Source organism: Luteimonas sp. BLCC-B24, from assembly GCF_028550595.1.
GTDB lineage: Bacteria > Pseudomonadota > Gammaproteobacteria > Xanthomonadales > Xanthomonadaceae > Luteimonas.
The window spans coordinates 1-112,293 of sequence record NZ_JAQQGN010000004.1; the positions used below are offsets into that span (position 1 = coordinate 1).

102 protein-coding genes and 3 pseudogenes (1 of these 105 only partly in view) are annotated in these 112,293 nt (G+C 70.1%); 48 read left to right on the forward strand and 57 right to left on the reverse strand.

What is annotated here, in order from left to right:
* Positions 1 to 628: 628 nt before the first annotated feature.
* The 7 genes from PQS31_RS09770 to PQS31_RS09800 all read right to left on the reverse strand — a co-directional run bounded on the left by PQS31_RS09770 (position 629) and on the right by PQS31_RS09800 (position 7,427).
* On the reverse strand, positions 629 to 1,213 hold the full coding sequence (locus PQS31_RS09770) for a hypothetical protein (RefSeq protein WP_272762533.1): 585 nt from the start codon (positions 1,211 to 1,213) through the stop codon (positions 629 to 631).
* 74 nt (positions 1,214 to 1,287) lie between these two features.
* Entirely contained in the window at positions 1,288 to 2,208 is a 921-nt protein-coding gene (locus PQS31_RS09775; protein ID WP_272762534.1) for a hypothetical protein, read from the reverse strand.
* Positions 2,209 to 2,252: 44 nt separating this feature from the next.
* Positions 2,253 to 2,606: a hypothetical protein gene (locus PQS31_RS09780; protein ID WP_272762535.1), complete on the reverse strand. Its 354-nt coding sequence runs from the start codon at positions 2,604 to 2,606 to the stop codon at positions 2,253 to 2,255.
* Positions 2,607 to 2,917: 311 nt separating this feature from the next.
* Positions 2,918 to 4,582 (reverse strand): GH25 family lysozyme, encoded by a 1,665-nt coding sequence (locus PQS31_RS09785; protein WP_272762536.1) that lies wholly within the window; start codon positions 4,580 to 4,582, stop codon positions 2,918 to 2,920.
* A gap of 32 nt (positions 4,583 to 4,614) precedes the next feature.
* Positions 4,615 to 6,123, reverse strand: a complete 1,509-nt coding sequence (locus PQS31_RS09790) for a hypothetical protein (RefSeq protein ID WP_272762537.1) — start codon at positions 6,121 to 6,123, stop codon at positions 4,615 to 4,617.
* 73 nt (positions 6,124 to 6,196) lie between these two features.
* A complete protein-coding gene (locus PQS31_RS09795; RefSeq protein ID WP_272762538.1) occupies positions 6,197 to 6,685 on the reverse strand; it encodes a hypothetical protein in 489 nt (162 codons plus the stop codon).
* Between the two features lie 298 nt (positions 6,686 to 6,983).
* Positions 6,984 to 7,427, reverse strand: a complete 444-nt coding sequence (locus PQS31_RS09800; RefSeq protein ID WP_272762539.1) for a polymorphic toxin type 47 domain-containing protein — start codon at positions 7,425 to 7,427, stop codon at positions 6,984 to 6,986.
* 502 nt (positions 7,428 to 7,929) lie between these two features.
* On the opposite strand from PQS31_RS09800, the gene PQS31_RS09805 reads away from it, so the two are divergent.
* Both PQS31_RS09805 and PQS31_RS09810 read left to right on the forward strand, forming a co-directional pair.
* Entirely contained in the window at positions 7,930 to 8,199 is a 270-nt protein-coding gene (locus PQS31_RS09805; RefSeq protein WP_272762540.1) for a hypothetical protein, read from the forward strand.
* 102 nt (positions 8,200 to 8,301) lie between these two features.
* Positions 8,302 to 8,982 (forward strand): hypothetical protein, encoded by a 681-nt coding sequence (locus tag PQS31_RS09810; protein WP_272762541.1) that lies wholly within the window; start codon positions 8,302 to 8,304, stop codon positions 8,980 to 8,982.
* Here PQS31_RS09810 and PQS31_RS09815 read toward each other — a convergent pair.
* Positions 8,901 to 9,653, reverse strand: a complete 753-nt coding sequence (locus tag PQS31_RS09815; RefSeq protein WP_272762542.1) for a hypothetical protein — start codon at positions 9,651 to 9,653, stop codon at positions 8,901 to 8,903. The genes PQS31_RS09810 and PQS31_RS09815 overlap by 82 nt on opposite strands.
* A 314-nt stretch (positions 9,654 to 9,967) precedes the next feature.
* Here PQS31_RS09815 and PQS31_RS09820 point away from each other — a divergent pair, with 314 nt between their 5' ends.
* Positions 9,968 to 10,723, forward strand: coding sequence for a hypothetical protein (locus PQS31_RS09820; RefSeq protein WP_272762543.1), 756 nt, complete (start codon positions 9,968 to 9,970; stop codon positions 10,721 to 10,723).
* 65 nt (positions 10,724 to 10,788) lie between these two features.
* A complete protein-coding gene (locus tag PQS31_RS09825) occupies positions 10,789 to 11,187 on the forward strand; it encodes a hypothetical protein (protein ID WP_272762544.1) in 399 nt (132 codons plus the stop codon).
* A 184-nt stretch (positions 11,188 to 11,371) separates the two neighbouring features.
* Here the strand turns inward: PQS31_RS09825 and PQS31_RS09830 are convergent, their stop codons facing one another.
* Entirely contained in the window at positions 11,372 to 12,343 is a 972-nt protein-coding gene (locus PQS31_RS09830) for a DUF3667 domain-containing protein (protein ID WP_272762545.1), read from the reverse strand.
* 333 nt (positions 12,344 to 12,676) lie between these two features.
* On the opposite strand from PQS31_RS09830, the gene PQS31_RS09835 reads away from it, so the two are divergent.
* From PQS31_RS09835 to PQS31_RS09845, 3 genes are all read left to right on the forward strand, one after another.
* Positions 12,677 to 13,222: a TetR/AcrR family transcriptional regulator gene (locus tag PQS31_RS09835; RefSeq protein WP_272762546.1), complete on the forward strand. Its 546-nt coding sequence runs from the start codon at positions 12,677 to 12,679 to the stop codon at positions 13,220 to 13,222.
* 323 nt (positions 13,223 to 13,545) lie between these two features.
* Positions 13,546 to 14,526 (forward strand): NAD-dependent epimerase/dehydratase family protein, encoded by a 981-nt coding sequence (locus PQS31_RS09840; protein ID WP_272762547.1) that lies wholly within the window; start codon positions 13,546 to 13,548, stop codon positions 14,524 to 14,526.
* 149 nt (positions 14,527 to 14,675) lie between these two features.
* A complete protein-coding gene (locus PQS31_RS09845; protein WP_272762548.1) occupies positions 14,676 to 16,817 on the forward strand; it encodes a prolyl oligopeptidase family serine peptidase in 2,142 nt (713 codons plus the stop codon).
* A 355-nt stretch (positions 16,818 to 17,172) separates the two neighbouring features.
* On the opposite strand, the gene PQS31_RS09850 is transcribed toward PQS31_RS09845, so the two are convergent.
* Together PQS31_RS09850 and PQS31_RS09855 are read right to left on the reverse strand one after the other, a co-directional pair.
* Positions 17,173 to 18,375 (reverse strand): FAD-dependent monooxygenase, encoded by a 1,203-nt coding sequence (locus tag PQS31_RS09850; protein ID WP_272762549.1) that lies wholly within the window; start codon positions 18,373 to 18,375, stop codon positions 17,173 to 17,175.
* A gap of 189 nt (positions 18,376 to 18,564) precedes the next feature.
* Positions 18,565 to 19,464, reverse strand: coding sequence for a LysR family transcriptional regulator (locus PQS31_RS09855; RefSeq protein ID WP_272762550.1), 900 nt, complete (start codon positions 19,462 to 19,464; stop codon positions 18,565 to 18,567).
* A gap of 98 nt (positions 19,465 to 19,562) precedes the next feature.
* On the opposite strand from PQS31_RS09855, the gene PQS31_RS09860 reads away from it, so the two are divergent.
* On the forward strand, positions 19,563 to 20,387 hold the full coding sequence (locus tag PQS31_RS09860; protein ID WP_272762551.1) for an SDR family oxidoreductase: 825 nt from the start codon (positions 19,563 to 19,565) through the stop codon (positions 20,385 to 20,387).
* Positions 20,384 to 20,887 carry a lipocalin-like domain-containing protein gene (locus PQS31_RS09865; protein ID WP_272762552.1) on the forward strand — a complete coding sequence of 168 codons (504 nt, stop codon included), beginning with the start codon at positions 20,384 to 20,386 and terminating at the stop codon, positions 20,885 to 20,887. Before PQS31_RS09860 ends, PQS31_RS09865 begins: the two co-directional genes overlap by 4 nt.
* Positions 20,888 to 20,991: 104 nt before the next feature.
* Here PQS31_RS09865 and PQS31_RS09870 read toward each other — a convergent pair whose 3' ends face one another.
* Positions 20,992 to 21,768 carry an AraC family transcriptional regulator gene (locus tag PQS31_RS09870; protein ID WP_272762553.1) on the reverse strand — a complete coding sequence of 259 codons (777 nt, stop codon included), beginning with the start codon at positions 21,766 to 21,768 and terminating at the stop codon, positions 20,992 to 20,994.
* Between the two features lie 97 nt (positions 21,769 to 21,865).
* On the opposite strand from PQS31_RS09870, the gene PQS31_RS09875 reads away from it, so the two are divergent.
* The 5 genes from PQS31_RS09875 to PQS31_RS09895 all read left to right on the forward strand — a co-directional run bounded on the left by PQS31_RS09875 (position 21,866) and on the right by PQS31_RS09895 (position 28,598).
* The gene (locus PQS31_RS09875) at positions 21,866 to 22,696 is read left to right on the forward strand and encodes an NAD-dependent epimerase/dehydratase family protein (protein ID WP_272762554.1); all 831 of its coding nucleotides are present in this window, start codon (positions 21,866 to 21,868) and stop codon (positions 22,694 to 22,696) included.
* A 360-nt stretch (positions 22,697 to 23,056) separates the two neighbouring features.
* Complete coding sequence (locus PQS31_RS09880) at positions 23,057 to 25,159, forward strand: hypothetical protein (RefSeq protein WP_272762555.1); 2,103 nt, start codon at positions 23,057 to 23,059, stop codon at positions 25,157 to 25,159.
* A gap of 141 nt (positions 25,160 to 25,300) precedes the next feature.
* Positions 25,301 to 26,707 carry an alkaline phosphatase PhoX gene (locus tag PQS31_RS09885; RefSeq protein ID WP_272762556.1) on the forward strand — a complete coding sequence of 469 codons (1,407 nt, stop codon included), beginning with the start codon at positions 25,301 to 25,303 and terminating at the stop codon, positions 26,705 to 26,707.
* Between the two features lie 277 nt (positions 26,708 to 26,984).
* The gene (locus PQS31_RS09890; RefSeq protein WP_272762557.1) at positions 26,985 to 27,263 is read left to right on the forward strand and encodes a hypothetical protein; all 279 of its coding nucleotides are present in this window, start codon (positions 26,985 to 26,987) and stop codon (positions 27,261 to 27,263) included.
* A 99-nt stretch (positions 27,264 to 27,362) separates the two neighbouring features.
* Positions 27,363 to 28,598 carry a hypothetical protein gene (locus PQS31_RS09895; protein WP_272762558.1) on the forward strand — a complete coding sequence of 412 codons (1,236 nt, stop codon included), beginning with the start codon at positions 27,363 to 27,365 and terminating at the stop codon, positions 28,596 to 28,598.
* Positions 28,599 to 28,844: 246 nt separating this feature from the next.
* Here the strand turns inward: PQS31_RS09895 and PQS31_RS09900 are convergent, their stop codons facing one another.
* From PQS31_RS09900 to PQS31_RS09925, 6 genes and pseudogenes are all read right to left on the reverse strand, one after another.
* Complete coding sequence (locus PQS31_RS09900; RefSeq protein ID WP_272762559.1) at positions 28,845 to 29,567, reverse strand: ABC transporter ATP-binding protein; 723 nt, start codon at positions 29,565 to 29,567, stop codon at positions 28,845 to 28,847.
* A gap of 7 nt (positions 29,568 to 29,574) precedes the next feature.
* Positions 29,575 to 30,951 (reverse strand): DUF3526 domain-containing protein, encoded by a 1,377-nt coding sequence (locus PQS31_RS09905; RefSeq protein ID WP_272762560.1) that lies wholly within the window; start codon positions 30,949 to 30,951, stop codon positions 29,575 to 29,577.
* Positions 30,948 to 32,375 (reverse strand): DUF3526 domain-containing protein, encoded by a 1,428-nt coding sequence (locus tag PQS31_RS09910; RefSeq protein WP_272762561.1) that lies wholly within the window; start codon positions 32,373 to 32,375, stop codon positions 30,948 to 30,950. Before PQS31_RS09910 ends, PQS31_RS09905 begins: the two co-directional genes overlap by 4 nt.
* Positions 32,375 to 34,560: pseudogene (locus tag PQS31_RS09915) on the reverse strand (TonB-dependent siderophore receptor). The gene PQS31_RS09910 and the pseudogene PQS31_RS09915 overlap by 1 nt, the downstream one beginning before the upstream one ends.
* Positions 34,561 to 34,987: 427 nt before the next feature.
* A complete protein-coding gene (locus tag PQS31_RS09920) occupies positions 34,988 to 35,425 on the reverse strand; it encodes an FKBP-type peptidyl-prolyl cis-trans isomerase (RefSeq protein WP_272762562.1) in 438 nt (145 codons plus the stop codon).
* Between the two features lie 185 nt (positions 35,426 to 35,610).
* A complete protein-coding gene (locus PQS31_RS09925; RefSeq protein WP_272762563.1) occupies positions 35,611 to 36,399 on the reverse strand; it encodes an FHA domain-containing protein in 789 nt (262 codons plus the stop codon).
* A 281-nt stretch (positions 36,400 to 36,680) separates the two neighbouring features.
* On the opposite strand from PQS31_RS09925, the gene PQS31_RS09930 reads away from it, so the two are divergent.
* From PQS31_RS09930 to PQS31_RS09995, 14 genes and pseudogenes are all read left to right on the forward strand, one after another.
* Entirely contained in the window at positions 36,681 to 37,124 is a 444-nt protein-coding gene (locus tag PQS31_RS09930; RefSeq protein WP_272762564.1) for a FecR family protein, read from the forward strand.
* 3 nt (positions 37,125 to 37,127) lie between these two features.
* The gene (locus PQS31_RS09935) at positions 37,128 to 37,730 is read left to right on the forward strand and encodes an OmpA family protein (protein WP_272762565.1); all 603 of its coding nucleotides are present in this window, start codon (positions 37,128 to 37,130) and stop codon (positions 37,728 to 37,730) included.
* 43 nt (positions 37,731 to 37,773) lie between these two features.
* Positions 37,774 to 39,879, forward strand: coding sequence for a CHASE2 domain-containing protein (locus tag PQS31_RS09940; protein ID WP_272762566.1), 2,106 nt, complete (start codon positions 37,774 to 37,776; stop codon positions 39,877 to 39,879).
* 181 nt (positions 39,880 to 40,060) lie between these two features.
* Positions 40,061 to 41,194, forward strand: coding sequence for a Gfo/Idh/MocA family oxidoreductase (locus PQS31_RS09945; RefSeq protein WP_272762567.1), 1,134 nt, complete (start codon positions 40,061 to 40,063; stop codon positions 41,192 to 41,194).
* Between the two features lie 101 nt (positions 41,195 to 41,295).
* Entirely contained in the window at positions 41,296 to 42,273 is a 978-nt protein-coding gene (locus PQS31_RS09950) for a DUF4344 domain-containing metallopeptidase (protein WP_272762568.1), read from the forward strand.
* A gap of 505 nt (positions 42,274 to 42,778) precedes the next feature.
* The gene (locus PQS31_RS09955) at positions 42,779 to 43,510 is read left to right on the forward strand and encodes a 2OG-Fe(II) oxygenase family protein (protein WP_272762569.1); all 732 of its coding nucleotides are present in this window, start codon (positions 42,779 to 42,781) and stop codon (positions 43,508 to 43,510) included.
* A gap of 296 nt (positions 43,511 to 43,806) precedes the next feature.
* Positions 43,807 to 44,415 (forward strand): LysE family transporter, encoded by a 609-nt coding sequence (locus PQS31_RS09960; protein ID WP_272762570.1) that lies wholly within the window; start codon positions 43,807 to 43,809, stop codon positions 44,413 to 44,415.
* 312 nt (positions 44,416 to 44,727) lie between these two features.
* Positions 44,728 to 45,588, forward strand: a complete 861-nt coding sequence (motA, locus tag PQS31_RS09965; RefSeq protein WP_272762571.1) for a flagellar motor stator protein MotA — start codon at positions 44,728 to 44,730, stop codon at positions 45,586 to 45,588.
* A gap of 5 nt (positions 45,589 to 45,593) precedes the next feature.
* Positions 45,594 to 46,412 (forward strand): annotated as a pseudogene (gene motB / locus PQS31_RS09970) (flagellar motor protein MotB); the annotation flags it as partial.
* Positions 46,413 to 46,595: 183 nt separating this feature from the next.
* Positions 46,596 to 47,471 carry an ABC transporter substrate-binding protein gene (locus tag PQS31_RS09975; protein ID WP_272762572.1) on the forward strand — a complete coding sequence of 292 codons (876 nt, stop codon included), beginning with the start codon at positions 46,596 to 46,598 and terminating at the stop codon, positions 47,469 to 47,471.
* A 586-nt stretch (positions 47,472 to 48,057) separates the two neighbouring features.
* Positions 48,058 to 51,198, forward strand: a complete 3,141-nt coding sequence (locus PQS31_RS09980; protein ID WP_272762573.1) for a TonB-dependent receptor — start codon at positions 48,058 to 48,060, stop codon at positions 51,196 to 51,198.
* Positions 51,199 to 51,367: 169 nt separating this feature from the next.
* Positions 51,368 to 52,123, forward strand: coding sequence for a SapC family protein (locus PQS31_RS09985; protein ID WP_272762574.1), 756 nt, complete (start codon positions 51,368 to 51,370; stop codon positions 52,121 to 52,123).
* Between the two features lie 24 nt (positions 52,124 to 52,147).
* Positions 52,148 to 53,149: a cupin-like domain-containing protein gene (locus PQS31_RS09990; RefSeq protein ID WP_272762776.1), complete on the forward strand. Its 1,002-nt coding sequence runs from the start codon at positions 52,148 to 52,150 to the stop codon at positions 53,147 to 53,149.
* A gap of 16 nt (positions 53,150 to 53,165) precedes the next feature.
* A complete protein-coding gene (locus PQS31_RS09995; RefSeq protein ID WP_272762575.1) occupies positions 53,166 to 54,692 on the forward strand; it encodes a tryptophan halogenase family protein in 1,527 nt (508 codons plus the stop codon).
* A 25-nt stretch (positions 54,693 to 54,717) separates the two neighbouring features.
* Here the strand turns inward: PQS31_RS09995 and PQS31_RS10000 are convergent, their stop codons facing one another.
* From PQS31_RS10000 to PQS31_RS10020, 5 genes are all read right to left on the reverse strand, one after another.
* The gene (locus PQS31_RS10000; protein ID WP_272762576.1) at positions 54,718 to 55,584 is read right to left on the reverse strand and encodes a sensor domain-containing diguanylate cyclase; all 867 of its coding nucleotides are present in this window, start codon (positions 55,582 to 55,584) and stop codon (positions 54,718 to 54,720) included.
* Between the two features lie 67 nt (positions 55,585 to 55,651).
* Entirely contained in the window at positions 55,652 to 57,520 is a 1,869-nt protein-coding gene (locus PQS31_RS10005) for a glycerophosphodiester phosphodiesterase family protein (protein WP_272762577.1), read from the reverse strand.
* 146 nt (positions 57,521 to 57,666) lie between these two features.
* A complete protein-coding gene (locus PQS31_RS10010; RefSeq protein WP_272762578.1) occupies positions 57,667 to 57,981 on the reverse strand; it encodes an HPF/RaiA family ribosome-associated protein in 315 nt (104 codons plus the stop codon).
* Between the two features lie 96 nt (positions 57,982 to 58,077).
* Positions 58,078 to 58,926, reverse strand: coding sequence for an ion transporter (locus PQS31_RS10015; protein WP_272762579.1), 849 nt, complete (start codon positions 58,924 to 58,926; stop codon positions 58,078 to 58,080).
* 225 nt (positions 58,927 to 59,151) lie between these two features.
* Positions 59,152 to 60,054, reverse strand: a complete 903-nt coding sequence (locus PQS31_RS10020) for a CHAD domain-containing protein (protein WP_272762580.1) — start codon at positions 60,052 to 60,054, stop codon at positions 59,152 to 59,154.
* Positions 60,055 to 60,368: 314 nt separating this feature from the next.
* On the opposite strand from PQS31_RS10020, the gene PQS31_RS10025 reads away from it, so the two are divergent.
* The gene (locus PQS31_RS10025) at positions 60,369 to 60,821 is read left to right on the forward strand and encodes a lipocalin-like domain-containing protein (protein ID WP_272762581.1); all 453 of its coding nucleotides are present in this window, start codon (positions 60,369 to 60,371) and stop codon (positions 60,819 to 60,821) included.
* 115 nt (positions 60,822 to 60,936) lie between these two features.
* The gene (locus PQS31_RS10030; RefSeq protein WP_272762582.1) at positions 60,937 to 61,407 is read left to right on the forward strand and encodes a DUF1456 family protein; all 471 of its coding nucleotides are present in this window, start codon (positions 60,937 to 60,939) and stop codon (positions 61,405 to 61,407) included.
* A 9-nt stretch (positions 61,408 to 61,416) separates the two neighbouring features.
* Here PQS31_RS10030 and trmY read toward each other — a convergent pair whose 3' ends face one another.
* Positions 61,417 to 62,010, reverse strand: a complete 594-nt coding sequence (gene trmY / locus PQS31_RS10035) for a tRNA (pseudouridine(54)-N(1))-methyltransferase TrmY (protein ID WP_272762583.1) — start codon at positions 62,008 to 62,010, stop codon at positions 61,417 to 61,419.
* Between the two features lie 247 nt (positions 62,011 to 62,257).
* On the opposite strand from trmY, the gene PQS31_RS10040 reads away from it, so the two are divergent.
* Positions 62,258 to 62,704, forward strand: a complete 447-nt coding sequence (locus PQS31_RS10040) for a DNA methylase (protein WP_272762584.1) — start codon at positions 62,258 to 62,260, stop codon at positions 62,702 to 62,704.
* Positions 62,705 to 62,728: 24 nt separating this feature from the next.
* On the opposite strand, the gene rlmF is transcribed toward PQS31_RS10040, so the two are convergent.
* The 3 genes from rlmF to PQS31_RS10055 form a co-directional block, all read right to left on the reverse strand.
* Positions 62,729 to 63,727, reverse strand: coding sequence for a 23S rRNA (adenine(1618)-N(6))-methyltransferase RlmF (rlmF, locus tag PQS31_RS10045; protein WP_272762585.1), 999 nt, complete (start codon positions 63,725 to 63,727; stop codon positions 62,729 to 62,731).
* Between the two features lie 54 nt (positions 63,728 to 63,781).
* Positions 63,782 to 64,636: a PA4780 family RIO1-like protein kinase gene (locus tag PQS31_RS10050; RefSeq protein WP_272762586.1), complete on the reverse strand. Its 855-nt coding sequence runs from the start codon at positions 64,634 to 64,636 to the stop codon at positions 63,782 to 63,784.
* 459 nt (positions 64,637 to 65,095) lie between these two features.
* Entirely contained in the window at positions 65,096 to 66,178 is a 1,083-nt protein-coding gene (locus tag PQS31_RS10055; protein WP_272762587.1) for a methyl-accepting chemotaxis protein, read from the reverse strand.
* Positions 66,179 to 66,561: 383 nt separating this feature from the next.
* On the opposite strand from PQS31_RS10055, the gene gntA reads away from it, so the two are divergent.
* A complete protein-coding gene (gntA, locus tag PQS31_RS10060; RefSeq protein WP_272762588.1) occupies positions 66,562 to 67,299 on the forward strand; it encodes a guanitoxin biosynthesis heme-dependent pre-guanitoxin N-hydroxylase GntA in 738 nt (245 codons plus the stop codon).
* On the forward strand, positions 67,296 to 67,916 hold the full coding sequence (locus tag PQS31_RS10065; RefSeq protein WP_272762589.1) for an urea carboxylase-associated family protein: 621 nt from the start codon (positions 67,296 to 67,298) through the stop codon (positions 67,914 to 67,916). The genes gntA and PQS31_RS10065 overlap by 4 nt, the downstream gene beginning before the upstream one ends.
* A gap of 31 nt (positions 67,917 to 67,947) precedes the next feature.
* Here the strand turns inward: PQS31_RS10065 and PQS31_RS10070 are convergent, their stop codons facing one another.
* Positions 67,948 to 68,670, reverse strand: a complete 723-nt coding sequence (locus PQS31_RS10070) for an RNA pseudouridine synthase (protein WP_272762590.1) — start codon at positions 68,668 to 68,670, stop codon at positions 67,948 to 67,950.
* Positions 68,671 to 68,961: 291 nt separating this feature from the next.
* Between PQS31_RS10070 and PQS31_RS10075 the strand changes: the two genes are divergently transcribed.
* A complete protein-coding gene (locus tag PQS31_RS10075) occupies positions 68,962 to 69,753 on the forward strand; it encodes an EAL domain-containing protein (RefSeq protein WP_272762591.1) in 792 nt (263 codons plus the stop codon).
* Between the two features lie 48 nt (positions 69,754 to 69,801).
* Here the strand turns inward: PQS31_RS10075 and PQS31_RS10080 are convergent, their stop codons facing one another.
* Complete coding sequence (locus PQS31_RS10080; protein ID WP_272762592.1) at positions 69,802 to 70,524, reverse strand: SDR family NAD(P)-dependent oxidoreductase; 723 nt, start codon at positions 70,522 to 70,524, stop codon at positions 69,802 to 69,804.
* Positions 70,525 to 70,683: 159 nt separating this feature from the next.
* Complete coding sequence (locus tag PQS31_RS10085; RefSeq protein ID WP_272762593.1) at positions 70,684 to 71,826, reverse strand: serine hydrolase; 1,143 nt, start codon at positions 71,824 to 71,826, stop codon at positions 70,684 to 70,686.
* Positions 71,827 to 72,049: 223 nt separating this feature from the next.
* On the opposite strand from PQS31_RS10085, the gene PQS31_RS10090 reads away from it, so the two are divergent.
* Positions 72,050 to 72,415 (forward strand): TonB C-terminal domain-containing protein, encoded by a 366-nt coding sequence (locus PQS31_RS10090; protein ID WP_272762594.1) that lies wholly within the window; start codon positions 72,050 to 72,052, stop codon positions 72,413 to 72,415.
* 83 nt (positions 72,416 to 72,498) lie between these two features.
* Here PQS31_RS10090 and PQS31_RS10095 read toward each other — a convergent pair whose 3' ends face one another.
* Positions 72,499 to 73,332 (reverse strand): plasmid replication/partition related protein, encoded by an 834-nt coding sequence (locus tag PQS31_RS10095; protein ID WP_272762596.1) that lies wholly within the window; start codon positions 73,330 to 73,332, stop codon positions 72,499 to 72,501.
* A gap of 241 nt (positions 73,333 to 73,573) precedes the next feature.
* The gene (locus PQS31_RS10100; RefSeq protein ID WP_272762597.1) at positions 73,574 to 74,059 is read right to left on the reverse strand and encodes a DUF4126 domain-containing protein; all 486 of its coding nucleotides are present in this window, start codon (positions 74,057 to 74,059) and stop codon (positions 73,574 to 73,576) included.
* 302 nt (positions 74,060 to 74,361) lie between these two features.
* On the opposite strand from PQS31_RS10100, the gene PQS31_RS10105 reads away from it, so the two are divergent.
* The 3 genes from PQS31_RS10105 (at position 74,362) to PQS31_RS10115 (ending at position 77,508) form a co-directional block, all read left to right on the forward strand.
* Entirely contained in the window at positions 74,362 to 74,835 is a 474-nt protein-coding gene (locus tag PQS31_RS10105) for a peptidylprolyl isomerase (protein ID WP_272762598.1), read from the forward strand.
* 280 nt (positions 74,836 to 75,115) lie between these two features.
* On the forward strand, positions 75,116 to 75,685 hold the full coding sequence (locus PQS31_RS10110; protein ID WP_272762599.1) for a lipocalin family protein: 570 nt from the start codon (positions 75,116 to 75,118) through the stop codon (positions 75,683 to 75,685).
* A 512-nt stretch (positions 75,686 to 76,197) separates the two neighbouring features.
* A complete protein-coding gene (locus PQS31_RS10115) occupies positions 76,198 to 77,508 on the forward strand; it encodes an acyltransferase family protein (protein ID WP_272762600.1) in 1,311 nt (436 codons plus the stop codon).
* 243 nt (positions 77,509 to 77,751) lie between these two features.
* Here the strand turns inward: PQS31_RS10115 and PQS31_RS10120 are convergent, their stop codons facing one another.
* From PQS31_RS10120 to PQS31_RS10135, 4 genes are all read right to left on the reverse strand, one after another.
* Positions 77,752 to 77,970, reverse strand: a complete 219-nt coding sequence (locus PQS31_RS10120) for a hypothetical protein (protein ID WP_272762601.1) — start codon at positions 77,968 to 77,970, stop codon at positions 77,752 to 77,754.
* A gap of 29 nt (positions 77,971 to 77,999) precedes the next feature.
* A complete protein-coding gene (locus tag PQS31_RS10125) occupies positions 78,000 to 78,227 on the reverse strand; it encodes a hypothetical protein (protein WP_272762602.1) in 228 nt (75 codons plus the stop codon).
* A 379-nt stretch (positions 78,228 to 78,606) separates the two neighbouring features.
* A complete protein-coding gene (locus PQS31_RS10130) occupies positions 78,607 to 81,201 on the reverse strand; it encodes a TonB-dependent receptor (RefSeq protein WP_272762603.1) in 2,595 nt (864 codons plus the stop codon).
* Positions 81,202 to 81,572: 371 nt separating this feature from the next.
* Positions 81,573 to 82,676 carry a tetratricopeptide repeat protein gene (locus PQS31_RS10135; protein ID WP_272762604.1) on the reverse strand — a complete coding sequence of 368 codons (1,104 nt, stop codon included), beginning with the start codon at positions 82,674 to 82,676 and terminating at the stop codon, positions 81,573 to 81,575.
* A gap of 335 nt (positions 82,677 to 83,011) precedes the next feature.
* Here PQS31_RS10135 and PQS31_RS10140 point away from each other — a divergent pair, with 335 nt between their 5' ends.
* Positions 83,012 to 84,232: a threonine synthase gene (locus PQS31_RS10140; protein ID WP_272762605.1), complete on the forward strand. Its 1,221-nt coding sequence runs from the start codon at positions 83,012 to 83,014 to the stop codon at positions 84,230 to 84,232.
* 32 nt (positions 84,233 to 84,264) lie between these two features.
* Here the strand turns inward: PQS31_RS10140 and PQS31_RS10145 are convergent, their stop codons facing one another.
* The 3 genes from PQS31_RS10145 to PQS31_RS10155 all read right to left on the reverse strand — a co-directional run bounded on the left by PQS31_RS10145 (position 84,265) and on the right by PQS31_RS10155 (position 87,428).
* Positions 84,265 to 84,894, reverse strand: a complete 630-nt coding sequence (locus PQS31_RS10145; RefSeq protein WP_272762606.1) for an NAD-dependent dehydratase — start codon at positions 84,892 to 84,894, stop codon at positions 84,265 to 84,267.
* 91 nt (positions 84,895 to 84,985) lie between these two features.
* Positions 84,986 to 85,603 (reverse strand): 3'-5' exonuclease, encoded by a 618-nt coding sequence (locus PQS31_RS10150; RefSeq protein WP_272762607.1) that lies wholly within the window; start codon positions 85,601 to 85,603, stop codon positions 84,986 to 84,988.
* Position 85,604: 1 nt separating this feature from the next.
* Entirely contained in the window at positions 85,605 to 87,428 is a 1,824-nt protein-coding gene (locus PQS31_RS10155) for a putative nucleotidyltransferase substrate binding domain-containing protein (protein WP_272762608.1), read from the reverse strand.
* Between the two features lie 77 nt (positions 87,429 to 87,505).
* Between PQS31_RS10155 and yghX the strand changes: the two genes are divergently transcribed.
* The 4 genes from yghX to PQS31_RS10175 all read left to right on the forward strand — a co-directional run bounded on the left by yghX (position 87,506) and on the right by PQS31_RS10175 (position 91,128).
* Positions 87,506 to 88,393 (forward strand): YghX family hydrolase, encoded by an 888-nt coding sequence (yghX, locus tag PQS31_RS10160; RefSeq protein WP_272762609.1) that lies wholly within the window; start codon positions 87,506 to 87,508, stop codon positions 88,391 to 88,393.
* A gap of 131 nt (positions 88,394 to 88,524) precedes the next feature.
* Positions 88,525 to 89,703, forward strand: coding sequence for an NAD-dependent epimerase/dehydratase family protein (locus PQS31_RS10165; protein ID WP_272762611.1), 1,179 nt, complete (start codon positions 88,525 to 88,527; stop codon positions 89,701 to 89,703).
* A gap of 83 nt (positions 89,704 to 89,786) precedes the next feature.
* The gene (locus PQS31_RS10170) at positions 89,787 to 90,710 is read left to right on the forward strand and encodes a M14 family metallocarboxypeptidase (RefSeq protein WP_272762612.1); all 924 of its coding nucleotides are present in this window, start codon (positions 89,787 to 89,789) and stop codon (positions 90,708 to 90,710) included.
* Between the two features lie 4 nt (positions 90,711 to 90,714).
* Entirely contained in the window at positions 90,715 to 91,128 is a 414-nt protein-coding gene (locus tag PQS31_RS10175; protein ID WP_272762613.1) for a VOC family protein, read from the forward strand.
* Positions 91,129 to 91,135: 7 nt separating this feature from the next.
* On the opposite strand, the gene PQS31_RS10180 is transcribed toward PQS31_RS10175, so the two are convergent.
* Complete coding sequence (locus PQS31_RS10180) at positions 91,136 to 92,119, reverse strand: glutathione S-transferase family protein (protein ID WP_272762614.1); 984 nt, start codon at positions 92,117 to 92,119, stop codon at positions 91,136 to 91,138.
* 130 nt (positions 92,120 to 92,249) lie between these two features.
* Here PQS31_RS10180 and PQS31_RS10185 point away from each other — a divergent pair, with 130 nt between their 5' ends.
* Entirely contained in the window at positions 92,250 to 93,209 is a 960-nt protein-coding gene (locus PQS31_RS10185) for a glutaminase (protein ID WP_272762615.1), read from the forward strand.
* A gap of 34 nt (positions 93,210 to 93,243) precedes the next feature.
* Here the strand turns inward: PQS31_RS10185 and PQS31_RS10190 are convergent, their stop codons facing one another.
* Both PQS31_RS10190 and PQS31_RS10195 read right to left on the reverse strand, forming a co-directional pair.
* Positions 93,244 to 94,605: a glycoside hydrolase family 16 protein gene (locus PQS31_RS10190; protein WP_272762616.1), complete on the reverse strand. Its 1,362-nt coding sequence runs from the start codon at positions 94,603 to 94,605 to the stop codon at positions 93,244 to 93,246.
* A 231-nt stretch (positions 94,606 to 94,836) separates the two neighbouring features.
* Positions 94,837 to 95,538: a pirin family protein gene (locus PQS31_RS10195; RefSeq protein ID WP_272762617.1), complete on the reverse strand. Its 702-nt coding sequence runs from the start codon at positions 95,536 to 95,538 to the stop codon at positions 94,837 to 94,839.
* 98 nt (positions 95,539 to 95,636) lie between these two features.
* Here PQS31_RS10195 and PQS31_RS10200 point away from each other — a divergent pair, with 98 nt between their 5' ends.
* On the forward strand, positions 95,637 to 96,551 hold the full coding sequence (locus PQS31_RS10200) for a LysR family transcriptional regulator (RefSeq protein ID WP_272762618.1): 915 nt from the start codon (positions 95,637 to 95,639) through the stop codon (positions 96,549 to 96,551).
* Between the two features lies 1 nt (position 96,552).
* On the opposite strand, the gene PQS31_RS10205 is transcribed toward PQS31_RS10200, so the two are convergent.
* From PQS31_RS10205 to PQS31_RS10215, 3 genes are read right to left on the reverse strand one after another with little or no spacing between them, the layout of a single operon-like run.
* Positions 96,553 to 96,720, reverse strand: coding sequence for a hypothetical protein (locus tag PQS31_RS10205; protein WP_272762619.1), 168 nt, complete (start codon positions 96,718 to 96,720; stop codon positions 96,553 to 96,555).
* Positions 96,707 to 96,907, reverse strand: a complete 201-nt coding sequence (locus PQS31_RS10210) for a hypothetical protein (RefSeq protein WP_272762620.1) — start codon at positions 96,905 to 96,907, stop codon at positions 96,707 to 96,709. Before PQS31_RS10210 ends, PQS31_RS10205 begins: the two co-directional genes overlap by 14 nt.
* Positions 96,904 to 97,536 carry an MBL fold metallo-hydrolase gene (locus PQS31_RS10215; protein ID WP_272762621.1) on the reverse strand — a complete coding sequence of 211 codons (633 nt, stop codon included), beginning with the start codon at positions 97,534 to 97,536 and terminating at the stop codon, positions 96,904 to 96,906. Before PQS31_RS10215 ends, PQS31_RS10210 begins: the two co-directional genes overlap by 4 nt.
* Positions 97,537 to 97,908: 372 nt before the next feature.
* Here PQS31_RS10215 and PQS31_RS10220 point away from each other — a divergent pair.
* Positions 97,909 to 98,763: pseudogene (locus tag PQS31_RS10220) on the forward strand (D-hexose-6-phosphate mutarotase); the annotation flags it as partial.
* Between the two features lie 244 nt (positions 98,764 to 99,007).
* Entirely contained in the window at positions 99,008 to 101,134 is a 2,127-nt protein-coding gene (locus PQS31_RS10225) for a M13-type metalloendopeptidase (protein WP_272762623.1), read from the forward strand.
* 85 nt (positions 101,135 to 101,219) lie between these two features.
* Here PQS31_RS10225 and PQS31_RS10230 read toward each other — a convergent pair whose 3' ends face one another.
* From PQS31_RS10230 to PQS31_RS10285, 12 genes are all read right to left on the reverse strand, one after another.
* The gene (locus tag PQS31_RS10230; protein WP_272762624.1) at positions 101,220 to 101,633 is read right to left on the reverse strand and encodes an OsmC family protein; all 414 of its coding nucleotides are present in this window, start codon (positions 101,631 to 101,633) and stop codon (positions 101,220 to 101,222) included.
* Between the two features lie 104 nt (positions 101,634 to 101,737).
* Entirely contained in the window at positions 101,738 to 103,336 is a 1,599-nt protein-coding gene (locus PQS31_RS10235) for an AbgT family transporter (protein ID WP_272762625.1), read from the reverse strand.
* Positions 103,337 to 103,459: 123 nt separating this feature from the next.
* Positions 103,460 to 104,251: a hypothetical protein gene (locus PQS31_RS10240; RefSeq protein WP_272762626.1), complete on the reverse strand. Its 792-nt coding sequence runs from the start codon at positions 104,249 to 104,251 to the stop codon at positions 103,460 to 103,462.
* 218 nt (positions 104,252 to 104,469) lie between these two features.
* The gene (locus PQS31_RS10245) at positions 104,470 to 105,321 is read right to left on the reverse strand and encodes a hypothetical protein (protein ID WP_272762627.1); all 852 of its coding nucleotides are present in this window, start codon (positions 105,319 to 105,321) and stop codon (positions 104,470 to 104,472) included.
* A gap of 71 nt (positions 105,322 to 105,392) precedes the next feature.
* Positions 105,393 to 107,219: a DUF885 domain-containing protein gene (locus PQS31_RS10250; protein WP_272762628.1), complete on the reverse strand. Its 1,827-nt coding sequence runs from the start codon at positions 107,217 to 107,219 to the stop codon at positions 105,393 to 105,395.
* Between the two features lie 90 nt (positions 107,220 to 107,309).
* Entirely contained in the window at positions 107,310 to 107,912 is a 603-nt protein-coding gene (locus tag PQS31_RS10255) for a nitroreductase family protein (protein WP_272762629.1), read from the reverse strand.
* A 196-nt stretch (positions 107,913 to 108,108) separates the two neighbouring features.
* Complete coding sequence (locus PQS31_RS10260; RefSeq protein WP_272762777.1) at positions 108,109 to 108,432, reverse strand: glycine zipper 2TM domain-containing protein; 324 nt, start codon at positions 108,430 to 108,432, stop codon at positions 108,109 to 108,111.
* A 177-nt stretch (positions 108,433 to 108,609) separates the two neighbouring features.
* Complete coding sequence (locus PQS31_RS10265) at positions 108,610 to 109,410, reverse strand: SDR family oxidoreductase (RefSeq protein WP_272762630.1); 801 nt, start codon at positions 109,408 to 109,410, stop codon at positions 108,610 to 108,612.
* An 82-nt stretch (positions 109,411 to 109,492) separates the two neighbouring features.
* Positions 109,493 to 109,738 carry a hypothetical protein gene (locus PQS31_RS10270; RefSeq protein ID WP_272762631.1) on the reverse strand — a complete coding sequence of 82 codons (246 nt, stop codon included), beginning with the start codon at positions 109,736 to 109,738 and terminating at the stop codon, positions 109,493 to 109,495.
* Positions 109,739 to 109,751: 13 nt separating this feature from the next.
* Complete coding sequence (locus PQS31_RS10275) at positions 109,752 to 110,060, reverse strand: YkgJ family cysteine cluster protein (RefSeq protein ID WP_272762778.1); 309 nt, start codon at positions 110,058 to 110,060, stop codon at positions 109,752 to 109,754.
* Complete coding sequence (locus PQS31_RS10280; protein ID WP_272762632.1) at positions 110,054 to 110,719, reverse strand: methyltransferase domain-containing protein; 666 nt, start codon at positions 110,717 to 110,719, stop codon at positions 110,054 to 110,056. Before PQS31_RS10280 ends, PQS31_RS10275 begins: the two co-directional genes overlap by 7 nt.
* A 158-nt stretch (positions 110,720 to 110,877) precedes the next feature.
* Entirely contained in the window at positions 110,878 to 111,924 is a 1,047-nt protein-coding gene (locus tag PQS31_RS10285) for an ROK family protein (protein ID WP_272762633.1), read from the reverse strand.
* A gap of 103 nt (positions 111,925 to 112,027) precedes the next feature.
* Here PQS31_RS10285 and PQS31_RS10290 point away from each other — a divergent pair, with 103 nt between their 5' ends.
* Positions 112,028 to 112,293, forward strand: the 5' end (the start) of a protein-coding gene (locus PQS31_RS10290; protein WP_272762634.1) for a DUF998 domain-containing protein. It continues 394 nt past the right edge of the window; the window shows 266 of its 660 coding nt (coding positions 1-266); its start codon is at positions 112,028 to 112,030; its stop codon lies beyond the right edge, outside the window.

Consider the following 112,293-nt stretch of genomic DNA (forward strand, 5'->3'; position numbering starts at 1 on the left):
CTCTTGCGCATGTCCGTCCTCTCTCGGTGACGGACTCTACCTAGCTTCGAGTGGTACGGCTCAGTGGGGGCAGGTCACAATCGGAGAAGTAGGGATTGCTGTTCCTCTTACGCGGCCACTTGCCGGCGCCATAGGTTGGACAGGCAGCACGGCCGTAGCCGTCTGCGCAGACGAATCCCTGACCTTTATCTCGAGGAGTACGCAGATGGTGACGAACGCGGGCGAGATGTGCCCGATATGCCAAAAGACCTTCAACCCCGGTGACACGGCTCGGCGACACGGAAGCACGTGCGCGGCACGCTTCCACTCCGGTTGCATCGACAGCTGGCTTGCTGGGCAGATCCGCGTGAACCCGGCCGCCCCTGGCGTGCTTCCCGGGTTTTCTCCTGTGACGCATACGATGGAGGCGCCGAACACGAACTGCCCGGCGTGCCAGCAGCCCTGGGCGGGGTTGACCTACGTGGACACCGTTGTTTGAACGGCAACACATCACAACAAGGCCCGCCATTGGCGGGCCTTTTCTTTTGGGGGCGTGAAGTCGGTGGCACGCGATCTGTGTGCGACGGCGGCCGTCAGGCTCTTGTCGAGTCTCTTCGCACGCCGCGCGGGACAGCGTGCGTTCCGTGCGTCAGGGCATGGCCACCCAGGCGGTGGTGCCGGGCGCCTGGTAGTGGGTGATGTGCGCATACGGGATGGACGTGAGGAAGGCCACCTCCGTGAGACCCACGGCGCCGACGCCGGTCAGCGCGATGAGTTGCGACGTGGCCAGGTTTGCACCCTCGAAGACGAGTCGGGTGCCAACCGCTGATGCGAGCACGTCGGAATTGTTGCCCACGGGGATGACCGCGCCCTGTCCGTTGACTTGGTAGTTGAGCGTGAACGTCATGCGGTACACGTAGCTGGTGCCGTAACCGCCAGCGTCCGGGGTGACATCGGTCGAGATGTGCACTGTGTCCTGACTCTTGCCCTTCTTGATCTCCGCCATCAACGCCAGCAGATTGATGCGATTCGCGCTGTTCAGGGCGGTCTGCAGCGGTGTCGTATTCGCCGGCGGAGGCAGCGCAACTGCGGCGTAGGGGCCCGCCTGACCCATGCATCGGTTGACCAGGGCGATTGCGGTGGCTGGTGTGAGGGGCGCCCGGGCGGCGAACCCGTTCGCCGCCTGGATCTGTTCGGGAGTGCGGGTATCGCCTCGATAGAGTTGGATTGGCATTGCGTTTTCCTTGGAGTGGTCTGCATGGCAGCCACTGCGTTGATGGGGGGTATCGGCGCGCGCGTGCCGGCGCGCTAGTAGTAGTTGTTGGCCAGGCGTGCTTCAGAGGCACTTACGGCGGCCTGGTAGGCGTTGCCCCTCGAAGCCAGTGCCTTGATCGACGCGCGCACGATCTGCTGGGTCACCAGGGAGCCCGCCGTGAACGAATGCTCGACGGCGGGTCCAAAGCCGTGCGCCCTCTGCAGAACCACCGGTTTCGTGACATCAAAGCTTGCTTCCTTGAGGCGTTGCTGGATTTTCTTCACCGCCAGGTCGTACGCGCTGTCCTTCTTGGCCCATTCCTCGATGTCGAGCGTGTCCTTCGCCAGGTCCTCCGTCAGGCCGGCCTGCAGCTGCTTCATACGCCTGAGGTTCTGGGCATCGATGAGGGCGTTGCCGAACGCGGACTCGTTCTTGACGTCGTCGATGCTCTGCATGAAACGGTAGTAGATCGCTGTCGCCGTCACGGCCTCGGCGCCGAAGGTGTCCACGTCCTTGATGTTCACCGAGGTGGCATACAGGAACGAGAACAGTCCTGGCGACAGCCGGGTCATGCTGAACGCCAGGCTGGCAGCCGACGTAGACGACGACTTGGCCGCCTCCGCGACCGTGTTGACCACGTCCGAGTAGGCGGCGATGGCCTGTTCGCTCATAGCGGGCGAAGGCGAGGTTGGATCCTGTGCGGCGGCCACCGCCTTGAGCGCTGACGTGACGACCGCCGCGATCTTGTCCAGGCTGAACTCGCTCGTGTACTCGATCTTGGTGTCCGAGTTGAACGAGAGCTCGCGTGCATCGGTGACCTTGGCATCCCTGAGATGGACGCCAATTGCGTCGATGAAGTACTTCCGCGTTTTCTCGTCGTCGTCCTTTAGCAATACCGTCAGTTTGTCGATCTGTGCCTTGGCGGCGACCGTCTTGTCGGCGACGGATTCAACCGAGCCGGATGTGCATGTCATGGTGTCTCTCCTTGTCGGGTCTCGTGGTGGACGGCGGTGTGCCGTTACATCCTGTTGAGTACGCCGATCAGCCGCTGGCTCGCCTCCGCTGCCTGGAAGAGCCGGAAGCCCTGCTGACCCAGGTGCGCGCGGACATCGTTGAAGGCATCGTTGAAAGGCGCCTTTTGCTGGGGGCCGAGCAGCTGGACTTGGACGCCGTTGACCTCCATCCCTGCGACGTTGTCGTAGCCAAACGGCGCGCCGTTGCCGCCATGGACGTCGATCCATGCCTGGATTCCGTTGAAGTACGCGATGTACGGCTGGAGGTATGGCCCTTGGTTCTGCGGGCTGGAACTGGCCCATGTCGCGAGTTGTGGATGCGCCATCTGGGTGGCGAGCTGTGCAGGCGTGAAAGGCATGGCGGTCGTTCTCCGGCGGGTGGCTGAGGTAACAGGGGGGCGTCGGTGCGCTTGACCTGTTCATTGCGAGGCGATCGAGTGCTGCATGCCCACCGTAGGAGCCCAGGCGGTGCTCCGGTAGGGGAACGACGTTCCCCGGTTCTGTGCCGCCGCACGCCGTCAGCGAACGGCCCGCCACGCCGCAGGTAGCGCCGTGAGATGCATCGCCTGGATGCGCGGTGGCAGGGCTCTCGCGGCAACCGCGCAGCAGCCCAGCTGCAATCCGCCCGTGCGGCCGACGTCAGTCAACGTCGATGCGCCGCGAACGGAAGTCAGTGGCGGAGCAAGCGCGCCAGGTCTGCCGGCGTGCCGGGGAAGAGGTCGAGGTCCGCGGCGCTGGGGCTTGCCGGCAGCCGATCAGAGCGCTGCCAGAACGCGAAGGTGGTCCATGCCGGCGGCAGGCGCGGGGCGGGGGCGTCGGTCCAGTCGGCAATCCAGAGCGGGTATTGCGCGAACTGCGGATCGTGCAGGTAGGTGCTGCCCATGCTCCAGTTGGTGTAGAGCAGCGGCATGCAACCCAGGCGGTGCCGTGCGCGCTCGAGCGCGGCCAGCACGATGCGCGCAACGTCTTGTTTGTCGTGGGGCGGGCCGCGCGGAGTGAAACTGAGTTCCTCGAAGTCGATGGCCAGGCAGAGATCCCGGGACGTGGCCGGCCCCAGGGCGTCGACGGCGTTGTCGACCTGGGCGATGGGGTCCTCGTCGAGCCTGAGAAACACGTAGGCGCCCCGATAGATGCCGCGTTCGGCCATCAACTGCCAGTTGCTGTGGAACTCGTGGTCCAGGCGCCGCCCATAGGCCACCCGGACGAAGGCGAAATGCAGATCCGGCACGGCGTCGAACACCGCGCTGGCGCCCCGCGCGCCGTGGCCGGACCACTGGGAGATGTCGGTGCCGAGCAGGGCGGATGGCGCGGGCTGCGGTATGTCTACGGTCGCATCATGCGGGTCCAGGTCATGGTCCTCGCGCAGGGGCGTGGGCCAGGTCTCCGGCATGGCCGGCGGTTGCGCCGATGCAGTGGGGCTTTGGGAGGGCGGGAGGGGGCCGGGATGCGCATCGGCGCTGATGTCCTGCGACACCGCGAGGAACTCGGCGACATCGTCCACATACACGCCGATGCCCACGCCGAACGCCACGCAGAGCTTGCAGGCGACGAGGGCGGCCACCCACCTGGGGCAGCGATGCGCGCGGCGCCGACGCGTCGGGCGCGATGCCGATGCTGAAAACGCACTGCCCGGCCATGCCGCCGCATCCCACGTCGTGTGGGGCAGGGCCTCGTCCACCAGGTCTGGCGATGCCGCATCCGCGTCCGTGGGCTCCGGTGCCCCCTCTGCCTCGACGCGCGTGGGGCGGGTGCGCTCGGACGCGAGCGAATCGCGAAGTGCGGTGGCCCGCGCGTCGGCCCGGATTGCCATTACGCCGCTGGTGAACTGCAGCAGCAGTGCGGAGGCCTCGGGGCCGAAGGGATGCCCGACATACCGCACGTCGCCGCCGGCGCAGCGGATCTCGGTGGGATCCTCGGTGTAGTCGCCCGCCGCATTGAGCACGATGCGCGGCGTGCCGTGCTCCACGGCGACGCGCGGCGTATCGAAGATGTCGCCGATGCAGCGGAAGGCGCCGGGCGTGGCGTGCGCGACAGGGTGCGCGGTGGCGATGCCACAGCGCGCCATGTCGGCGAGCAGCACGGCGGCGGACAGGGTCTCCGCCCCCAGTCTGTCGCGTGTGCCCGCCTGCGCGACCGCGACGTAGAGGTAGGCGGCCCCGGCGTCCGGCTGAAGGATCAGTCCGGTACCGGGGCGCGGCGAGAACCACGCCCGTTGCCATGCTTCACTGAGCGCGATGGGGCCGTCCGCGCAGGCGGCCAGCACGGCGCGCAGCCAGGCGCGATCGGTCTCCGGCAGGCTGGCCAGCGCCCGCACGAATCGGATGGCGGAATGCATGAGGGCGCGGCTCCTTGCGGTCGATGTCGGCGTCAGCCGCCACCGCCGGCGTCAGCAGGCGGCGGATCGGCGTCCTTGCCTCCTGTGCCGGGTGTTGCCGGGCTGGAGTCGTCGATCGAAACCGCCAGGTATTTGCCGGGGTAGTACTTGGCCATCCAGCCCTGCGCCAGCTGCGAGGCGGTGATCCGCTTGAGGTAGTAGGTGATCGGCGCGCCGATCTTGCCGTCCAGGCACTTCTGCACGTAATCGTCCAGCGCATCCATCATGGAATTGATGTCGATGATCTTGTTGGCGCCGTCGTCGATGTCCTTCAGCGCGGAGAGCGCGCTTTCCATCTGTCCTGACTTCATGGCCACCAGGCCTTGCCCTGTGCGCGCGGCAGTGGCGGACGATGCGACGGAATCCCGCTCGGTCTGGGTCACCCCTTGCAGCTTGAGCAGGGCGGTCATCGACGCCGATCCGTCGTTGTCGGCGAATTCGCGCACGCCCATCTTCACCTGGTTGGACTTGATCGACGGGATGGAGCCGATGGTGGTCAGGGTGCAGTGGGAGGTGATGTTCTGCGAGGACAGCAAGGATTTGGCATCGTCACTGAAGGTCCGGCTGATGCCGAAGCCGCCGGACGCGCTCTGGAACCAGCTGCCGACCTTCATCTGTGTCTGCAGCGAGGAGGCGATGCTCGCCATCGCCTCGCTGCTCCGTGTATCGGTGGTGTTGAGGATGTGCACCATGCCGATGAAGCAGGAGCCCATGGTGGCGCCGGAGAGGATCGTGAGTGCCTTTTCGTCCTTGGTTTCGGAGCGTGCGGCGATGTCCTGAATGCTGGCCGGCGAATCGGTCTTGATCATGTCGTCCGGAAAAAAGGCGTTGAACGCCCGGACGCCCTTGTCGACATCGAGAATCAGCGGCGCGAGCAGTACGGCGTCCTTGTGGGTGCAGGTGATGGCGATCACCAGCGTGCCGCTGATGCTGTGGTTCTGGGTCTGGCTGTGCACCTGGCTGGCCGACGAGCGCGAGGCCTGGGATGCGAACGAACTGCCCAGATACCCGACCTGGCCGCTGATGAACTGGGCGACGTCGGAGGCATGACTGCCCGAGTCCTGGGCGTTCTCGTCCCGGCTGAAGTACTGGATGTTCATCCGCAGGCCGTCGGCCGAGAGCGGCATCTGCTTGATCTGGCTGCGGTTGTAGTCGATGGGGGATTCGATGGACTCGCTGATACCCGGAAGCTTCGCGCGCAGCGGTTGTGTGGCCCGGATGGCCTGGATCTTCGCCTTGGCGTAGGCCTCGGCGGCCGCGGACACCGACTGGCCGAACTCGGCGCGTTCGGCGTCCAGTTCCTTCGTGTCGATGCCCATGCCGGCGAGCTCCTGGGACGTCATGTCCAGTGAGCGCTTGGTCGCGAGCAAGGAGTTGAGCGAGTCTTCGGCGGCGTCGGCGGGCGCCTGCGCCGCGGCGATCTGCTCGAGCACTTCGAGTCGCTCTCTGCTGACCACATTGCCGAGGGCAAGGGCGGGGTCGTACGGGATGGTGGATGGCATGGTGGGTCTCCGGATGAAGTGTCGAATGGGTGGGGAGCGAGCGACATGCCGTCGCTTCGATGTGCGTTGGCGTCTAGTTGCGGTAGGCCTTCAGCTGACGCCTGGACACGCCGAAGGTGGCGTGGAGCATTTCGGGGGGCCACTTTCTGGCGACGGCGACACGGATGGCCGCCCGGCGCAGCGACAGGAACAGGCCCCAGGAGCTGGGAATGTCCAACTGGCCGTTCACGTCGGCGATGTCGCGCCAGTGCTGGTAGACCACCGACGGCACGTCCAAGCCGGTCATGTCGAAAAACCGCGCGGCGCGCGTCGGAAGATAGAGGCGCTTGCCGCCGTAGCTGTTGACCAGGTCGATGATCAACTCGAAGCCGCCGATCGCACCGATTTCGGCCAGCGACGCCGGCAACGCCTCGACCACGAACGCCTTGTTCTGCTCGCAGAAGCTCACGCACATGTGCCGCGATTCGCCCTGGAAAATCGACGCGCCGCCGATCAGGCTGATGAAGCACTCGCCCGGCTGCATGCCGGAAACGCGCCACTGCGACGTCCCTGTGTGGTCCATGAAACCCCCTGTGCATCCATGGCAGTTGGTGGTGCCTCACGCTATGGAGGCGTCCAACGCGGGTGTAGGGGATCGGTCTTCCCTAGTGGCAGAAATTTTCGGCTTCTGCGGAATTCTGTGATGGGATCGCGGGTTCCGCGGCACGCTCGGGCCGCGTTCAACGCGCTGCGTCATCACGGCGTCATGGCCCTGGGTGATCGGATCTTCTGTGACGGCAACGCCGGCGAGCAGGCAGAAAAACGGGGGTGCGGATAAGCGCACCCCCGTTCGGGACAGCGTCTTCAGCCCTCGCAGCGAATCAGCTGCGTGACGCCGTCACATACTCGATGAAGATGTGCCCGTTGACGCGCGCGACGGGATCGTACCCGGTGCTCCAATACGAGTAGCCGACGTGCGATCGATCCGGCCCGTTTCCCGTTTGGCCGGGGGGCACGCTGTCCAGATCGACGACCAAGGTCCAGTGTCTCGCGCGGTCGCCGTTGCCGAGCGTCGTCTCGTATCGCCACTCCACAGGCGTGTGGGGGCCGGTGGCACTGACCCCGGTCTGGGTGACTTCGAATTGATCGAGCGACAGACTGTCGATGCCTGCCGCGCGCTTGAGCTTGTCCAAGGCCATTTGCTTGGCTGTGGCTTGCTTCCCTTTTCGGAGGCACTCCGCTTCGGTGCAAGGCGGCGTGTCCTGCAGGTCGACGTCGTGCTCCGACAGTTGGTATTGGCTCGGGCTGTGGCGCAAGGTGGCCATGGGTGTCCTCATGCAGACGCGGCGTCGTTGCCGCAGACGCAACGTAGTCACCCCTCGCATTGCGCTGTATGGGGATTGCCGCCCCTAACGCGGGCCGAAACCTGTGGAGATTGCGCGCGACCTCATCCGGCTCCCGCGCGGGAATGCATATCGCGTCGACGGCGGGGCCGTTCGCTCCATAGCGCGGCACGGAATCGGCCTGAGGCGTTGAGCGTGCGGACGCCCGGACTGCATCTTGACGGAGCGCCTCGCCATCGAGGTCATGGGCCGCTAGCAGCGAGCAGAAGGCACGTGGTTGCCGTCCCTGAAGATAGGCACAGCACACCCTGATCGTTTCAGCATCTAGGGTACGTCCTAGTTGCCTTCCCTATTCGTTTGGAGCAGCACTATTTCCGTGGTCTTCACAGGCCTTCCACGTATTCCAATTCCGCCTGAAGACGCACGGTTCATGCACGGAAAACGCCGCTATATTCCGGACTCCCCCGAAGCAGGAGACCCCGAGATGTCGCTCATCCAACAGCACAAGAAGACGGCACAACTGATCGGCGTGGCGCTCGTCGCCGCCGTGGGCCTGGGTGGCTGCGCCACCTACAAGGAGGACTTCGCCCGCATCGATTCGCGCCTGGATTCGCTCGATTCGCGCGTGCAGGGCGCGGCCCAGAGCGCGGAATCCGCCAACCAGTCCGCCACGCAGGCCAACCAGCGCCTGGACCAGATGGAACGTCGCGTCCAGCAGCTCGAGACGGCGCCGCGTCGTACGCCGCGCGGTTGATCCGAGCGAACCGGGACCCGTCGGCCCTCGGTGGCCACGGGTCCCGGTGTGTCGTCCGTTTGTTCGAGGAGCTTTCCCATCGCCAGGTCCACACACACTGTGATGCGGGTCGTCCACGGCGCCCTGCTGATCGCGCTGGCAAGCACGAGCGTCGGCGTGGCCGTCGCCAAGGAAGACGCCGCTGCGCAACCGGTCGCCTCGGTCGACCAGCTTCCGCGCGGACAGGACGTCTCGGATACGGTCATCGAGCTCGCGGGCTGGGTCATCGCCGCCAATGACAACCACGGGTATCCGTTCGCGGTGATCGACAAGGCCGCCGCGCAGGTGCTGGTGTTCGGCGGCGACGGCAAGCTGCGTGGCGCGGCCCCCGGGCTGTTCGGCTCGGCCGTCGGTGACCACGTCGCGCCCGGCATCGCGGGCTTGGCCCTGCGCGAAATTCCGGGACGGGACCGCACCACACCTGCCGGCCGCTTCGTGGGTGGCTACGGCCCCTCGATCGATGCCGGGCGTGTGCTCTGGGTGGACTACGACTCGGCTGTCTCGCTGCATCCCACGGCGAGCGGCCTTCCGGCCGAGCGACGCGACGAGCGCCTGGCGTCGCCCACGCCGGACGACAACCGCGTCACGCATGGCTGCATCAACGTCTCGCCCGCGTTCTACGAGCAGGTCATCCGCTCGACGTTCGAGAAGGGTGGCGTGTTCTACATCCTGCCGGACAGGGATTCGATTGCCGACACCTTCCCGGAATTCGCGGAAAGCCGAGCGGACAAGAACGCCGGTTGATTCGAGCGACGGTGGCCGGGGACTTCGCGCGGGCGATGTCCGTCGCCACACGGCAGCAGTGCGAGGCAGGGCCGGTCACGACGCCTGTGTGGCTCAGGTGCTGGCTGAAGCGTGACGCCGCCGAAGTTCAAATCCTCGATGTGTCGCCTTCGGGATACCGCCGCGGCTGGATCGCATCCGAACCTGCGGGGCGCCGGGTACTGAAGGTGCCCGCTTTCCGGCAGGGGCACGTTGAGCAATCGCGCACGCACAGGGTCGATCCTGCGCATGAAGACGGTCTCGCCGCCCTGCCACGGGTGCAGGCGCACCACGGCGACACCGTAGTCGCCGTGGATCGGGCCGTCGCCTTCGGGGATGCGGATGCCACAAGCGGACCACAACCGTCGCACGGTGGCCCAATCGCCCAGGGCGGTGGCGGCGATGGCCGCATTCCAGTGCTCGGCTTCCCCGAATTCATCGCACAACTCGATGGCGCGCAGGTTGGCGTGCAGACAGACCGGCCAGTCCAGCATGTACTTGTGGGCCAAACCGCGCATGTAGTGGTAGTAGCGGTTGTCCGGCTCGCGCGGCAGCAGGGCATCGAACGCGCGCGATGCCTCGGCGAGTGCACCGCGATCCATTGCGCCGTACGCGTGGTCGCTCAAGGTCTTGAGGTCGTCTTGGTTGGGCATGTGCGTGCTGCCGGCGAGGGTGGGCGGATAGTGGCGGACGACGTCGCACCCTGGAAAGTGGCAGGGCAATCATGCGTGAGGCCACGCCGGCCTCGGCGGGCGTCACGTGCAGGTGCGCGTCGTCCCGCTAGCGGCCTAGGCATCTGCCTCGCCGGGCTAAGAGCGACCGCCTGGTCATCGCGTCCCTGAGCCGAGCGGCGGAGGGGGAGCCGCTCGACGTCGGGGGTTGTCAGAGCGCTCTCGCTGCCTCCTAAAATGCTGAGCAGGGGGCGCCAATGCGCTTCGGGGGATTACCGATGAGGGGATGGATGACGATGCGGCGCGTCGCTTCGCTTGCGCTGGGCCTCGCGCTGCTCGCAGGCTGCGGCGATGCCGATCCGCCAGGCAACGACGTGGTCGACTACGACGGCGGCGTGCTGCGCGTGGACGGACAGGACTACCGGCCCGAGCCGGACCCGGAAGACAAGATCTATCCGATCCTGCCCGGGCGGGTGGTGGTGCAACCCCGTCGCGTGCCCGGGGCCGAGGCGATGGCGCTGGCCTGGGTGGAGCGCTATGGACTCACCCTCGAAGGGCGAAGCGCGGAGGGGTGGCTGCTGGTGAAGGTGCCCGAAGGCTACGAGCGGCAGTGGGCATCCGCGTTCTCGATGGCGAATCCCGCGAATGTCTCCGCGACGATCGATCTGAAGTTCTCGCCCACGGCGGCGCTGCCGAGCGATGCGCCGGCCACCTCGTCCACCGGCGCGCCCGTGCCTGACGCCGAGCCTTCGGCCGCGGACGTCCGGCGCCTCGCGTTCGAGACCTACCAGCGCCTCGAAGACGCCGGGGGGCTGCCCGTGACGCTCACCGCGACGGACACGCCGGGGCTGATCCGCGCAAAGCTGTTCGACGCGCGCAAGGAATCCTGTCGCCGGCTTCCGCAGACGGCGCCGGGGCACTGGGAATGCACTGCGGACCTGCAGCTGGCCCTGTGCAACGGCGACTGCGATCCCTCGCGGGAGCGTCCGTTGCCCAAGAGCGAGCGGATCTTCATTCGCTGGGACGCGGCGGGCCGCTGGGTGCTCGACTGATGCGGCACGTCCGGGCATCGCGCTTCGCGCGCAACGCAGGGTTCGCATACACGACCGCGGCGTGCGTGATCGTGTGTGGTGCGCTGGCCGCATGCAGCACTGCGAAGGACCCCGACTGCGAGACCGCCGCGCGCGCGTTGTCGGACGCCGCCTACCGCGCGGCGTTGAAGGCCGCGGTCCAGCGCCAGTTCGACGCCGGCGAACTCGGTGCGCTCCACGGCTTCGCCGGGCCGGGGGATCTGCCCGGCAGGTATGCCGTCTCGCTCGCACCCGAGTTCGCCGCGCTCACGTCGCGGCCTGTGCAGGAGCGCGTGCTGTTCGATGCACGCGGAAACATCGAGGCGGTCTTCGTCGGCTGGCCGCCTGGACACGGCGTGGTGATCGACGTGCAGCCGCACGCCTCGCTTCCGGCCGATGTGGAGTACGGCGACGGCGTGTCGCTGGTCTGCCCGGGCGCTCGATAGCCGCAGGCGGCCTGCAAAGCCTCACGCCCCGCGGGGCTGCCGTGGCATCCCCGAGGCACGACGGGCGGGGAGCACGCCGTTGCCGATCGGTGCCGGGCATCAGCAGGATCGCGAAGGACGGTCGAGGCCGCGGCAGACCGTCACCGGATGTATGGGGCGTTGTTGTTCGTGCTGTGCCCGGCGCCTAGGTGACCGCGAACACCGCCACGAACTGCACGGCGCGATACACCGTGTAGTTGGCCGCCAGCAGCACCAGCAGAAGGGCGGCAGCGGCGGCGGCAGCGCGCCACCAGGCGGTGGCGTAGACCGTGCGCAGGGCGACGGTGGTATAGGCCAGCGACAGCGCCAGGACGAGTGCGCGCCAGGTCTGGTCCAGTGCGGCGCTCCAGGCGCCGCCCAGTGCGCGCTCCGCATAGGCGAGCGGGCCGACGACCAGCTGGATCAGCAGCACGTAGAACGTGAACAGGTGCAGGGCGACGACCAGGTGTTCGGCGAAATACAGCGGCCGGCGTCGGAATGCCGCTGCCAGCACCAGCGCGACGAAGGGCACGTGGAGGATGATCAGCACCTTGCTGATCGGCACGGCGCGGGCGTTGTAGGCGCGCGCGTAGTCGGCCACCGTGTAGCCCGTGCGGCCGTCGGTGCGGGCGCGGGCGGCCGCGTCCCGGTTCGCGACGCGCGCCTGCACCCAGCGCGCCGTCACATGGCTGTGCAGCTGGCCGGGCCATTGCTCGATGCGCGCACGCGTGGCAGGTGACAGGCGGTCGGCGTCGTCGCGTGCGGCGAGTGCCAGCGGGCCGGGCACCTGGTCGTCGAAGGGCAGGGTGAAATCACTCAGCGACGGCGCCAGGAAAAACAGCAGATTGGCGATGACGAACAGCGAGATGGGTGGCAACCAGCGTGCACGGCGCCCGGCGATGTAGTCGCTGGACAACCGGCCGGGTCGGAAGAACAGGGCGCGGAAGGTGCGCCAGACGCGGTTGTCGAAATTGGTGAAGGCTCCGAACAGCTGGCCCAGCAGGGGCCCCAGCCGGCGATCGGCATCGAGCAGGCGGCGCTGCCCGCACTCGGCGCAGTACGCGCCTTGCAACGGCGCGCCGCAATTGGGGCAGGGCGCGGCCGCGTCGCCGGTCACGGCGCGGTCGTCGGTTCGCATGGAGACGGCGGCAGGCATCGCATCGACCGGGACAATAGCGAAGAACCGCGTCGGGTTCACTCTGAAGGCGGCGGGCGTGCATGCGTGATCGTTCCGGCGGTCGAGGCGGGGCGCGTTGCACGGCGCGACACGGTCTCGGCTTCGGGCAGCGCATCGGGCGAGCCGCGCCTGCAGTCGCTCGCGACACGCAGCGGCTGCGAGCATTGGCGTCACGCAAGGAAGAGGCCGGTCGACGCCGCGGTCATTCGCGCTGTGGATCGGAATGGGGTGCCGCCCTAACATGACCGGCTATCGATGCCGGCGTCGTGCAGCCGGCCAGTCTCCGAGGACGGGATGGGTACCGACACCGCAATACTGGACGCGGCCTCCGTGCTGCTCGAGGCGCATGGGCCGGCAGGCCTGACGACGCGTGCGGTCTGCGACGCGGCGGGGATCAAGGCCCCGACCCTGTATCACCATTTCGGCGACAAGGACGGCCTGGAGCGGGCGCTGCTGCGCCGGGGCCTCGATGCGTTCATGCGACGCAAGCGCATGCTCCCGGCGTCTGCCGACCCGCTGGATCAGCTTCGCGAGGGTTGGGACGTCGCCGTCGAGTTCGCACTCAAGCATCCCGCGCTGTATGCCCTGTTGGTGCATCACGCGCGCGCGCAGCCCGAGCTGACGGCCGATGCGTATGCGTTGATACAGGCACGGGTCCAGCGGCTGGTCGACATGGGCCGGCTGCACGGCCCCGTGGAGGCGAGCGCCCGCGTCATCTGGGCGGCGTCCCAGGGCGTGTTGTCGCTGGTGGCGCAGGGGCGCCCCCGGAAGGAGGTCGAGGCCGTGAGCGACGTGCTGTTCGACGCCGTTCTCGCACGACTGTCGACGCCGGACGTCTAGCCCGGCGACCTGCCTGACGCGCGAGGCGCGCGAACACACCGCGGTACCGTCGCGCGGGCGCTGGCGTTGCCGCGCGTGGGGCATCGGCGCGTCAGACCTCGCGCGCCTGAATGTGCATCGGCAACAGATGTGACCCGGCCCGGCGCCTCGCTGCGCAGCCATCGCGTTCAACGACCCGTGCGGGAGACGCCGCGCCGCGTCTCGCGCGAGCACGCGTGTGCCGTGCGAACCCTAGCGACGTTCCTGGATGCGCCTCGATACGGACTTGACAAAGTATATCGGTGATATACGTTATACATATCTTCGATACATAGGGGTGTGACATGCGCGCTTCGACGTGTCTTGTGACGGGCGGGTCCGGGTTCGTGGGTGGCCGACTGATCGAGCATCTGGTCGGCCGCGGGTGGACGGTCACCGCCCTGGTGCGCAACGGGGACGCCGCGCGCATCGCACGCGAGCGCGGTGCCCGGCCGGTCGAAGGTGCGTTGACCGATCCGGCCGCACTGCACGCCGCCTGTCGTGACTGTGAGGCGGTGTTCCACGTCGCCGCCCATTTCAAGCTCTGGGGCGATCCGGTCGAGTTCGAACGGACCAACGTCGAAGGCACGGCGCATCTGCTCGAGGCGGCAAGGCAGGCGTCGGTGACGCGATTCGTGCAACTCGGGGCGGCCGCCGTGGTGATGGGTGATATCGAGGCGATGTCGAACGTCGACGAATCACTGCCCCGGCAGCAGCGGCGCTGGGCGCCCTACAGCGCCTCCAAGGCGCGCAGCGAAGCACTGGTGCTGGGTGCCAATCGGCCCGGCATCTTCGAGTCGGTGGTCGTGCGTCCGCCGATGATCTGGGGGGCGGGGATGCCGATGCTGGATCACATGATCGAGACGGTGAGGGCAGGGCGGTTCCGCTGGGTCGGCGATGGCTCGCAGGCCATGTCCACCGCCCATGTGGACAACGTCTGTCATGCGCTCGAAGCGGCCGCCGTGCGGGGCCGCGGCGGCGAGGCCTACTTCATCAGCGATGACGACGACAGCACCGTCAAAGCGGTGGTGTCGGGTCTGCTCCGGACACGCGATGTCGAGCCGCCGCGTGCATCGGTTCCCCTCGGGCTGGCCTGGCTCATGGCCGGGATGATGGAGTGGGCGTGGCGGACCTTCTCGAGGCGCGGCGAGCCGCCGATCACGCGCCAGATGCTGCGGCTGGTCGGCGCGCCCTTCACGGTGGACATTTCCAAGGCGAAACGCGAGCTGGACTACCGGCCCGTCGTCACCCGGGAGCGGGGGCTTGCGCAGATGCGCGGCGGCTGAGCAGGGCGGGCGACCCGTCAGGGGCCCGGTCAGGCGACACGTGGCGGGCGGCGGACGGCGGATGGCCCGGATGGCCGCTCGTCGCGCGGGTTCGCGTTCTCCAAGCCGGCTGTCCTTCGCCATCCCTGCCGCCTGCCTGGAGTGACCCGATGATCTTTGCCCGCGCGTTCCGACCCCTGCTGGTCGGGGTTCTGCTGTCTCCGCTCGGCCTCGCGTCGGCCGCGCCGCCGCCGGCCAAGGTGCAGCCGGTCACCGACGACTACTACGGCACGCAGGTGACCGATCCCTATCGCTGGATGGAGAGCGGTCAGGATCCCGACTGGATGCCCTGGCTGAAGGCGCAGGCCTCGCACACGCAGGCGGTGTTCGCGGCGATGCCGGGCCGCGCTGCCCTGCTGGCGGACGTGGCGCGACGTTCGGGCGAGATGACGTCGCTGGGCCGCGCGGAACTGGCCGGCGGTCGCGTGTTCCACGACGTGCGCGCGGCCGGCGAGCAGGACGTCAAGCTGATGGTGCGCGAGGCGGACGGGCGCACCCGCGTGCTGCTGGATCCGACCACGCTCACGGGCCCGGACGGGGACCAGGTGATCGATCGCTGGACGGCATCGCCCACGGGTCGGCACGTGCTGGTGGCGGTGTCGAAGCGTGGCACCGAGCTGTCCACGCTCCGTGTGGTGGACGTGGAGACCGGCGCGTTGCTGCCGCTGGCCATTCCGCGTGCCTGGATGATGGGCTGGACGCGCGACGGCGACGGCTTCAGCTATCTCGGGATGCAGGGTGAACCGGGCACGCCGTCGTACTACGTGGGCAACGAACCCCGCCTGCATCGCCTGGGCGCGGACGGGGAGGATGTCCTGCTCGCGCGGCGCGGCGAAGGCGGAATCACGGCGCGCGCCGAACAGTTCCTGCCGGTGGCGTTCGACGCGCGCAGCGACACGGCGCTGGCCTACGTGCGTGACGGTCGCAGCGAAATGGCCATCTACCGCGCCGATGCGGACGAGGCGATGACCGGCCGGGCGCACTGGACGCCGGTGGCCGGTTTCGACGATCTGGTGGTGGAGACCGCACTCGACGGCGACACGCTGTATCTGCTTTCGCGCAGCGGCGCTTCCAATGGCCGCGTGCTGCGGACCTCGGCATCGGCGCCCGATCTGAAGACGGCGCAGGCACTGCCGTTGCCGGCGACGTCGGTGATCGAATCCATTCTCGCGATCGATGGCGGCCTGCTGGTGCGCACCCTCGAGGGCCCCGCATCCGGGCTGTGGCGTGTGGACGCCGGCGGCCGCGCCGTGCGGGTGGCGCTGCCGTTCGAAGGGCAGGTGTCGGCGGAGCATGGTGCGTCCGATGCGCCGCAGGCGCTGGTGACGATGACCGGCTGGTTCACGCCCGCCACCGCCTACCGGCTGGACCTGCGCGACGGCGGCCTGCAGGACCTGGCGCTGGTCCCGCCGCCGCCGTTCGACACCGCGGGCTACGACGCGCGCCTGGGGACCGCCGTGGCGCGCGACGGCACACGCGTGCCGTACACGCTGGTGATGAAGACGGGCACCCAGCCCACGGCCGACACGCCCGTGCTGCTGGAAGCCTACGGCGCCTACGGGTACGCCGCGCTGCCGCGCTTCAGTGCGCGCATGCTCGCGTTTCTGGATCGAGGCGGCGTGTACGCGCTCGCCAACGTCCGGGGCGGCGGTGAATTCGGACGCGACTGGCACTACGCGGGCAAGGCGGGCACGAAGGCCAACACCTGGCGCGATGCGATCGATGTGGCGCACCACCTGGCGGCGGCGCAGGTGGGCTCGGCGCGCACCACCACCTTGATCGGCACCTCCGCCGGCGGCGTGATGGTGGGCAACGCGATCAACGAGCGACCGGACCTGTTCGCCGGCGCGATCGCCAACGTGGGCTTCATGAACCCCGTGCGCTACGTGTCCGAGCAGAACTATGCCGACATCGAGGAGTGGGGCGGGCCGATCACGGATGCCGCGTCGTTCCAGACGATGTATGCGCTGGATCCCTATCAGCACATCCGCCCGGGAACACGCTATCCGCCCGTGCTGGTGGTGTCCGGCCTCAACGACCCGCGCGCGGCCACTTTCCACAGTGCCAAGTACGCGGCGCGACTCGCCGCCGCGCAGGGCGGCGAGGCGCCGGTGCTGTTGCGGCTGGATTTCGGCGCCGGCCACGGCATGGGGTCCAGCCGCAGCCAGCTCGACGACGTGTGGACGGACATCTACGCCTTCGCCCTGTCGCAGGGCGGTCGAGCGGAGTTCGCGATGCCGCGAACGCGCTGACGCTTCGACGCATGCGAGCCGCGCCCTGGTGGACGGCGTCGCCGGGCGCACGGCCGTCGAAGCGGGGCCTGTGCACGCGAGGCAGTGCGCGAACGGTCCGCAGCCCACCGGGGGTGTCCGCGCTGCGTCGCCGTGCGTGGGCAGATCCGGTTCGGTGCGCGTGCGAGGCCGGGGCGCCCCTCCGGGATCCAATGCCCGCCCGTCGCCATGTCGGCGGCATCCGATACGTGCGGCCGGCCTGCGCCCGATCGGCCTCCTGCGCAACGGACCGAAGGCGCGATGCAGACACGTCAGGCACGTGCGTGCGCCGGATCCTCCGCTGCGTGCGCCCGTGCCGGGGCGCGGTACTACGGCGTCATCCAGCCCGTGACCCCGTGTCGTAACGCGACAGGTCCGGCGCGTCCAGGGTGCTGTTGGACAGCTTCGCCGTCACCGAGCGCGCGGTCGGCGTGGTGGCCAGCTTGAGCGCCCCGTGCAGCAGCGCCACGCCCGGGCGGCTGTGCGGGTTCATCAGTCGCGGAGCGATCTTCGGCACGCCCTGGCCTTTAGCCACCATCGGGCGCATCGCGGCCTCGTACGCGGCCAGTGCGTCCTGCGGTGACGCGTGCAACGCCAGTTCGCCGGCCAGCACGTAGGCGCCGGTGACGGCGAGGGTGGCGCCGATGCCGCCGAGCGGCGTCACGCACCAGGCGGCATCGCCGGTGAGCACCACGCGGCCGGTGTGCCAGCGCGGCAGCTGCACCTGGCGCAGCACCTCGAAATAGAAATCGTCGGCGTCGTCCATGCCGGCCAGCACGCGTCCGGCTTCCCAACCGGCGTCGGCGAAGCGCGCGTGCAGCCAGCGCTTCTGGCGGGCTTCGCCCCAGTCCTGCTCGCCTTCGGGCGCTTTCTGCAGCGACAGCATCGCGCGCGTGGTGCCATGCCGGTCGGGACGCAGGTGGATGCTGCGCCCCTCGCTGGCGTGGTACCAGCGCCAGCGGCGGTCGTCGTCGGCGGTGCGCGGAATGGTGAAGTAGGCCAGGGTCATGTCCAGCCAGCGCGGGTCGTTCTCGCCCGGAAACAGCCGCTCGCGCGTCTGCGAGCCGACGCCCTCGGCCACGACGACGAGGTCGTAGCGTGCGCGGGCGCCGCTGTCGAAGGTGACGTCGACGCCGTCGCCATCGTCGTCGAGTCCGGCGATGCGGTCGTCGAAGCGGTACCCGGCGCGGTCGCGGGCGGCGTCGTACAGCAGCCGGGCGAGATCACCGCGCAGGATCTCGAGCTCGGCGGTGGGGCCGTCGCCCTCGACGTCGTCGGTCATGATCTCGGCCACGGTTCCGCCGTCGGCATCCACCCAGGCGGTGCCTTCCTCACCGGTGCCAGCGTGGAGCGCAGCCTGTTCGAGATCCAGCCGGCGCAACACCTCGCGCCCCACGTCGCGGATGTCGACGTTCTGGCCGCCATCGCGGAAGGCGGGGGCCCGTTCGACGACGGTGACGGTGAAGCCGGCGCGGGCCAGGGCCAGCGCGGCGGCATTGCCGGCGATGCTGGCGCCGCTGACGAGGATGTGGCGTGGCATGGGAGCTCCGCTGTGACGAGACCGCGCAGCATCGGCGCCGTGCGCGAGTTGCGTCGTGAAGGCGGCGCAGGCGCACCGGTGGTCAGGAGCCGCGGACCGCCGGGCCCGGCGTCGACACTGTGCGTCGCATACCGCAGGTCGCGTGCGAGCAGGCCGGCAGTCGGCTTTGGCCGGCGTCGCGCTCCGCGTTTACGCCGCGGCGCCCACCTCGCGCAGCACGGCGATGAACGCGCGCAGCGGGCCGGGGACCTGGCGATGGCTGGCGTAGTACAGGCACAGGCCCGGCCACGGCGGGCTCCAGTCGACGAGCAGCTGCACGAGGCGGCCGTCGTCGAGGGCCGCGCGGGCGAAACTGTCGGGCACGTACGCGATGCCCAGGCCGTCGATCGCGGCCTCCACCATCAGTTCGCTGTCGTCCAGGCTGAGGCTGCCGGGCACGTCCAGTGCCAGCTGCGCGGCGCCGTTCTCGAACTCCCAGCGATACCGCTTGCCACTGGGCAGGCGCTGGCGGATGCAGCTGTGTTCCATCAGCGCGTGCGGCGTGGCCGGCACCCCGGCGGCCGCCAGATAGGCCGGTGCGGCGACCGCCACGAAGCGCACCTCGGGGCCGAACGGCACGGCGATCATGTCGCGCGGAACGGCTTCGGCCAGGCGCACACCGGCATCGAAGCCCTCGGCGACGATGTCGACCAGGCTGCCCTCGGTGACCAGATCCAGCGCGACGCGCGGATGCCGTTGCCGGTAGACCGGCACCGCGTGCTGCAGCAGCCAGCGGGCGCCGCCACGGTTGGTGTTGATGCGCAGGGTGCCGGCGAGTTCGTCCTCGCCGTGACGGGCGGCGTCCAGCGCCTCGTCCAGTGCCTGCAGCACCGGCGTGAGCCGTTGCAGCAGCTGCGCACCGGCCTCGGTGAGCGCGACGCTGCGCGTGGTCCGGTGCAGCAGGCGCACGCCGAGCCGGCGCTCCAGCCCCTTCACCGCGTGGCTGAGCGAGGAGCGCGATACGCCCAGGGCATCGGCCGCCTTCTGGAAGCTGCGGTGATGGGCGACGCGTGCGAACGCGCGCAGGTCGGGCAGGGAGATATCGGCCATTGGTGAAGATTACGCACGGGCCCATTCGGAGTGGTGGGGCTTATCGTGCCGGGCGTCCGTGCCTACGGTGTGGTGACCTCCACACAGGACGTTCCGACATGAAAACCTGGTTGATCACGGGTGCTTCCTCCGGCCTCGGCTTGCACATGACCACGCAGCTGCTCGCACGCGGCGACCGGGTGGTGGCGTGCGGCCGGCGCACGGCGCCGTTCGACGCGCTGCGCCCGGCCGCAGGGGATCGCCTGCGCGTGGCGTGTTTCGACATGACCGACACCGAGGCGCTGCGGCGCGAGGTGGATGCGGCGTTCGCGGCGCTGGGGCGGATCGACACGGTGGTGAGCAACGCCGGCTACGGCCTGTTCGGCGCGGCTGAAGAGGTGAGCGATGCCCAGATCGCGCGGCAGATCGCGACCAATCTGACCGGCTCGATCCAGCTGGTGCGCGCGGTGCTGCCGCATCTGCGCGCGCAGGGTGGCGGTCGCATCCTGCAGGTGTCGTCCGAAGGCGGGCAGACCACCTATCCCGGCTTCAGTCTGTACCACGCCACCAAGTGGGGCATCGAAGGCTTCCTCGACGCGGTGGCCCAGGAGGTGGCGCCGTTCGGCATCGATGTCGTGATCGCCGAGCCGGGGCCCACCGACACCGGCTTCGGCGGCGGCCTGGACCACGCGACGCCGCTGCCCGATTACGCGGCCACGCCGGCCGGCGACGTGCGGCGCGCGATCATCGATGGCGGGTTCGACATCCGTGGTGACGCCGAGCGCACCGCGGCGGCGATGCTCCAGGTGGCGGACATGGCGAGCCCGCGGCGGCGGATCGCGCTGGGCAGCCTCGCGTATGCCAACATCCGGCGTGCGCTCGATGCGCGTCTGGACGATCTGCATGCGCAGCAGGCGCTGACCCTGTCGGCGGACCGCACGTGAGGGCGGCGGTGCTCGCGGCCCTGTTGGCGCTGCCGGTGCTGGCCGCGGCGGAGGCGGGCGGACCGACCCAGGCACCGCGCAACGAGATCGCAGGGACCTGGCGCATGGTGTCGGCCACGCTGGAGCAGGACGGTCGCATCGAGCGGCCCTACGGCCAGCGCCCCGGTGGCCTGCTGGTATTCACCGAGGACATGCATTTCGTCGAGGTGCTGACCGATCGCGATGCGCCGCGTTTCGCCTCCGACGCACGCGGCGGCGGCAGCGATGCGGAGAACCGGCGTGCGATGGCGACGAGTATCGGCTTCTACGGTACCTACACCGTGGATGCACAGGGTCGCTTCAGCGGCAACCGGGTGGAGGGCGCCACGTTCCCCAACTGGGTCGACGCGGTGCGCACCACGCAGCAGTTGCAGCTCACCGTGGAGGGGGATCGTCTGCTCGAGCAGTTCGTGCGCCCCGACGGTGGCCGCGTGCGCGCGGAATTCGTGCGGGTGCGATGACCCGGGGCGTCGGCGCGAGGTCGCCGCTGCGGCGACGGCGCGCGCCGTCGTCATGAGCATGCGGCGCACGGAACCCGGCATCGCCGCGCCGCCACGCCGATCGACTACAGCGCCGGGTGCACGCCGCGCAGCTCGGCCAGGAACGCCTGCGGCGTGGCGCCGGCGATGGCGTGGAACTCGGCGATCAGATGCGCCTGATCGTAGTAGCCGACATCGGCGGCGAGCGCCGCCCAGTGGGGCGGCGCCGCGCGCGCCGCGTGCACGGCGTGCTCGAACCGCTTGAGCCGCGCATAGGTCTTGGGCCCGACGCCGAGCGCATGCCGCACCATGCGTCGCAGCTGGCGTTCGCTGATGCCCAGATCGCGTGCGACCGTGGCGACACTCGCCACCTGCAACCGGGCCAGCGCGGCGCGCAACCCCGGCGACGGCGCCGGGACGTGGTGTCGTGCCGATGCCTGCGCCGACAGCGCGCCGCCCAGCATCCTGCCGGCCGCGTGTGCGTCGGGCGCGTCGACGAGGCCCTCCAGCAGGCGCTGCGTGGCGGCCCGGCCCCACAGATCCTCCAGCGGCAGGACGCGTCCGGCGAGCGCATCGGCCGGCAGCCCCAGCACGCGCGCGCCCAGCCCGGGTTGCAGACGGGCGAGCACCGCCTGCTGACCACCACGAACGAATTTGCGCTGGACCTGCGTGCGCGCGCCCATCGCATGGACATCGACGCCGCCGGGCAGCGCCGGGCCGAAGCGCACGACCACCTGCGCCTCCGCCCGCGGCACGGCGACGCGGCGCATGTCGCCGGCAAAACGCGCGACCGTCAGGGCCTGGACCGGATGCGGGCCGTCGTGCGCGCAGGCGACGTCGGCGAGGGAAGGAGCGGTCGACATGGACTTATTGTTCCGGCCGCTTCGCCGCCGATGCAATCGCCGCGTCGATGTCCGTTTTTTCCAATGCGGCGCGCATCGCGCGCCCTATCGTGACGGCATGGACATTCTGATCACCGGTGCAACCGGAAAAGTGGGAAGCAGACTCGCGAAGCGGCTGGTGCAGCAGGGGCATGCGGTGCGTGCCCTGGTGCGCGACCCGGCACGCGCCCTCGAGCTGTCGGAGCACGGCATCGCGCTGGTGTCGGGCGATCTGATGCAGCCCGCCTCCCTGCCAGCCGCCGTGCAGGGCATGCAGGCCGTCGTGCATTGCGCCGCGTTCTTCCGCGGCGCCACGCCGGAGCAGGCGCATGCGGTGAACAACGCCGGCACCCGGCATCTGGCGCAAGCGGCGCGGGCGGCGGGCGCCGGCCGCTTCGTGTTCACCAGCACCGGCCTGGTCTACGGCCCGAACGGCGGCGCGCCGGCGCGCGAGGACGACGCGTGCGCGCCGGTGGACGCGTATCCGCAGAGCAAGCTGGACGCCGAGCGCATGTTGCTGGCCATCGAGGGCCTCGACGTGCGCATCCTGCGCCTGCCGTTCGTCTACGGCGACGGCGACCCGCACATCGAGGACGTGTTGCCGTTCATGCGCACCTTCGCGCCGGCCCAGCGCATGTCCATCGGCCATCACGCCGATGTCGCCCAGGCGGTGGCGCGCCTGCTCGACGCGCCTGCGCCCGCGCACCGCATCTACAACGTCACCGACGACGAGGCGCCTGATCTGGCCACGTTGTTCGCGTCCGTGGGCCATCCGCCGCCCGACGGCAGCACCCCGGACCGCGGACAGGCGTTCGCCGCCGTTCTGGACGGTCGTCGTCTGCGCGAGGACCTGGGCTTCCGGCCCTTGTATCCACGCCTGGCCGATGCGGTGGCGGCGGGACAGGCCTGACCGCGTTCGCCGCTCGACGAGGCGCCCGCGCGTTCGGGCCGGGCGTCAGCGCAGGCCTGTGCGGGAAGGGGCGCACGGTTCCGCAGACCCACGCTGTGCCAGGCCCGACGGGTGTGGGAGGTGGCCCGGGTCGTCGGGGCCGGAGACACGTCGCGCGACGGTCTGCGCGGCCCGCCGCTGGCGTCGGGCACGCCCCGGCGGCGCGTGCCGGCGCGCTGCACCGAGGCCGGCATGCGCGCCGATGGCGCAGGCACCGGTGCGTGCTCGCCTGGATGCGCCGCGCCGCGCATGATGCAGGTCCTGTCGACGCTTCCACGGCCCATCCGCGTGTCACTGCGCCTCCTTCTCTGCGTGCTCCTCATGCCGATCTTCAGCACCTCCCTGTCCGCCGCGCCGAAGAGCGCGGCGTTTCCGCGGTTGCCGGACGATGTCGCCGCCTCGGAACGTCTGGAGATCCGCCGCCAGATCCGCGGCGAGATCCAGGCGATGTTCGCGCTGCCCGCGCGTGGCGAGGTGCTGGTGGCGGCCGGCGGCTACCTGTGGCGGTTCAGCGCGGACGGTCACCTCCTCGATACCCTCAACGCCCCCGGCGGGATGCACCGCAACGGGATCGCGTTCGACGACGACGGCTTCGTGGACTGGGTGCACACCGGCGAGCGCACGCGCAAGGCCTACGCGCCGTCGATCGACGGTAATGCGCTCAGCCCCGCGCAGCTGCGGGCCACGCTGGCGACGGCGCGCGCGACGGCCTTCGGCAAGCAGGGCGAGCGCGCCTGGGCCTGGCTCTGGGACGGCGCGACGGCCCGGCGCATGGACATCAGCCGCCATCGCGACCTGGTGGACACGTACTGCGCACCGCGCTCGTCGACCACGAGGACCGTGGCCTGGTCCGACACCTGCCTGACGGGCATGGATGCGCCGGCACCGCTGCTGGTCGAGATCCGCCCGGATGCATTGGAGGCGGACGCGGGCGGCGTGCCACAGGTCGAGGTGGCCGGCTTCGATCGCCGCCGTTACCACCTCGAGGGCGGCGCGGCGGGCTACGTGGCCGAAACGGTGGTCGGGGGCGCGATCAAGGCCATCGCGCCGCACCTGCCCGGCGGACTGCCGGAGCGGTACTGGTTCGGCGATGCACACGTGCGCCTGCGACTGGCGGGCGACACGCTGCAGTTCAAACTCTTCGTCAGCCGGCACGACGACGGGTACGCGTTCGAGCACATGGCCGACTGGTGGGACCCGGGTGCGGTCATTCCCGGCGCCAGTCCATGGCTGCGGGTGCGCATGCGCGAATACATGGACGCGCCCGGCGAGGAGACGCTGTGGCACATGTATGGACCGGACATCGGCCTGTACGCGGTGCGGCCGCGCGGCGGCGGGCCGGCGAACGCGCAGGCCGAGCGCGCGGTTCCTGCCTGGCGGCCGGAGTTCGAGGGCCCCCTGACGCCAGGTGATGCGGTGACCGGCACGGTGACGCTCGAAGGCGGCGCGCGCGTGCATCGCTGGTGGCGCGCACGGCCGCCCACGGTGAGGATCGTCGCGCCGACGATGGCCCTGGACGCCGCCGATGCACCGCTGACCGCGCTTCCGCGGGCGATGCAGGTGGAATGGGGGTCGCCCTGGAAAGCGGAGACGCATGCCGTGCTGGAGGTCGTGCTGGATCCGGCGCAGACGCGCGCCGCGTTCTCGCGCCTGCCGCGCGCGGAGCAGCCTGCCGTGCTGGCGCTGCAGGTGCCGGACCTGTTCGGCAACGCCGACGGGATGCGCGTTGCCCTGCGCCAGGGCAGCACCGCCGTGGTACTCGACCAGGCGCGGCTGCGCTATCTGCAGCGTCCGCCCTTTCGCCCGTGGCGCCCGCAGCCCGGTCAGCCGGCACCACCGTCCCGGATCACGCAGTTGCAGCAGACGGCGGAGGCGGTGCCGGGCGGCGACGAGGACGTGCTGGCGCGTTTCCGGGCGCAGGCCGAGGCGCTGGCGCGCGACGAGGACATGCGCGCGCAGGCCGCGCCGTTTCTGGCCGCGGCGTATGCCGGCGCGATCAATCAACTCAACGCCGCCGGACGCGCGGACCACACGCTGCTGCTGGCGCAGCATTTCCTGGACCGTGTGCATCCACGTATCGCCGCGCACGACCGCGATCCCAGCACCGCGTACAACATCAGCGTGATCGTCAGCCAGACCTTGGCCGTGGCCGCGCATCGGCCGCAGGCGGCGACGCTGGCGGCCGACAGCGTGGCCCTGCTGGGGCCGGATTTCGATCCGGGCACCCATCCCAATGCGACGCTGCTCTACAACCTGGCCTGCTACCACGCGTTGCGCGGAGACAGGACGCGAACCTTGCAGCACGTCGCCGCGGCGCTGCGCCGGGGCAAGCCGGCGGCGCAGTTCCGCAGCGATCCGGATTTCGCGGCATTTCGTGGCGATCCGGCGTTCGAGGCCGCGCTGCAGGGGCGTGTGATGCGCTGAACGCGGCAAGCTGCATGCCCGGGTTGGGAGATCAGGGACCCCGCGCGGTTGCCGCGTGGCGCCGCGGCTCCTTCGTCCGTCGCCGTCCTGCCACACACGCCGCCTATGCTGGCGCGTTCGGATGCACGTGCAGGAGACCCGATGGACACCGATACCCCGCTGATCGCCCGCCGCCGGCTGCTCAGGGCCGCTGGATTCGGACTGGGCGTTGCCGGCCTGGGCCTCACGCCGGTGGGGCGGCTGTTGGCCCGCGCCGGCAGTTCTACCCAGGTGCATGCCGGCTACGGGCCCCTGAAGCCGGTGCATGATCTCAACACCGGCCTGCCGCTGCTGCGCCTGCCGGAAGGCTTCCGTTACACCACGTTCGGCTGGGCTGGGGAGGCGCTGGCCGGCGACATCGCGTGCCCGGGCAAGCACGACGGTATGGGCGTGGTCCGCGCGGACGGCGCTGTGGTCACGCTGGTGCGCAATCACGAAATCGGCGGCGAGACGCGCGGCAGTTTCACGCCCGCGGGTGCCACCTGGGATCCGGATTGCGCGGGTGGCACCACCACGCTGCGTTTCGACACCGCAGCGGGCCGCCTGCTGGACGCGCGTCCGTCGTTGTCGGGCACGCTGGTCAACTGCGCCGGCGGCGTGACGCCGTGGGGCACGTGGCTGTCGTGCGAGGAGATCGTGCTCACGCGTGGGCAGGTGCTCGACGTGGACGGCGCGACGCACACGATGCGGCAGTCGCACGGGTACGTGTTCGAGGTGCCGGCCGACGGGCTGTCCACCGCGGAACCGATCGTCGCGATGGGCCGCTTCAAGCACGAAGCCGCCACCGTCGATCCGTCCACCGGCATCGTGTATCTCACCGAGGACGGCCATCGCCGTGCCGGCTTCTACCGCATGCTGCCGAACGTGCCGGGCGAATTCCTGCGCGGCGGGCGCCTGCAGATGCTGGCCGCCGAGGGTGCACCGGACTTGCGCCGGGGCCGCCGCCAGGGCGAACGCCTGAAGGTGCGCTGGGTGGAGATCGAGCATCCGGACCAGGGCGCCGACGACGCCAGCCCGACGCGCGACGAGGGCGTCGTGGCCCAGGGCGTGGCCGGGGGCGGTTCGGTGTTCACCCGTCTCGAGGGCTGCATCTACGGCGACGGCCGGGTGTTCTTCACCTCCACCAACGGCGGCGACGCAGGCTGCGGCCAGGTCTGGGCCTACGCGCCCGGCAGCGAGACGCTCGAACTGGTGTTCGAATCGCCGGATCCGCAGGTACTCGACTATCCCGACAACGTGGTGCTGAGTCTGCGCGGCGGCCTGGTGATCTGCGAGGACTCGTCGCAACCGGTGCAGAGGCTCTACGGCATGACCGCCGCCGGCGGCCTGTTCGAGTTCTGCCGCAGCGACGTGGTCCTCGACGGGCAGGGTGGGTTCAGCGGCGATTTCCGCGGCGCCGAATGGGCCGGGGCCTGCTTCTCGCCGGACGGCCGCTGGCTGTTCGCGAACGTCTACACGCCCGGCTTCACGGTTGCGATCACCGGTCCCTGGCGCGACGGCTTGATCTGAGCGGCACCGACGCCGATCCGCCGGGGCCGGCGCGGCAGACACCGTCCTGATCGCCGCGTTCGGACGCCATGCCGTCCGCGGCCCGTCGACGCACGGGCGCGGGCGCACAGGACCGGGCATGGCTGCCGCAGCAGGTGACCCATGCGGTCAGCGCACCGGGATCGTCAGCGGGCATCGGCGCGACGGCCGGTGCCGCGTGCCGCAGCGCCGACGCGCGTGCAGCAATCCGCCTGCAGTTTGGGTAGCCTTTCACGCCCGGAATGGAGAGCACGCGGGCATGAGACCTACCGTCGTCGACCTGGTGACGCCACATCTGCTGCGTATCGTCGACCTCGCCAACGAGGCCCAGAAGGGCGTCAACGTGCACTGGCACCTGAGCGACGCCGTCAACCGCTCGATGGCTGGAATGGCCGACCAGTACAACGCGTCCACCCTGGTCGCCGCCTATGTCGAAGGCCTGGAAAGCCTGGTCGCCCAGGCGCCGCCCGCCCGCGAGGACTACCTCCGCGTGCTGAAGACCGCGGTCGACGCCGCGCGGCGCCTTCGCCGCGATTGAGGGGCGAAACGCGCCCGCCGCAAAGTTGGTGTCGAAACACACTGTGAGAAAGCATGAAGACCCGTTCGCCTTCGCCGTCCGAAACGAGAGTCCCTGACGGTGCCGCGCAAGGGCCGCCTTCGCATCCGGGACTGGTACGCTGGCTCGAAACGGAGATCCGCTATGCGCGTGTTGGTCGTGGCAGGTGTCGGGCTGATGCTGCTGTTGGGGGCCTGTTCCACCGCGCCGCCGCGTGGACAGATGCTGTCGGACATCCCGGTCCGCGCCCCGCCGCTTCGCCCGGACCTGTTCGGTGCTCCGCTCCAAGTCCCCCGCGTCGAGGCGCTGCACACGCTGACGGCTGCGCAGCAGGCCGAGTTCCTCGCGTATTTTTCGGATCCGATGCGCGCCGGGCAAAAGCCCCATGAGCGCATCTACGGGTATCTGGAACATCGGCTGGCCGATTTCACCTACCACGCAAAGACGCTCGCTGCCGCCGATGCGCTGGAACAGAGCCAGGGCAATTGCCTGTCGCTGGCACTGGTGACGACCGCGCTGGCCGAGCTCGGCGGCGTGAGTTACGGGTTCCAGCGGATCAGGAACCGCCCGGTCTACGAAAGCCGGCAGGACTTCGTCATGGTGGCCGATCACCTCCGCACGCGCCTGTACGACCCCACGTTCGTCCCCGACCCCGCGCGCGGCGTTCTGACCCGGCCCTATATCGAGGTCGACTATTTCCCGGAGCGCGGGCAGCGCTACGGTGGGCAGGTGGCACGCGACGAAGTGACGGCCATGTATTACATCAATCTGGCCGGTGAGGCCCTGATCGACGGTGCGCTGTCACGCGGCTACTGGCTGCTCGATGCTGCGCTGGCCCACGCGCCCGACAATCCGGCTGCGCTCAATTCGATGGCGGTGCTGCACAGGCGAGCGGGGGATGCGCGCGCTGCCGAAGCGCTCTATGAGTATGTTCTGGCCGTCCACGGGGACAGCCTTCTTCCGCTGGGCAATCTGCAGAATCTGCTGCGCGAGCAGGGACGTCTCGAAGAGGTCGCGTTGCTCGATGCCAGGATCCGGCAACTGCCGGATCGTGATCCCTACCGGCTGGTCGAGTTCGGCGTGCAGGCCTATGCGCACGGCCGTCTGCAGGAGGCGCTGGATTACTACGGGCAGGCCCTCGATGCGGCGCCGTACATGCACGAGATCTACTGGCGGCAGGCCACCGTCTATCACGCCATGGGCCAGCAGCGTCGCGCCGATGCGCTGCTTCAGCAGGCGCACGACATGGCGCCGCGGGTCAGCGACCGGAACCGGTATCAAGCCAAGCGTCACGCGCTTTCCGGACGCGTGAACTGACGGCACCTCGTTTTTTCCGGCGGGGGCACTTCGGAGACGCGGCGTTTCTGACGTTGCAGCGCGCATGGCGGTGCTTCGGTGCATCCGGCGCTGCGGCTATGGGTCGACGTGCGAGAACGCCCGCAGCATCTCGTCCCGACCGTCCACCGTTTCACCTCGAGGACCGCGAGGCGCCCGGCCGGTTGACGCGTCCGGCACCGGACCGGTGGCCGCCGCGCATGCATCGCGCTCGAAACGGGCGGTCGGCTATTCCGTCATGGGGACGGCACTTCCCATCTCGGCCAGATAGAGCGCTTCGAATTGCTGTGCACTGACCGTCTTCGCATCGACCCGAAGCACGAGTCGTCCGGCGCGCATGACGCCGATGCGGTCGGCGATCTGGCGTGCACGGAAGAGATCGTGGGTCGCCATCAGCACCGCCGCGCCGGCGTCCCGGCGTCGGGCGACGAGGTCGTGGAACTCTGCCGACGCCTGCGGATCCAGGCCCGAGGTCGGCTCGTCGAGCAGCAGGACCGTCGCGCCCTTGGCGATGGCCAGCGCAACCCCGACCTTCTGCCGCATCCCCTTGGAGTAGGTGCCGACGCGGCGGTCCACGGCCTCCGCCTGCAGTCCCGCCTCGTCCAGACAGGCTCTGAGATGCGCGCGCGAGGAGCCGTCGATGCCGGCCAGCGTGGCGAAGTAGCCCAGGTTCTCGAGCCCGGTGAGGTCGTCGTACAGCGCGACCTGTTCCGGGATGTACAGCGTACGTCGGCGCGCCGCGATCGGGTCGCTGGCGACATCGATGCCGTCGATCACGGCGCGGCCCGAGGTCGGTCTCATGAAGCCGAGGAACAGCTTGATCGTCGTGCTCTTGCCGGCGCCATTGGCGCCGAGCAGGCAGAACACCTCGCCCGCGGGGATGTCCAGATCCAGCGCATCGAGCGCGACGTGGTCACCGAATCGTTTGGTCAGGGCTTCGGACTTCAGCATGGCACTCTCAGGTGTCGAGCGGGTGGCGGCGTCGGAGTCGCCAGAGGGCGATACCGGCGAGGACGAGCGTGGCCGCGATCAGGACCAGCCCGTCCTGCAGCAGGGGGGGACGCCGGTCCGGCTCGTGGAATTCGAACTGCGGCACATGCGCGTAGTCCTCGAGGGACAGCGGGGCGTCTGCGGCAAGCCGCGCGGCGAGCCATGCCCGCGTCTCGCCGCGGAAGGCCAGTACCTGCGCCTGGAACGCGAGCGCCCGGTCCGCGTCCGAGCCGGCGATGCGGTCCAGGGCGTCCTGCGCCGCCACGGACGGCAGCACCAGGCGGATTGCATCGACGAGCGCGCGCCGATCGGCCAGTGCCGCCGTGTAGGGCGCCCGGATCGGTGCCTTGCGGGCCTCGAGGCGGAGCGCGTCGTCCACGAACACCCGCAATCGCTGTGGCAGCCGGGGTGCGGGATCGGGCTCCACCAGCGGTGGCCGAGCGCGCACGTCTGCGCGGTGCTCCAGGTAGACCGCACGCAAGGCGTTACCCTGGGCGATCGCGGACGGCGCCGGCCGGGCGAGGTCCACGGCCGTCAGTGCGAGCGCCGGCCCCAGCGCGACCACGGCGAACCAGACCACGCCGCAGACCACGGCTGCGGTGGCGCTGTGGCGGATCGTCACGTTCACCAGCAGCGCCACGGCCAGCCAGAACAGGCCGTAGGCGAGAACCGTCGACAGGGTCATCGTCAGCTCCGCGAGATGGACGCCGGAGAACCAGGCCAGCGCGAGGCCGCACAGGAGCGCCATGGGGACGAGAACCAGCGCACCGCGTACCAGCATCCGGGCGAGCAGGAGCTGCGTCGGTGACACCGGCTGCGCCAGCGCCAGGGCCGCGACGCCGCGCTCGCGTTCTCCGATCCAGACGTCGTAGGTCGCGGCCAGCAGCATCAGCGGCATCAGAACGATGATGACGAAGGCGAGGTCGAAACGTCCGACTGCCTTGATGGCCGGGTTGTCGACGTGGACGCGGAACGCGTCGAAGATCGTGTCGTCGCTCAACGGCAGCATCCGGCCCGCATACGGATAGGACTCGGCCTGTCCGATCGACAGCGCGCCGAGCGCACCGGGCGGCAGGACGGGGCGAAACGGCACGCCCTGCGGCTGCGCGGCGAACGGCTGCACCCCGGGCGTGGCGTTTGCGAACTGCTCGCGCCGGTTGTCCATGATCTCGTCGATCTCGGCGGCGACCAGGGCCACCGTCTCCGCCCGGTCCGCGCGCCAGCGCTCGCCGGTCCAGGCGCCGTAGAACGCCGTCACCGCGAAGGCGATCAGCAGCCAGGGCAGGGCGCGGTCGCGCGCGGCGAGGCGAAGCTCCTGGCCAAGCAGGGACAGGGGACGGATCATCGTGGCCGCCCGAGACGGACACCGGCCACGCCGGCCAGGGCAAGCGCCACCGCGGCCCACGCCAGGAGAATGGCGGCGTTGGGCGCCTGCCGCGTCCAGATGTCCGCGAACGCGGGCGGCCGCGGCGCGAACACGAGGCCCGCGGTCAGGGCGCCGACATCGGTGAGATACGGCCCGTCGCCTTCGGGTGGATGGCGCGCCACGTCCGCATTGAGCGTCTGGATGAGATCGTAGCGGTAGGTCTCCGCCTGGCGGAGAAACACGAGATGCGCGTCGGTGTCGGTGCCTGCAAATGCCATCGACAAGGGGGCCACGGCCCGTTCGGGCGCGAGCAGCGCGAAGGCCCGCTGGACGCGCGCCTGTCCCGCATAGCGTTCGTACAGGCGGGCGTAGTGGCGGTTGTAGGCCTCGGTGGAGGTGCGCTCACCGAACTCGAGCGCGATGCCTGCGAAGTTCACCGGCAAATCCTCGACGCGGTCCACGCCGTAGCGGCGCAGCGTCGCTTCACGCAACGCGTCGAGCCGCTGGTCCGCCGGGTCGTGGCCGCTGACGCCGTTGCGCGTCTCTTCGGTCACGGCTTTCTCGAACGCGGGGGCGCTGGGGGTGGGATAGCGCTGTTCCGCCAGCGCGGGTGCGAGGCGAGGGGCGATCAAGGTGATGAACGCCCACGCGCACAACAGCGCGACCAGCGCACCTCCCGGCGTGCGGAAGTGCGCCGAGGCAGCAAGCGTCAGGCCGACGAACACCATGAGGTAGGCGAAGAACGCGGCGCCGATGACCAGGGCGCCGGCGTAGTCGTGCGCGGCGCCGCCCCGCAGCGCGAGCAGCGCGAAGCCGGCCGTGGTGAAGACGGCCACCAGCCCGAATGCGAAGCTGCCGAGGGCGAGCAACTGCCCGCCCATCAGCGTGCGCGACGGCGTGCCGGCCGCGAGTTCCTGCATCAGCAATTCCTGCCGGCGCTCACCGGCAAAGGTCGGGAATCCCGCGAGGATGATCACCAGCGGCGCCAGGACCTTGAGCGCCCACGCCGCGCTGAAGCCTCCGAAACGCGAGGCGGCCGCGGCGCTCTCGGTCGGCCGGTCCCGCGCAGGATTCTGCGAATGGCCCTCGAGACGGACCGACACACCCAGCTGATCCGTCAAGCCGGGATCGAGCGCCGCGAGCGGCGAGACCGGTGCGTAGACGTCCCGTCCGAAATGCGCCGCGCCGTGCGGATTGGTCGGCCCCTGGCTGTTCCAGATGCGCGCGGCCTCGATGGCGGCCGCGGTGCGGTCGGCGTCCAGCTGGGAGAAGCGCACGTGCGCGGTCGCCAGGCTGGTCAGCATGACCAGGACGACCAGCGCACTCACCCAGATCAGTCGGCGGTCGCGCCAGTGGCGTCGGATCTGTGTGGCGGCGACGGCGCGCAGCGGCCGGCCGGCCATCAGTACCGCGCCCGGAGCACCAGCGTCACGTTCCGCGGATCACCGAAGGTGTTGTAGGTGTTCGGGCCGCCGACGCGCGCGTAATACCGCTTGTCCAGCACGTTGTTGATCGACGCCGAAAGCGACAGCGTCGGCGAGAGTGCGTAGCCGCCATGCAGGCTGAGCAGGGCGTAGGCCGGCTGTTCGCGGACGCCGGCCACGCCGCCACCGACGAACAGGCTTTGCGCCTGCACGCCCGCGGCCATCCAGCCGCGATCCCAGCCGGGTGCAGCCGGCGTGTACTTGGCGAATGCCTTGATCGTGTGCTCGGGTTCCCAGGTGTCGATCGGCCGGCCGATCAGGGCGGCGTTCTGGTTCTGGACGTGTTCGGTCTCGAGAAACGTGTAGCCGAACGACAGATCGAAGCCGGGCGCGGGACGCCCGGCGACCTCGACATCCACGCCGCGCACTTCGACTCGCCCAGCGGAATGAAGAAGCCCGGGTGCGCGGGGTCCGCGAACGGCCGATTGACATCGCGCGTGCGGAACACGGCCAGCGATGCGTTGAGGCCGGCATCGAAGAACGCGCCCTTGGCCCCGACCTCGAACTGCTTGCCCACGCGCGGATCGAGCGCGCGCCCCGCGCCCCCGTCGTAACGCAACGAGGTCTGCGGAATGAAGATGTCCGAGTAGCTGCCGTAGAGGCTGATGTTCGGCCGCACGTAGTAGACGAGGCCGCCGTAGGGCGTCACCACGCCGGTTTCCCGCCCGCGGTTGGCGAATGCGGTGGGGTTCGGGCTGGGGGCGGTGGTGCGGAACTCGGAACGGTAGTCGCTGACGCGCGCACCGACGAGTGCGGACAGTCCGTCCGCGAGTTCGAATCGTCCCTGGCCGTACACGCCCCGCTGGGTGGTCCGGGTATGCCCGCCGTTGTTGTGCACGAACTCCGGGCGTGGCACCGAGGCGGCATCCTCGAGCGGAATACCGCTTCCGGCGGGCGTGCCCGTGTACGGCACGTTGGAAATGCCGGTGTTGAGGTTCTCGTACAACTCGTAGCTGTGCCCCAGGGTGAGCGTGTGTTCGCGGCCGAACAACCGGAGCGGGCCGGATGCGTAGACGTCGGTGCCCGTGCGTTCGGTGGTGCCGTCGTTGGTGCGGCGGTTGTAGCTCGGGAAGCGGCCGGTCACCGGATTCAGCCCGGTGCCGGGTGTGGGATAGCCGTCGGTGAAGATCTTCTGCTGCTCGCGGTAGCTGGCTTTGGCGCGCACGACCCAGCGGTTGGCGAACTGGTGCCGCACATCGGCCGCGTATTCGAGGGTTTCGTAGACGTTGAGATTCCAGTCCGGGTACTGGTTGGTGGAGCGCGGCACGTCCAGAAACCGGTTGTGCAGGGGGTGGCCGGGCAGGTTGTAGTTCGCCAGGCCCATGCTCATCGCGTCGCCGCGATCGTCCTGGTAGGTGACCATCGCCGAGGCCGTGGTTCTGTCGGTGACATCGAAGTCGAGAACGCCGTAGGCGACGACCTTCTCCTGATGCGAGCGGTCGACGAAGAAGTCGCGCTCCTGGTAGGAGCCGGCGAAACGACCGCGCAGACGCCCGTCGAACCCGAGCGGCGCGCCTGCGTCGGCCTCGACGCGGACGTTGTTCCACGAGCTCACCGAGACCGCGCCAGTGACGCCCGACGTCCGCGGCGCGCGCTTGCGGATGAAGTTGGCGGTGCCGCTGGGCTGACCCGAGCCCTTGAAGATGCCGGCCGGACCGCGGAGCACCTCGACCTGTTCGTAGACGACGAGGTCGAACTCCTGCGCCTGGCCGCTGTTCCAGGCCGGTATGCCGTCGTAGGACACGTCCAGCAGGTAGCCGCGCGAGCGGATCTGTCCGATCAGACCGTCCCAGGTGGTGACATAGACGCCGGGCACCTCGGCCAGTGCGTCGGTCATGGTGACGAGGTTCTGGTCGAGGATCCGCTGCCGCGTGATCACGCTGACCGTATTGGGCACGTCGAGAATCGAGACGGGCTCCTTTCCGCCGATGCTGACCGTGTCGGCCGCGTAGCTGGCGCGGCTCCCGGTCACGCTGATCGTGTCGAAGTCCCGGGGGGTATTGGCCTGTGCCATGACGGGCAGCATGGCGGCCAGCAACGGGGCGACACTGAGCGCGGCGAAGCCGGCACTGGCCGGCGGAACGAGCAGGGCGAGACGCGTCATCGGGATTCTATGAACAGGGTTAAGGTTACGTTATAACATTGTTGTCAAGGTCTTATGCAATGGGAGGCGCGGCGCCTCGAACCAGCGCAGATGCGCAGTCGTATCGATCGGGTGTCGAGGGGGCAGGGATGGAGGCGCGGGGCGCGCGCGGGCCGTTCACGCGTCACGCGGATCCGGCTGTGTTCGATGTCGCAGACGACTGCCGGCGTCGTCGCGGCTCCTCTCGATGGAACGGGACGCGGCCCGGCGAGCACGCGGTGGGCTCCGATGGCATCCGGCGGGCCCGCCCGTTTCGCGGGCGTGCGCGAACGGCGCTCCACCTTCTCGGTGCCGGCGTTGCGGCCGCCGGGTCCTGGGCACCATCGGCTCTCTCCGGCACATGCGCACCGGCCTGCCCGCGCGGCTTGGACGATCTGTCTGCGCGCTGCTATCGGGCGTCCAGCAATTCCACCTCGAAGACCAGCGAAGCGCCCGGCGGGATGAGGCGTCCGGCGCCGGTCGCGCCGTAACCGAGCCAGGCCGGAATACGCAGTTCGCGCTTGCCACCGGGCCGCATGCCGGCGACGCCTTCGTCCCAGCCGCGGATCACGCGGCCTGCGCCGAGTGGAAACTCGAAGGGCTGGCCGCGGTCGACGGAGCTGTCGAACTGCGTGCCGCGGCCGTCGGGGGCCGTCTCGTCGTAGAGCCAGCCGGTGTAGTGCACGCGGACGGTGTCGCCCGCGACGGCCGGCGCGCCGTCGCCGAGGACGAGATCGATGCGCTGCAGCTCGGGCACGTCCCCGCCGGCGTACGGCGGCGGTCCACTACAGGCGACGAGCAGCAGCAGGGCGAGCAGGGGGACGCGGCGAAGCAGGCGGATGGGCATCGTGGAGGCGTGCTGGATCGGCGGCTCAGGATAGCGGTGCCGGTCGGATCCGGCGGCAGCGACGACGCGTCCGCGGCGACCGCGCCCGGATGCGCCGAGGGCCTTGCCGGCGCCCGGCCCTCGGCGGCGCCCGCCATGCCCGGTGTCAGGCGAAGCGCACTCCGGTGGCGCGTCGGCACGCGGCCTCAGGCCGGCACCAGCGCGAAGGCCGCGGCCAGCACCGCCGCCGCGGCGACCGCGACCGCCGCCCAGCGCCGCAGACGCATGCGCGGCGCGGGCGTGTCGTCGGACGCCGCATGTCGCGGTTGTTGTGCGGCCTCGATGCCGGGCGCAACCAGCTGGAAGCGCAGGGTATCGAGCCGCAGCTCGTCGCCGGGCCCGAGAAATCCGTGCTGGACGCGCTGGGCATTGATGTAGGTGCCATTGGCCGATTCCAGATCCTCGACCGACACGCCGTCACCGACCGGTTTGAGCAGCGCATGGCGGCGCGAGATCTCGTCGAGGTGCACGGTGATGTCGCAATCGGGCGATCGGCCGATCACCACCGGGCCGGACACCGGATAGACCTTGCCGAAGACCGCGCCCGACACGCCGCGCAGCACGAAGCGGGGGATCGCCGTGCGCACGCGGGTGGCGCCGACGTCGTCATCGTCGTCGCGTGCGGGCACCGGGCTCGACGCCGTATGGGCCGCCTGGATCGTGGCCAGCACGATCTCGATGCCGCCGACGTCGATGCGGTCACCGCTGCGCAGCGCCATCAGATCGGACACCGGCTTGCCGTTGAGCGACACTGCGCCGCCGCCCTGTGGCACCTGCAGGTTGGCGCCCACGGGCGTGAGATGGATCTCGCAGTGCACGGGCTGGATGTCGGCGCCGCCGAGCACGACGGCGCACGCGGGCGCCGTGCCGATGCGGTTGACGCCTGCGCTCAGCAGGACCTGGCCATGCTCGCCGTTGGGAAACACCAGTTTCATCTTCGCCCCCTGCGAAACGGTGCGGGCTGGAGCGCCGACAACCGCGCGCATTCTAGTCATGCCGGGGGTGCAGATGCCTTGACGGATGCATCACGCGCGCATGTCTCGGCAGGCCGCCGGTGCCACTGTGCGCGATCTGGCGCAACGCGGGCTGCAGGTTTCCCGCGCGCGGCCGCTACTATTCCCGACGGCGCCGATCCGGGGCCATCCGCGCGTCCTCATCCGGCTCTGACGCCGGAACTGGTATGCGGCGATCGGGTAAGCACAACAGGGGACGTCCGATGTCGAAGTTGAAGGGGTGGCTGCTGGCCGCGTGGCTGCTGTGCAGCGCGGCGCCGCTGGCGGCGTCCGAGCCGCACGTGGCCCTTGTGAAAGGGGTGGCCGGGGGCGTCAGCATCCTGCAGTCGGGCGCCACCCGTGCGGCGGAAGCCGGCACGCAGTTGCGCGTGTCCGATCGCATCGTCACTGCGCCGGGCGCCACGGCATCGATCGTCTTCCGCGACGGCACCATGCTCACGCTCGGCGGTGGCGCGGACGTGCACGTGCGCGACTACGTGTTCGAGCCCCGGGCCGGCCGCTACGCGTTCTCGCTGTACATGCAGCAGGGCGCGGCGATCTACGAATCCGGCAAGATCGGCCGTCTGGCGCCGGAGACGGTGAAGGTCGAAACGCCCCGGGCCACGGTCGGCGTGCGCGGAACGCGCTTTCTGATCGAGGCGGGCTGAGCCATGCCGTGGGCGCATGGGCGGGCGGCGGCGTTGCTGGCCGCGGCGGCGCTGTTGTCGGCCTGCTCCGCGGCGCCGACGCGGGTGACCCTGTTACCCGACCGCGCGGGTGCGCTGGGCGCGGTGGTCGTGGCGAACGCGCACGGGCAGGTCGGCCTGGACGAAGCCTACGGCCAGGTGGACGCGGATGATCGCGCTGCGCCGCGGCACGTGCAGGCCGGATCGCGGGACGCGTTCGAGACCCGGCATCGGGCCTTGCTCGATGCGCAGCCCGAACCCCCGGCGAGCTTCGTGCTGCACTTCCTCTTCGACAGCATGGAACTCACGCCCGAATCCCGGCGCCAGCTTCCCGAGGTGCTGGCCGCGGTGCGCCGCCGCTTGCCCACCGAAGTGACGGTGTTCGGCTATGCCGATTCGGCGGGCGCCGCGGACTACAACCTGAGGCTGTCGGCCGAGCGCGCGCGGGCCGTCGCGGCCATGCTGCGCAAGATCGATCCGGACCTGCCGATGCAGCTGGACTGGTTCGGTGACCGGTCGCCGCTGGTGCCGACGGCGCCCGGCGTGCCCGAGCCGCGCAACCGCCGCGCTGAAATCCTGATCCTGTGACGCCGATTCCGCGACACCGCGTCCGCTCCGGGGGGCCGCAATGATGGGGCCGGGCAAACCGTCGCCACTGCCGGGCCCGGGCGAGGCGGCGTGGCGTCGCCAGGGGGGCTGGCTGCTGCTGGCCGGCGTGCTGATCGCGCTGGCGCTCGGTCTCGCAGGCATGGCCCGGTTCGCGCCGCTCGTGCGCCTGGACAACGCGGCGCTCGACGCGCTCACGCGCGCGAGCGCACGCGACGCGGCCGCCTCGTCCACCGTCGTGGTCGATATCGACGACGTCAGCCTGTCGGCGGTCGGCCAGTGGCCGTGGCCGCGCTACCGGCTCGCGGCGCTGCTGGAGGGCATCGCCGCCGAGCGCCCGGCCGCGATCGCGCTGGACATCCTGTTGCCGGAAGCGGACCGGGTCTCGCTGGCCGACATCCAGCAGACCTACCGGCGCGATTTCGGCATCGAGATGACGATCACCGGCGTCCCCGAGGGGCTGCAGGACAACGACGGCTATCTCGGTCACGCGATGGCGCAGTCCGGTGCCGTCGGCGCACGCTATTTCTACTTCGATCACGTCATCGCGGATGCCGCGCCGTCACGGCCCGGCGTCGGCGTCGACGGCGCGCTGGACGCCCTGCGCCTGGACAGTGCGCTGGGCGTATTGGACAACGTCGCGCCGATCGCGTCGCAGACGCGCGTCAGCGGCTTCGTCAACATGGGGGTGGACGAGGACGGCGTCCTGCGGCGCCTGCCCCTGCTGGTGGAGTACCGCGGGGTGGTACATCCGAGTCTGGCGCTGGCGACGGTGATGCGCGCGCTCGGCGTGGACGCCGCCCGGGTGGTCGACGGGCGTGACGGGCCGTCGATCGTGGTCGGCCCCCACGTGGTGCCGGTCGATCGCCGGGGGCATGCGCTGGTGCGCTTCGATGCCGGGAGCGGCGGTGATGCCGGGATTCCGGCGGTGGAGGTGCTGGGCGGGCGCGCCGCGGCGGCGCTGCGCGGCAGAAGCGTGATCGTGGGTTCCTCGGCCGTCGGCCTGGGCGATCGGCACCGCACCGCCTTGCATCCGGCGATGTCGGGTGCGGGCGTGCAGGCCGCACTGGTGCAGAGCATTCTCGACGACCGCGTGCCGCGTGCGCCGGTCTGGGGGGGCACGGCTGCGCTGTTGCTCGGCCTGCTGATCGCGTCGGTGCAGGGCGGTCTGCTTCTGGCGGGGCGTCGACTGTCGGTCGTGGTCGCGGTCACGCTGGCGTTCGTGGCGGCGACGACGGTGCTGGCGACCGCGGCCTTCATCCATGGTCACCTGGTCCTGCCGGTCGCGGTGCCGGTGCTGGTGGCGGGTGCGGTCGTCGCCGCGGCGTTCGTGACCCGCTACGCGCTGCAGCACCGGCATGCGCGGCGCTGGCGCAAGCAGCTGGAGAACGCACGGCAGGTCACGATCGAATCGATGTCCGCGGTCGCGGAGACGCGTGATCCGGAAACCGGGGCGCACATCAAGCGCACCCAGCACTACGTGCGCGCGATCGCGCGGCATCTGCGCGCGACCGGGCAGTACACCGACATCCTCACCGAGGCGCACATCGATCTGTTGTTCCTCTCGGCGCCGCTGCACGACATCGGCAAGGTCGGCGTGCCCGATCACATCCTGCTCAAGCCCGGTCCCCTGTCCGCCGAGGAGTGGGTGATCATGCGCCGGCATGCCGAGTTCGGCCGCCGGATCATTCTCAGCACCTCCCGCCACATCGAGGGCGACAACTTCCTCGCCGTGGCCGCGGAGATCGCCGCCACCCACCACGACAAATGGGACGGCTCCGGCTATCCGGCCGGCCTGCGCGGCCCGGCGATTCCGCTCTCCGGTCGCATCATGGCGGTGGCCGACGTCTACGACGCGCTGGTCAACCGGCGCTGCTACAAGCCGCCGTTCCCGCATGCACAGGCGATGGCGATGATGGAACAGCTGCGCGGGGTCACGTTCGACCCGGTGGTGCTGGATGCATTCTTCGCGATCGAAGCGGAGATCATCCGGATCGCCGCCGACTTTCGCGACGAGGATGAGAGCGCGCGCAGTTCCGACGCCGCGGCGCCACTGGCCGACGCGGGTTTCGCAGTCGGCGCGGCGGGGGTGGCGGTGGCGCAGATCGAGGTGGATTGCCAGCGCGGTTGACGCGGATGCACGCCGCGTGCGCGGTCCGTGCCGCCGGCGGGTGGCGCTTACGCTGTTCGGCACCGCGCGCGCGTCGACCCGTCGACTGCACGGCGCGCCCGTGACGGCGCCTGTACACGGCGTGCAGAAGCGCCCGGGCGGCCGCTGCTAGGATCGGACGACATTCCCTGACGGAGGCGCCATGGACACCCACCGCTGGTCGAACGGACTCACACGCCGACGTCTCCTGCAATCGATGGCGCTCGCCGGCGCCGCAACGCTGCTGCCGCCGGGCGTCGCCGCGACGCCGCCGGCGCGTCGTCTGGGTGTGGCCCTGGTGGGGCTGGGGGGCTACAGCCGCGATCTGCTCGCCCCCGCGCTCGAGCTGACGCGGCACTGCCGCCTGGCCGGCATCGTCACCGGCTCGCCGGACAAGGTGCCGACGTGGCAGTCGCGCTACGGCATTCCGGACGCCAACGTCTACAGCTACGACGACTTCCACCGCATTGCCGACAACCCCGATATCGACGTCGTCTACATCGTCACCCCGAACCATCTGCACAAGCCGCAGACGCTGGTGGCCGCGAATGCGGGCAAGCACGTCTGGTGCGAAAAGCCGATGGCGATGGATGCAGGCGAGGGCGAGGCGATGATCAAGGCCTGCCGCGACAACCGGGTGCAGCTGGCCATCGGGTATCGCATGCAGCACGAGCCCAACACGCGGCGCTTCATGGAGATGGCGCGCACCCGGCCCTTCGGCAACATCGTGCAGCTGCGCGCCGACGCCGGCTGGTTCGGCTGGCGCGAAGGGCGCGACACGGCCTGGCGGCTGGATCCGGCACGCGGCGGTGGCGCCATGTACGACATGGGCGTGTACTGCGTGAATGCCGCGCGCTACAGCACCGGGCGCGAACCGGTCGCCGTGCGTGCATGGGACGAGACCGCGCGTCGGGACATCTTCGAGGACGTGGACGAGACGATGCGCTTCACCCTCGAATTTCCGGACGATGTCGTGGCGCAGTGCGTGACCAGCTTCGGCCGCAACCTCAATACGCTGCACATCGACTGCGAGCGCGGCTGGTACGAGCTGTCGCCGTTCCAGTCCTACGACGGCAATGTCGGCCGCGCCAGCGACGGCACCCGGTTTCCCGCGCAACTGGGCGAACGCCCACGCATGCAGGCCGAACAGATGGACCAGGACGCGCTGGCCATTCTCGAAGGCCGCTCACCGCGTGCACCGGGTGAGGACGGCCTGCGCGACATGCGCGTGCTCGACGCAGTGTTCGCCTCGGTGCGAAACGGAAACGCGCGTACCCCGATCGCAGCGGCCGAGTAACCGGTCCGCACGCTGGTCCGCCCGCGTGCGGCAGACGGGAGCCGGCAGCCGGTTGCTAGACTTGCGCGCGATCGGCGCATCCGGAATGCCGAACGAGCGGAATGGCCCCGATGCGCTTCGCGATCTGCATGAGCACCGTGCTGCTGACGTTGCTGGCGTCGGCGCCCGGCTGCGTGCGCATCCCGTCGTCCACGGTTGACCGCACGCCGGAGCGCGCCACACGGCTGCCGTCGGCATCGCCGGTGCCGCGCGCACTGGTCCGTCCGCGACGCGCAACGCCTCCCACGCACGCGGCTCCGGCGCCCGCGTTCGCGTACGCCTACCGCGCGCCGCGCTCACCCGATCTGCAACCGATCTTCGAGCGCGTGCGCGATGTCGATCTGCTGCGTGCGCTGCCGGAAGTGCAGGCGATCGACGGCATGTTCGTGCTGCCGCAGCGGCTTCGCTACGTCACCGCCGAGTGCGGTGAGTTCGGCGCGTTCTACCGGCCGGAGGGCGAGGTGGTGCTGTGCTACGAAACCCTGCGCACGCTCTACGAGCGCGGCCAGGCGCTGCAGCGCCGGTTCGACCTGGCCGACGACTATCCGCTGCGCTACACGCGCGCCAACCTGCGTTTCATCGTGATGCACGAGACCGGCCATGCGCTGGTGCATCTGCTCGACCTGCCGGTCACCGGTCGGCAGGAGGACGCGGTGGACCAGCTGGCCGCGATCCTGATGCTGCGCTTCGCCGATGTGGCGGAAACCCCGGCCGAGGTGATCGACAACCTGCGCATGGCCGCCAACTGGATGCTGTCCGACAGCACGGGGGTCTACAACCTCGACGCGTATGCGGATGAGCATGCGCTCGGCGAGCAGCGTTACTTCAATCTGCAATGCCTGATCTACGGCACCGACCCGCCGGCGTTCGCCGGCATGATCGACGCCGGCGATCTCACCGCCGCCCGCGCCGCCAGGTGCGAGCGGGAGATGCGGCAAGCGGCGCGCGCCTGGCTGCGCCTGCTGCTGCCGTATCTCGCGCCCGGATACGAGGCCTATCAGGAAGAAGCGGCGCGCTACATCGGCCAGCCGGGCGGTTGAGTAGGCGAGGGGCGAGGGCGGCGTGCGGTGCCCGGACCCGGCCTGGACCGCGTTGGATGCCACTGGCAGGCCGGTCCGCGCCAGAAGGCGCCGTTCGGCGTCGGGTCTTCATCGACGCAGAACGCCGCACACCGATGCCGCGCAGGCGCCCGTTGTCGAGCCGCCGGCCGTCGGACATCGGCGTGGGGACCGCGGCAGCGCGGATGCGAAGGCGTACGCGTTACGTATCACTGCCTCGAATCCAGCGGAGAGACGATGCGGGGGCTCGTTCTCGAAACTGCCGCGGCATGGGCGTGAGCGCCAGACAGTTCGATGCGGTCGATATCGACACCCTCGCCTTCGCGCGGTGGCGGGATGGCGCTCAGCAACTCGCTTACGTAGGAGAGTAGACACGTGCGGCGGAACGCAAGACGAGGCCGGCGTGCCGACGCGATACAAGCGCTTCGCAAAGCACGTTCTTTATTGCAAGCTTGCGCGACGAGTTTTCCAACGCCGAAGCAGACCGATGCAGCCATCACCGCCACCGTTCATCCTGAGTCGAAGTGTTGATGTCCGCGCTGCGGCGCAACGTTTCGCGCAGCATGGAATCGTCGAAATTCCAGGGGTTTTCGAACCCGAAGTTGCAGAACGCCTCCACATGTGTCTGCGTTCTGAGGTGCCTTGGGGATTGGCGTACGAACTCGGGGGCAGAGCGCAATACCTCGACAGCGGGGCACTCGCCTCAATCCAGCCTGACACGATGGCGGACATCGAACAAAGAATCCGCGGCGAGGCGATCCACGGCTTCCAATATCGCTATTTCAACTATCCCATACTCGATGCGTACCTTGAGAAGTGGCCTAACGAGGTGGCGTTGTTGCACACCTTTCTCGAATTCATCAATGGACCGCAGTGGTTGTCACTCGCGTGGCAGGTCACGGGTCTTAAGGAGCTGACCAAATGCGACGCCCAAGCCTCCCTCTACGCCCCGAATTGCTTTCTTCATCGACATAGCGATGAAAAAAGCAGCGAGGGATGGCGCATCGCATATGTATTGGGACTCACTCGCGAGTGGCGGCCAGAGTACGGCGGCACCTTGCAGTTCCTCGACGAAGCAGGCAACACGACGCTGGGCGTGCTGCCGAAATTCAATACGCTGAATCTGTTCGCAGTACCTCGATGGCATATGGTGACTCACGTACCGCCCTATGCGCCGACCGGGCGCTATGCGATCACTGGCTGGTTCCGCGACAAGTGAGGCCCCGCCCGCTGCCTCACGCCTCGAGGTGCGCTGAAATCGCGCATGCCGATGGACGCATGTGTGCGGATTGCACTCCGACAGCGTTCGCCAAAGCCGGAGATCGAATGGGCGGTGCCGGGCATCCGGCCGCGGCACCCATCCGCTACTGGCCAGTCGTCTGATAGGGCCGACCACGCCGTATCTGGTCACCGCCAACGCCGTTCGCGCCAGCTCAGCCGAGGTTGCGTGCTGCCGGCACTCGCCTCATCTTGAGCGCATCGCGATGGGCCGGGTGACAGACAGGACGTGACAGGGTGGACGGCCTCGGTTTCGCACTTGCCGTACTGCTGGTGGAACTCACGCCCGGGCCGAACATGGCCTGGCTGGTCGCGTTGACGCTGGCCGAGGGGCGACGCGCCGGGTGCATGGCGGCGGCGGGCGTGGCGCTGGGGCTGGCGATCAACGTGGCGCTTGCGGGCGCCGGGCTGGGCGCCTTGCTGGACCGGGCGCCGGGGCTCGGAGCCGGTCTCGGCGTGGCGGCAGGCGCGATGATGCTGTGGCTGGCCTGGCGCGGATGGACGGCACCGGCCGACGCCCCGGCCACGCATACGACGGCCGGGACGCGTTCGCTGCACGGTGTCGTGACCGGCCTCGTGCTCAACGTGTTCAACGCGAAGGCGGCGCTGTTCTTCCTGACCGTGGCGCCGCGGTTTCTCGACGCGGCGCCCGGCTGGCGCGAGATCGCGGCGCTGGGCCTGATCAGCGTGGGCGTCGCGACCCTGGTCCATCTGGGCCTGGTGTTCGGTGCCGGCGGTGTGCGCCGGGTGCTCGTCCGGCCGTCGCGGGTGCGCAGGGTGCGCCGGGGCCTCGCGCTGGGGATGGCCGCGGTCGGGCTGTGGTTCCTGGTCGCCGCGATCCCGTGACGCATGCCGCCGGCCCGGAGCGCGCCCCCGCGTGGCCTGACGCATTGCGCCGCCGTCCATCGCGAAGCCGGCCGCGGACCGCCCCCGGTGTGCAGAGCGGCATCCGTCCTGAACGCAGGCATGTCCCCGTGCCCGACCGCGCCCGCGTGTGGCGGCACTCGGTGCGTCAGCGACTCCGCGACCCGTCCGCGCGTGCAACGGCGTCCCGCCCGGCGTCGCCCGCAACCGCCGGTGCCCGACGAGCGGCACTCAAGACGCTCTGACGCACGCCGATACAGGCGTAACTGCAGAGAGTCTCCGGATCCACCGCTCATGTATCTGATCATCGGTGCCATCGTCGTCGTCGCGAGCATGGTCGGCGGCTTCACCATGGTGGGTGGCAAATTGCTGTCGCTGTGGCACGTCAACGAGATCATCGTGATCTGCGGCTGCGCGCTGGGTGCCTATGTGATCGCCACGCCGCCCAAGGTGATGAAGGGCGCGATGCAGAGCACGATCGCCCTGCTGAAAGGGCCGAAATACCAGCGCGCCGACTACGTCGATCTGCTGAAGCTGATCTACGAGATCCTGATGAAGATGCGCCGTGAGGGCACGATGGCGATCGAGGATCACATCGAGAACCCGGAGCGCAGCACGATCTTCCAGAAGTATCCGAAGATCGCGGCCGACCACCACATGCTGACCTTCATCACCGACTGCCTGCGCCTGATGATCGGTGGCAGCATGAGCCCGCACGAGCTCGAATCGCTGCTCGAGTACGAGCTCGAAACGCATCACCAGGAGGCGCTGGAGCCCGCGCACTCGGTGCAGAAGGTCGCCGACGCCTTGCCGGGGTTCGGCATCGTCGCTGCAGTGCTCGGCATCATCCTGACGATGTCGATCGTCGGCAGCGCGCCGCCGGCCGAGATCGGCCAGAAGGTGGCCTCGGCGCTGGTCGGCACCTTTCTGGGCATCTTTCTCGCCTATGGCTTCGTCGGTCCGGTCGCCACCGCGATGGAGAACCGCGCGCATGACGAGGGCAAGGCCTTCGAGGTGGTGAAGATGGCGCTGGTGGCATCACTGCGCGGCTACGCGCCGTCGGTGGCGATCGAGTTCGCGCGCAAGCTGCTGTTCTCGGGTGTGCGTCCGAGCTTCCAGGACCTGGAAGCCGACCTCAAGGCCGCCAAGGGCTGACCGTCATGAGTGACCAGGCGCAACCGATCATCATCGTCCGCAAGAAGAAGGGCGGTGGCGGCGGTCATCACGGCGGCGCGTGGAAGGTCGCCTATGCGGACTTCGTGACCGCGATGATGGCCTTCTTCATGGTGATGTGGCTGGTGGCCACGATGCCGCAGGAACAGCTGGGCGGCATCGCGGAGTACTTCAAGAATCCGAGCGCGGTGGCCGGCGCCGCCGCATCGGCCGCCCCCGGGGTCAGCGGCCCCGGCGGCGCAGGCGACGTGCCGATCAAGATGTTCGACCATCTGAGCAACCCGCCCGGCGCGGGCGCGACGCCGGACGAATCACGCCGCGATGCGGCCGATCGCGCGCGCCTGGAAGCGCTCAAGCGCGAGCTCGAAGAGGCGGTGGCGAAAAGCCAGGCACTGGCGCCGTTCAAGGACCAGCTGCTGATCGACATCACGCCCGAAGGCCTGCGCATCCAGATCGTCGACAGCCACAACCGGCCGATGTTCGACCTCGGGTCGCCCAACCTCAAGGACTACACCGCGCAGATCCTCTTCGAGCTGGCGAAGTATCTGAACCAGGTCGACAACCGCGTGGCGATCTCCGGCCATACCGACACCACGCCGTTCGCCGATGCCAGCGGCTCGGGCAACTGGGAACTGTCGAGCCAGCGCGCCAACGCGGCGCGTCGCGCGCTGGTGGCCGGTGGTATGGACGAAGCCAAGCTGTCGCGCGTGGTCGGGCTGTCGTCGTCGGTGCCGTTCGACAAGGCCGATCCGCGCAACCCCATCAACCGGCGCATCAGCATCGTGGTGCTCAGCGATGCGGCCGAACGCATCGATGCCGAAGGGCAGGCGGCCGTGCCGGTCGCGGACGTCGCGCCCGTGGACGAGACGGGCGGCGACCTGCTGGCCCAGCGCCAGGACTGAGCGCGCGCGCGGACGGTGCGCCGGCGAGCGCCGTGCCCGTGGCGGCGCGGTGCACTAGTCTGTGCGGCCGTCGAACGAGTCGCCCGCATGAAGCTCCAGCTGTCCCTCGAGTGGTTCCTGAATCCGGATCACCTCCCGCTGATCGCGGGGATCGAACGCGGCTGGTACCGCGACGCGGGCCTCGAACTGGAACTTCTGGTGCCCGACGATCACTACGACGGCCTGGCGGCCACGGTCGCCGGCGAGGTGGCGTTCGCGTGCAACGAGCCCCTGCACATGATCGATGCCCACCGTCCGGGCCTGAAGGCACTGGGCTGCTTCTTCGAGACCGACGGCGGCATCCTGCTGCAACGCGACGCCGCAGACCGGCTGCGGAACGGCGGAGCGGTGCGTCTCGCATCGCCGGTCGCGGGCGGGGTCACCGATGCGATCGCGGTCGAAATCCTGTCGCGCTGGTGCACCCGGCAGGGCGCGCCGTTCGATCCGGCGCAGGTGCGGATCGAGGGTGCCGGGTTCGAGCATCTCGCGAACCTGCGCGCAGGCTTCGACGGGGCGTGGCTGTGTTTCGCGAACTTCGAAGGGGTGGAGGCGCGGCTGGAGGGCATGGACACGATGTTCATCACCACCCACGACGTGGGCCTGGCCAACTTCTCGGCCCTGGAGCTGTTCACGTCGACGGGATTTCTCGACGCCAATGCGGGCGTCGTCGACACGGTCGTTCGCCTGATCGGGGAGGGCGCCGCGTTGTGCCGGGCCGATCCCGCCGAAGCGGCGGCGCTGTGGTACCGCTACAGCAGGACCGCGCCCACGCCGCTGATGGACGCGATCATCGCCGATACCTGTCCGCGCCTCGTCGCGCCTCTGCGCCGCGACGCCTCGCGCTGGCACGGCATGTGGGCGCAGTTCGACCGGCTCGGTCTGAGCCAGGTCGACGGCGCGGGCTACGCGGCGCTCTATTCGTAATCGTCCCGGCGCAAGCGCTCGCACGCGCACGCACGCGTGCGCGGCGACATGCCCGCGCGCGTCGGATGACCGCTCCGTCTGCAGCGTCGCCGGGCCGGCGGGCGATCACGTTTGCGCCCCGGCCGCCTGCGCGCATGCGGAGGGCGACACGCGCGCATTTCGCGCGTGAATGGCCACACGCGCCGCGCGCACGATGCGGATATGGGCCGGGTTTGCTGCACTGCACGGTGACAAAGCCGCGACAGCGCTATACACCGTCACTCCAGGGGTGTTAGCGCTATCACGTTCACGGCGATGGAGACGGAGTTCGGACGCTTCGACAGTGCAGGGCAGGCGCTCGGGCGCCATGCACACGGGCGAAACGGCGGCACTCCGGCACGATCGACGCACGTGCATGGCGGCAGGACGAGCCGAGTCGACGCCGTATGTCCCCACCGACCGACGCTCCAGTGCGTTCAAGAGAACACTCGAAGGAGGGCCCCCGAGCCGCAGATGCCGCATGGCGCAGGCGAAGGTGGCCGGGTGATGTGAGTGCCGCGCGCAGCCTGCGTGCGGTCGAACCAATCTTGGTGCTGAGGACGGGCGAATGAACCTGAAGTTGAAGCGTTTGAAGTCGACGGCGATGTTTACCTTCGTCGGTGGCGTGTTGATCATCAATCCGGCGTTCGCGCAGGAGCCACAGCGTCCGGCGACCACCGGCGCGCAGTCGACGAGCGCGCCGCAGAGCGCGGCGACCGATCTCGACACGGTCAGCGTCACCGCGCTGCGCAGCAGCCTCAACCAGGCGATGGAAACCAAGCGCGACGCGGCCGGCGTGGTCGACGCGATCAGCGCCGAGGACATCGGCAAGTTCCCCGATTCCAACCTCGCCGAATCCCTGCAGCGCGTGACCGGCATCTCGATCGAGCGCCGCGACGGCGAAGGGGCGCAGGTCACGGCGCGCGGCTTCGGCCCGCAGTTCAACATGGTCACGCTCAACGGCCGCCAGGTGCCCGGCGCCGACGCCTTCGGCGCGTCCGGCCAGGTGGCGATCGGCGGCGTGGACGGCGGCACGCGCGCGTTCAACTTCGCGCAGCTCGCGGCCGAGGCGATCAGCGGCATCGAGGTCTACAAGACCAGCCAGGCCCACGTGCCCAGCGGCGGCATCGGCGCGACGATCAACATCCTCACCGATCGTCCGTTCAACCACTCGGGCGTGGTCGCCAGCGCCGGCGCCAAGGTGGTCTCCGACCGCAGCCAGCCGTTCGAGAGCGACCTCACGCCCGAACTCTCCGGCATCTTCAGCTACACCAACCCGGACAAGACCTTCGGCGTGGGCCTGAGCACCAGCTACCAGAAGCGCAAGGGCGGCTCGGTCCAGGCGACCAACAACTACTGGAACATCCAGCCCTGGACGGGCACGATGCCGGGCGATCCGGCGGTGACCAACGCGCCGGCCATCGGCGAGCTCTATGCGCGTCCCAACGATCTGCGCTATGCGTTTTCCGAGTTCGAGCGTGAGCGCATCAACGGCCAGGCCGTGCTGCAGTTCGCGCCCACCGACAGCGTCACCCTGACCCTGGACTACACGTACTCGACCAACGAGATCACCGAGAACCGCGGTGAGCAGGGCATGTGGCTGCAGAACAGCGCCTATACCAACATCGAGTTCGACACTTCCGGCGCAGTGGCCACGCCCACCTACATCCGCGAGATCGCGGGCACCAAGGATTTCGGCCTCGAGCAGCAGCGCAGCATGCAGGAGTACAAGCTCGGCTCGCTGGGCTTCAATGCGGTCTGGGACGTCAACACCGATTTCCGCCTGAGCCTCGACGCGCACAACTCCAAGACCGAGAGCCGGCCGAACGATCCGCTGACCGGCGGTGGCTCGATCTTCATGAGCATCGCGGGGACCAACAACTGCACCACCGGCCCGCACTGCGGCGGCTCGTGGGTGCAGGAGCTGTTCTTCAACAACGGCATGCCGGTGGGTACCCAGACCTGGTATCCCTCGACCGCCGATGCGATCGCGCGCACCAACGGTGTGGTGAATCCGGGCTTCGTGGCCGGCGAGATCGGCTCCCAGGTGCTGCGCGTCAACGCGCAGACCCAGATCAGCGAGATCAAGCAGGGCCGGGTGGACGGCGAGTGGAGCTTCGACCAGGGCCGTTTCCAGTTCGGTGTCGACACCAACAAGGTCAGCACCCACCGCCTGCAGGCCGCCGAAGCCTATTCGGCACTCGGCGACTGGAGCGTGGCGAACGTCGATTCCGATGTCGCCGGCGGGCTGATGAATTTCCTGCAGCCGGTCAGCATCGTCGGCCTGTTCGACGACTATTCGATCGGCGGCTGGCCGGCCTGGCGCGGCGACGCCGGCGCGCTCGCGCAATGGGCGGCGGCGCAGTACGGCGTGGGCCTGGGCGTGAGCCCGCAGAACGCGGCCGACAACCGGGTCGAGGAAAAAACCAATGCGGCGTACATGCAGCTCTCGCTCGAGGGCGAGCTGGCCGGCATGCGCACCAACACCCGGATCGGCGTGCGCTACGAGACGACCGACATCACCTCGACCTCGATCATCGCGATCCCCGAGGCGATCGAATGGCAGTCCAACAACGACTTCCGCATCGTGCTCTCCGACGAGCTCGAGCCCTTCAGCGAGCGCGCCAGCTACAGCTACATCCTGCCCAACCTCGATTTCAGCATCGACTTCACCGACCAGCTCAAGGGACGCGCCTCGTTCGGCAAGAGCATCGCGCGTGCACCGTACGGCAATCTCTACGCCGGGCCGGGCGCCCAGCAGCCGACCGGCTCGGTCCTGCTCGATTCGTCATCCCGCGCGCAGGGCAATTCGCAGAATCCGAGCCTCAAGCCGCTCGAATCGGACAACCTCGACCTGGCGCTCGAGTGGTACTTCGCCAATGCGAGCTACCTGTCGGTGACGTACTGGACGAAGTCGGTGAACAACTTCATCGGCAACACCATCACCCAGGAGCCGCTGTACGGGCTGCGTGATCCGACGTCCGGTCCCGACGCCCAGGCCGCGCTGGCCTTCCTGCTGAGCCCGGCGTGCGCGGCCCAGGTGGGCGCCGCCAATGCGGCGGCGTGCTCTGGCAACGACACCTCGCTGTTCAGTGCGCTGGCGCTGTTGCGCAACGACCCGGCGGGCCTGGGCGCGTTCGACGGCAGCGACGCGCAGGCGCTGGCGCTGGAGGCGGCCTATGATCTCTACGGCAATGCCAACGACCCGCTGTACCAGTTCAACGTCAGCCAGCCGATCAACCAGAACGCGGCCACATTGCGTGGCTGGGAACTGGGCGGCCAGTACTTCTTCGGCGATTCCGGCTTCGGCATCCTCGCCAACTACACCATCGTCAACGGCGACGTGGGCTACAACAACGGGGGCGATCCGAACGTGGACCAGTTCGCGCTCACCGGCCTCAGCGACACCGCCAATGCGGTCTTCATGTACGAGAAGTACGGCTGGACGGTGCGCCTGGCCTGGAACTGGCGCGACGAGTATCTGATCCTCGCCAACCAGGGCAACAGCAAGAACCCGTACTACGTCGAGGCCTACGACCAGTGGGATCTCAGCGTGAACTACGCCCTCAACGACCACTGGTCGTTCGGCTTCGAGGCGGTCAATCTGACCGGTGAGGACGTGCGCTGGCATGCCCGCACCGATCAGCAGATCGTCAAGCTGGCCGACCAGAGCCCGCGCTACATGCTGGGCGTGCGCTACCGCTTCTGATCCCGTCACCGCCTCCCCCGCGGACGATGCCGGACGGGACCGTTGCACGTGCAGCGGTCCCGTTCTCGCATGGCGCGGCGGGGTGCGCGCACCGATGCGCCGGCGCGCGTGCGCCCGTACCATCCAGGGACCGTCCGCATCGTCCGGGCGTTCCCAGCCCGGAGACCCGATGGCCCGCTTCGAACTGCTCAACAACGTGGCGCACAAGGACCTGCGCGTCGCCACCGGCTTCGATCCGCGTTTCGGCGACGCGATCGGCATGGTGCCGGCGTATCCGAGCGAATACGCCGAACTGCAGCGCGAGTACCCGATCTTCTTCCGCAAGGACGAGGCGGGCGAGTGGATGTCGGTGGCGCTGCTGGGCTTCGAACAGCACGAGAACCTGTTCCTGCGCGACGGCCGCTGGAATGCCGCCTACCTGCCGGGCGCCGTGGCGAAGGGCCCGTTCCTGATCGGCTTCCAGGAGCAGCAGATCGACGGTGAGGTCCAGCAGGCGCCGGTGATCCATGTCGACGTCGATCATCCCCGGGTGAATCGCGACGACGGCGAGGCGGTGTTCCTGCCGCAGGGCGGGAACAGCCCTTATCTCGATCACATCGCCAACGTGCTGCGTGGCATCCGCGACGGCGCGGAGTTCGGCACGGCCATGTTCGCCGCCTTCGATGGCCTGGGCCTGATCCAGCCGGTACAGCTGGCGGTCGAACTGGATGCGCGGCACCGCGTCGACGTGCGCGGACTGTACGGCATCGATCGCGACGCGCTGGCGGCACTGGAGGGCGCGGCGCTCGAGCGCCTACACCGCGCGGGGTATCTGGAAGGGGCCTATCTGGTTCTGGCGTCGCTGAACAACGTGCGCCGGCTGATGGCGGAAAAGCAGCGCCGTCTGCGTGAGCAGGACGCGGCCGCCGGCAACGGAGGCCACTGAGCCGTGGACGTGGCACCGACGTCGATGCGCTCGCTCGAGGTGGCGGATGCCGGCCCGCTTCCGCTCGACGACCTGCTGACGGCAGGCGTGCCGACACGGCTCGGGGGCATCGCGCGCACCTGGGGGCTGGTTCGTGCCGGGCAGCAATCGACGCAGGCGGCGATGGCCTACCTGCGCGGCTTCGATGCCGGCCGCCCGGTGACCTACTCCCACGGCGCGCCGTCCATCGGCGGACGCCCGTTCTACAACGAGGACTGCACGGCGCTGAATTTCGAGGTCCGCCGCGGCGGGATCGGCGAGGTGCTCGACGCGATCTCGCAGCATCTCGACGACGCCCGCCCGCCGACGTACTACGTCGCCTCGCTACCGATCGCCGGCGCGCTGCCGGGCTTCGACGTCGACAACGATCTTGGGCTGGCGGCGCACGGCGTGCAGGCGCCGCCGAGCATCTGGATCGGCAACCGGGTGGTCGCGTCCTGTCATTTCGACGCGCCGGAGAACCTGGCCGTCTGCGCGGTCGGTCGCCGCCGCTTCACCCTGTTCCCACCCGAGCAGATCGACAACCTGTACCCCGGGCCGCTGGAACCGACGCCGGGCGGGCAGGTCGTCAGTCTCGTGGACTTCGACGCGCCCGATTTCGCGCGGTTTCCGCGCTTCCGCGACGCACTGGCCACGGCGCAGACCGTGGTGCTGGAACCGGGCGACGCGATCTACATTCCCGGCATGTGGTGGCATCACGTGCGCAGCGAAGCGCCGTTCAACGTACTGGTCAACTACTGGTGGCGCCGCGCGCCGGCGCATCTGGCGTCGCCGCTGCCGGCGCTGTACCACGCGCTGTGGACGTTGCGCGACCTGCCCGAGCGCGAGAAACGGGCCTGGGCGCACGTGTTCGACTATTACGTGTTCGGGCCGGCGGACCGCGCGGGTGCGCATGTGCCCGAGACCGCGCGCGACCTTCTGGCGCCGATCGACGACACGCGCGCGCGCCGTCTCCGTGCCCGGCTGATCGCCGCGCTCAACCGCTGACAGGAGCAGGCACGACATGGATCACACCGATACACCGCCGGGCGCCATCCGCCGCGTGGTCATCGCCGGCGGCGGCACCGCGGGCTGGCTGGCCGCCTGCGCACTGGCGCACCAGTTCCGCGAGCGGCTGGACATCACGCTGGTGGAGTCGGAACAGATCGGCACCGTCGGCGTGGGTGAATCCACCGTGCCGCCGATCCGCACCTTCCACCGTTTCCTGCAGATCGACGAGCAGGCGTTCCTGCGCGCCGTCGCCGGCACGTTCAAGCTGTCGATCTCGTTCGAACACTGGCGCCGCCCCGGCGACCGCTACATCCATCCGTTCGGCATCACCGGGCAGAGCACCTGGGCGGCCGGGTTCCATCACTTCTGGCTGGATGCCCAGCGCCGCGGCATGGCGTCCGAGCTGGGGGATTTCTGCCTGGAAACCCTCGCCTCGCGCGCCGACCGCTTCGCGCTCGGCACCGATCCGCAGGTCAACTACGCCTACCACCTCGACGCCGGTCTCTACGCGGGCTTCCTGCGGCGGATCGCCGAGAGTCACGGCCTCCGGCGGATCGAAGGCAAGATCCGCGAGGTCAGCCGGCATGCGCACAGCGGCGACGTCGAGGCCCTGGTGCTCGAGGATGGACAGCGGCTCGAGGGCGACCTGTTCGTCGATTGCACCGGCTTCCGTGGCCTGCTGATCGAGCAGACCCTGCAGACCGGCTACGAGGACTGGAGCGAATGGCTGCCCAGCGATCGCGCCGTCGCCGTGCAGACCGAATCCGACGGCGCACCGGTACCGTACACGCGCGCGATCGCGCACGAGGCGGGATGGCGCTGGCACATCCCGCTGCAGCATCGCGTCGGCAACGGGCTGGTGTTCTCCAGCCGCTACATGTCCGACGACGAAGCGCACGCGAAGCTGCTGCGCGATGTCGGCGCGCGGCCGCTGCGGGACCCGTGGCTCGTGCCGTTCCGCACCGGGCGCCGGCGCAAGGCCTGGAACGGCAACGTCGTGTCGCTCGGGCTGGCCAGCGGCTTCATCGAGCCACTGGAATCGACCAGCCTGCATCTGACGATCAGCGCGGTCGTGCGCCTGGTGCAGCTGTTTCCGTTCGACGGCATTTCGCCGGCCCTGGTCGAGGTGTTCAACGAGGTCAGTCGCGCGGAGATGGAGCACGTGCGCGACTTCATCGTGCTGCACTACCACGCCACGCAGCGCGATGAGCCGATGTGGGTCGCCTGCCGCGAGATGGCGTTGCCGCCGTCGCTCGACATCCGCCTGCGCGCCTGGCGCGAACGTGCCCATGCCTGGCAGCACGCCGACGAGCTGTTCCGGGTGGACTCGTGGACCCACGTACTGCTGGGGCAGGGGATCGCACCCGGCCCGCCGCATCCGCTGGCCCGTGCACTCGGCGACGACGACCTGCGCCGTCTGCTCGAGGGCATCCGCGCGCCCATCGAGCGCGCGGTGACGCAGATGCCGACGCAACAGGCCTTCATCGAGCGCTACTGCAGGGCGGGCACGGCCGTCTGGGGGGCAGCCGCGCAGCGCTAGGCCGGCGCGGGCGCGCGCGTGCGGCTCAGTCCGCAGCCACCGCACGCGCGCCGCGTTTGGCGGCATACATGGCGTGATCGGCGTGCGCCAGAAGCGCCCGGGTGTCCTGTCCGTCGCGTGGAAAGCAGGCGATGCCGATGCTGGCCTCGATGCCACGTCCGGCATCGGGCACGACAGGATCGATCCGGCTCAAGTGCATGCGGATGGCGTCCGCGGTGCACGCCGCATCGGACGGATCCGGGCAGCCCGGCAGCAGCACCACGAACTCGTCGCCGCCCATGCGTGCGGCAACGTCGCCGCGGCGCAGCACGCGTTCGATGCAGCGGGCGACGGCCTGCAGAAGACGGTCACCGGCCTCGTGCCCGCCGGCATCGTTGGTGGCCTTGAATCCGTCCAGATCGATATAGAGCAGGCACAGCCCCGAGGCTGCGATCCGCGCCTGCGCCAGCGCCGACTCGAGGGCCTGGTGCAGCGCATGCCGATTGGCCAGGCCGGTCAGCGGGTCGTGGTGGGCGAGGTATTCGAGTTGCTGTTCCGTGCGCCGCAGCTCGGTGATCTCGCGTCCCACGCCGATGCGCACCCCGTACGCCGGATGCCAGGTCGCCGACCACTGCATGTCGACCAGATGGCCGCCCCTGTGCACGTAGCGGTTGCGGAAATGACGCTGCTCCTGTCCCTGCATGATCCGGCTGGCCTGGGCCCGGGTGTCGGCACGGTCGTCGGGATGCACGAAATCGAAGGCCCTGCGGCCGAGGACGTCGCGGATGCCGTAGCCGAGGATGCGTTCGAACCCCGCGTTGACGAACAGATACCGCCCCTCGGCGTCGACCACGCACACCGCATCGGGCAGCAGGTCCAGCACCTCGGCGGGAGCAGGCAGGATCGGCGTCATCGTGGCCCGGACGCGGTAAGAGCACCGGGGCCCAGCATGCCAGAGCGCGCACCGGGTGCGGCAGACCTCAGCGTCGGAACCAGCTGTGCAGGCGGGCGAGCAGGCGCTCGACATCGTTCAGTGCGGCCCGTTCCTCGCGCACGCGCACGGCTTCGGCGGGAACATCGGTACTGATGTCGTCCACGCCGAGGTCCATGTAACGCGCCATCCGCGCCGGATCGTTCACCGTCCAGGCCTGCAGTGTGTAGCCGCGGCGGCGGGCCTCGGCCACCGCGCGCAGGTCGAGCTGCAGGTGATTGAGGCCCAGCATGTCGAAGTCGGTGCGGCGCGCGGTGCCGGGCAATGCGGCATTGGCGAACAGGGCCAGGCGCGCATCGGGCGCGGCGATGCGGGCCGCGCGCACCAGGTCCGGGGACAGCGAGGCCAGGATGACCGCATCCCGGTAACCGGAGCGCTCGACTTCGTCCAGCACCGCGGCCAGCAATGTCGCGGCGTTGTCCGCGTCGGGCTTGAGCTCCACCAGCGCCTGCGCGCGGCGATCGATGAAGACCAGCGCTTCGCCCAGCGTGGCGATGCGCTGGTCGGCGAATGCGGGGTCGAACCAGCTCCCGATGTCGATGTCGCGCATCGCCGCCAGCGGCGTGTCGACGACCGCGCGCGCATCGCCGGCCATGCGCCGGAAGTCGCTGTCGTGGAACACCACCACGGCGCCGTCCGCGCTGAGGCGCACGTCGAATTCGATCATGTCGGCGCCTGCGTCGATCGCAGCCTCGAACGCGGCCAGGGTGTTTTCCGGGGCGACCGCCGATGCACCGCGATGCGCGGTGACCGTCACCTCGTTGCGCAGGTTCATGCTGACCACCGCCAGCGAGGCCTGCACCAGGGCGAGCGCCAGGAACGCGGCTTCCGCGCCCCAGACGAGCCGGCCCGGATGCGCGGGCACCGCCTCCGCGCCGTGCCGCCTGCGGCTGCCGCCGAGGCGCAGGTACAACGCGCGCACCAGCAGCGCGTTGAGCGTGGTGCCGAGAAACAGCGCGCCGAGCGCCGTGGCCGCGTAGAGCGTCAGATAGACCACCATGCCCGCACTGACCAGCACGCGATGCGCGGGCAGGCCGTCGAGCAGCGGCGTGGCGGCGCGGTCGTAGAGTTCGGTCACCAGCAGGGGCAGGGCAGCCACCGTCAGCGCCACGCCGACCACCAGCGCGGCGATACGGAGATGCCGGCCGCGGGTGAGCCGGCGGCTGCGGACGAGCGCCGCGCGGGGTGTCAGGCCTTCGAGCACGAGGGCCGGCGTCGCCAGCAGCCAGCGGAAATACAGCGTCGCGTGCAGACACAGTCCCGCCACGAGCACCGGCGCGAAGCTGCCGACGAACCACCACAGCGCGTCCGGTCGCGCGCGCAGCACGTAGTAGGGGTCGAACCCCCCGAGCAGGCCGACATACAGCGCGCCGCCGATCGCCAGCCAGGGGAGTGCCAGAACGCCATGGGCCGCGACCTGCATCGCCGCCAGGACCGCAAGCGGGCCGGCGCGGCGCAGCATGCCCAGCAATGCGACCGCGGCGGTGCGGTAGCGGCAGCCGTGACTGGCCGACACGAGGAGCATGCCGGTCTGCTGCAGCATCACCACGAACCAGGCGAAGGCGCCGGCGAGTGCCAGCCAGGCCAATGCGAGCATCGCCCCCGCGATGCCGTCGAACTCGCCCGCGAGCGGCCTCTCGATCCAGTGCAGCAGCGCGGCGAGCGACCAGGTGGTCAACGGCGCGGTCGCGACCGTGGCGAACGCGGTGAACAGCAGGTACCAGGCGAGCATCGGCCGCAGGTGCCTGCGCAGGTCGCGGCGCATGTCGTGGACCAGCACGCCGCGCAACAGCGCGCCGTCGTCGGGTGGCGGCGCGGGTGCGGGGGCGTCAGGAGGCGAAGCGGGGCGGGTGTGCATCCGCGGGATGTCGACGGTGGGTGGGCGCGGCGCGGCACGATGCGCGGGTGCGGTCGGCCGGTGCACCGTGCCGGGTGCAGGCCCGCCGGCCGCGCATCACGTCCATCGAGGCGCGCCGGCCGGCCGTGACGCGCGGCGCCGGAGACTCAGTAACCGCGCTGCTTCTCGATCCGCGAGTCGAGCAGGGTCTTGAGCTTGTCGCAGGCGCCGCGGATGGCCTTTTCGACATCCGCGTCGTCGTGGCTGGCCCCGATCGGCTCGTCGTTCTGCAGCCGGGCCTCGAGTGCGCAGCGCTTGTCGTTCGGACCGCCCTTGGTGGAATTGCTGTCGGACAGGAACACCTCGAGCCGGCTCAGTCGCGGGAAGAACCGGCCCAGGTGCTGCTCGAGCATCGCGTTGACCCGGCTCTCGAGCGCGTCGTTGCCGTCGATGTGGTTGTCGGTGTTGAACTGGATCTTCAATGCATCACTCCTGGCCTGCGGGGGCGCAGCCTTCGATGGCGCAGACTAACCGCGCCCTGCACGGATGCTGCGTGAAACGGCCGCCGCGGCGCGAGTTCAACCGCCGCCGCGCGCCTCGATCAGGCGGCGCAGATCGCGGATTTCGTCGCGCAGCGCCCGCACTTCGGCATGCACGTCGGCCTCGATGTGCTCCTGGGTCCGGTCCAGCGCGTCCAGCGTGTCGGCGTGCTCGGCCTCGGACACGGTCTGCATCGCATCGACGATGACGCCGATGAACAGATTGAGCATGGTGAAGGTGGCGATGAGGATGAACGGAATGAAGAACGCCCAGGCATACGGGAACTCCTCCATCACCGGCCGCGAGATCCCCATCGACCAGCTCTCCAGCGTCATGATCTGGAACAGGGAGTAGAACGAGCGCCCCAGATTGCCGAACCAGTCGGGAAAGACCGGGCCGAACAGGTTGGTCGCGATCACCGCGCAGACGTAGTAGATCAGCACCAGCACCAGGCCGATCGACAGCAGGCCCGGGACTGCGCCGAGCAGGGCCCCGACCACGCGGCGCATCGACGGCACGATGGTCAGCACGCGCAGCACACGCAGCACGCGCAACGCACGCAGCACCGAGAACGGGCCGGTCGCCGGCACCAGCGCGATGGCGACGACCGCGAAGTCGAACAGGCTCCACGGATCACGGAAGAACTGCGCACGGTGCACGTACAGGCGGATGACGATCTCGGCCACGAAGACCGCCAGGATGACCTTGTCGGCGAGATGGATGAGCGCGCCGGCCGCCGCCATGATCGACGGCGAGGTTTCCATGCCGAGCAGAACGGCGTTGACGACGATCAGCGCGAGGATGGCGTTCTGCACGCGCGGGTGCGCGATGAAGCGGTGCAGGCGGCCCCGCAGGCCGGGGAACTCGGTCGATCGGGCGTCGCGCATGGGGGCTCCGGAACAGGGCGGACGCCCTCCGCCGGACCCGCGCGGGCGGCCGGCGGAGCGGTCTCCGCGAAGCCGCGAATGGTAGCCGGCGCCGGGCGGTCGCGCAGCTTCGGCCCGGCCGGACATGCGGGTTCGACGTGGGCGCGATCGGCGCGCAGCCCGCTTCGCACGGCGCGCCGGCCGATCAGTGCCGGCTGCGCGCAGCGTGCGGCCGGTGTGGACGGGTCACGCCGGACGGTCGCCGTCGCGGACCCAGGCGGCATGACGGCGGCGCCAGCTCGTGACCAGCGCCCGGGGCGGCTCGGCGAACAGCCGCGCGCCGAGCGCATCCGCGTCGCGCGCCAGGAGGCGCTGGCGCGCCCGGATGCAGTCGACCAGGGCGTCGATCACGTCCTCGGCGATGCCGGGCATCCGCCGCGCCTGTTTCGCCAGCACGGCGAGGTCGTGATGCTGGCCGAGGATGTCGCCCAGTCGTTCGGCGCACACGCGCTGGGCGCGCATCGGCGCCAGCCAGATCGGACCGAGCAGGCGCAGGTGAAAGGCGAAGTCCTTGGTGCATTTGCGCCAGCGGTGGAAGGCCTCGTCCTCGCCGCCGCGCACCGCGGCGCGCATCGCCTTGCGGCCGCGGCGATAGCGCGCGCGAAGTCCGTGCGAGAACGCCGCGAAGCCGTCGTCGCCGACCTTCCAGCGGGCGATCCGCGGCAGGGTGTCGGCGAGTGCGTCGCGCGCGCTTCGAAGCAGGGCCTGCACATCGTCGCGCGCATGGACGGTGTTCCGGTGCAGCGCGAGGCCGGCGCGCACCGGCGTGAAGCGCGCGAGCTCCGCGGCGCTGCAGCGCGTCACCAGCCTGTCGAAGGTGTCCAGCAGCACGTCGGCATCGCGCAGGGGCCCCAGGGGCGCGGCGATCGCGCGGAACGCCGCGTTGCCGGCCGCGTCGTCGTCCAGCGCCGGACGCAGCAGACGCAGCAGTCCGCGGATCTTCTTGCAGCGCTTGCGCACGTCGTGGATCGTGCCGGCCGCATCGCCGCCGTCGTCGATGCGCGCCAATGCCGCCTCGACCTGCTGACGCGCAATGCGGCGCACCGATGCGCCGGTGCTGCCGTCCTCGTGCTTGATGCGGTAGGCCATCTGAATTGCTCCCGTCGGGGACCGGTAGATCTATCACCGCTGGCGTGAGCACGGGCACACGTCGGAAGCAGGCGCGGAACCGGGACGCGGCGTGGCGCGGCCGCCGGCTACAGCCGTGTGTCGAAGGGCGCGGAGCGGTGCGTGCTGCCCGCGCCGGCACTTCGCGGCGCGACGCGACGGACGGCCGCTGCACGGCCGGGCACCCGCCGTTCACGCCAGGCGATGCGACACTCCTGCGGCATCGACGCCGCGGCCCTTGCCGCCGAACCAGAGGAGTGCGCCGTGTCCGTCGTCCATTCCGATCCAGCGCGCCGGTGAGCGGTGATCGTCCCGCGCCCGCATCGCGCGTGCTCGAGGGCACGTGGCGCCTGGTCGCGTACGAGGTCGAGGTGCGCGACACCGGCGAGCGGTTTCCGCCGATGGGCCAGGCACCGTCGGGCTATGTGATCTTCAGCGCCGAAGGACGCGTGTGGTTCATGCTGACCGGGGAAGGCCGCGAGCCCGGTGACACCGACCGCGAGCTGGCGCGACTGCTGGAAACCCTGATCGCCTACACCGGCCGCTACTGGGTCGAGGACGACGCCTGGGTGACCGCGGTGGACGTGGCCTGGAATCCGGCCTGGGTGGGCACCGAGCAGCGACGCCGGTTCGTGCGTGACGGCGATCGGCTGCAGGTGTCGACGCCGTGGCGGGTGATGCCGAACTGGGCCGATCGGGGTGAGACGCGCAGCATCATCAGTTTCGAGCGTGAACCCGCCGGGCCTTGAAGCAGGCGCCCCTCGCGCGCGTCCGGCGCGACGCGGGCCGGACCAGGCGCCCGTCGTGCCGGCAGCCGGCCGTCGCGGCCGCTAGACTGGGCGCCCCCCGCGCCGTCCCGAGCCGATGATCAACAACGACGTCCTGCGCAGCATCCGCTACATGCTCGATCTGAGCGACCAGAAGGTGGTCGATCTCGCCCGGCTGGCGGATCCTGCCTTCGCTCTCGACAAGGACGACGTGCGGCCGATGCTGCTGCGCGAGGACGAGCCGGGGTATGTGGCCTGCAGCGACGGCGTGCTCGCCCACGTGCTCGATGGCCTGATCGTGCATCGGCGCGGCCGCGACACGAGCCAGCCGGCACGGCCGGTGGAGTCGCGCATCAGCAACAACGTGGTGCTGAAGAAGCTGCGGGTCGCGTTCGAACTGACCGACGTCGACATGCACCAGATCTTCGTCGATGCCGGCTTTCCGGTCTCCAAGCCCGAGCTGTCGGCGCTGTTCCGCCAGGCCGGTCATCGCAATTTCCGGCCCTGCGGCGATCAGCTGCTGCGCAATTTCCTCAAGGGGCTCACCCTGCGCGTGCGCGGGGGGTGAGCGACGGCGTCAACGCTGATCGAGTGCGTGGTGGATCAGCACCACGCACTGCGAGGCGAACAGCATCGTCGGGCCGAGGGTGATCTTCGTCGCGCCGAGCCGCTCGAGGCCGGGAATCGCCTTCTTCGGCATCGGAATGTGGTCGGTCAGCAGGAAACAGGGACGATCGGCGAAGCGCTGCTCGCCGATCGGCGTGCCCTTGCGGTCCATCAGGAACAGCTGGTGATCGACCGCGAGCGCCTGCACCAGGCGCTCGAAGCTGCTGGTGCGCACGCTGACGCCGGCTTCGACCGCACGTTCCTCGTCCTTGCCCATGCCGCGTGAGGCATCCAGCGCACGCGCCACCTTGCCGAGCAGGGTGCGCTCGTCGAAGCCGCCGATGTCGTGCATGGCGTCGACCTCGAAGCGCAGGGTGCGCGAGAAGTCGCGCGTGCGCTCGAGCACCAGATAGACCACCACACCGGGCCGGTGCGCCTGCGCCACGAAGAAGGCGTTCATCAGCGTGTGCGCGAGGATTTCGGTGTGCGCCTCGCCGCCGACCTGGGCGAGCAGGGCCTGGCTGTCGGTGGGGGCCGCACGGGCGCGGAGCACGAAGGTTCGCATGGCAGTCCTGGGGTCGGAATCGTCAAGTCACGTGCTGCGATGTGACGCGTGCATTGTCTCCGCAATGCCGCGGCCGCGCGATCGGTGACGTCGCGCGGACGGCGTGCACGCCGAGACGGCGATGGCCGCGGCGGCACGCCGCGCCGCGACCGCACGACGGCGTGGCTCCGTGTGCCGCCCGTTGCGGGCCTGCGATGCGGGGTTCACGGCCTGCATGGAAGATGGCCGGCACCTCCAGGAGTTCGCCATGCGCCGCCATCTCTCGGCACAGGATCTCGGCCTGAGCGTGGGCCCGAACGACGAAGCCGCGCTGTTCAAGTGGTTGCTCGCCAGCATGCTGTTCGGGCATCGCATCGCGCAGACGATCGCGGCGCGGACCTGGCAGGTGCTCGTCGATCGGGGCTGCGGGACGCCGCAGGCCCTGGCCCGCTGCCCCCATGCCGCGCTGGTGCGAATGCTCGGCGAAGGCGGGTACCGACGCTACGACGTGTCCACCGCGCGCCGCCTGTCACGGCTGGGACAGCGGCTGGTCGACGAGTACGACGGGCAGGTCCACGGCATCGCCCGGGCGGCCGATGGCCGCGTCGACTTCGAGCGCCGGCTGCTCGCGTTCGACGGGATCGGCCCCGTCACGCTGCGGATCTTCATGCGCGAGGCGGGGCCTGTGTTGTACGGCGTACATGGCGCGGGGTGACGCCAGGCGCGCCGCGCCGGCGCGTCACGGTCTCGCGGCGCACCAGGCCGCGCGCGCTTCGGCATCCAGATAGGTCCAGGCGACGAAGCGGCTCTGTTTGCTGCCCTGGGCCATGGGGACCTCGCGCACGTCGAGCGCGCCGGCCTGGCGCAGCTGGCGACGCAGGCCCGACAGGTGCTCGGCACGCGAGACCAGGCTGCTGAACCACAACACGCGGTCCGGGATGTCGGCACTCTCGTGCACCATCCGGCGCAGGAACCCGGCTTCACCGCCCGGACACCAGAGCTCGTGCGCGTGCCCGCCGAAGTTCGACGCGGCCCGCAGCGGGCGCCCGCGCGCGGGCGTTGCGGCGGATCCGAGCTGGCGCCGCTTGCGATCGCCCGCATACGCGGCGTCGGCGGCCGAGGCGTGGAACGGCGGATTGCACAGCGTCAGATCGAAGCGGTCGTCCGCGCCGACGATGCCCTCGAAGATGTGCTGTCGGTGCGGTTGCCGGCGCAGCGCGATCGCGCGTTCCAGACGGTTGGACGCGATGATCGCCGCGGCGACCTGGAGCGAGGTCGCGTCGATGTCCGCGCCGACGAAGCGCCAGCCGTATTCGGCGTGACCCAGCAGCGGATAGATCGCACTCGCGCCCACGCCGACATCGAGCACGCGGATCGACAGGCCGCGCGGAATACGGCCGTCGCCGGTGTCGGCCAGCAGGTCGGCCAGGCCGTGGAGGTAATCGGCGCGGCCGGGAATGGGTGGGCACAGCGCGCCGTCGGGCAGATCCCAGTGGGCGATGCCGTAATCGGCGCGAAGAATGGCGCGGTTGAGCGCGCGCACGGCGACCGGGTCGTGGAAATCGACGCTGGCCTCGCCGCGCGGCGTCGTCACCAGGTGACCCGCCAGCGCCGGGTCGGCCTGGACCAGACGGCCGAAGTCGTAGCGGCCCTGGTGCCGGTTGCGCGGATGCGTGGTCGGCGTGGCGGCCGGGCGATGTGCAGGTGGGCGGTCGTCTGGGGAGCGGGTGGACGTCATGGAAAGCGCTTGGAGCGGAACGTGCTGGGGCGATGCGGGGGTGGGGCTGCGCGGCTAGTCCTCGTCCTGCGCCTCGCGGCCCTGCTGGCGGATCAGTGCGAGCTCGCGCGCATCGTTGATCGCGTCGCGCACGCCGTCGAGATCGATGGTGCGCGCGTCGAAGGTGAAGCGCCCGGTCAGTGCGGTATCGGGCCGAAGCTCGCCCAGTTCGAACAGGGCCCACAGCTCCTCGCCGTACCAGGTGTCGAGCAGGTCCGGCGCCCAGCGGCCGAGCGTGGCCGTGAGATTGTTGACGTCGCGCAGCAGCATGCTGCGCGCGGCATTGTTGCCGGTGGCGCTGACCACCTGCGGAAAATCGATGATCACCGGTCCGTCGGGCGCGACCAGCACGTTGTAGGCCGACAGGTCGCCGTGGATCAGCCCGCAACACAGCATGCGCACGATCTGGCGTATCAGCACGGTGTGGAATTCGCGCGCCTGGTCCGGCTCGAGTTCGACCTCGCCCAGACGCGGCGCGGACTGTCCGTCGGCATCGGTGACCAGCTCCATCACCAGCACGCCGTGGAAGAAGCCGTAGGGTTCGGGCACGCGCACGCCGGCGTCACGCAGCCGATAGAGCGCGTCGACCTCGGCGCTCTTCCATTCCGCCTCCTGCTGCCGGCGGCCGTAGCGGCTGCCGCTCGCGACCGCGCGCGCCTCGCGGCTGCCGCGTGATTTGCGGCCCTCCTGGTACTGCACGCGGTTCTGGAAGCTGCGCTGCGCCATGTCCTTGTAGACCTTGGCGCAGCGGAGGGCGTCGCCGCAGCGCACGACGTAGACCGCGGCCTCCTTGCCGCTCTTGAGCGGGCGCATCACAGCGTCGATGACCCCTTCGTCGATCAGGGTCTGCAGGCTTGCGGGTGTTTTCAAGACGTCGGAATCCGGGCGCGGGCACCGCGCAGGGGCTGCAGTGTGGCCGAAAGCCGTGCCGGGCGCTCGCCTGCCGGCTGCGAGCGCGGAAGGGCCGTCACGTCCGGCCTGGAAAAAGGGCCGGGGCCGCGCGCGACCCGCGACGGCGCCTGGCGCGAACGCGCCTGCGGGTCCGGCCGGCGCCTCCCGGTCAGGTCCGCGTCCGCCTGCCGATCCCCGACGGGGCGATGCCGGCGACGATCACAAGGCCCTCGCCACGGCGAGCGGCCGCCTGCGGCAGACGCCGGCACCTGCGCGACCGCCTGCGATTCCGCCACCGGGACCGTGCAGGTCGCATTCGCGCGCACGCACACCCGGCCTGCGACGGGCGTCAGACCATCGGCCCGTGCCCGGTGTCCCGGTGGTATCCGCAGGCGGGTGCCGGAGCACCTCGCGACGTCGTGACCGCGCCGGCGCGGCTCAGTCGAGCGCCTGCAGGATCAGGCTGTGCCAGCCGGTGCGGTAGGTTTCGTAGCCGGGTGACGCCGCGTGCGCGATGCAGTGCGGCCGGCCCCGCCAGGTGACGTCGACGGCGGTGCGGGCACTGGCGAACACACGGTCGCGGCCGTCGAATTCCAGCACGTCCTGGTCCGCGGCCGGGCTCGAATCGGCGAGGATCCGCCCGCCGTCGTCGACGATGCAGACCCGGCTGCGCGGCCATTCCGCGTCCGACAGCGGCGTGCGCGTCACGATGGTCTGGGCCAGCGCATCCCAGCGGAACACGATGCCCAGCACCGCGAGCGGCGCGCCGTCGATGCGGCCGCCGTGACGCACCGTGCACGAGTAGACCAGCGCGCGTTCGCCGCCGGCGAGTGGGCTGGCATGGACCGACTGGAACCCGTAGTCGTCGCCCGATCGGGTGCGGATGGCGCTCTGGAACCACGGCGTGTCGATGACGTTCGCGCCGACCGAGGTGTACTGCCGTGGTCGGCCGTTGACGAGCACGCGACCGTCCAGGCTCGCCAGCACGAGGTCGAAATACACCGTGTACGAGTCGAGGATCTGCGACAGCCGGCGACTGGCGTGGCCGAGCGTGTCCGCGTCCGGACGCAACGCGGCCTCGACCAGCGAGGGATCGGTGGCCCACCAGCGCACGTCGCAGCTGCGTTCGTAGAGATTGCGGTCGATCAGGTCGATGTTGCCGAGCGCCAGGCCCGCCAGCCGCGTGTGCCGGACCTCGCTCTGCAGGCGCTGCAGCCTCGATTGCAGATCCAGGCTGGTGGCGCCCGCCATGCGATCGATGTCCTGCGCGGTGTCGCTGACGTTGCGCGACAGGGTGTCCATCTCCTGCGCGATCACGCCGAAGCTGCGTCCCGCCGCGCCGATGCGCACCGCCTCGATGCGGGCGTTCATCGAGATGATCCGGGTGACCCGGTTGATTTCGTCGATCCGCTGCAGTGACTGGCGCAGCTGGCGGAGCAGGGCATCGGAAATGCCGGCCACGGAGCGGATGTGATCATCGACGCTGGCCTCGGCCACCGCGCTTGCGACAGGTTCGGTCATGACGCTCCCAGGGTGGTGCGGGCGGTGGGGACGAGCGGTGCGTTCCAGCGCTATCGGCCGCGTCGACGCGAACTTGAACCTCGTCGATGCGACGCGCGAGCGGCGTGCGTGGCGACGGCGCCGTCGCCCCGTCGCGCTGCCGGCAGCGCGACTGCAAGGACGACGCCAGGCCTCCTGCACCACGCGGCGAGCCGTTGCCCCTGCGTCCGTGTACTCGAGGTGATGAACCTCGCCATGTGCGCGGCAACTTCACGGATGTCCCTGCATGTACGTCAATAACTGCACGCTTCGAATCGCTTCTGCACGCGTAAATCGTTCCGCCCTGCCTAGGCTGCACGTCGTCGAATCGTGCATGCACCGTGCATGCGAAAGGATCCCTGCGAATGACTGCCTGTCCCCACCGTCGTCAGCCCGCTGATGCCCTGTCCGCCATCCAGGCGACGTCGAGGCCGTCGGGTGTGCTGTCGGCGCGCTTTCTCGACTTCGTCGCCGAGCCCTCGTTTCCCTGCGTGGGATCGAAAGCCGCGCTGGCCCGGGGCGCGATCCGCCCGTTCGAGTTCGGACGCCTCGGCGACCGGGCCAACGACGCGCCGCTGCTCGACACGCTGGCCGCGTTCGCGGACATGATCGACGCGGCGCCGGAGGACGACACCACGGTGCATTCGCTGGTGGCGCTGTTTGACGGGCCGGCCGATACCGACGAACAGCGCTTCGAGGCCCTGCTGTGGTCGCAGTTGCAGCGCCTGCACGATCTGGACGCGAAGCGCGGCACCCGCTGGGCTGCCGATGTCAGCCGCGATCCCGACGATCCGCATTTCAGCCTGAGCCTGGCCGGCCATCCGTTCTTCGTCATCGGGCTGCATCCGGGCGCGTCGCGCCGGGCCCGACGCTTCGATGCGCCGGCACTGGTGTTCAACTCGCACCGCCAGTTCGAGCAGCTGCGCGCCGACGGCCGTTACCAGAAGATGCAGGCCGCGACCCGCCAGCGCGACATCGCCCTGCAGGGCTCGATCAATCCGAATCTCGCGGACTTCGGCGCCGCTGCGGAAACGCGCCAGTACAGCGGACGCCGTGCCGAGCCCGACTGGACCTGCCCGTTCCGCGTCCGGAGTGCGCGATGACGGCCGAGACGACGTACCAGCGGATTCCGCCGTGTTCCGGACGGGCGGTGGAGCTGGAGGCCGGGGACGTGCTGGTCGTGATGGATCCGATGGGCCAGCAGGTGAGCGATCTGACCGCGTTCGCGCGTGACGATCTGGCGGAATACCTCTCGTCCGGGCGGTCGATCGACTACGCCTCGCGACTGCTGCTCACCACCGGTGACGTGCTGTACTCCAACCGCAGCAACCCGATGTTCACCATCATCGAGGACACCTGCGGCCGGCACGACTTCACCCTGACCCCGTGCTCGAAGCGGATGTTCGAACTGCTGTACGGTGAAACCGAGGGGCGGCCGGGCTGCGAAGGCAATCTCGCGTCGGCGCTCGCGCCCTACGGTATCGGCATCGACCGCATTCCGGTCGCCTTCAACATCTTCATGCACGTCACCTACGACAGCGAGACCGGGCAGGTGGCGGTGCGGCCGCCGCTGAGCGGCCCCGGGGATTTCATCCGTCTGCGCGCGGAAATGCCGATGGTGGTGGCGATGACGGCCTGCTCGGCCGGGCAGTCCAACAACTTCAGCTACAAGCCCATCGATTTCCGGATCGAGCGCGCCGGCGCGGCCCCGGGCGGTTGAGCGCCGGCACGTCGCCTCGCATCGGCCGGCGTCAGAACCGCGTGCCGACGGGCAGGTAGCGCCAACGGCCGGGCGGCATCTTCGCCAGCGGGATGCGGCCGATGCGGATGCGGCGGATCGCGGTCGTTTCGAGTCCCACCTCGGCGCACATGGCGCGCAGCTGGCCGCGGCGCACGTCCTTGATCGCGAAGCGCAGGCGGGCCTCGCTCTGCCAGCTGACCTTGCACGGCGGCAGGCTGCGTCCGGCGTACTGCAGGCCGTGGTTGAGCCGGGCCAGGCCGTAGGGCGCCAGCTCGCCGCTCACCTCGACCACGAATTCCTGCTCGAGGCCTGCCAGATCCTCGGTGAGTCGCCGGCGCACACGCCCGTCCTGTGTCAGCACGATCAGGCCACTGGCGTCCAGGTCCAGTGGCACGAGCGGCGTGAGCCGATGGAAATTGCGCTGCAGCATGCGCACGTCGGACGGATCCTCGGCCCAGCGTGTGTCCGGCCGGGCGAGCGCGAGGACGGCGTCGATACCCGCGTCGGGATCGAACCCGATCGGCGCGTGCAGCAACAGGGTGGCCGGCTCGACGGCCTCCAGGCGCGCTGCGGGATCGATCGCGACGGTCTCGTCGCCGACCATGCAGTGCGGGCGCTCGACGACATGCCCGTCCACGGTGACCCAGCCGCCCTCGATGTACTGCGCGGCTTCGCTGCGCGAGCATCGGGCCAATGCGGCGACACGTTTTGCCAGGCGGACGGAATCGGGCATTGGCTCGGTGCGCTGTCGGGCCGGGCAGTGTAGCGGCCGCTGCGGCGCGTGCGGGCCGCACACGCGTATGAGGTGGGCGCCGCGTGTCGCCTGCGCCGCGCAGCCGGCGTCCGCCACGCCACGCGCTGCGCTCGAGGCTTCATTGTGTCGGCCGTCGGCCGATAACGCAGGCACGCGGCGTCGCGACGGTGTGGCACAGCAGCGGCTCGCGGTGCGTCCACACACGGTGTCCACGTCGTGCCGCCATCATCACAGGCCCTGAAGGCGGGTCGCCGGTTTCGAGAGCATCCCATGTATCTGCAGCAGTTCTTCGGCGATACCCCCGAGCCCCGCCAGTGCGCCGAATGCCAGGGCGACCAGCGTCTGGGCTTCGATTTCCGCATGGCGTTCCAGCCGGTGGTCGACGCGCGCGACCGCTCCATCTACGGCTACGAGGCGCTGGTGCGCACGCCGGAGGGCGGCAGCGCCGCGGACGTGATCGCCCAGGTCACGCCCGATCTGCTCTACCGCTTCGACCAGACCTGCCGGGTACGTGCCATCGCCACGGCGGCGGCGCTCGGGCTGCAGTCGCGGCTGTTCATCAACTTCTTTCCCAACGCGGTCTATCAGCCGGCGACGTGCATCCGGCTCACCCTGCGCGCGGCGCAGATCTCCGGCTTTCCCACCGAGAACCTGGTGTTCGAGGCCGCGGAATCGGAAGAGGTGCGCGACCAGGCCCATGTCCTGCGCATCTTCAACGACTACCGCAGCCGCGGCTTCCAGACCGCCATCGACGACTTCGGCGCCGGCTATGCCGGGCTCACCACGCTGACCGGCTTCCAGCCCGATCTGATCAAGCTCGACATGGCGCTGATCCGTGGCATCGACAGCGACCCGGTGCGACAGGCCATCGTGGCCGGGATCCATCACATCGCCAGCCGCATCGGATCGACGCTGCTGGCCGAAGGCGTCGAAACGCCGGCCGAGTACCGCGCGCTGCGCGCACTGGGAATCGACCTGTTCCAGGGCTATCTGTTCGGGCGCCCGGCGCTGGAACAGCTCGATACCGTGCCCGCCGCGCTGTGGGAGGCACTCGACGCCTGAGCGGCGCCGCGCGTCGCGCGCCGTCGCCGCCGATCGGCGGCGAACCGCTCACCACGCGATCGGTGTGCCCCGCCAGTCGAAGAAACCGCCGCTGTCGTGCGGCGCCAGCCGCTCGATGACCGCGAGCAGATGTGCCGCCGCGTCGCGTGGCGTCAGCACCTCGAGCCCGGTCTTCGCGAACGGCGTGGACAGGGCGGTGTCCACCGTGCCCGGATGCAGGGCCACGCAGATCGCCTGCGGCGCCCGTCGCCGCAATTCGATCGCGGCCGTGCGCACCAACTGGTTCAAGGCCGCTTTCGACGCCCGGTAGGCATACCAGCCGCCCAGCCGGTTGTCGCCGATCGATCCCACGCGCGCCGACAGGGTGGCGAACACGGCCTTGCCCGTCCGCGGCAGCCGCGGCAACACATGTTTCATCAGCAGGGCCGGGCCGATCGCGTTGATCGCATAGGCGTGGGCGAGATGGGCGGCATCGAGCTCGCGGAGACTCTTTTCCGGCGTGAAGCCGGCGCCGTGCAGGAACCCGGTGGCATCGAGCACCAGCCGCAGTTCGCCGTGCGCGCAGGCGTCGTCCACCGCCGACCTGATGCTCGCCTCGTCCGTGAGATCGAGGTGGAGCGGTCCTGAACGACGGGTGCCCAGGACATGCACGAAGCGCCCGCTGGCCGACAGCGCCGCGTCCAGCGCAGCGCCGATGCCGCCGCTGGCGCCGACCACCAGTGCGGTGCCGCCGGGCGGAACGGAGTCGAGCGCAGGGAGGGAATCGGACATCGGGATCGACACCGTCAACCGGGCGTGCAGTGTGCCGCAGGACACTTTCGCTGCGGTGACGGCGGAGGCGCTGCGGCGTGCATCCGACCGGGAGCGGACCGGAGCGGCGCGCTCTGGATCCGCGCCCGTCCGCGGACGACGGCGCGCGGGCGTCCGCGCTCAGGGACGCTCGAGCGCCTCGAGCACGCGCGTGACCACGCCGGCGAGGTCGGGTGTCCAGCGTGTGACGATGACCAGGTCGTGTGTGCGGTCGACATAGACATGATTGCCGCCGAAGCCGGCCGCCCAGAACGCGCCCTCCGGCGCGGCCGGAATCGCCGCGCGCCCGGTATTGAGCCACCACAGATACCCGTAATCGGTCTTCATCGTCGACGGCGTCAGCGACCGTGTGATCCAGTCCGACGACAGCAGGCGCTGCCCGTTCCACACGCCGTCGCGCTGCATCAGCAGGCCGAAGCGCGCCAGGTCACGCGTGTTGATGACCATGCCGCCGCCGAAGTGGCCGCCGCCGGACACCGACTGCATCTGCAGGCCGTCGAGCGTGATCCACGAGGTGTCGTAGCCCGCCCAGCGCCAGCCCGGCGAGGCGCCGATCGGGTCCATCACCCGACGCTTGAACACCTGCGGCGCGGGCTCGCGCTGCAGCTCGAGCAGGGCGAGCGCGAGCAGATTCACGCGCACGTCGTTGTATTTGTAGCGCGTGCCGGGTGCGTGCAGCGGACGGTTCGCCGGATCGTCGCCCTCCGGCCGGTCGGCCCAGTCGTGGATGTCCCACAGCGTGCCGCTCCAGTCCGAGGTCTGTTGCAGCAGATGGGTCCAGGTGATCGCGCCGTTGTGCGCGCCCTCGAACCACGGTCCATGGACGTGGCTGGCCACGCGCTGTCCGGGATCGGGCAGCAGGCCGTCGTCGTAGGCGAGGCCGGCCACCACCGACAGTGTGCTCTTGGCCACGCTGAAGGTCATTTCCGGTCGGCGCGTGTCGCCCCATTCGGCGACGATGCGTCCGCCGCGCAGGATCATGCCGTTCGCCGGGCCGCGCGTGCCGACCGGACCGAGGATGCGGTAGCCGGGTTCACGCGGACCGAAGGACGCCACCAGTGCGTCGCGCAGATCGGCCGGCGTCTGTTCGCCGTGCTCGCGTGCCCAGTCCACGGCCGCGGCGAGCCGGACGGGGTCGAAGCCGGCGTCCGAAGGCGCGACCTCGGCCCAGGCATCGCGCGGCGGCACGTAGTCCTGCGCCAGCAGGGGCAGGCACAGCAGCCACAGGGCGAGGGGCGCGAGCGCGCGAAGTCGGATACGCATAGGGTGAAATCCAGCGGACGGGGGGCCATTGCAGCAGACGCGAGCGAGATCGAACAGGGCGCGTGGGCCCGCTGTCGCACGCTCCGGGTCACGCACCCCGCATCAGCTGCACCGCGCGTACATGGGGCCGACCGCGCTGCGACGCGCGTGATGCGCTGGTCGATGCGCCATGGCCTGCACGACAATGGCGGCACGGGCATGCGCCTGCACACAGGAAGCATCGATGATCGCGACTCGCATCGGCTCGGGCAGGGCGCGCACCTGGGGTCTCGCGTTCGCGATGGCGGCGGGTCTGGCGCAGGCCGAAGACGACTCGGCGCTGCATGCGCGCTATTCCAAGGCGGTGCGCGCCGCGATCCATGCACACTGGACACCGCCACCGCAGAGCCACGGCGGCCACTGCGCCTTGCAGCTGCGTCAGCTTCCCGGCGGCAGTCTCCTGCATGTCGAGCCGCTGGAGGACTGCAGCTTCGACGAGGCCGGACGGGCCGCCGTGGTCCGCGCGGTGTTCGCAGCGGATCCGCTGCCGTATGCCGGTTTCGAACGGGTGTTCAACCGTGACGTCCGCATCGTGTTGCGCGCCGACTGAGCGCGGGCGCATCACGGTTGCGCGGCCGTCCGCACGGGCGGCGGCCCGTGTGGCTCATCGCCGGACCACGCCAGCGCGACGCGTCAGCCGCGCAGACGCTGCAGCTGGTTCTGCAGCGTCTCGATCTGGCCACGCAGCTGCGCATTCTCGCGCTCGAGTTCGTCCACGCGGCGACGCAGCGCTCGGGCATCGGCCGGGGGCTCGTCGCCCGCGGCGTCCGCAGCGTCGGAGGCTTCGGGCTTCGTGCGCTTGCGCGCGTCGCGCGCGCGTTTCGCCGCCTGCCTGAGTTCGGCCTTGCCGGCCTGGGCGGCGCTGCGCTGCTCGTCTTCGGGCAGGCTGGCGACGGCGGCCGCGGCGCTGATCGAGATCGCGCCCGCCTTCAGGGCCTCGACCACTTCGGGCGCGGCCTGGGCGTGGATGCGCTCGATCATCGAGACCTGGTTGCTGCTGAGCTTGGCCTCACGCGCGAGCTCGGCGCGGCTCACCGCCACGGGCATGTCGTCCCACGGTGGCCGCGCGTCGGCGTCATCGTCGGGCGCGGCATCGGATGTCGCGGTGGCCGCGGTCGAACCCGTATCGCGCTGCGCCTTCTGCCGCGCGCCCAGGATGGCGCGCTTGCGCAACGCGAGCACCCCGCGCTGGTAATCCGAGACACTGCGTCGACCCAGGTGCTGCTCGATCATCCACAGGTGCACGTCCTCCATCGACTGGAAGCGGGTGTTCTGCACCGTATTGAACGGCAAGCCGTGCTTCTGGCAGATGCCGTACCGGTTGTGGCCGTCGACGAGGATGTCGTTCCACAGCACCAGCGCATCCCGGCAGCCCTCGGCCAGAAGACTGCGTTCGAGCGCTTCGTATTCGTCGGCGGTCAGCGGATCGATATAGGCCTTGAGCTCTTCGAGAACGACGATGTCCATGCGGTCCGGGCGGCGGGAGGGGCGCGCATTGTAGGTGCGCGCGTTCTCGGATGCCGAGACCGGAGGGCGTCGCGCCGCGAGCACCGCGGCTGGGGCAGGCCAGCACGCTCCGGCGCCCGCGCCATCGTCGCCGCTGCAATGCGGCCCGCGGCGGGGTCACGTCCGGGCGCGCCGCGTGCAGCGGCGCTACCGTCGATGCCGCGACGGCGCGCGCTGACGACGGCGCCGGTGCGCAGGCCGATCAGCGCAGACGCCGACGCCGTGGCCGTTCGCGCGCGGCGCTGCGCGCGATCAGCGAGGCACTGCCGAGCGTGATCGCATCCTCGACCGCACCGGTGGCCTTCTGGCCGTAGCGCTTCATCGCACGCACGCGCAGGTTGAAGGTCAGATAGGCCGCGCCGACCGCGGCGCCGGCGCCGAGCACCGCGGCCAGTCCGCGCTGCTCACGCGGCGCGAGCGCCGCGCCCGCGAGGGCACCGGTCACGATGCGCGCGAGCATGCCGGCGGGCACGATGCGGTCGGGCGCGTCGTCGAGCTTGTCGCCCGCCAGCTCGCCCGCGGCCAGCGCCTTGGCGCCCGCGGATACCAGAGGATTCGCCAGCAGGCGCGGCGCGCCGTTGCCCGCGGGCAGTCGTCCGTTGCAGGCGGCCGCGGTGACGGTGGCCAGCGGCGTCATCGCGCGCATACCGGCGACGGCGCCCATGAGAATCGAGTGGATCAGTGCCATCGGAGAGTTCCTTCGCTGTGGACGGGGCGTGGGCGGCGGCAGGCGATGGGCAGTGAAGCGTGTGCCCGCGACCGTCGGCGGTGACGACTCTGATCATGGTCGTGGCCCGTGAATCCGGCGTCGTTGCGCGACCCGCGGGTGGTCCGCGACACGCCAACACTTCGGGAATCTGCATGCATCCGGGTTTGCGCCGCCCGCGGGCAGGCGCTAAGGTGACCGGGCAGCGTCGAACACACACCGTGAATCCACCGGTACATCGCGAGCTGCATTCCCCCGTCTGTTCTGATCCAAGGAGATGCTCCATGGAGATCGCCGATGCGCGTGTCGCCAGCTTCCATTACACCCTGACCGACGACTCGGGCGCCGTCCTCGACCAGTCACCCGCGGCCCAGCCGCTGCAGTACCTGCACGGCGCGGGCAACATCGTGCCCGGCCTCGAGCAGGCGCTGACCGGCCGCAAGGCCGGTGATGCGTTCGATGTCACCGTGAAGCCCGAGGACGCCTACGGGCTGCGCAACGAGCAGTTGATCCAGTCGGTGCCACGCGAGGCCTTCCAGGGCGTGGACACCATCGCGCCCGGCATGCAGTTCCAGGCGCAGGGGCCCGGCGGGGCGATGCTGGTGACCGTGGTCAGCGCCGACGACGCGCAGGTGCGCATCGACGGCAATCACCCGCTCGCCGGGCGCACGCTGCATTTCGCCGTGCGCGTCGACGGCGTGCGCGAAGCGAGCGCCGACGAGCAGGCCGAAGGCCGCGTGGCAGCGCCGGCCGGCTGATACACGCGCAGCACGGCGACGCCTGGTGCTCGCCAGGCGTTGCATGCGTGTGCGCGCAGCCGCCTTCGTTCGGTCGCATGCTCCGCGCCGCCGTGGCGCGCGGAGGTGCAGGGGCACCGGGATGTCCGCGGACGCGCGGGACCATGCCGGATTCCCGGGCGCGCGGGCCGGAGTGGTGTGTCGGCGCCGCGCGCAGCGCCGGGCGGCACGGCGAATGCATTCACGGCGCGTCGCGAGCGCGCCCGGAATACTCCCGCCCCCGCCATCCGGAAACGCCTCCATGCCCCGTCCCTCGTCGATGTTCCTGGTCGCGACGCTGCTGGCAGCGTGCGCCTCGCCCGGTACCGGCATGGCCGGCAGCGTGCCGAACGTGCCGGTGCCGGACGTGGACCTGCAGCGCTACGCCGGGCTCTGGTACGAGCAGGCGCATCTGCCGATGTTCTTCCAGCGCAAATGCGTGGCCGATACCACCGCCCACTACACGCCGCAGGCCGACGGAACGATCGCGGTGGTCAATCGTTGTCGCACCGAGGACGGCAGCTTCAATGAGGCCGAAGGTGTCGCACGCCGGGTGGACGGCAGCACCTCGCGCCTCGAGGTCCGGTTCGCGCCCGGCTGGTTGGCCTGGGCGCCGATGGTCTGGGGCGACTACTGGGTGATCGCGCTCGACGACGACTACCGCTGGGCGATGGTCGGTTCGCCCGATGCGGATTACCTGTGGATCCTGTCGCGCACGCCCACGCTCGATCCCGCGATCAAGGCCGATCTCGTGGCACGCGCGCGGGCGATGGGGTATCCGGTCGACAAACTGGTCGACACGCCGCAGAGCGGCGACGCGCCGGCATCCTGATACGACGGGACGCGCATGCGTGTACGCGCAGGCGTGGCCCCAGTGCGTGATCGGGACGGCGGTGCCATTGCCGGCGCGCTGCCGTTCGCCCCAGAGTTCCGCATGCGGGCGGATTTGCAGGGAATCGACGTTGGCCACGATCCCGGTCGGACGCCAGCCCGTGCCGGCATTCATGCAGCATGGTCTCGGAAGCGGCCTGGAGCGCAGCGTGATCATTGGAGCCGATGTCGCGTGGCGGGGCACCGGACACCCGGCGCGCGGAGTCGGGCCGGGACCGCAGCGGCCGAAGACGAAGGGAGCGCCGCCGCGCCACACCAGGCCGTGTCCGCCCCCGTGCGCGCCGGCAATCGGGGTTGCGAGCAGGAACGGCAGCCGCATCGTCCGGCTGCGCATCGTCCACGCCATGACTTCGAGCTTCCCGCACGCGTAGCGCGGCGGCATCGGCCGCGTCCTCCCGGGATTCGCGCGAGCGCGCCGTATGCTGTCCTGCCGCAACGGACATCCCCGACACGATGACGCCTTCGCCGCGCGATCCGTATCCCGATGCCCTGCGCGCCGGCGCGCTGCTGGTCGTGGTGTTCGGACACTGGATCGCGACCTTGCCGCGCGTCGTCGATGGCGCGCTGGCGGGCACCGATCACCTTCTCGCGGTCTGGGACACCGCCGGCATGCTGACCTGGCTGGTGCAGGTGGTGCCGCTGTTCGTCTTCGTGTCGGCGGCCGTCAGCGCGGACGGCGTCGCACGCCGGCTGGCACGTGGTGGCCAGGCGCACTGGTGGGGCGGCCGCGCACTGGGTCTTGCGCGGCCCACGGTCACCTATCTGGCGGTGCTGACGGCACTGGTCGCGGTGTCGATGCTGGCCGGCGGCTCCCTGCATACCGTCTTCAATACCTCGTTGACGGTGCATCTGTGGTTTCTGCTGATGCTGCTGACGGTGCAGGCGCTGCTGCCCTGGTGCCTGCGGCTCGATGCGCGCTTCGGTCTGGGCGCAGTCGCCGGGCTGGTGGTGGCTGCGGCGGTGCTGGATCTGGTGCGTGGAGGCGTGACGTCGATCGACGCCGTCGGCACGCTCGGTGCGCGGGTGACGGCGCGGCCCGCAGGCCTCGCATGGCTCAACATGCTGGTGGTCTGGTTGATTCCCCAGCAGCTCGGCATCGCCTGGACACGGGGGCGCATCCGCGGCGTCGGTGCCGGCGCGGCGCTGCTGCTACTGGGCGCGGCCTGGCTCGCCGCGGCGCTGGCCAGCGGCTACCCGGTCGCGATGGTCGGCGTGCAGCTGGCCGGCAACAACATGCTTCCGCCGACGCTGGCCCTGGTCGGGGTGATGTGGCTGCAGGTCGGCGCGGTGCTGGCGTTCGAGCCGCTGGCGCGTCGCATCCTCGCGGGACGTGTGCCCGCGCGCGTGATCGCCGTCCTGGGGGCGCTCGGTATGCCGCTCTACCTCTGGCACAAGCTGGCCGAGTGGCCGGCGGCATGGCTGGGGCTGCACTTGGGGCTGCCGATCGATGCCGGGCTGCCCGGCGAGCCCGGATTCTGGCTGGGCCGGGCCTGCTGGATCGCGCTGTGCCTGGTGATGGTGGCGCCGGTGATCGTCGCGGTGGTGCACTTCGAGCTGCGGCGGACGCGCGACGTACCGGCGGCGACGACGACGGCGCGGGTGCTGGCCGGCGGGGTTGCCCTGTATGCGGGGCTCGGCGCTGCGCTGGCCTGGGGGGCGTGGCCGGGCGCCGTCATCGGACTGGTCGCGGTCGCGCTGGCGTCGTGGATGCTGCGGCGCCGGGGCGGCCCCGCGCCCGGCGGGTCGGGACCGCCGACGACCTGATCCGCGCCGCGCCGAGCGGCGCCGGGCCGGGCGCGGGACACGTCGGGATCGGCCGGTGCCCGGACGGCATCCGGGCAGGCCGCTACCGGCCCGGCCCGCCATCACCGCCATGCCGGCAGCCGGCTAGTCCCCATCCGATCCGGCGCGCCGACGCCCTGGACACGGGGCACCTCACGGACCGGGGCGACGGGGACGGGCGCATGGGCCCGTGTCGCCGGTGTGGCGCGCCGCCGATAGGCCGGCTCAGTCGCCGGTGGAGGCCCGCCGATGGATGCGCGGCGCGGCGTCTGCCTGGCCGGACGCGGCGGATGCGGGCTCGGCCTCCGGGGCCTCCTGCATCGCCGGTGCGTCGGGCACTTTCGCGGCCCGGGCTTCGCGCTTGCGCGCGTCCTTGGCCTCCTGTTTCTTCTGCTTGGCCAGCTCGCGCTGGCGCTTCTCGAACCCGTAATTGATCTTCGCCAAGTCGACGTCTCCTGATCGGTGTCCGGGAATCAGCGGCGCGCGCGCGCAGGCGCGGCGGGTGTCGCAGCCGCGGTACCGGTGGCTGCGGCCGGAGCGGCACGGCGCTGGATCGGGGTGTTGCCGAGCACTTCGACCTTGCCACCGGCCTTGCGGAACGCGGCGATGTCGGCGGCGATGCGGTCGTGGCTCATCGACGGTGCCTGCTTGGACTTGCGCTCGGCGGTGGGCTGGGTGGCGGGCTTGGGGCTGCTGGACATGGAGTCTCCGTTCATACCGGTGCGGATGGAATGCGCGCGCTCCGCCCTGGAGCGGGCGGGTGCGGCGATGGTCGGCCCCCATCGCGTGCAGGCACGGCGAGTGCGGGCAGTGCGGGGACGGGACACCCGTCGAAGGACGGGGCAGGGGCGCCGGATCTGCGTGACACGCCACGTGGGCGGGCGCGATGGAGCGAAGGGCGCGGCGGGCGGCCGGATGGCGTCGTGACGCGGAACACCAAAATCCGGGGCAGGGCCCATGGTACGCCGATTCACGCCGGGCTGCAGGCGTGGCTGAACGGAATGGCGGCAGGGGCACCGGCCACATGGCGCCGGCGCGACTCGGCGCGACCGGCGGCGATGCGCCGCCGGTCGCGGTGTCTCAGAACGTCCAGCCCACGCGCGCGTAGTAGAAGCCGCCGTTGAACCCGTAGGGCGAATGCACCGGATAGGCGGCGCCCGCGACCGACGCGCCCCAGGGATTGTCGACCGGCACCTTGTCGAAGAGGTTCTGCGCGCCGAGGTTGACGTACAGCCCGGATGCGAAGCGCCAGCCGATCTCGGCATCGACGATCACCGCGCTGCCGTCGTAGATCGGCAGGCCGCCGTCCTCGACCCGGATCACCGCGCTGTCGACATGGTCTTCGTACCAGCTGCCGTAGTAGGCCAGACGCAGGTTGGCGTGGAAGACGTCGCGCCGGTGGTTGACGCTGAAATAGCCCTTGGTGCGTGGCAGCGACTCCTCGATCTTGTACACCCGGGCCTCGTCCACGAAATCGGCGTTGAAGCGGTCGACACGGGTGCGGTTCCAGTTGCCGGCCAGCGAGTACGTGGTGGTGCCGCCGAAGTGGCCGGTGCGGAGGCTGGCGACCACGTCGAGCCCGGTGGTCGTGGTGTCGAAGGCGTTGCCGAAGTAGGTCACCGAGGTCAGCGAGGCCGCTTCCGCATTGCCCGATGCCACCAGCGCCGCACGTTCGGCGTCGGTGAGTTCGAAGCTCGAGCTCAACGCGATGCGGTCCTCGACCTCGATGCGGTAGCCGTCGACGGTCACCAGCCAGTCGCCGCTGCTCCAGACCAGGCCGGCCGAGTAGTTGGTCGAGTCCTCCGGCGTCAGCGGCTGCGCACCCTTGAGCGCGGCGATCGGGTTGGTCGGCGGCAGCGTGGCGATGTCGACCAGACCGGTACCCGCGAACGCGGTGGTGATCTGGCTGACGTTGGCCTGACCGGGCGTGGGCGCGCGGAAGCCGGTGCTGAACGCGCCGCGCAGCGCGAACGCATCGGTCACGTCGTAGCGCGCCGTCAGTTTGCCGTTGGTGGTGCTGCCGAAATCGTCGAAGTCCTCGTAGCGCAGCGCGGCCGCCAGCAGCAGGGGCTCGATGAAACGCGCTTCGACGTCGACGTACACCGCCCAGTTGGCGCGGTCGAAGCTGCCTGCGGTGCGCGGGCTGAAGCCGTTGAAGCCGTTGGAGCCGAGCGCGAACCCCTGTTCGGTCAGCGGGCCGATGCCGGTGGACGCCGCGTCGCCGGCGCGGATCTCGAACTCCTCCTTGCGCCACTCGGCGCCGGCCGAGAGGCTCAGCGGCTGGGTGGTGAAGCCGGTGTCGATGTCACGTCCGACATCGATGTTGACGCCGGTTTCGGTCTGCACGTTACCGCCCGGTGCGAACCGGAAGCCGGCCGGCTGGTTCGGCCCGAGCGATGCATTGACGGTGTTGTAGATCGTGAAGTCCACCTGGTTGCGGCCGTGGGTCGCGCTGACGTCCCAGTGCCAGTCGCCCCAGGTGCCCTTGAGGCCGCCGACCACCGAGCGGTCCTCGAGTTCGCCGCCGAAACGCGGCGTGAAGCCGCCCGGAAACACCGACAGGAAGGTGAAGCAGTTCGACGGCAGCGCCGCCACGGCCGCGCCCACGCCGGCATAGGGCAGAAGGCCGCCGCCTGCGTCGCGCAGTGGAATCACCGGGCAGCCCCCGGCGCCGGTGAGGTCGCCGACCAGGAGGGTCTCGCCGCCGTCGTTGGAATACACGCCCGAACGCGACGTCGGTGTGCGGTAGTAGAAGCCGCCATCGATCTCGCGCCTGGCGTAGTTGCCGAACAGATACAGATCCACCGCTTCGCCCGAAATGCCGAGGTTGGCGATGATCTTCAGATCGTCCTTCACCTTCGGCGAGCCCCAGATCTGCGCCGGGTTGGGAATGTCCGGATAGCCGGCCGCGGCCGCTTCGGCCGCGTCGTCCCGCTGCACGCTGCGCGAGGTGTCGTCGGCCTTGCGCCATTCGGCCGTCAACGTGGCGAAGCCTCGCTCGGTCAGCGGCAGGCCGATCTGCGCGCTGTACTGCTGGGTGAAGCCGTCGCCCTCGTAGAACTGGCCGGCGAAGGCTTCGGCCGTGCCGCCTTCACGCGATTGCTTGAGGCCGAAATTGATCACGCCGGCGATCGCATCGGAGCCGTACTGCGCGGCGGCGCCGTCGCGCAGCACTTCCACCTGTTCGAGCGCGAGCGAGGGAAACACCGACAGATCGGGCCCCTGCGCGCCGTCGGACAATCCGTGGCCGAGGAAGGTGATCACCGCCGAGCGGTGGAAGCGCTTGCCGTTGACCAGCACCAGGGTGTTGTCCGGCGGCAGACCGCGCAGATTGGCCGGGCGCACGAGGCTGGCGGCGTCGTCGATCGGAATCGTGCTGACATTGAACGACGGCACCAGCACGCGAAGCTGGTCGAGCGCATCGGTGGCGCCCTGGCCACGGAATTCCTCGACGCCGATGATGTCGATCGGCACGGAGGACTCGGCTTCCGAGCGCGGCTGGTTGCGTGATCCGAGCACCGATACGGTGTCCAGCGACGTGGTGCTCTGCTGCGCGGCGGGCGCGCTCTGGGCGAATGCGCTGCCGCTTCCTGCGAGTACGGCGACCGCGAGTGCGGTTCTGACGGCGTGGGCCAACTGCGAAATTGCGACCTGCGGGTTCCTGCGGTCTTCCATGCGCTGCGTCCTCGGATTCGGTTCGTGGTCCCCCCCGTTCCGCGCCAGCTGAAGCTCTTGATTGCTGCGCCGCAGCAGGATTAACAGCATTTAAACGAAACCGCAATATGCAGGACACGGAACTCTGATGCGCGTTCCCACCGCGTCTCGCGCGTGACCACGAGCTGGCGCGGGGCAGGTGTGCGGCAACGTGCCAGTCCGCCGGGACCTCGGGACGCTCGGCGTTCCGCTCGCCGTATGCCGCTGCATGCCGGCCGGTCAGCAACCGCCCGCTCGTCGCCACCACGCGCGGCCAATGCGCGGATCGGATCCGACGTTCGACGATTGCGGACGGCCTCCGCGCCCACGGCCAGCGACGCCGGGGCCGAGACTCACTCGCGCGGCGGGCGGGTCTTCAGCAGGTCCAGCTTGGCCTGGTACTGCGCGGTGCCGTCGCGATCGGCGAGATTCCGCGCTGCCGTCAATGCGGCGACCGCGGCCTGCGTATCGCCCTGCTGCAGCAGGGCGCGGGCGAGCGCGAAGTGGAAGCGATGCTCACCGGGGTGCAGCCGGATCGCGCGCCGGTAACGCTGCACGGCGGTCGCGAGATCGCCACTCGCTTCGGCCTGGGCGCCGGTGACGAACTGGTGGAACGGGTCGCGCCTGAGCAGGCGATCGCTGCGCAGCTGCAGCGGGCGGGCGCGCGCGCTGTCGCCCTGCCGGGTATAGAACTGGGACAGATTGGCGAGCGCACCTCCGTGCGCGGGATCGCGTTCGAGCGCGGCCCGGAAGTGGCGCTCGGCCGCGGCGTCGTCACCATGTCGCAGGGCGAGCACGCCGGCGTTGTTGAGACCGCTCGCCGAGGTCGGATCCAGCCGCAGCGACATCGTCATGTAGGGCGCCGCCTCGGTAGGCCGTCCGTCCATCGCGAGCTCCATGGCCCGGTTGCTGTAGTAGAGCGCCAGCAGCGTGTCGTCGCCGATCGTGTGCGGTGGGGTGAGCGTCAGGATCTCGTTCGATGCCACGTCGATCGTGTAGCGCCGCTGCTGCACGCGCACGCCGGTATTGACGTGATCGGTGCGCACCAGATGCAGGTTCTCCTGGCGCCACGACAGCACGTCGTCGATCTGCTGGGCATACGCCTCGAGACCGGCTTCGCGGGCCAGTGCGAGGGTCAGCAGGGTGAAGCTGAGGCAATTGGCCTTGCGGGTGCGGAAGGCCTGATCGACCGTGTGCGTCGCGGCATGGTCGTACTGCATGCCGAGGCCCCGCTGCGTGTCGAACAGGAAGACCATCATCAGGTCGAGACGTGCGCTCGGCGAGGGGCTGCGATCGGTCACCGCGGCGCGGAAGGCCTGTCGCAGCTCCGGCGACAGGGCCATGACCTCGGCGGGCGCCGGTGGCGTGTCCGCGCGCGCGGCCTGTGCGCCGGCCGCACCCGCGATCATCAGGATTGCCACACGCAGCCAGCGTCCCATGTCCACCTCGACGGCCATGTGCCGGCCGCGCGTTCGAGTCTAGACCGCCTGCGGCGCGGCGTTCGCGTGCTGCGGTGTTCGCCCGACGGACGGTCACTCGCACGCGCCCGTCGCATGTAGGTCCATTCGAAGCATCGCGAGGCGGCGTCTCGATGTCCGTGTCCGCCGCGGGGCCTGCGCGGCCGGCTGCCTGCGCCGCGCGTCGTGACGGGCGGAGACGCGGCCTGCCGAGGAGACGGGCGGCCCCCACGCGGCGTCGCCCTGCGTGCCGGGTCGGCGCCGCCCGATGCTCGAGGCGCCGCCTGGACGCGCGCGCCGCGCTAGTCTGTCCCGTCGCTTCACAGGAACGCCCGATGACCGATTTCAGCGCCTTGTCGCATCTCGTCTGCTCGCGCACCGGGGCGCATCACGACGCGGACACCGTGCAGAACCTGTCCCCGGCCGGCGCACCGCTGCTGGCGGCCTACGATCTCGAGCGCCTGGCGGCGACCTGGCGGCCGGAGCACCTGCACGGGCGCACCACGTCGCTGTGGCGCTGGCACGAACTGCTGCCGGTGCGCGATCCGGGGCACGTGGTCTCGCTGGGCGAAGGCGGCACGCCGGTGCTGCCGATGCCGCGGCTCGGGCGGGCGCTCGGCATCGATGCGCTGTCGCTGAAGGACGAAGGCATCGTGCCGACCGGCTCGTTCAAGGCCCGCGGCGCGGCGGTCGGGGTCTCGCGCGCGAAGGAACTGGGCGTCACCGCGCTGGCGATGCCGACCAACGGCAACGCCGGCGCCGCATGGGCGCTGTACGCCGCGCGTGCGGGGATCGCCGCGACGATCGTGATGCCCAGGGATGCGCCGTCGATCACCCGCAACGAAGTCGCGAGCGCCGGCGCGCAGCTGTATCTCGTCGACGGTCTGATCAGCGACGCCGGGAAGATCGTCGCGCAGGCAGTGGCCGATGGCGGGCTCTACGACGCCTCGACGCTGAAGGAGCCGTACCGGATCGAAGGCAAGAAGACGATGGGCCTGGAACTCGCCGAGCAGTTCGACTGGCAACTGCCCGACGTGATCCTGTACCCCACGGGCGGCGGCGTCGGTCTGATCGGCCTGCACAAGGCGTTTGCCGAACTCCGCGCGCTCGGCTGGATCGATGCCGCGCGGCCGCCGCCGCGGCTGGTCGCGGTGCAGGCTGCGGGCTGCGCGCCGATCGTCGAGGCCTGGACGCGCGGCGCGACCGAGTCGGCGTTCTGGCCGGCGTCGCGCACAGTCGCCTTCGGGCTCAACGTGCCCAAGGCGCTCGGTGATTTCCTGGTGCTCGAGGCCCTGTATGCCAGCGCGGGCTGCGCCGTCGCGGTGGACGATGCCGCGCTGCTCGCCGCGCAGCGCCAGGCCGCGGCGCTGGAAGGCACGTTCGTCTGCCCGGAAGGCGCGGCGCTGTTCGCGGCCGCCGCGCAGTTGCGCGAATCGGGCTGGATCCGTGCCGGCGAGCGCGTGGTGGCGCTCAACACGGGTGCCGGCATCAAGTATCCCGAGACGTTCGACGCGGCACCGCCGCTGCTGCAGCCCGGTGACCGCCTGCCGCGCTGAGCGCGCGGTTCCGGCCACGGCGTTCCGGCCGATCAGGACAGCGCGTCGGAGGCGATCACGTGGACGCCTGCCGGGGCCTCGAGCGCGGCGGTGAGCAGCGCATCGGCGATGTGCGGGGCCGGGTTGATGCGCCACTTCACCGGCAGCAGCGGATGCAGCGCACCCAGGATCCGCGCGGCGAGCGCCTCGCCGGTGCGCCGCTCGTCGCGCTCGCCGCCGATCAGCCCCGGGCGCACCAGTGTGAGCGACGCGAAGCCCAGCGTACGCAGCGACGTTTCCAGTTCCCCTTTGACCCGGTTGTAGAACACGCGCGACGCCGGGTCCGCCCCCATCGCGGAATTCAGCGCGTAGGTCGGCGTGCCGTGCCGCTGCGCGAGCGCGGCGATCGCCAGCGGGTAGTCGTGGTCCACCCGGCGGAACGCGGCGCGCGAGCCGGCGGCCTTCATGGTCGTGCCCAGCGCGCAGATGACCGCATCGGCCCGCCACCAGGGGGCATCACCGGGCAGGGCGTCGAAGTCGACCACCGGCGCATCGAGCTTCGGGTGCGCGGGCACGGGACGCCGCGTGGGAGCGACCACGTGTCCGACACGTGGATCGACCAGCGCACGGGCGAGCACGTGCCGGCCCACGAGGCCGGTCGCACCGGCCAGAATCAATCGCATCGTGGTTCTCCATCGAATGCCGGGCGCAGGCCCCGGCGCAGTGGCACGAGCCTAGCGCGCGGTGCCGGTTCGGCCGGTGAGCGCGCGCGCCTCAGTCCGTGGACGCGGTCCGGCCCGAACGCAGCGCCAGCCAGCACAGGGCGACGGTGGTGGCGTCCCCGAGCGCGCTGTGCCGGCCGAGCACCGGCACGCCCAGTGCGTCGGCGATGCGTGGGAGTTCGAGATTCGGCGGCACGTCGGGCCGCGCGCGTCGCGCCCGCGTGGCGTACTGCTCGGCCAGATCCACCCTCGGCTGCGGCAGGTTGAACCCGGTGAGCGCGCGCACGTGCGGCGCCAGCATCGCGATGTCGAACGCGAGGTGGTAGCCGAGCAGCGGACGGCTGCCGAGCCAGTGCAGGAACGCGCGCACCGCCGGCGTGACCGACAGCCCGTCGGCGGCTTCGTCCGGGGTGATGTGATGGTGGCGGATGGAATCGATGCCGAAGGCGCGATCCGGACGGATGCGGCACTCGAAGCGCTCCGACACACGGACCGCGCCGCCGTGCACCGGCACCGCGGCGAGGCTGAGGATGTGGTCGCGCTGCGGATCCAGACCGGTGGTCTCGAGATCCAGGCTCACCCAGGTGTCGGCCGGCGGCGCCTGCAGCAGGCCGGCCCATTCGCCGTCGCCATGCTGCCGGCGCAGCCACCAGCGGCGCAGCCGGTCCACGTCAGTCGGCCAGATGGAAGGCGCGCCGCACGTGGTCGCGGAAGTCCTTGACCACGTGCAGCGCGTCGCGCAGCAGTTCGCGGTCGAGACGGCGCAGGTGTGCGGTGTCGATGCGGTTGTCGGGCGCCGCGCCGGCGTCGAGCGCGGCGAGCTGTGCATCGAGGCGCATGCGCTGGAACACGTTCAGGGCCTGCGGCAGATCGCGGCCCAGTGCCGGCGACAGCGCGCCGCGCGCGGCGAGCGCATCGCAGCGCTCCAGGCTGCCGGTCGCGGCGATGCCGTGGCGCAGCGCCAGACAGCGCAGGCCGTGGACGACGGGAAAAATGCCGCCTTTCTTGAGGTCGGTGCCGTCGGCCGCGGTGCGCATCCGGCCGAAGAACGTCAGCGGTGGATCGAAGGCCAGCGTGGCACGGGCCAGGTGATGCAGCAGGATCTCGTCGCCGCCGAGGGCCATCAGGCTGTCCTTGACCGGTGCGAACAAGGCCGCGTTGCCGGCCACGGGGCGGGCGTCGAGGGCGATCGACAGATCCAGCGCCGCCTCGCCGCCGTGGCGCTGACGCCAGTGGTCGATGCGCGCCTGCCAGTCGCGCGCGGTCATGCGCCAGTGCGGATTGTCGACCATCACGCCACCGGGGCAGGGCGGATAGCCGACGCGGTCCAGGGCCTCGCTGAAACGCGCCATGGCCTCGGGCAGGCCATCCCAGTCCAGATCGTCGGCGATGACCAGGGCGTTGTCCTGGTCGGTCTTGAGCAGCTGCTCGCGCCGGCCCTCGCTGCCCATCACCAGCAGGCAGATGCGGTCGCGATGCTCGGCCGGCACCACCAGATCGAACAGACGCGCCATGACCCGGCTGTTGAGCGCGCTCACCAGCTCCATGAGGTAGGGCATGCGCGCGCCGTGCGCGGCCAGGCTGCGCACCAGCCCGGTCATGCCGGACGCGGCGGCCGCGATCTCGTCCATCGAGCGCGCGCGCGCCAGACGCAGGCTGATCAGATGCGAATGGCTGGCGAAATGCGACAGCACCTCGGCGATGCCGAGCGTGCCGCGGATCGCGCCGTCGCGATCGCGTACCACCACGCGGTCGATGTGGCGCTCGGTCATGCTGATCAAGGCCTGGAACAGCACCTCGCTGGTGCCGATGCAGACCAGCGGCCGGCTCGCGAGCGCCCCCACCGGGGCATCGAGCGGAAGCCCGCGCAGCGTCAACGCTTCCAGCAGATCGGTGCGGGTGACGATGCCCGGTTCCGCATGATCGGGATCCTCGACCAGCAGGCAGTCGACGCGCGTGCGGTGCAGATGGGCCGCGGCCTCGGCGATGGTGGTCGTCGACCCCGCGCACTCGGCCGGCGCCAGCTGCGCCTCGCCGACCTGGGTGACCATCAGCTCGGCGGCTTCGCGGCGCTCGCGCGTGTCGCCCGCCAGCCGGCCCTTCACCGCCAGACCCTCGTTGAAGTAGGCGGCGAAGCGCGGGTAGTCCGCGATCAGCCCGCGGAAGGTCTCGGCCGGAATCAGGAAACTCAGCACGTCGGAATCGGTGCGGTAGCTCAGCCGCGCGCGTCCGGCCATGACCGCCCAGGCGCCGAACACGTCGCCGGGGCCGTAATCGGCGAAGCGGCGGTCGGCGCCGCTGTCGTCGCGCTGGTAGGCGTGCACCAGGCCCTTGAGGATCACATGGGCGTGCGCCGACGCCCGGCCGGCCTCGATCAGCGTGGTGCCGGCCGGATGGAAGCCGATGTCGACGCGCGCCTGCAGCCGCTCGCGGCCGGCGTCGTCGAGCAGATCGAACGGCGGAATGCTGAGATCGAGTCCGGGCACGGGATCCATGCGCCGCATTGTGCCTCCAGCCGGCGTGCGATGCGTCGCCGTACACTCCGATGACTCGCCAGCGCCGGAGGCCCCCGATGTCCCGTCTGACCGCACGTGATTTCCATCCCGACCTGCTGGAACTCTACGACTTCTACGTCCACGGCCGGATCGGACGCCGGGAATTTCTCGATCGCGCGGCGCGCTTCGCCGTCGGCGGCCTCACCGCGGCCACGCTGCTGGCGACGCTGAGCCCGAACTACGCGTTGGCCCAGCAGATCGCGTTCACCGATCCGGACATCGTCGCCGAGTACATCCGCTATCCCTCGCCCGGCGGACACGGCGAGGTGCGTGGCTATCTCGTGCGCCCGGCGAAGGTCGACGGTCCGGTGGCGGGCGTCGTCGTGGTGCACGAGAACCGGGGCCTCAATCCGTACATCGAGGACGTGGCGCGGCGCGTGGCCAAGGCCGGGTTCGCCGCGCTGGCGCCGGACGGGCTGTCATCGGTGGGTGGCTATCCGGGCAATGACGAGAGGGGCCGCGAGCTCCAGCAGACGGTCGATCCGGAAAAGCTGATGAACGACTTCTTCGCCGCGATCGAGTTCCTGCTCGCCGATCCGCGTGTGACCGACAAGGTCGGCATCACCGGCTTCTGCTACGGCGGCGGGGTGTCGCACGCGGCGGCAGTGGCCTACCCGGAACTCGCGGCGGCCGTGCCGTTCTACGGGCGTCAGGCGAGCCCGGACGACGTGCCGCGGATCCGCGCGCCGCTGCTGGTGCATCTGGCGCAACACGATCCGCGGATCAACGAAGGCTGGCCGGCCTACGAAGCGGCCCTGAAGGCCGCGGGCACGCGCTATGAGGCCCACCTCTATCCGGGCACCCACCACGGCTTCCACAACGATTCCACGCCGCGCTACGACGCCGAGGCCGCCGAGCTGGCGTGGTCGCGCACGGTCGCGTGGTTCCGCACGCATCTCGCCTGACGGCGGCGGCCGGTCCGAGGTCCGGCCGCCGTCCGGCATCCCGACTTCCGGCAGGGGAAGCGGACGCAGGGCTTCGGCAGACTGCGTCGACAGCGTCGCCGCTGGGGTGACGCACCGTCTGGGAGCATCCCATGCCGAGCCGCCGTGCCGTCCTGAAATCCGCTGCGCTCGCTGCTGCTGCCAGCGCCCTGCCGGACCTGTCGTCCGCGGTGGCGCCGGCGCCCGTGGCAGCCGCCGACCGGCCGTTGCGCATCCTGATCCTCGGCGGCACCGGCTTCACCGGCCCGTTCCAGGTGGCCCATGCGCTGGCCCGCGGGCATCGGGTCACGGTGTTCAATCGCGGCCGACGGCCGGCGCTCGAATGGGGCGGCCGCGTGGAACAGCTTCAGGGCGACCGCGACACCGGCGACCTGCAGGCGCTGCAGGGACGCGAATGGGATGTCTGCATCGACAACCCCACGACGTTGCCGGCCTGGGTGCGCGACGCGGGCCAGGTGCTGCGCGGACAGATCGGGCACTACAACTTCATCTCCTCGATTTCCGTGTATGCCGACGGCCGGCCGCCGGGCATCACCGAAGACGCGGCGCTCGCGCGCTATGCGGGGGCCGATCCGCTGGCGGAAACCCAGGCGTCGCTGGCGGCCGACATGGCGGCGCTGTTCGGGCCGCTAAAAGCCGCGAGCGAGGCGGAATCGCGGCGCCAGTTCGGCGACCGCGTCACGATCGTGCGGCCGGGCTTCATCGTCGGACCGCGCGACGAGACCGATCGCTTCACCTGGTGGCCGCTGCGCGTGGCCGCCGGTGGCGAGATGCTGGTGCCCGGCGATGGCCGTGAGCCGGTGCAGTTCGTCGACGGCCGCGATCTCGGCGAATGGATCGTGCATCTGGCCGAAACCCGCACGCCGGGTGTCTTCAATGCCACCGGCCCCGACTATCGCCTCGGCACCGACGCCTTCGTACACGGCCTGCACGCGGTGATGGGCGGCCCGATCCGCTTCACCCATGTGCCCGCGTCCTTCCTGGCCGCGCAGGGCGTCGCGTTCGGCGCGGACCTGCCCATCTGGTTTCCCGGCGATCACCGCTTCGCCGGATTCGGCCAGGTCGACAACCGACGCGCGATCGCCGCCGGCCTGCGCTTCCGCCCGCTGGCGACGACGGTGAACGATCTGCTGGCATGGCATCACGCGCGTCCCGACGAACGTCGCCACACGCTGCGTGCGGGCATGTCGCGCGAGCGCGAGGCCGCATTGCTGCAGGCCTGGCACGCGACCGCGACCGCACCGGGTGACGGGGGCGACGGCCGGACGTAAGCGGGTGGTGCGCACGCACGGTGCGCTCGCGGCCGGCACGGAGCCGCGTGTACAGTGCCCGGCCCGAGTCGAGGAGTGCCCGCATGACTGCATCCACCGCGTTTGCCGGCCTGGGCACGCCAGGCCAGCCCTGGGGCGATGCCGAGCGCGCGCAGTGGCGCAGCCGCCTCGTGCGCCACCGCCGCTACGCCGACGACGTGGTGCCGCGCATCGAGCGGCTGCGTGCGCGCTGGGACGTCGTGCAGTACGGCGAGCTGGTCTACGACGGCGAGGCGTTTCCGCTGCTGGCGCTGCGCAGCCGGGACGCGGACGCTGCGCTGCCGGTCGCGCTGGTCACCGGCGGCGTGCACGGCTATGAGACCAGCGGCGTGCAGGGCGCCCTGGCGTTCGCCGAGCAGCACGCCGAGGATTACGCCGGGCGCATCCAGCTGCTGGTGGCGCCGTGCGTGAGCCCCTGGGCGTACGAACGCATCCAGCGCTGGAACCGGAACGCGGTCGATCCCAACCGCGCGTTCCGGGATGCCAGCCCCGCCGAGGAATCCGCGGCGCTGATGGCGCTGGTGGCCCCGCTGCGCGCACGCATCCGCGTGCACGTCGATCTGCACGAGACCACCGACAGCGACGAGAGCGAGTTCCGCCCGGCGCTCGCGGCGCGCGACGGCCAGGTCTTCGTGCCGGGCACGATTCCCGACGGCTTCTATCTCGTCGGCGACTCGGAGCGGCCCCAGCCCGGATTCCAGCAGGCGGTGCTCGATGCGGTCGCAGCGGTCACCCACATCGCGCCCGCCGACGCCGACGGCACCCTGATCGGTACGCCGCTGGCCGCGCCGGGGCTGATCGAATATCCGGTGCGCCGGCTCGGCCTGTGCGCGGGCGTGAGCGATGCGCCCTTCGTCACCACGACCGAGGTGTATCCCGACAGCCCGCGCACCACGCCGGCCGAGTGCGACGCGGCCCAGGTGGCGGCCGTGCGCGCGGCGATCGACTTCGCGCTGGCGTCGGCCTGACGCCATGCTGCGCGGCATCCACCACGTCGCGGTGATCTGCGGCGACTACGCGGCCTCGAAGGCGTTCTACACCGACGTGCTCGGGCTCGCGGTCGTGGCCGAGCATTATCGTGAGGCGCGTGACTCGTGGAAGCTCGACCTCGCACTGCCCGACGGCGGCCGGCTCGAGCTGTTCTCGTTTCCCGGCGCGCCGCCACGGCCCACGCGGCCGGAGGCCCGGGGGCTGCGGCATCTCGCCTTCGCGGTCGATGACGTCGAGGCCTGGCGCCGACACCTGATGGCGGCCGGCGTCGAGGTCGAGGCGATCCGCGTCGACCCCTATACCGATCGGCGCTTCACGTTCTTCGCCGATCCCGACGGTCTGCCGCTCGAGTTCTACGAAGTGCCTCGCGTCGACGGGGCGCCCAGCGGCCCCTGAGCCGCACTCAACGCGCGCCGCTCGGCGCGTCGTCGTCGAGGCTGAAATCGAGCGCGGGCCCCGCCGGTACGATGCCGGTGGGATTGATGTGGCGGTGGCTCTGGTAGTAGTGGCGCTTGATGTGGTCCATGTCGACCGTCGGCGCGACCGCGGGATGGGCATACAGCCGGCGCGTGTAGGCCCAGAGCGCGGGATAGTCGACGATGCGGCGTCGGTTGCACTTGAAGTGCCCGTGGTAGACGGCATCGAAGCGCAGCAGCGTCGTGAACAGTCGCCAGTCCGCTTCGGTCAGCGTGTCGCCGACGAGGTATTCGTGCGCCGACAAACGTGCTTCCAGCCAGTCGAGGGTGTCGAACACGCCCGCCACGGCCTCGTCGTAGGCCGCCTGGCGCTTGGCGAAGCCGGCCTTGTACACGCCATTGTTGAGGCCGTCGTAGACGCGGTCGTTGACGGCGTCGATCTCGCCGCGCAGCGCCTCGGGATAGAAATCGCCCGGCGTGGCGCCCACCGCGTCGAACGCGCTGTTGAACATGCGGATGATGTCGGCCGATTCGTTGCTGACCACGCGCGAGGTGTGCGTATCCCACAGCACCGGCACGGTCACGCGGCCGGTGTAACGGGGATCGGACTTCACGTACAGCTGCCAGACCGTGTCCGCGCCTTCGACGCTGTCGGGGATCACGCCGGGGCCGTCGGTGAAGGTCCAGCCGTCCTCGGCCATCAGCCAGTGGGTGACCGACAGGCCGACCATGTCCTGCAGGCCCTTGAGCTCGCGGAAGATCGCGGCACGATGCGCCCAGGGGCAGGCGCGCGCGATGTAGAGGTGATAGCGCCCCGGCTCTGCGGCAAAGCCGCCGTCACCGCTGGGACCGGGGGCGCCGTCGGCGGTGACCCAGTTGCGGAACACCGAGGACGGCCGTTGCAGGCGGCCCTCGTCGTCCACCAGTGCCTTGTCGTCGTCCCGCCACACGCCGTCGACCAGCATGCCCATGTCGGCCTCGCTCGCTGAAGAAAGAAGCCGCAGTGTGGACGGGCACGCGTCAAGCAGGCGTGCCGGCGTGCGCACCGCGCATTGACACGGGCGCGCGCACACTCGCGACCCGCTTCCGGTGCGAACGTCCATGCGCAATCCCCCGCAGAATCCCCACGACATCAGCCGTCACGATCTGCAGGACATCCTGTCGACGATCCACGCCGAGATCCGCGAGCGCTTCGACACGCAGACCGGCAAGGTCGCCGACTACATTCCCGCGCTCGCCTCGGTCCCGCGCGACACCTTCGGCATGGCGGTCGTCACGCTCGACGGTGACGTCTACACGGTGGGCGAGGCGCACGCGCCGTTTTCGATCCAGAGCATTTCCAAGGTGCACACGTTGACGCTGGCACTGGACAAGGCCGGCGACGACCTGTGGAAGCGCGTGGGCCGGGAGCCGTCGGGTGATCCCTTCAACTCGCTGATCCAGCTCGAGCACGAGAGCGGCCTTCCGCGGAATCCCTTCATCAACGCGGGTGCCATCGTGGTCGCCGATGTGATCCTGTCGCACTACGACGACCCGGAAGCGGCGTTCCTGCGTTTCATGCGCGAACGCGCGGGCAATCCGGACATCGGCCGCGACGACGAGATCTGGGAATCGGAGCGCAAGAGTGGCTATCGCAACGTGGCGCTGGCCAACTTCATCCGCAGCTTCGGCAATATCGAGAACGACGTGCAGGCGGTGCTGGATTTCTATTACTTCCAGTGCGCGCTGAAGATGAACTGCATCGACCTCGCGCGCAGCCTGCAGTTCCTCGCCGACCGCGGCCGGTGCCCGTCGTCGGGCGAGCAGGTGACCAGTATCGAGCGCGCCCGCCGGACCAATGCGGTGATGATGACCTGCGGCACCTACGACGCTGCCGGGGAGTTCGCATTCCACGTCGGTCTGCCGGCCAAGAGCGGGGTCGGCGGTGGCATCGTCGCGGTGGTGCCGCATGTGCTGACGCTGTGCGTCTGGTCGCCCGCGCTGGACGAGAAGGGCAATTCGCAGCTCGGTGCGTACGCCTTGCACCGCTTCACGCGCATGACCGGCCTGTCGGTGTTCTGAGCCGGGCGCGGCGCACCGCGCCCGGCCGACGTGCTCACGGGCTCTGGTAGTAGACGTTGTCGATGAACAGCTCGACGTCCTGCGCCGGCGGGTCGGCGACGACCATGAACATCTGTTTCACCGCATGCAGGTCGAGGTCGTAGAAGGCGCTGAAGGGAATCGTGACCGCGTGCCACTGGCCGTCGCGGACCAGACCGTAGTTCTGGCCACCGGCGACGAAATCCACCCAGCTGTCGCCGAAGGACGTGTTGATGCCGATCTTGAACGTCGACGCCGTGGTGGTCCGCATATGGAATTTCAGCGAACCGCCGGCATAGGCGCTCATGTTGCGGTAGTCGGTGATGATGCCGAGCCCGAACCACTCGCTCGCGCGTGCGCGGAACGCCATCGTCTCGTTGCCCTCGAACGGCGCGGCGGCGATCGGCGCGAGGTTGTTCCAGAGGAACAGGTCCGCGTCGCGGCCAAAGTCCAGCGCGCCGGCGAGGCCGGCCTGTTCGGAATAGACACCGAACCGGCCGGCGGGCACCGCACTGTCGCCGCCGATGTGCAGTTCGCTGTCGGGGTGGTCCTGGTAGAGCCGGATCCAGTCGACCAGCATCCGGCCCGGGAGCGGTGCGGTGATGCCGCCGGCGTCGAAGATGCCGGTGTAGGTGCCGCCGACCGCGAGGTTGAGCAGCAGGAAATGCGGCTGGTGGAACTCGTGCAGCGATGCGCCTTCGATGTCGGAGATCGCCATCTCGAAGTATTGCTGCCCGTCGATGCTGACCCGGATGAACTGCGGATCCCAGGTCATGCGGTAGATGCGGTAGTCGTCGTGCAGGTCGGCCGGGAAATCCATGAAGTCGCCGTGGCTGGCATGGCCGCCGCCATAGTTCCAGTGCACCGCGCCGCCGACACGCCGGTTCGCCATGCCCGCGGCGATGCCGTCGACGTGGCCGATTTCCATGATGTCGATCTCGCCGCGGTCGGGCCAGACGCCGATCGCACCGAGCATCCAGTACGCCGGCCACAGGCCGTTGCCGACCTCCGGCGTGCGGATGCGCGCCTCCAGCGTGCCGTACTTGAAGTGCACACGGCCCTCGGTCTTCAGCCGCGCCGAGGTGAAGGGGCTGCCTTCGAAGTTCTCGCGACGCGCTTCGATGACGAGATTGCCGTTCTCCACGCGCGCGTTCTCCGGGCGGCTGGTGTAGTACTGCAATTCGCTGTTGCCCCAGCCGCAAATGCCGATCTGGCAGCCGGTGCCGACGTCGAAGGTCCAGGTATTGCCGTTGATCGACGTGCCGTCGAAGTTCTCTTCCCAGACCGGCGTCTGGGCCTGCGCGGCGGCGGGCAGCGCGAGTGCGGCGAGGCCGACGCATGCGGCGATCGGAAGGGCGATGAGGGATGACCGGTCCATGTGAGCTCCTTGCGTGATGGTGGTGGTCCACCCCCTGACCTGGACCGCCATCGACGCTGCCGCAGGCTGACAACGCTGTCAAAAGCGCCCTCTGCCGGATGTCGCGTTCGGGGCAGGCGGTCACGGAACCCCGTTCAGACCACGTGAAACGTCGCCCATACAGAAACCGCCGATGCTGCGGTTGCAGCATCGGCGGCGTGTCGCATGCACCGGAATCGCAGAATCCGCGCGCTACGGCGCGGTGTCGACCAGCACCAGCTCCGCGTCGTCGAGCGCCATCACGCGGATCGTGGCCTCTTCGCGGATCGCGGCGCCATCGCGGGCGTCGATCCGGGTGCCGTTGATCTCCACGGCGCCCGAGGCCGGCACCAGATAGCCCAGGCGGCCGGGAGCGAACGCGTATTCGGCCGTGTCCCCGGCTTTCAGGCTGGCGCCGAGCACGCGGGCCGAAGCCCGGATCGGCAGGGCGTCGTCGTCGCCATCGAGGCCGCTGGCCAGTGCGACGAACCCGCCGCTGCGCGCATCCTTCGGGAACGGCTTCGTGCCCCAGGTCGGTGCACCGCCGCGCGCGTCGGGAATGATCCAGATCTGGAAGATCCGGGTCTGCTCGCCTTCCATGTTGTATTCCGCGTGCTGGATGCCGGTGCCGGCGCTCATCACCTGCACGTCGCCCGCGCCGGTGCGGCCGGCGTTGCCGAGGTTGTCCTTGTGGCTGATCGCACCTTCGCGGACGTAGGTGATGATCTCCATGTCCGAATGTGGATGCGGGGGGAACCCCGTGCGCGGTGCGATCACGTCGTCGTTCCAGACGCGCAGCGCGCCCCAGCCCATGCGCGCGGGATCGTGGTAGCTCGCGAACGAGAAATGGTGGTGGGCGTCGAGCCAGCCGTGGTTCGCGGCGCCGAGGGTGTCGAAAGGACGACGTTCGATCATGACGGTATCCAGGAGTTCGGGAATGGCGCCACGTTACGCCTTGCCCGGCACGCAAGGAACGGAAAGAATGGAACACCATCCATTCCGTTTACGACGCCATGCAGCTTCCTGATCTCGAAGCCTGGGCCATCTTCTCGCGCGTGGCCGAGCTGGGCTCGTTCGCGGCCGCGGCCGAGGCGCTGGGCATCACCCAGCCCACGGTGTCGAAGGCGATCGCGCGTCTGGAAAAGCGGATCGGTACGCCGTTGCTGCACCGCACGTCGCGCCGGATGACGCTCACCGCTGCCGGCGAGGCCGCGGTCGAGCGTGCCGCCCGGCTGCTGGCCGAGGGCGAGGCGGTCGAGGCGGCGGTCACCGCGCAGGCGCTCAGTCCGCGCGGGCACGTCCGCGTGGCGGCGCCGATGTCGTTCGGCGTCGCCCATGTCGCGCCGCTGCTGCCGGCCTTCATGGCGAAGTTTCCCGACGTGACGCTGGAGCTGGTGCTGAGCGACGAGACGGTCGACATCGTGGGCGGCGGCTTCGATCTGGCCCTGCGCATCGGCACGCTGGACGATTCCAGCCTGATCGCGCGCCGGCTGTGCGGCGTGCGCATTCTGCTGGTGGGCGCACCCGCGTACTTCGAGCGCGCGGGGCGCCCGAAACACCCGCGCGACCTGGCCGGCCATCGCGGCCTGACCTACGCCTATGCGCGCTCGGGGGCCGCGTGGCGTTTCCACCACGCGCGCCATGGCGACTACTCGGTCGGCGTGCCCTCGGTGCTGCGCGCGAACAACGCCGAAGCGCTGACGCCGGCGCTGCTGGCCGGGCAGGGGTTGGCGCTGCAACCGGAGTTTCTGGTCTGGCGCGAACTGCGGCGCGGCGCGCTCGAAGTCGCCATGCCGGGCTGGCAGCCGCCGGAGATCGCGGTGCACGTGGTCATGCCGCCGGGCCGCAGCCGCCCCGCGCGCGTGCAGGCGCTGGTCGACCATCTCGCCCGCAGGCTGGCGCAGGCGCCGTGGGCGTCCGGCGAGTGAATCAGCGCGCGGCGCGGTGGTCGTGTGCGTGGTCGCCGCGCAGGGCGAGCGCGCGGTAGGCCGTGCGTTGCGCCGCGTCGAATGCAGCTGCGGCGCCGCGCGGACGGTCCGGGCCCGCGGCGCTGTCGAGTACCCGCGTCGCGTCGAGCCCGGCGTTAGAGATCGCCATAGGCGCGCTGCAGGGCTGCGAAGGTCGCCTCGCCGGTGCAGTGGCCCGGTGCGATGAAGTCGATGGCGTAGGGTTCCAGCGCATCGACGACCCCGGCGATCGCCGCATCGTCGGCATCGACATAGTGGAAGCCGCCGATCACGAGATGGATGTCCGAATCGAGCTTCGCCGCTTCCGCGACGATCACCGGCAGACCCGGATGCGAGCAGCCGACGACGAGCAGAAGGCCCTCGGTGTGCGCACCGCCAGCGACAGTTCGCGCAGTTCGCGCGTGCCCGGCACGTCGGACACGGTCGCGATCACCCAGACGCCCGGCGCGGGTTCGGTGGTCTGCGCAATCGGCCGCAGTTTCGCGCCGGACCAGGCGCTGCCGAACTGCAGCGTCTCCGGCGGGGCGCCGTCGAAGTAGCGCATGTGTGCGGGCAGGGTGTCGTCCTCGCGGTAGAAGCTCGACGGCAGCGACGAGCCGTCGATGCCGAAGCCGTCCTGCGGCGCATGGATCGCGACGTCCGGGTTGGCTTCGAGGACCACCGACACGCCCGCCATGTGGTCGGCATGGCGATGGGACATCACCACCATGCCGAGATCGGCCAGATTTTCGCCTGCCGTCGCGGCGCTGCGGCGAAACGTCTCCGCGTCATCGCCGGTGTCGAACAGGATGCGCCGGCCGTCGACCTCGATCAGCGCCGCGAAGCCCCAGTCCTTCTCCAGCGCCGGGTCGTCGCCGAAGGCGTCGTAGAGCACGGTGATGGTCGGCGCGGTGTCGTCGGCGAAGGCCGGCAGCGCGGCGGACAGCAGCAGACTCGGCAACAGCACGGGCGCAGTGGCATGGCGATGGCTCGACGGGACCGGACCTGCAGCTCAGGTCGCGCGGACGCCGCGCCGGACACCGGTTCCGGCACACCGTGTTGCCGGATCCGCGATGCCGGCCGCGCGCCGTGCGTTACCCTGCGCCGGTTTCCCACGAGCCGTGCCATGCCCGTCACCGTCCGCCTGCTGCTGCCGTGCCTGATCGCCGCGCTCGTCGGGTGCGTTGCAGGCAGGGGGAACGAAACGCCGCCCAGGACTGCCGCCATGACCCGATTCGCCGACATCACCGAAACCCGTTTCACCGCGCCCGAGCGTTACGCGGACGCGGTCGCCGCCGCCGCGACGCCGGCGCCAGCACCGGCCGTGCCAGACGTGGACGGCGTGCGGATCGGCACCTTCGCCGGCTATCCGGCCGTGCTGGTCGAGACCGCGCAGGCACGCGCGGCGATCGCGCTGCATGGCGGGCATCTGCTGTCGTACGTGCCGGCCGGCGGCGAGGACGTGCTGTGGTTGTCGCCGCGGCTGGCGGATGTGCCGGCCGCGATCCGCGGCGGCGTGCCGGTGATCTGGCCGTACTTCGGTCGCCAGGGGCAGACGGACGACGTGCCTTCGCACGGCTTCGTGCGCACCGTGCGCTGGCAGCTGCTCGAGGCGACGCGCGATGTCGACGGCGGCGTCGCGCTGACGCTGGCGCCGCCGACGTTTGCCGGTCTCGGTCTCGAACTGCGGATGCATCTGCGCATCGGCACGACGCTTGAGCAGAGCCTGGTGACGCGCAACACCGGGGACGCGCCGGTCGCGTTCACCCAGGCGCTGCACACCTACTTCCGCGTCTCCGATGTCGCGGGTGTCCGGGTCGAGGGGCTCGACGGTCTGGATTTTCTGGACAAGAACGACGGCTACGCCGTCCACACGCAGCGCGGCGCCTGGGTGCTGGACGACGACCGCGATCCGGGCCGCAGCGACTACATTTACGTCGACGCCGGCGGGCGCTACCGGCTGGACGATCCCGGGCTCGACCGGCGCATCGAACTCACGACCTCGGGCAGCCGCTCGCTCGTGGTCTGGAATCCGGGCGAGGCGTCGGCCGAACGCAGCGGCGACATGAACGCCGGCGCCTGGCGCGGTTTTCTGTGCCTGGAGGCCGCGAACGCCGGTCGCGACGTCGTGCGCCTGGCGCCTGGCCAGCGCCATACCTTGACCCAGCACGTCCGCGTGCACGCGCGCGACTGAGGCCCGATCCGGCCGCGACCCGCGTGGTCCGCGCCGTCCGTGACGACGGCAGCCCGGCAGAGGGCGGACCGGCGCCTGACGCGCGCTCGGACCACGGTGTTCGCAGGGCGCCGCCGGCGGCGCGAGTGCCATTGGTTGGGGCACGGTTCGGCCGACCGGGGCGCCGGGACCGGTATGCTGGGGCGACCGGTTTCGCATGCAACTGCCGCGATGCCGGCCCGACACGCCATTCCGGAGATCGACCTTGAAGAAGACCCTGCTGTCCGCGGCCACGGCCGTCGCGCTGACGATGGCGGCCTCGTCCGTTGCCGCCCACGACCATGACCACGCCTGTCTCGACGATCTGTGCCAGCTGCAGACGCTGTTCCAGGCCGGCACGCCTTCGGGTGGCAGCGCCGACGCGCCGGTCGCCGCCCAGCGCATGGGCACCTGGGGCATCGACACCGCCGGCATGGACACCCGTGTCCGCCCGGGTGACGACTTCTTCCGCTACGTCAGCGGCACCTGGGCCGACACCACCGAGATTCCGTCGGACAAGTCCAGCTACGGCGCGTTCCTGATCCTGCGCGATCTGTCCGAAGCGCGTCTGCGCCAGCTCGTCGAGAGCTACCGAACGGACGACGCCGCGCATGCCGACCGCGCCAAGGTCGCCACGCTGTATGCGGGCTTCATGGACCAGGCCGCGATCGAGGCCGCCGGCGCGCAGCCGCTCGCGCCCAAGCTCGCGGCGATCCGCGCCGCCGGCGACCACGAGGCCCTCGCGCGCCTGATGGGCGAGAGCCACGGCGGTTTCGGCCGCAGCTTCTTCGGCGTCGGCGTCTCCGACGACCAGCGCGATCCCGATCGCTACACGCTGTACATGAGCCAGTCGGGTCTGGGCCTCGGTGATCGCGAGATGTACCTGCGCGAGAACTTCGCGCCGCAGCGCGAGCGTTACCAGGCCTACATCGCGCAGATGCTCGAACTCGCCGGCTGGGACAACCCGCAGGGCAACGCCGAAGCCATCCTCGCGCTGGAGACGAAGATCGCCGAGGCGCACTGGACCCGCGCCGAAAGCCGCGACCGCGACAAGACCTACAACCCGGTCGAGCTGGCCGCGTTCGAGACCACCGCGCCGGGCTTCCCGTGGGCGACGTTCTTCGAGGCCGCCGGCGTGACCGCCGCGCCGCGCGCCGTCGTCCGCCAGAACACGGCGATCCCGAAGATGGCGCAGATCTTCGCCGACACCGACGTCGCCACCCTGCAGGCCTGGCAGGCCTTCCACACCACCGACAACGCCGCGCCGTTGCTGTCGAAGGCGTTCGAGGACGCGAACTTCGAGTTCCGCAACAAGTTCCTGTCCGGTCAGCCGGAACAGCGCGAGCGCTGGAAGCGCGGCGTGTCGTTCGCCGAGAACGCGATGGGCGAGGCGATCGGCCGCGACTACGTCGAGCTGTATTTCCCGGCCGACGCCAAGGCCAAGATGGACGAACTGGTCGCCAACGTGAAGGTGGCGATGGGCGCGCGTCTCGACCAGCTCGACTGGATGGGGCCCGAGACCAAGAAGGAAGCGCGCGCCAAGCTCGAGAATTTCGGCCTGAAGATCGGTCATCCCGACGAGTGGCGCGACTACTCGGGCCTCGAGGTGCGCGCCGGCGACGTGTTCGGCAACGCCGAACGTTCGATGGCGTTCGAGTGGGATTTCCGCCGCGCGCGGATCGGGCAGCAGGTGGACAAGGCGGAATGGGGGATGACCCCGCAGACGGTCAACGCCTACTACAACTCGGTCAAGAACGAGATCGTGTTCCCGGCGGCGATCCTGCAGCCCCCGTTCTTCGATCCCGAGGCGGATCCGGCGGTGAACTACGGCGCGATCGGCGGCGTGATCGGCCACGAGATCATCCACGGCTTCGACGACCAGGGCCGCAAGTCCGACGGCCAGGGCGTGCTGCGCGACTGGTGGACAGCCGAGGACGCGGCCAAGTTCGAAGCCCAGGCGGCCAAGCTCGGCGCGCAGTACGAGGCCTACGAGTTCCCGCAGCTGCCGGGCATGCACATCAACGGCCGGGTCGCGATGGGCGAGAACATCGGCGATCTCGGTGGCCTCACCATCGCACTCGAGGCCTACCGCCGCTCGCTGGGTGGCCGGCCCGCGCCGGAGATCGACGGCTACAGCGGCGAGCAGCGCCTGTTCATGGGCTGGGCGCAGGTGTGGCGCACGCTGTGGCGTGACGATGCGCTGCGTCAGCAGCTGGTCAACGGCACGCATTCGCCGGGCCACATCCGTGCGTTCGCGCCGCTGCGCAACATCGATGCCTGGTACGACGCGTTCGGCGTGACCGAGCAGGATGCGCTGTGGATCGCGCCGGAAGACCGCGTGCGGATCTGGTGATCCCACGCCAGCGATGAAGCACGACAGGGCCGGGATTTCCCGGCCCTGTTCCGTTGTGGGGCTGCGCTTCGCCCGTGTGCCCCGGTCAGTCGGCCAGCCTGCTCGCGACGCGCACCTCGCCGGTCAGCAGGCGGTGGATCGGGCAGGCGTTGGCGATCTGCAGCAGGCGTGTGCGCTGCCCGGCATCGAGCGGGCCGCCCAGGTGGATCGTGCGGGTGATATCGGTGCCGGCGGCGGGCGTGCCATCGGGATCGAGGGCGAGCTCGACCGCCACCGATTCCAGCGGCCACTGCTTGCGCGCCGCGTACATGCGCAACGTGATCGCGGTGCACGCGCCCAGCGCCGAGAGCAGCAGGTGATCGGGCGTCGGCGCGGTGTCGCCGCCGCCGAGCGCCGTCGGCTCGTCGGCGTACCAGGTGTGGCCGGCGCCGTCGTCGAGATCGACGCGGTAGGCGGGGCCGGCGGTGCGCGCGGTCAGGCGGGCGCGTGCGGTGGTCATGGGCATCGTCTCCGGGTGGGGCAGCCCTGCGGGCCGCGCGCCACCAGCGTGCCACGACGCAGGACCGGCCGTCGCGGACCCGCCGTGCATCCACCCGGCCTGCGCTAACCCGGTGTGTAGTAGGTCGGCGCGCCGGGCCCGACCGGCAGGCCCAGGCCGAACACCCACAGGAAGAACACCGCGGTCCAGCCGATGAAGAACACGACCGAGTAGGGCAGCATCATCGCGATCAGCGTGCCGACGCCGAGGTTGCGCTGGTACCGCGCCGCGAAGGCCATGATCAGGCCGAAGTAGCTCATCATTGGCGTGATCAGGTTGGTCACCGAATCGCCGATGCGGTAGGCCGACTGGATCACCTCCGGGCTGTAGCCGATCAGCATCAGCATCGGCACGAAGATCGGCGCGGTCACCGCCCACTGCGCCGAGGCCGAGCCCAGCGACAGGTTGATCAGCCCGCACAGCGCGATGAAGGCCAGGAACACCAGCGGCCCGGTCAGGCCGATCGACTGCAGCAGGTTCGAGCCCAGCACCGCCATCACCTGGCCGAGCTGGGTCCAGTTGAAGAACGCGACGAACTGGGCGGCGAAGAACACCAGCACGATGTACAGGCTCAGCGTGGCCATCGATTTCGCCATCGCGTCGATCACGTCACGGTCGTTGCGGATCGTCCCGGCCAGGGCGCCGTAGACGATGCCGGCCACCGCGAAGAACACCGCCACCAGCACCACGATGCCGGTGAGAAACGGGCGCAGGCTGCCCAGGGTGTCGTCGACGCCGGGCAGGCGCAGCGCGCCGTTCGCAGGCACCGTGAGCGCGGCGATCACGCCTGCGACCAGAAAGGCCGCCAGGCCCGACCACAGCAGCGCGCGACGCTCGCGGGCGGCCAGCGGATCCATGTTCACCGGTTCGGCGTCGGGATCGAGCTGCTTCGGATCGAAGGCGCCGAGCTTGGGTTCGACGATGTAGGTGGTCACGAACCAGCCGAGGAACGTGACCACGAACGTGCTGGCGATCATGAAGTACCAGTTGACCGCCGCGTGCACCTCGTAGGTGGGGTCGATCAACCGCGCCGCTTCCTGGGTGATGCCGGCGAGCAGCGGATCGACGGTGCCGATCAGCAGGTTCGCGCTGTAGCCGCCGGACACACCGGCGAACGCGGCCGCCAGGCCCGCGAGCGGATGGCGACCGAGCGCATGGAAGATCGCCGCCGCCAGCGGAATCACCACCACGTAGCCCATCTCCGAGGCCGTGTTCGACAGCACCGCGGCGAACACGATCACCACGGTCACCAGGTTCTTCGGCGCGCCGAGCACCAGCGCCTTGATCGCGGCGGTCAGCAGGCCCGATCGCTCGGCGATCCCGACGCCGAGCATCGCCACCAGCACCGTGCCCAGCGGCACGAAGGAGGTGAAGTTGGTCACCAGGCCCATGACGATCCGGCGCAGGCCCTCGGCATCGAGCAGGCTGATCACGCGGATGATGCCGTCCTCGGCGCGCCCGGAGGCGCCCTCGGGCCGAGGATCGGGTACCGAAACGCCATAGGCGGCCAGCACACCCGACAGCAGCACGATCAACAGCGCCAGCAATGCGAACAGCGTCACCGGATGCGGCAACAGATTGCCGAGGAACTCGACGGTGTTGAGCAGGCGCGTGATCGCGCTGCGCGGCTCGGATGCGGGCGCTGCCGACTTGCCTCGGGTCATCGTGCGGTCCGGTGCGGGTGGCCGGGCAGTCTAGCAAGCCGGTTGCAGCCGTCATCTCTCGTGCGTTGGCCACGACTGGTCTTGTAGGCGGTCGCCCAGTGGTGTGCGCCCGGCAATTCCGACTCAGCGACCTTCTGCGCCCGCGAAATAGTTTGTATAAATCTGCCGCCCGGCTTCCTCGATCTCGGCCCATTCAGCAGCCTGGAACGCGTCGGACGGATAGCGGCCCGGCCCATGTTCCCAGAGTCTGGCGAACTCGTTCTGTTGCCCGGCGCGACGCCCGGGGCGTTGCGCTTCCACGAGTTCAGCGACACCTGCTGGCTGCGCCGAGCGCGCCATGCGTTCGGCGACCGCGAGCTGCAACGCGTACTCGTGGATCCGCAACTCGCGGTCGCTGCGTTCGAACAGCAGGCCTCGTCCATCCAACGCTTGGACCTTGGCGCGGAGTGCGTGCTCGTCTCCGGCCTGGATTCGTTCCTGAAGCCACGATCTCGCCAGCGCGCGGCGCCGGTGTGCCTCCTGGGGATCGCGCACGACGCGTTCGCGACTGTCGAATTCGGCCAATCCAAGATCTGCGAAGCGTAGCTGCGCGTTGACATCGCCGGCTCGCGCCGCCTGCTCGAGCCAATGTGCAGCGCGAGCAAGATGATGCGCTGTCAGGACGCTGCAATCGTCGTACTGATCGGCACGCTGGAGAAAACGGTTCTCGATGTTAGTGCGGCGCACTTCATTGATGGATGTATCGTCGCCGCGTGTCGAATAAGCGATCTCGTCCTCGTACTCCTGTAGCAGACGTTCGGGTGCGTAGTCACGCAGGACGCGGTGACAGGCGCCCAGGCGCAATCCCAGCGCGGCCGCCGCCTTCGGGTCTCCCGCGTCCGCGCGGGCTTCATGTGCGCGGATGAAGTCCGCCATCGGCAGCCAGTCCTGATCGCCCAAGTGGACGTGACGTCGCGGGCTCATCACGGCGGAACCCTCCGGCCCTGCGCGCAGGTCCTGTCGCAATGCGCGGACCTGGTCGTGAGGCGTCGAGACAGGTTTTGTGCTGGCCTCAACGTGTAGCGATCGATCAGGCGCGCTACAACCAGCCAGCACAACTGCGAGAAAGACAGGCCATTGATATCGGAGTGAAGTCATTGCCTAGGCGCCTTTGACGTGTCAGCCGCCGGCTGCTGGAGTTCACGAGCAAGCACGCGCGCATGAGAACGCTCTTCGGCAGATGCTGTCTGTTCAAGCTTGCGAACGTGTTCGCTGGTCAGGCTGTCGGGGAAGCGTCGATACATGGGCGTCTCCGAGAATGCGAGCCAGAACCCGAGCGCGCGAGCCGGATCGGGCGTCAGCCACCCGTGGGCATCGTGTGCCCTCGACATCGCCAGGAGTGCAGCAGGCTCGCCCGCTCGGACCGCGGCCGACAGCATCTGCGTCGCTCTATTCCGTCGTCGTTCTACCTCGTCGGCAGCATCGACCAGCGCGGCCAGACTCGTGTACTCACGGAATGCGACATCCGGATAGAGCGCCATGGCTTCCGGGTGTCCCCGCTCGGCGGCCAGACTGACGTAGTACAACGCGTCTTTTGCGGGCGGATTCGCGCGAAGCCCCTCGGTGTCTGCGCACAGGCGGCTCGCCTCGGAATGCGCGAACAGCAGCAGATCGATGTTGCGGTCATCACCAATCGGTCGCCCGCCGATTCTGATGGCATCACCTGCGCCAGCAACCAACTCCGCGATCAACGCCGATACTCGGCCGCCTGGCAACGGCGTGTAGTCGATACAATGCGCGAGTGCTCGACCCAGACGGAATGCGGCATCGGCGTCGCCGGCGTCGGCGGCCACCTCGAGTTGGGAGCGCATGGCGTCGAATGGTCCCTCGGGCACACGAGCGACAGGTTTCTCTGTCGCGTGCGTCGCGGCACCGGCGCCCGTTTCGGTACCGAACGCCGTCGCCTCTCGTCCCGGTGGCACATGCGCGCGCCAAGCGAACAGCATGGCTAAACCGACCGCTGCGCCCGCCAAGGCCGGCGCCGCCCACCTGCGTATCGGCATACCGGACATGCGGCTCAGCCCGCCGAGGCTTTGGCGATGAAATCGTCCACTTCCCGCTCCAGCAGTTCCAGCGGCACCACGCCGGTCAGCAGCACGCGGTTGTGGAACGCGCGCGGGTCGAAACGCCCGCCGAGGGCGTCGCGGGCCTTGTCGCGCAGGCGGATGATCTCGAGCTGGCCGATCATGTACGACGTCGCCTGGCCTGGCATCACGACGTAGCGGTCGACTTCCGAGGCCGGAATGCCGTAGTCGATCGCCTGCTGGCGGGTCCAGCGCATCGCGTGCAGGCCGGTGTCGACGACCAGGCGCCGGGCACGGAACAGTTCGGCATCGAGCTGGCCCAGGCGGCCTTCCGGGTCGCCCTCGTACCAGCCTTCCTCGGCCGCCAGGCGTTCGGCGTACAGCGCCCAGCCCTCGCTGAAAGCGGAGATGCCGCCGAGCGCGCGGGTCTGCCGGAACTTCGGCAGGTCGGGGTTCTCGACCGACAGCGCGATCTGGAAGTGATGGCCCGGCACGGCCTCGTGGTAGACCAGCGTGCGCAGGCCGAAGCGGGTCAGCCGGTCGGGGCGCAACGGCATCTGGTAGACGCCCGGGCGCGAGCCGTCGAGCGGGGGCGCGGTATAGCTCGCCGCGGCGCTCGCCCAGCGGTACTCGGGGTAGGGCTGGGCGATCACCGGGGTCTTCGGACGGATGTCGAACAGCGCGTCGGCGCGGCGTTCGGCGTCGCGCATCATGGTCTCGATGTCGGCCATGATCGCGGCACGGCCGGCGTCGTCGTTGCTGTAGGCCAGGTCCCTGCGCAGTTGCGCGACGCGCGATTCCACGCTGCCCTCGGTGCGGCCCAGCGAGCGCAGGATGCCGTCCATCTCGCCCTCGATGCGCGCCACCTCGCGCAGACCGATGGCGTGAATGGCCTCGGCATCGAGTTGCGTCGAGGTGAAACGGCGCAGATGGTAGGCGTAGGCGTCGGCGCCGTCGGCGAAGCGCCACAGGCCGGCGTCGTCGGTGGCGCGCGGCTGCTGGGCGCGCAGTTCGGCGATCGCACGCGACCACGCCGGATACACGCCGGCCTGCACGGTGCGGGTGGCCTCGGCGACCAGCGCATCGCGGCCTGCGGCATCGAGCGCGTCCACCGATTGCAGACGCTCGGCGAACGTCGTCACCAGCGGATTGGCAGCGGCCGGGCCGTCGATGAACTGCTGCATCTGCGCGATGGTCGCGTCGAGGATGAAGCGTGGCGGCAGGATGTCGCGGGCGGCGAGTTCGCGCGCGCGGGCCATGGCCTCGTCCATGCGCGTCTCGAACAGCCCGAGGCGGGCGAGGTAGTTGCGCGCGTCCTCTTCGCTGCGCACCGGGTGCACCACGGTCATCAGGTTCGGCAGGCCGACATTGGCACCGCTGAACTGCTGCAGCGGAAAATTGTAGTGCTCGTAGCGCTCGCCCTCGACGGCGCTGCGCAGCTGCCAGTCCATCAGCTCGGCCGATACGCGCTCCACGTCGCGCATCGCATCGCGATCGAAGCGCGCCAGCTCGGCGATGCCGCGTTCGGCGAGTGCCAGGGTGCCGCGGCGGAACTCGGTCGTCTGCGGCGTGAGCTGGCGATCCATTTCGGACTGCAACGCGCCGTCGAAGTAGCGGCTTCCGGTGGCCGCATTGGGCTGCCGGCGCATCCAGTCGTCGGTGAAACGATCGAAGAACGCGGTGACCGGCGTCGGCGCCTGGCGCGTGGTCGCATCGTCGCGTGGCACGGCCGACGTCGGCGGGGTTGAAGCGCAGCCTGCCAGCAGCAGGCTGCCGGCAAGGGCGAAGGCGAGCGGGGCGACGCGAGGACGAAGGGTCACGGAAACTCCGGTCAGCGGTGGGTCCCTGCGATTCTACGCAGGGCCCACCGAAGCCCGTCCACGCGGCATGCAGCGCACGCCGTGCGGAACTCAGCCGTGGACGCGGAAACGGATCGCGTCGTCGATGTAGGTTTTGGGACCGATCGGCGCCGCGTGCGCACCGAAGGGCATCTGCGCGCGCAGGCGCCAGCTGGCCGGCAGATCCCATTCGCGCGCAGCGGCCTCGTCCGGCAACGGGTTGTAGTGCTGCAGGCTGGCGCCGATGTCGGCATCGGCGAGCGCGGTCCACACCGCGTACTGGGCGATGCCGGTGGCATGCTCGGACCACACCGGGAAGTTGTCCGCATACAGCGGAAACTTCGCCTGCAGATCGCGCACCACGTCCTGGTCCTCGTAGAACAGCACCGTGCCCGCGCCTGCGGCGAACCCGTCGATCTTGGCCTCGGTCTGCGCAAACGCGTCCGCAGCCACGATGCCGCGCAGTGCATCCTTCACGATGTCCCAGAACTTCACGCTCTGCGCGCCGTAGAGAATCACCGCGCGCGAGCTCTGCGAGTTGAACGACGACGGGCTTTCACGCACCGCGTCCTGGATCAGCGCGGTGACCTCGTCCTGCGGAATCGGCAGCGTGCGACCCAGGCTGTACTGGGTGCGGCGACGGTGTGCGGATTCGAGAAATGCGTTGTGGGGCATGACAACTCCATGAGGGGCCGGCGGGCGGCGACGGCAGCAGTCTGCATTGGCAGCAAGGATGGAACGACCGGGTGATTCGGGAAGGATCGTTGCATTCGCGCCACCCCGTGCCGCCTTCCGGGCAAGCAGTGAGTGTCTCGCACAAAAAAGCCGCCGCGGATGCCGCGGCGGCTGGCTGGCGATCAGGCTGCTCGATTCAGCGATAGACGCGCTCGCACCGCGTTTCGACGACGCGGTCGCCCCGTGCTTCCTGGCTGTTGCCCTGCACGTTGCGCCCGATCGCGCCGCCGGCGACCGCGCCGCCGACGGTGGCGATCTTGCGGCCACTGCCGCTGCCGATCTGGTTGCCGACCAGACCGCCGATGACCGCACCGGCCGCCGTGCCGCCGACCCGGTTGGGATCCGACGCGCTGCGACGGACCTCGACGTCCTGGCAGACGACGCGGCTGCCGTCGTTGAACCGGCGGCCTTCGTCCTGCGGGCCGTAGCTCTGGGCGTACGCGGCCGTGCTTCCCAGCATGGTCAAGGCGCCGATGCAGGCCAGGGTACGGATCGAATTCATGGGAATGCTCCTCGCGGATGACGTGACGACGATGCTGTCAGCGCATCACGCAAGCGCGGATGAAATCGCAGCGCGCTCGTGCCACTGGTTCAGGCCCCGGCCCGTGCGATGAAGAGCGTGTCGCGATGCGAGCGCTCAGGCGTACTGCATCTTCCGGCCCATGCCGCCGTCGACGACGATGTTCTGTCCCGTGATGAATCCGGCCGCCGGCGAAAGCAGGTGCACCGCGAGCGCACCGATGTCGCCGGGTTCGCCGACGCGTCCGCTGGGGTGCTGCGCATGGTCGCGACGCGAGAGTTTCGGCGCACGCCGGGCGACGGGCTTGCGCCACGCGTCGGTGGCGATCCAGCCCGGGCTGATCGCATTGACCCGCACACGCGGTCCCTCGCTGATCGCCAGCGCGTGGGTCAGCGCCGACAGCCCGCCCTTTGCTGCTGCATACGGTTCGGTGTGCGCTTCGGACTGGTGCACGCGGCTCGACGCGATATTGACGATCGCGCCGCCTCGCGCGCGCAACGCGGGCAGGGCGTGCTTGCAGCACAGGAACGCGCCGGTGAGATGGCCGTCGATGAAACGGCGCCATTCGGCCAGCGGCAGCGTAGCGAGATCCGGAACGCCGGGCGAGGCAGGCCCCGCGTTGTTGACCAGGCCGTCGAGACGCGAGAACCGTGCAAGCGCCTTGCGCATGAAGCCGCGCACCGATGCCTCGCGACTCACATCCAGCGGTGCGAACCAGGCGCGATCGCCGACCTGCCATTCGTCGAGACAGGCGCGACCGGCATCCCGGTCGAGATCGCCGATCGCGACACGGCCGCCGGCGCCGAGCACGGCCTGCGCGATGCCGCGGCCGATACCTTGTGCGCCGCCGGTGATGACGACGACGCGTCCGCTGAGTGGCGCGGCGTCGTGGTGTTCGATCGGAGGTGTCAGCGACATCGTGCTCACCGGTGCGGATCCGGCGCACAGTCTCCACGCGGCGGCATCGAGGGCGTGTCGACGGCGCACGCGCCGCCGGGTGTCAGCGGCTGCCGCCGCGTCCGCGACCGGCGGGTGCCGGGCCCGGCGCCGGGTGCTCGTCGAGGCGGGTCAGGGTGCGCGTGGTGCCGAGCTTCTCGATGCGGCCGCCGGCGCCGCAGAAGGCGGCGACGTCGTGCGCGATCCGTTCGCTGTTCAGCGCCGATGCGCGCTCGCTCGGGGCGCGTGACCCGGCGAACAGGTGACGGGTGCCGCCGCCCGCAGCGGCGGGCTTCTTCGTACCGGACATGCGATGCACTCCTTCAGTACATGATCAGTGGAATGCCGCGTGCGCCGTGATCGGCGTACTCGGCACGGATCTCGCGGCAGTAGGGGCCGCCCATCGCGAAGCGCCGGCACACTTCGGGCCGGGTGTCGTAGATCGAACAGCACATCCGCGCGGCATCAACCGCCACGCACCAGCCCTCGTCGTCGCGTGCCATCACCCGCAGGCCGGCGTCGGTGATGTCGGTGAAGCGTTCGGGCACGTCGTCGTCGCCCTGCAGCACGACGGTGAGCCGGCAGCAGACCGCATCGCAGGTGTCGCAATGGTCGTGTGCCGGGCTCACGATGCGGGGGCGCCACGCCGGTAGTGCAGCAGGCGTCCGCGCGGCGCCGTGTCGGGATCACCGTCGAGCGCCAGGCGCGCTTCGCTCGCGGTGAATCCCTGGGCGTGAAGCAGGCGACCGAAGGCTGTGCTGTGCCCGCGGCCGGGATCGGTGAGCATCACGACCGCGTCCGGACGGGCATGCCGCGCGACGACGCCGGCCAGGGTGACGGCATGGCCACGTTCGTAGAGCACGTCGCTGGCGATGATCATGTCGAAACGGCCCAGCGAGGCCAGTGGTTCGTCCCAGCACATGTGCCGGTAATGCACGGCGTCGAGCGCATTGAGCGCGGCGTTGTAGGCGAGAAAGCCTTCGGCCAGCGGGTGCATGTCCGAGGCGACCACATCGGCGCCGCGGCGCTGCAGCACCAGGCTCGACAGGCCGATGCCGCAGCCCATTTCGAGAATGCGCAGCCCGGCGATCTCGGTGCGAGCCATCACCTGCGCGAGCAGACGGCCGGACGGCCACAAGTGTCCGAACAGTGGCCACTGCGCCGACGAGATGCCGAGGCGGGCACCGTGGCCGTCCGGATCGGCGTACTGCTGGAGATCGGTCAGCATCCGCAGACGGTAGGAATGCGCGCCGACATCGACAGTGGAAATACGGGTGGAATAACCGGGCACGGCACTTCCTTCGGGAGCGTTGCCCAGACGGGCGGTCACGCATGGAGGGAAGCGAAGCGGCGACGGCTCAGGTCGCGCGGGCGCGCGGATCGGGCGTGGCCCGACGGTCGAGCATAGCACCGGGGCGGCGCGCCTCCGGCCCGGCCACGCCGCCGCGTTCAGCGCGGATGGTTGGTGTAGCTCGCGTTGCCGAGGCCGGTGCCGATCGTCAGTACGCCCCAGCGCGCGACCGCCTGCATCCGCGGGCGCTCACTCAGGCCCTGCACGACGGCGTCGTTATGCAGGTGCACGACCGGCGCGCGCCCGCCGATCCGGTCGAGGTGTGCGCCCAGCGCCCCGGCAACGCTGAAGCCTTCGGCCTCCCAGTCGCCGGGCAGATTCTGCGCGCCGTGGGCGATGCGGCCGTCCTGCCGGATCTGGCCCGGGCAGGCGATGCCGACGAACGGCGCGAGGTCCACGCCGAGGGTGCGTGCGTGCGCGATCAGACCGTTGAGCATGGCCGCCATCCGGATGATCGCTTCCTCGCGATCGGGGGATTCGGTGGCATGGCGCCACTGGCTGCGCTCGAGCACCGTGGCGCGGCTGCCGTCGTCGCGCTGGTCGAGGCGCGGTGCGATCAATCCGCAGCGGATGTTGGTGCCGCCGATGTCGACGGCGAGAAAGGCCGCGCGGCGCAGTGCGGTGGCCGGCGCCAGCGGCACCCAGCCCAGCAGCCCCGCATCGTCACCGTCGTGGCGGAGCAGGGTGAGCTCCACGCCCGCGCGCGCGAGCTTCAACAGACGTGCGGCGCGTCGCACCGACAGCGCACCGGCACGGCTGCCGGGGAAGCCGCCGCCGATGACGATGCGTTTGACGCCGGTCCATTCGGGTTGCGCGAGAAAGCAGCGCACCACCTCCGCCAGCCGTTCGGCGTGATCCTCGATCGCGGCGTGCACCAGATGCGCGGCATCGGCATCGCCGCCGACCAGCACGAGGTCGAGATCGCGCTTGGAAATGGCGTCGGTCGGTGTGCGTCCGAACGGATCGCGCTCGCCCGTGAAATGCTGGCGGCGCCGTGCGTCGAGCAGTGCGCGGAACGCCGTCTGGCTCGCGCGGTCGCCGACGAAGCCGTCGCCGTCGGGCGCGGCCAGCGCCAGATTGCAGCTGTCGATGCTCAGGCCCGGGATTCGCAGGGCGGCGTGGCGGTTGCGGGGGTCGCGGCTCATGTGCGCACTCGGATCAGGCGCCTAGGGTGCCCGGCGCGGCGTGGCGCGCCGTGAACGGCGCACGCCGGGTAGCATCACCGGCCTTGCCGTCCCGCGCCGCGTCATGCCGTCCCCACCCAGTCCCCGCGCATCACTTCATGCCGTCGGCATCTCGCATCGCTGGGCGGGCATCGCCCTGGCCGCGCTCGCCCTGTTCGTGGCCAGCGCGCTGGCGCTGCATCTGCGACGGCCGGACCTCGATCCGGTGCACAGCCAGATGAGCCTGTATCTCATCGGCCCCTGGGGGCCACTGCTGCAGGCCGCGTACGCATCGCTGGCGGCGGGCATGGGCGCGCTGGCGTGGGGCCTGCGCTCGGCGAGCAGCCCACA

What these genes read in the sequence shown, in the direction of transcription:
- PQS31_RS09770 (WP_272762533.1), bottom strand. Translation starts at nt 1,213, where the DNA reads ATGCCAATCCAACTCTATCGAGGCGATACCCGCACTCCCGAACAGATC.
- PQS31_RS09775 (WP_272762534.1), bottom strand. Translation starts at nt 2,208, where the DNA reads ATGACATGCACATCCGGCTCGGTTGAATCCGTCGCCGACAAGACGGTC.
- PQS31_RS09780 (WP_272762535.1), bottom strand. Translation starts at nt 2,606, where the DNA reads ATGCCTTTCACGCCTGCACAGCTCGCCACCCAGATGGCGCATCCACAA.
- PQS31_RS09785 (WP_272762536.1), bottom strand. Translation starts at nt 4,582, where the DNA reads ATGCATTCCGCCATCCGATTCGTGCGGGCGCTGGCCAGCCTGCCGGAG.
- PQS31_RS09790 (WP_272762537.1), bottom strand. Translation starts at nt 6,123, where the DNA reads ATGCCATCCACCATCCCGTACGACCCCGCCCTTGCCCTCGGCAATGTG.
- PQS31_RS09795 (WP_272762538.1), bottom strand. Translation starts at nt 6,685, where the DNA reads ATGGACCACACAGGGACGTCGCAGTGGCGCGTTTCCGGCATGCAGCCG.
- PQS31_RS09800 (WP_272762539.1), bottom strand. Translation starts at nt 7,427, where the DNA reads ATGGCCACCTTGCGCCACAGCCCGAGCCAATACCAACTGTCGGAGCAC.
- PQS31_RS09805 (WP_272762540.1), top strand. Translation starts at nt 7,930, where the DNA reads ATGTCGCTCATCCAACAGCACAAGAAGACGGCACAACTGATCGGCGTG.
- PQS31_RS09810 (WP_272762541.1), top strand. Translation starts at nt 8,302, where the DNA reads ATGCGGGTCGTCCACGGCGCCCTGCTGATCGCGCTGGCAAGCACGAGC.
- PQS31_RS09815 (WP_272762542.1), bottom strand. Translation starts at nt 9,653, where the DNA reads ATGCCCAACCAAGACGACCTCAAGACCTTGAGCGACCACGCGTACGGC.
- PQS31_RS09820 (WP_272762543.1), top strand. Translation starts at nt 9,968, where the DNA reads ATGCGGCGCGTCGCTTCGCTTGCGCTGGGCCTCGCGCTGCTCGCAGGC.
- PQS31_RS09830 (WP_272762545.1), bottom strand. Translation starts at nt 12,343, where the DNA reads ATGCGAACCGACGACCGCGCCGTGACCGGCGACGCGGCCGCGCCCTGC.
- PQS31_RS09835 (WP_272762546.1), top strand. Translation starts at nt 12,677, where the DNA reads ATGGGTACCGACACCGCAATACTGGACGCGGCCTCCGTGCTGCTCGAG.
- PQS31_RS09840 (WP_272762547.1), top strand. Translation starts at nt 13,546, where the DNA reads ATGCGCGCTTCGACGTGTCTTGTGACGGGCGGGTCCGGGTTCGTGGGT.
- PQS31_RS09845 (WP_272762548.1), top strand. Translation starts at nt 14,676, where the DNA reads ATGATCTTTGCCCGCGCGTTCCGACCCCTGCTGGTCGGGGTTCTGCTG.
- PQS31_RS09850 (WP_272762549.1), bottom strand. Translation starts at nt 18,375, where the DNA reads ATGCCACGCCACATCCTCGTCAGCGGCGCCAGCATCGCCGGCAATGCC.
- PQS31_RS09855 (WP_272762550.1), bottom strand. Translation starts at nt 19,464, where the DNA reads ATGGCCGATATCTCCCTGCCCGACCTGCGCGCGTTCGCACGCGTCGCC.
- PQS31_RS09860 (WP_272762551.1), top strand. Translation starts at nt 19,563, where the DNA reads ATGAAAACCTGGTTGATCACGGGTGCTTCCTCCGGCCTCGGCTTGCAC.
- PQS31_RS09870 (WP_272762553.1), bottom strand. Translation starts at nt 21,768, where the DNA reads ATGTCGACCGCTCCTTCCCTCGCCGACGTCGCCTGCGCGCACGACGGC.
- PQS31_RS09875 (WP_272762554.1), top strand. Translation starts at nt 21,866, where the DNA reads ATGGACATTCTGATCACCGGTGCAACCGGAAAAGTGGGAAGCAGACTC.
- PQS31_RS09880 (WP_272762555.1), top strand. Translation starts at nt 23,057, where the DNA reads ATGCCGATCTTCAGCACCTCCCTGTCCGCCGCGCCGAAGAGCGCGGCG.
- PQS31_RS09885 (WP_272762556.1), top strand. Translation starts at nt 25,301, where the DNA reads ATGGACACCGATACCCCGCTGATCGCCCGCCGCCGGCTGCTCAGGGCC.
- PQS31_RS09890 (WP_272762557.1), top strand. Translation starts at nt 26,985, where the DNA reads ATGAGACCTACCGTCGTCGACCTGGTGACGCCACATCTGCTGCGTATC.
- PQS31_RS09900 (WP_272762559.1), bottom strand. Translation starts at nt 29,567, where the DNA reads ATGCTGAAGTCCGAAGCCCTGACCAAACGATTCGGTGACCACGTCGCG.
- PQS31_RS09905 (WP_272762560.1), bottom strand. Translation starts at nt 30,951, where the DNA reads ATGATCCGTCCCCTGTCCCTGCTTGGCCAGGAGCTTCGCCTCGCCGCG.
- PQS31_RS09910 (WP_272762561.1), bottom strand. Translation starts at nt 32,375, where the DNA reads ATGGCCGGCCGGCCGCTGCGCGCCGTCGCCGCCACACAGATCCGACGC.
- PQS31_RS09920 (WP_272762562.1), bottom strand. Translation starts at nt 35,425, where the DNA reads ATGCCCATCCGCCTGCTTCGCCGCGTCCCCCTGCTCGCCCTGCTGCTG.
- PQS31_RS09925 (WP_272762563.1), bottom strand. Translation starts at nt 36,399, where the DNA reads ATGAAACTGGTGTTTCCCAACGGCGAGCATGGCCAGGTCCTGCTGAGC.
- PQS31_RS09930 (WP_272762564.1), top strand. Translation starts at nt 36,681, where the DNA reads ATGTCGAAGTTGAAGGGGTGGCTGCTGGCCGCGTGGCTGCTGTGCAGC.
- PQS31_RS09935 (WP_272762565.1), top strand. Translation starts at nt 37,128, where the DNA reads ATGCCGTGGGCGCATGGGCGGGCGGCGGCGTTGCTGGCCGCGGCGGCG.
- PQS31_RS09940 (WP_272762566.1), top strand. Translation starts at nt 37,774, where the DNA reads ATGGGGCCGGGCAAACCGTCGCCACTGCCGGGCCCGGGCGAGGCGGCG.
- PQS31_RS09945 (WP_272762567.1), top strand. Translation starts at nt 40,061, where the DNA reads ATGGACACCCACCGCTGGTCGAACGGACTCACACGCCGACGTCTCCTG.
- PQS31_RS09950 (WP_272762568.1), top strand. Translation starts at nt 41,296, where the DNA reads ATGGCCCCGATGCGCTTCGCGATCTGCATGAGCACCGTGCTGCTGACG.
- PQS31_RS09955 (WP_272762569.1), top strand. Translation starts at nt 42,779, where the DNA reads ATGCAGCCATCACCGCCACCGTTCATCCTGAGTCGAAGTGTTGATGTC.
- motA (WP_272762571.1), top strand. Translation starts at nt 44,728, where the DNA reads ATGTATCTGATCATCGGTGCCATCGTCGTCGTCGCGAGCATGGTCGGC.
- PQS31_RS09975 (WP_272762572.1), top strand. Translation starts at nt 46,596, where the DNA reads ATGAAGCTCCAGCTGTCCCTCGAGTGGTTCCTGAATCCGGATCACCTC.
- PQS31_RS09980 (WP_272762573.1), top strand. Translation starts at nt 48,058, where the DNA reads ATGAACCTGAAGTTGAAGCGTTTGAAGTCGACGGCGATGTTTACCTTC.
- PQS31_RS09985 (WP_272762574.1), top strand. Translation starts at nt 51,368, where the DNA reads ATGGCCCGCTTCGAACTGCTCAACAACGTGGCGCACAAGGACCTGCGC.
- PQS31_RS09990 (WP_272762776.1), top strand. Translation starts at nt 52,148, where the DNA reads ATGCGCTCGCTCGAGGTGGCGGATGCCGGCCCGCTTCCGCTCGACGAC.
- PQS31_RS09995 (WP_272762575.1), top strand. Translation starts at nt 53,166, where the DNA reads ATGGATCACACCGATACACCGCCGGGCGCCATCCGCCGCGTGGTCATC.
- PQS31_RS10000 (WP_272762576.1), bottom strand. Translation starts at nt 55,584, where the DNA reads ATGACGCCGATCCTGCCTGCTCCCGCCGAGGTGCTGGACCTGCTGCCC.
- PQS31_RS10005 (WP_272762577.1), bottom strand. Translation starts at nt 57,520, where the DNA reads ATGCACACCCGCCCCGCTTCGCCTCCTGACGCCCCCGCACCCGCGCCG.
- PQS31_RS10015 (WP_272762579.1), bottom strand. Translation starts at nt 58,926, where the DNA reads ATGCGCGACGCCCGATCGACCGAGTTCCCCGGCCTGCGGGGCCGCCTG.
- PQS31_RS10020 (WP_272762580.1), bottom strand. Translation starts at nt 60,054, where the DNA reads ATGGCCTACCGCATCAAGCACGAGGACGGCAGCACCGGCGCATCGGTG.
- PQS31_RS10030 (WP_272762582.1), top strand. Translation starts at nt 60,937, where the DNA reads ATGATCAACAACGACGTCCTGCGCAGCATCCGCTACATGCTCGATCTG.
- trmY (WP_272762583.1), bottom strand. Translation starts at nt 62,010, where the DNA reads ATGCGAACCTTCGTGCTCCGCGCCCGTGCGGCCCCCACCGACAGCCAG.
- PQS31_RS10040 (WP_272762584.1), top strand. Translation starts at nt 62,258, where the DNA reads ATGCGCCGCCATCTCTCGGCACAGGATCTCGGCCTGAGCGTGGGCCCG.
- rlmF (WP_272762585.1), bottom strand. Translation starts at nt 63,727, where the DNA reads ATGACGTCCACCCGCTCCCCAGACGACCGCCCACCTGCACATCGCCCG.
- PQS31_RS10055 (WP_272762587.1), bottom strand. Translation starts at nt 66,178, where the DNA reads ATGACCGAACCTGTCGCAAGCGCGGTGGCCGAGGCCAGCGTCGATGAT.
- gntA (WP_272762588.1), top strand. Translation starts at nt 66,562, where the DNA reads ATGACTGCCTGTCCCCACCGTCGTCAGCCCGCTGATGCCCTGTCCGCC.
- PQS31_RS10065 (WP_272762589.1), top strand. Translation starts at nt 67,296, where the DNA reads ATGACGGCCGAGACGACGTACCAGCGGATTCCGCCGTGTTCCGGACGG.
- PQS31_RS10070 (WP_272762590.1), bottom strand. Translation starts at nt 68,670, where the DNA reads ATGCCCGATTCCGTCCGCCTGGCAAAACGTGTCGCCGCATTGGCCCGA.
- PQS31_RS10075 (WP_272762591.1), top strand. Translation starts at nt 68,962, where the DNA reads ATGTATCTGCAGCAGTTCTTCGGCGATACCCCCGAGCCCCGCCAGTGC.
- PQS31_RS10080 (WP_272762592.1), bottom strand. Translation starts at nt 70,524, where the DNA reads ATGTCCGATTCCCTCCCTGCGCTCGACTCCGTTCCGCCCGGCGGCACC.
- PQS31_RS10085 (WP_272762593.1), bottom strand. Translation starts at nt 71,826, where the DNA reads ATGCGTATCCGACTTCGCGCGCTCGCGCCCCTCGCCCTGTGGCTGCTG.
- PQS31_RS10090 (WP_272762594.1), top strand. Translation starts at nt 72,050, where the DNA reads ATGATCGCGACTCGCATCGGCTCGGGCAGGGCGCGCACCTGGGGTCTC.
- PQS31_RS10095 (WP_272762596.1), bottom strand. Translation starts at nt 73,332, where the DNA reads ATGGACATCGTCGTTCTCGAAGAGCTCAAGGCCTATATCGATCCGCTG.
- PQS31_RS10100 (WP_272762597.1), bottom strand. Translation starts at nt 74,059, where the DNA reads ATGGCACTGATCCACTCGATTCTCATGGGCGCCGTCGCCGGTATGCGC.
- PQS31_RS10105 (WP_272762598.1), top strand. Translation starts at nt 74,362, where the DNA reads ATGGAGATCGCCGATGCGCGTGTCGCCAGCTTCCATTACACCCTGACC.
- PQS31_RS10110 (WP_272762599.1), top strand. Translation starts at nt 75,116, where the DNA reads ATGCCCCGTCCCTCGTCGATGTTCCTGGTCGCGACGCTGCTGGCAGCG.
- PQS31_RS10115 (WP_272762600.1), top strand. Translation starts at nt 76,198, where the DNA reads ATGACGCCTTCGCCGCGCGATCCGTATCCCGATGCCCTGCGCGCCGGC.
- PQS31_RS10125 (WP_272762602.1), bottom strand. Translation starts at nt 78,227, where the DNA reads ATGTCCAGCAGCCCCAAGCCCGCCACCCAGCCCACCGCCGAGCGCAAG.
- PQS31_RS10130 (WP_272762603.1), bottom strand. Translation starts at nt 81,201, where the DNA reads ATGGAAGACCGCAGGAACCCGCAGGTCGCAATTTCGCAGTTGGCCCAC.
- PQS31_RS10135 (WP_272762604.1), bottom strand. Translation starts at nt 82,676, where the DNA reads ATGGCCGTCGAGGTGGACATGGGACGCTGGCTGCGTGTGGCAATCCTG.
- PQS31_RS10140 (WP_272762605.1), top strand. Translation starts at nt 83,012, where the DNA reads ATGACCGATTTCAGCGCCTTGTCGCATCTCGTCTGCTCGCGCACCGGG.
- PQS31_RS10145 (WP_272762606.1), bottom strand. Translation starts at nt 84,894, where the DNA reads ATGCGATTGATTCTGGCCGGTGCGACCGGCCTCGTGGGCCGGCACGTG.
- PQS31_RS10155 (WP_272762608.1), bottom strand. Translation starts at nt 87,428, where the DNA reads ATGGATCCCGTGCCCGGACTCGATCTCAGCATTCCGCCGTTCGATCTG.
- yghX (WP_272762609.1), top strand. Translation starts at nt 87,506, where the DNA reads ATGTCCCGTCTGACCGCACGTGATTTCCATCCCGACCTGCTGGAACTC.
- PQS31_RS10165 (WP_272762611.1), top strand. Translation starts at nt 88,525, where the DNA reads ATGCCGAGCCGCCGTGCCGTCCTGAAATCCGCTGCGCTCGCTGCTGCT.
- PQS31_RS10170 (WP_272762612.1), top strand. Translation starts at nt 89,787, where the DNA reads ATGACTGCATCCACCGCGTTTGCCGGCCTGGGCACGCCAGGCCAGCCC.
- PQS31_RS10175 (WP_272762613.1), top strand. Translation starts at nt 90,715, where the DNA reads ATGCTGCGCGGCATCCACCACGTCGCGGTGATCTGCGGCGACTACGCG.
- PQS31_RS10180 (WP_272762614.1), bottom strand. Translation starts at nt 92,119, where the DNA reads ATGGGCATGCTGGTCGACGGCGTGTGGCGGGACGACGACAAGGCACTG.
- PQS31_RS10185 (WP_272762615.1), top strand. Translation starts at nt 92,250, where the DNA reads ATGCGCAATCCCCCGCAGAATCCCCACGACATCAGCCGTCACGATCTG.
- PQS31_RS10190 (WP_272762616.1), bottom strand. Translation starts at nt 94,605, where the DNA reads ATGGACCGGTCATCCCTCATCGCCCTTCCGATCGCCGCATGCGTCGGC.
- PQS31_RS10195 (WP_272762617.1), bottom strand. Translation starts at nt 95,538, where the DNA reads ATGATCGAACGTCGTCCTTTCGACACCCTCGGCGCCGCGAACCACGGC.
- PQS31_RS10200 (WP_272762618.1), top strand. Translation starts at nt 95,637, where the DNA reads ATGCAGCTTCCTGATCTCGAAGCCTGGGCCATCTTCTCGCGCGTGGCC.
- PQS31_RS10205 (WP_272762619.1), bottom strand. Translation starts at nt 96,720, where the DNA reads ATGGCGATCTCTAACGCCGGGCTCGACGCGACGCGGGTACTCGACAGC.
- PQS31_RS10230 (WP_272762624.1), bottom strand. Translation starts at nt 101,633, where the DNA reads ATGACCACCGCACGCGCCCGCCTGACCGCGCGCACCGCCGGCCCCGCC.
- PQS31_RS10235 (WP_272762625.1), bottom strand. Translation starts at nt 103,336, where the DNA reads ATGACCCGAGGCAAGTCGGCAGCGCCCGCATCCGAGCCGCGCAGCGCG.
- PQS31_RS10240 (WP_272762626.1), bottom strand. Translation starts at nt 104,251, where the DNA reads ATGGCGGACTTCATCCGCGCACATGAAGCCCGCGCGGACGCGGGAGAC.
- PQS31_RS10245 (WP_272762627.1), bottom strand. Translation starts at nt 105,321, where the DNA reads ATGCTGTTCGCTTGGCGCGCGCATGTGCCACCGGGACGAGAGGCGACG.
- PQS31_RS10255 (WP_272762629.1), bottom strand. Translation starts at nt 107,912, where the DNA reads ATGCCCCACAACGCATTTCTCGAATCCGCACACCGTCGCCGCACCCAG.
- PQS31_RS10260 (WP_272762777.1), bottom strand. Translation starts at nt 108,432, where the DNA reads ATGCTGGGAAGCACGGCCGCGTACGCCCAGAGCTACGGCCCGCAGGAC.
- PQS31_RS10265 (WP_272762630.1), bottom strand. Translation starts at nt 109,410, where the DNA reads ATGTCGCTGACACCTCCGATCGAACACCACGACGCCGCGCCACTCAGC.
- PQS31_RS10270 (WP_272762631.1), bottom strand. Translation starts at nt 109,738, where the DNA reads ATGTCCGGTACGAAGAAGCCCGCCGCTGCGGGCGGCGGCACCCGTCAC.
- PQS31_RS10285 (WP_272762633.1), bottom strand. Translation starts at nt 111,924, where the DNA reads ATGAGCCGCGACCCCCGCAACCGCCACGCCGCCCTGCGAATCCCGGGC.